Here is a 115,343-nt window from a genome sequence, read left to right on the forward strand (position 1 = left end):
ACCGTCCGAACCGGGCGCTCCGCCGCCGGCCCGACCAAGGCGGCGACACGGGGGCGTGGCGGTCAGGCGCGGCGCGGCGAGAGTTGGCAGACCACGTCGAGCGCCTCCCGGAACGGCGGCAGCGGCCGCACGTCGGTCCGCGGTTCGCGCACCCACCGCACCGGGCCGCCCACGGTGACGCTGGGCGGCACCGGCAGGTAGCTCGGGCCGTCGACCACGAAGACGCCGGAGGGCACCGGCGGGTGCTGGACGCCCGGGTCCTCGACCAGGAACGCCCACGTCCCGTCGGGCAGCGCCAGGGTCGCCGCGACGATGCCGCGCCGGTCGAACTCCGCGTCCACCCAGCCGCCGAACCGGGCCGGTACCACCAGGCCGACGATCCCCCGGCTGGTGGGCAGGTAGACGTTCCCGTCGGCGAGCACGAGCGGCCAGCCCAGGCCGATCGCCAGTCGTTCCACGGTCGCGTGCAGCTGATCGGCGTACTTCACGGCCGCGCACCTCCCCAGTGGCTCCATGTCCTGGGGTTCGAGGGACCGTCATGATCGGTTCGCCGCTGGTCGGAGCAACTTCCGGGTGATCCTCGGGCGCCGGACACCCAAGCGGCACATAGTTGACACTGACTAGTCGAACATGAATAGTTGGTTCTGACCAAGGAGGACGGATGGCGGGCAAGCGCAAGGTGGGCAACCTGCTGGGCCTGGCCGTGCTGAGCTACCTGGTGGCGCGGCCCGCGCACCCCTACGAGCTGAGCCGGATGCTGCGCGAGCACGGGGACGCGCGCAGCATCAAGTTCACCCACGGTTCGCTGTACATGGTGGTCGGGCAGCTCGCCAAGGCCGGGTTCATCACCGAGCACGAGACCTCCCGCGACGGCCAGCGGCCCGAGCGCACCGTCTACGCGCTCACCCCGGCCGGGCGGACCGAGCTGCGGGACTGGCTGCGGGAGCTCGTGGTCGAGCCCCGGCACGAGTACCCGCACTTCGTCGCCGCGCTGTCGCTGATCGCCGCGCTGCCGCCGGCCGAGGTCGTGAACCTGCTCAACGACCGGCTGGCCCGGCTCGCCGAGCAGCGCGCCGAGATCCGAGCCCTGATCGACGGCACCGACGTGCACCCGCTCTTCCTGGTCGAAGAGGAGTACCGGCTCGCCCTGCTGGACGCCGAGGCGGCGTTCGTGGCGGGCTTCATCGCCCGGATCGAGCACCCGGACACCGGGTGGGCCCCGATGTGGGCCGAGTTCCACGACCGATCGGAGGGGACGACATGAATGCTCTGGTGATCGGCGGCGGCATAGCCGGCCCGGTGGCCGCGATGGCGCTGCGGCAGGCGGGGATCGACGCGACCGTCCACGAGGCGTACGGCCGCACCGCCGAGGGCGTGGGCGGCGGGCTGAGCATCGCGCCCAACGGGCTCAACGCGCTGGCCGTGCTCGGACTGGACGACGCGGTGCGCGCGATCGGCTCCCCCATCACGTCGATGGCGTTGCAGAGCGGGACCGGCAAGGTGCTCGGCGCGTTCGGCAGCGACCCGCCGCAGCTGCTGGTGTGGCGCGACCGGCTCTACCGGGTGCTGCGCGAGGAGGCCGAGCGGCGCGGCGTCCCGACCGAGCACGGCAAGCGGCTGGTCGGGGCGGAGAGCACCGACGACGGCGTGGTGGCCCGGTTCGCCGACGGCACCACCGCGCACGGGGACGTCCTGATCGGCGCGGACGGCATCCGGTCCACCGTGCGCGGGCTGATCGACCCGGCCGCGCCGGAACCCCGGTACGTGGGGCTGCTCGGGTTCGGCGCGACCGCCGCCCGCACCGGACTGCCCTCGACCGACGGGCGGATGTACCTGGCGTTCGGCAAGCGCGCGTTCTTCGGCTACCAGGTGCTCGACGACGGGTCCGGCGGCTGGTTCGCGAACCTGCCGTGGCGCGGCCCGATCACCGCCGCGCAGGCCCGTGCCACCAGCGCGCAGGAGTGGCTGCGCGTGCTGCGCGCCGCGTTCGCCGACGACCGGATCCCGGCGCTGGCCATGATCGACCAGGCCGCGCCGGAAGACCTGCTGGTCACCGGCCCGCTGGAGGACATCCCGTCGGTGCCGACGTGGAGCCGGGGCCGGCTGGTGCTCATCGGCGACGCCGCGCACGCCACCTCCCCCAGCTCCGGTCAGGGCGCGTCGCTGGCGGTGGAGAGCGCGGTGGAACTGGCCCGGTGCCTGCGCGACCTGCCGTACCGGGAGGCGTTCGCGGCGTACGAAGGGCTGCGACGGGAACGCGTCGAGCGGATCATCGCCGTGGCGGCCCGCACCAACCAGGACAAGGCCGCCGGCCCCGTGGCCCGCGTGCTCCGCGACCTGCTGATGCCGGTGGCCATGAAGTTCGCCAAGTCCGAGCGCTACACCTGGCAGTTCGAGCACCGCATCGACTGGGACGCATCACCGGCAAACGCGTAGCGACCGCACAGCCGGCGCACAGCGAGCGCGGTCAGCGTGGAGCACCTGACAGCCATCCACGACCGGGGACTCGCCTTCGACCTCGCGACGCTCAACCGCCGACGGGCACTCACCCTGCTGGGTGGCGCGGGCCTCGCCTCCCTGGCCGCGTGTGGCACGTCCACCACGGCCGCACCCTCGGGTCTGTCCACTCCGGACTCATTCACTTCGGAAGCCTCCGCTGCGGCGCAGTGCGGCGACCCGATCCCCGAGGACTACCTGCGCGGGGTGCAGGAGGCCGATGCCAAGGGGGTGGTGACATTCACCAGCATCTTCCCGGCGACGTGACCAACGGCTACACCGCGACCTGGACGTCGCGGTGTAGCGCCACCGTTCGCCCCGGCCGGCCGGGCATCACCCGACCCGGCCCAGCCCAGCCCACCGCGGCGCGGCGCGGGCCGGTGGCGCAGGTCTGGCGTCGATCGGCGCGGGCGGCCTGCGCAGTGCGGACGGTCTGCGCGGTGCGGACGGTCTGCGCGGTGCGGTTCGGCGTGGGTCGGGTGGTCAGTGGGAGTGGTCGGGGGTGGGGTGGGGGGTGGTGCGGGCTGCGGCTCTGGTGGTGGTGCGGGTGTGGGAGAGCAGGCCCAGGAGGCTGCGGCGGTCCCGGCGGAGCCAGGCGGCCAGGACCAGGGCCGCCGCCAGGAGCAGGACCCAGCCGAAGCTGAGCACCAGGACTGGCACCCACCAGACGACGAACCGGACCACCACCGCGTACCACGGGGCCGGACCGCCGTTCACCCGTTGCAGCGCCAGGTGGAACACGACCTGGCCGGGGGTGGCCCGGTCGGCCCGCAGCAACGGGACCACGAGCGTGTAGAAGGTCAGCGTGACCGCCGACAGGAGCGTGGTGAAGCGCGGCGACTCGGTCAGGGCCCGGGTGGTGTCGCCGGACAGCGCCAGGACCACCAGGATCGCGAACTGGGTCAGTTCGAAGACCAGCAGGTCGCCCGCGAACGCCAGCCCGCGCCGGGGCAGGCCGGGTGGTGCCAGGTCCGGGTCGTGCTCGGCGTTCGCCGGCGGCAGCAGGCGGGCCAGCGGGATCGCCAGCAGCCAGCCGACGGCGGTGCCGGTGGTGTTGGTGAGGATGTCGTCCACGTCCGCCAGCCGGTACGGGCACGGGTACAGGCCCAGCACGGCGCTGCCCTGGACGAACTCCACCGACGTCGACACCAGCACGCCCACGGCCACCGAGGTGAACAACCCCCGGCCGAACCGGTAGCGCAGCAGGAACCCCATCGGCAGGAACAGCACCACGTTGAGCAGCACCTGCCACAGCGCCGGGCTGCCGTCGCGCAGGATGTCGTCCAGCGACGCGAACAGCTGCAACTGCCACGAATCCGAGAACCGGCGGCCCGTGCAGAAGTCCGGCCCGACCACCGGCAGTGGGAACAGCGTGAACGCGACCAGGCCGCAGCCGTACAGCACCCCGGCCGCCGCGACTAACGCCGACCAGCCGCGCAGCCGGCCGAACCGGCGGTACTGGCGGTGCACCCAGGGCAGCACCGCCAGCGGCACCACCAGCGCGAACAGGATGAACGCGACGATCGACTCGGTCATCCGCACCGACACGAGCGACCCCCGGTCAGCCGGCCACCCGGTCGCGCCGACGTCGGCGCAGCACCACGAACACCCCCGCCGCCAGCGCGAGCACGACCACCGCCACCACCAGCGGCCACCAGGGCATCGGCGACTTCGCCAACGCCGGCGGGGTCGCCGCCAACTGGTCGGAGTCGGTCGAGCACACCACCGGGCGGGTCTCGCCGGTGCGGTAGGCGCACACCGAACTCGCCAGCCGCGCGGTGCCGTCCGGCGCGGCGTCGAAGACCACCTTGTCGGTGAGCGTGACGTCCTCGCCCGCCGGGATGGACGCCGTCCACTGCACCGACGTCTCCGACGTCCGACCGTCCTGGTCGGCGGTCACCACCCGCACGCCCGGTGGGACGGACTGCGTCACCCGCAGTCCCTCCACATCGGACGAACCGGTGTTGCGCACCGTGATCTTGTACGCCAGCTCGTCACCACCGTGCACCTGGTCGTGCGCGTTGTCGATGGAGATCGACAAGCCTTCCGTCACCGCCGTGCCCTCCTTGTCATGAACACCAGTCCGCCGCCCACGAGGAGCAGCAGCAGGCCACCGAGCAGCCAGGGCAGCAGCAGCGCGCCGGTCGACGCGATCGGCGGCGCCGGCTCCACCGCCGTCCGGGTCGAACACCTGGGGTCGTCGCCACCGGGCCGGCAGTTCGCGCCCGGCGTGTCCGAGATGACGGTGTTGGTCAGGTCCTTGTCGCCGTTGCCGGTCACCGTCACCGAGTAGGTCACCGTGGCCGTGCCGCCCACCGCGATGTCACCCGTCCAGGACAGCACCGGGTTCTGGTACACCGCGCCCTCCGACGCGCCCTCGAACGTGGCGTCGTCCAGCACGCCGACCAGCGAGTCGAAGAACCCGGCGCCGACCAGCGGTGTCCTGCCGGTGTTGCGCAACGTCACGGTGTAGGTCACGCGGTCGCCCGGCCGCACCTGCTCGCGGTCGGCCGCCTTCACGATCTCCAGCCCCGCCACCGGTGTCGTCGTGCCGCAGTCCGGCCCCGGGCAGAGCCGGCCCGGCGTGTCCGACGTGACCACGTTGCGCAGCAGGAAGTCGCCGGTCGGCGGGTCGGCCACCTTCACCCGGTAGGTCACCGTCGACGTGGCGCCGACCGGGAGCTGCCCGGTCCAGGTCAGCGTCGGTGCGGCGAACGACGAGGTGCCCGTGGTCGCCGACGCGGACAGGAACTCCGCGTCGTCGAGCACCCCGCCCAGGTCGTCGGTGAACTGCGCGGCCGGCAGGTCGACCTGGCCGGTGTTGGCCACCACGACGGTGTAGGTCACCGGCTCGCCGGGCTTCGCCTCCGCCCGGTCCACGGTCTTCACGATCGCCAGGCGCGGCACCAGGACGGTGGCCGAGCAGCGCGGGTCCACCTCGCCGGCGCGGCCACGCATCGGCAGCGGGCAGTTCGACCCCGGGGTGTCCGACCCGACCGCGTTGACCAGCCTCAGGTCGCCGGTCGCCGGTGTGCCGACGGTCACCGAGTAGGTGACCGTGGCCTTCGCGCCAACGGCGAGCCGCCCGCTCCACCTCAGCGCCGGCGCGGCGTAGTCGACCATGCCCGCCGTGGCCGTGGCGTCGGCGTTGTAGGCCGCGTCGTCCAGTACCTCGGTCAGGTCGTCGGCGAAGCTCGCGTCCTGCGCGGTCTGGCCGGTGTTGGTGACCACGACCGTGTACGTCACCCGCTCCCCCGGCGCGGCCGTGGTGCTGCTCGCGGTCTTCTCCACGATCAAGCCGGGCAGTTCGGTGAGCGTGCCGCACTTCGGGTCGGTCGAGCCCGGCGGGCAGTTGTTGCCCGCCGAGGTCGACCTGACCACGTTGCGCAGCGCGTGGTCACCGGTGACCGGGGAGTTCACCGTCGCCGAGTAGGTGATCGTGGCGGTCGCCCCGATCGGCAGGTCACCGGTCCAGGTCAGCTCCGGGGGCGCGTAGCCCGCGGTGCCCGGCCCGGTCACGGTCGCGTCGTCGTTGTAGGTCGCGTCATCGATGACCTGGGCCAGGTCGTCGGTGAACGTCGCTCCCGCTTGGACGGTCTGGCCGGTGTTGCGGACGGCCACCGTGTACGTCACCGTGTCGCCGGGTTTCACCGTGGCGGGCGACGACGTCTTCTCGATGCTCAGGCCCGCGATCGGCGTCACCGTCGTGCACGCCACGCACTCGTGGCCCGGGGTGTCGGAGGTGACCGCGTTGGTGAGCTTGAAGTCGCCGGTCACCGGGTTGTTCACGGTCACCGTGTAGGTGATCTCGGCCGTCGCCCCGGCCACCAGTGCGCCGGACCACACGAGCTTCGGCGCGGTGTAGGTCGCGGTGCCGGTGGTGGCGCTCGCCGAGCCGAACGCGGCGTCGTCCACGACCTGGGTCAGGTCGTCGGAGAAGCTCGCGTCGAGCGCCGTCCGGCCGGTGTTGGCGACGGTGATCTTGTAGGTGACGACGTCCCCGGGCTTGGCGTCGGCACGGTCGACCACCTTGGTGATCGTCATGCCCGGCAGGGCGGTGTCCGTCGAACACCTCGGGTCGACCGCCCGCGCCCGGCCGCCCATCGGCAGCGGGCAGTTGGTGCCCGGCGTGTCGGACCCGACCACGTTCGTCAGCCGGTGGTCGCCGGGGATCGGGTCCTTGACCCGCACCGAGTAGGTGACCGTCGCGGTCGCCCCGATCGGCAGGTCACCGGTCCACGTCAGCTCCGGCGCGGTGAACGCGACGGTGCCGGTCGTGGCCGTGCCGTCGTTGTTGTAGTCGGCGTCGTCCAGGACCTGGGACAGGTCGTCGGTGAACGTCGCTCCCGCTTGGGCGGTCTGGCCGGTGTTCCGCACCGTCACCGTGTACGTCACCGTGTCGCCGGGGTTGACCGTTGCGGGCGAGGACTTCTTCTCGATGACCAGGCCCGCGATCGGGGTGACCACGGCGCACTTCGGGTCGGTCGAACCCGGCGGGCAGTTGGTGCCCGGCGTGTCCGACACGATCGCGTTGGTGAGTCTGAAGTCGCCGGTCACCGGATCGTTCACGGTCACCGTGTAGGTGATCGTGGCCGTCGCCCCGACCGCCAGCGCGCCGGTCCACGTCAACCTCGGCGCGGTGTAGGTCACCGCTCCGGAGGTGGCGCTCGCCGAACCGTAGGTCGCGTCGTCCACGACCTGGGTCAGGTCGTCGGTGAACGACGCGTTCTGCGGTGTCTGGCCGGTGTTGGCGACCGTCACCGTGTAGGTGACCGTGTCGCCCGGCTTGGCGTCCGCCTTGTCCGCGGTCTTGGTGATCTCCAGGCCCGGCAGCGCGGTGTCGGTCGAGCACTTCGGGTCGGTCGAGCCCGGCGGGCAGTTGGTGCCCGGCGAGCCGGAGCTGACCACGTTGGTCAGCCGGTGGTCGCCGGTGATCGGGTTCTTGACCTGCACCGTGTAGGTGACGGTGGCCGTGCCGCCCACCGGCAGGTCGCCGACCCACGTCAGGTTCGGCGCGGCGTAGACCACGCTGCCGGTGGTGGCGGTGCCGTCGTTGGCGTAGTCGGCGTCGTCCACCACCCGGGACAGGTCGTCGGTGAACGTCGCGTCGTCCTGCGCCGTCTGGCCGGTGTTCCGCACCGTCACCGTGTACGTGACCGTGTCGCCGGGTTTCACCGTGGCGGGCGACGACGTCTTCTCGATGCTCAGGCCCGCGATCGGCGTCACCGTCGAGCACTTCGGGTCGGTCGAGCCCGGCGGGCAGTTCCCGCCCGGGGTGTCCGACACGATCACGTTGGTGAGGGTGAAGTCGCCGGTCACCGGGTCGTTCACGGTCACGGTGTAGGTGATGGTCGCCGTCTCACCGACCGCCAGCGCGCCGGTCCACGTCAGCTTCGGCGCGGCGTAGGTCGCCGTGCCCGTGGTGGCGCTCGCCGAGCCGAACGCGGCGTCGTCCACGACCTGGGTCAGGTCGTCGCTGAAGGTCGCGTTCTGCGGGGTCTTGCCGGTGTTGCGCACGGTCACCGTGTAGGTCACCGTGTCACCCGGCTTCGCCGAGGTCTGGCCAGCCGACTTCACGATCTCCAGACCGGGCAGCGGGGTGCTCGTGCGGCACGGCGGGTCGTCCGAGTCCGGCGGGCAGTTGCCCGGCGTGTCGGAGCTGACCACGTTGGCCAGCTCGTGGTTGCCGGTGATCGGGTTGTTCACGGTGACCGTGTAGGTGACCGTCGCGGACGCGCCGACCGCGAGGTCGCCGGTCCAGGTCAGCCTCGGCGCGGCGTAGGTCACCGTGCCCGTCGTCGCGGTCGCGGAGCCGTAGGTGGCGTCGTCCACCACGTCGGTCAGGTCGTCGGTGGCGACCGCGCCGGTCAGCGGCACCTGCCCGGTGTTGGTGAGCACGACCGTGTAGGTGAGCGTGTCACCGGGGTTGGCGGTCTGCTTGTCCACCGACTTCGCGATGCTCAGCTCCCGGCCCGGGGTCTCGGTGCCGCAGGACGGGTCGGTCGAGCCCGCCGCGCAGTTGCCGCCCGGCGTGTCCGAGGTGATCCGGTTGACCAGCTTCTTGTCGCCCGGATCGGGGTCCTTGACCGTCACCGTGTAGGTGACCGACGCCGACTCGCCGATCGCCAGGTCGCCGGTCCAGGTCAGCCTCGGCGCGGTGTAGGTGACCGTGCCGGTGTTCGCGACCGCGTCGCCGTTGTAGTCGGCGTCGTCGAGGACCTGGGTCAGGTCGTCGGTGAACGTCGCACCGGTGATCGGCGTCTTGCCGGTGTTGATCACCGCGATCGTGTACCGGACCGTGTCACCGGGCAGCACCTCGTCGCGGTCGTCGGTCTTGACGATCCGCAGCGCGGAGATCGGCGTGGACGTCCGGCACGCGGCCGCGTCCGCCGGGCAGTTGGCACCCGGCGTCGTGGACGTCACCGCGTTGTCGAGCTGGAAGTCGCCGCCGGAGACCGGGTTCTCCACCCGCACCGCGTAGGTGACGGTGGCCGTGCCGCCGATCGCGAGGTCGCCGGTCCAGGTCAGGTTCGGCGCGGTGAACGCCGCGGTGCCGGTGGTGGCCGTCGCGCTGCCCCACGTGGCGTCGTCCAGCACGCCGGACAGGTCGTCGGTGAACGTCGCCCCGGTCAGCGCCGTGTTGCCGGTGTTGGTGACCGTGACGGTGTAGGTGACCGTGTCGCCCGGCAGCGCCTGCTGCCGGTCCACCGACTTCTCGAACCGGACGCCCGACAGCGGGGTGCTGGTCGAGCACTTCGGGTCGGTCGAGCCGGGCGGGCAGTTGCTGCCCGGCGAGTCGGAGGTGACCACGTTGCCAAGCGTCTTGTCGCCCGTGCCGGTCACCGTCACCGTGTAGGTGACGATCGCCGACTCGCCGACGCCGAGCGTGCCGGACCAGGCGAGGTTCGGTGCGGTGAACGTCGCCGTGCCGGTGCTGGCCGTCGCACTGCCCCACGTCGCGTCGTCCAGCACGCCGGACAGGTCGTCGGTGAAGCTCGCGTCCTGCGGGGTTTTCCCGGTGTTGCGGACCGTCACCGTGTAGGTCACCGTGTCGCCCGGGTTCGCCGCCGGCTTGTCGACCACCTTGGTGATCTCCAAGCCGGACAACGGGGTCGACGTCGAGCACTTCGGGTCCGTCGAGCCCGACGGGCAGTTGTTGCCCGGGGTGGTCGAGGTGACCGCGTTGCCCAGGAGGAAGTCTCCGGCGACCGGGTTGTTCACCGTGACGGTGTAGGTGACCGTGGCCGTGCCGCCGACCGGCAGGGTGCCCGACCACGCCAGGTTCGGCGCGGTGAACGTCGCCGTGCCCGTGGAAGCGCTGACGCTGCCCCACGTCGCGTCGTCCAAGACTCCGGACAGGTTGTCGGAGAACGACGCGTCCAGCGACGTCTGGCCGGTGTTGGTCAGGGCCACGGTGTAGGTCACCGTGTCACCGGGCTTCGCGGACGGCTTGTCCACGGACTTCGCGATCTCCAACCCCGGCAACGACGTCGTGGTGGAGCAGCGCGGGTCGGTCGAGCCCGGCGGGCAGTTGCCGGGGGTGGTGGAGCTGACCGCGTTGCGCAGGGCGCGGTTGCCGGTGATCGGGTCGTTCACCGTGACGGTGTAGGTGATCGTCGCGGTGCCGCCCGGGGCGAGGTCGCCGGTCCACGTCAGCGTGGGCGAGGCGAACGTGGCCGTGCCGGTCGACGCCGTCGCGCTGCCCCACGTCGCGTCGTCCACCACGTCGGACAGGTCGTCGGTGACCGTGGTGGGCGTCAGCGGCACCTGGCCGCTGTTGGTGACGGTGAGCGTGTAGGTCACCGTCTCGCCGGGGTTTGCGGTCTGCTTGTCCGACGTCTTCTGGATGGTGAGCTCGCGGCCCGCCGTGCTGGTCGAGCACTTCGGGTCGGTCGAGCCGGTCGGGCAGTTGCTGCCCGGCGAGTCGGAGGTGACCACGTTGGTGAGCTGCTTGTCGCCGGGGTTGGGGTTCTTCACCCTCACCGTGTAGGTGACCGTGGCCGACGCGCCGATCGCGAGCGTGCCGGTCCACGTCAGGTTCGGCGCGGCGTAGGAGACCGAGCCCACTGTGGCGGTGCCGTCGTTGCCGTAGTCCGCGTCGTCCAGCACCCTGGTCAGGTCGTCGGTGAACGACACTCCCGTTTGGACGGTCTGACCCGTGTTCGTCACGGTCACCGTGTAGGTCACCACGTCACCGGGGTTGACCGTCGCCGGCGACGACTTCTTCTCGATGCTCAGGCCCGCGATCGGCGTGGTCGTCGTGCAGGTGATGCACACCGCGCCCGGCGTTGTCGAGCGGACGTCGTTGACCAGCTTGTAGTCCCCGGTCACCGGGTTCTGCACGGTCACCGTGTAGGTGATCGTCGCCGTCGCGCCGACCGCGAGGTCACCGGTCCAGGTGAGCCTCGGTGCGGCGAAGGTCGCCGTGCCGAGCGTGGCGCTCGCGCTGCCCCACGTCGCGTCGTCCAGCACGCCCGTCAGGTCGTCGGCGGCGGTCGCGCCGGTGAGCGCGGTCTGGCCGGTGTTGCGGACCACGACGGTGTAGGTGACCACGTCGCCGGGTTTGGCGTCGGCGCGGTCGACGGTCTTCTTGATCTCCATGCCCGGCAGCGGGGTGCTGGTCGAGCACTTGGGGTCGGTCGAGCCCGGCGGGCAGTTGGCGCCCGGTACGTCCGACGTGACGGCGTTGCGCAGCCGGTGGTCACCGGCCGGCGGGTCGTCCACCCGCACCGAGTAGGTGACCACGGCCTGCGACCCGACCGGCAGGTCTCCGGTCCAGGTCAGCACCGGTTCGGCGTAGGTGACCGCGCCGACCGTGGCCGTGCCGTCGGCGTTGTAGGCGCCGTCGTCCAAGACGTCGGTCAGGTCGTCGGTGAACCTCGCGCCGTTCTGCGGCGTCTGGCCGGTGTTGCGGACGGTGACCGTGTAGGTGACGGTCGCGCCGGGCTCGGGGGTGGCTGGCGCGGCCGTCTTGGTGATGTCCAACCCCGCGACCGGCGTGCTGGTCGAGCACTTCGGGTCGGTCGTGCCGGTCGGGCAGTTGCTGCCCGGCGTGCTCGACGTGACCGCGTTGGCCAGCCGGAAGTCGCCGGGCACCGGGTTCTTCACCGTCACCGTGTAGGTGATCGTCGCCGTCGCGCCGACCGCGAGGTCACCCGTCCAGGTGAGCCTCGGCGCGGTGTAGGACGTCGTGCCGAGCGTGGCGGCGGCATCCGCGTTGTAGGTCGCGTCGTCCACGACCCCGGTCAGGTCGTCGGTGAACGTCGCTCCCGGGTGGACGGTCTGACCGGTGTTGGCGACCACGACCGTGTAGGTGACGGTGTCGCCCGGCTTGACCGACGCGGGCGCGGCGGTCTTGGTGATGCCCAGGCCCGCGACCGGCGTCGAGGTCGTGCAGTCCGGGTCGGTCGAGCCGGCCGGGCAGTTGCCGCCCGGCGTGCTCGACGTGACCACGTTGGCCAGCCGGAAGTCGCCGGTCGGCGGGTTCTTCACCGTCACCGTGTAGGTGATCGTGGCGGTGCCGCCCACCGGCACGTCACCGGTCCAGGTCAACGTCGGCTCGGCGTAGGCGGCCGTGCCGGTGGTGGCGGTCGCGCCGCCCCACGTGGCGTCGTCCACCACGTCGGCCAGGTTGTCGCTGAACGTCGCGGCGGTCAGCGGCGTCGTGCCGGTGTTGCGGACCAGCACCGTGTAGGTCACCACGTCACCGGGCTTGGCGTCGGTGCGGTCCACCGACTTCGTCAGGTCGATGCCGGACACCGGGGTGGTGGTCCCGCACCGCGGGTCGGTCGAGCCGGCCGGGCAGTTGCCGCCGGGCGTGGTCGAGGTGACCGCGTTGCCCAGGGTGAAGTCGCCGGTCGGCGGGTTCTGCACGATCACCGTGTAGGTGACCGTCGCCGTCGCGCCGACCGCGAGCGCCCCGGTCCACGCCAGGTTCGGCGAGGTGAACGTAACCGTGCCGGTCGACGCCGTCACGCTGCCCCATGTCGCGTCGTCCAGGACGCCGGACAGGTCGTCGGAGAAGTTCGCGTCCTGCGGCGTCGTGCCCGAGTTCCGCACCGTGACCGTGTACGTCACGGTGTCGCCCGGGTTCGCGGACGGCTTGTCGACCGTCTTGGTGATCTCCAGGCCCGGCAGCAGGGTCGTGGTCGAGCAGGCCGGGTCGGTCGAGCCCGGCGGGCAGTTGCCCGGCTCGGTGGAGCTCACCGCGTTGCCCAGCTCGTGGTTGCCGGTGGTCGGGTTCTTCACCGTCACGGTGTAGGTGACCGTGGCCGACGCGCCGACCTCCAGGCTGCCCGTCCAGTTCAGGTTCGGCGAGGCGAAGGTGGCGGTGCCGGTCGACGCCGTCACGCTGCCCCAGGTCGCGTCGTCCAGCACGTCGGACAGGTCGTCGGCGAACGTCGCGTTCGACAGCGGCACCTGGCCGGTGTTGGTCACGGTCACCGTGTACGTGACCGTCTCGCCGGGGTTGGCGGTCTGCTTGTCCGAGGTCTTGCTGAAGGTCAGCTCACGGCCGGGGGTCGCGGTGCTGCACGAGGGATCGGTGGACCCGGCCGGGCAGTTGCTGCCCCGCGTGGTCGACACGATCTGGTTGACCAGTCTCTTGTCGCCCGGGTCGGGGTCGAGCACCGTCACCGTGTAGGTGACCGTCGCCGACGCGCCGACCGCCAGGTCACCGGTCCACGTCAGGTTCGGCGCGGTGTAGGAGACGGAGCCGGCCGTCGCGGCGGCGTCGGCGTTGTACGTCGCGTCGTCGATCACCCGGGACAGATCGTCGGTGAAGGTTGCGCCGGTCTGCGGCGTCTGGCCGGTGTTGGTGACGACGATCGTGTACGTCACCGTGTCGCCGGGGACCACCTCGTCCCGGTTGTCGCTCTTGACGATCCGCAGGCCGGCGATCGGCGTCGAGGTCTTGCAGCGGGCGTCGGTGGACCCGGTCGGGCAGTTGCTGCCCGGCGTGGTCGAGGTGACCACGTTGTCCAGTCGGAAGTCGCCCGTGACGGGCTCCTTCACGGTGACCGTGTAGGTGATCGTCGCCGTCGCGCCGACCGCGAGGCTGCCCGACCACGCCAGGTTCGGCGAGGTGAACGTCACCGTGCCGGTGCTGGCCGTCGCACTGCCCCACGTCGCGTCGTCCAGCACGCCGGACAGGTCGTCCGAGAAGTTCGCGTTGAGCGGTGTCTGCCCGGTGTTGGTCACCGTCACCGTGTAGGTCACCGTGTCGCCGGGGTCCGCCGAGGTCCGGTCGACCGCCTTCGCGATCGTCACGCCGGACAGCGGGGTGCTGGTCCGGCACTTCGGGTCGGACGAGCCGGCCGGGCAGTTGTTGCCGGGCGTGGTCGAGGTGACGGTGTTGGCCAGCCGCTTGTCGCCGTTCCCGGTCACCCGTGCGGTGTAGGTGACCGTCGCGGACGCGCCGACCGCCAGGTTCCCGGTCCACACCAGGTTCGGCGCGGTGAACGTCGCCGTGCCGGTCGAGGCGGAGGCGCCGATCCACGTCGCGTCGTCCAGCACGCCCGCGAGGTCGTCGGTGAAGGTCGCGCCGTTCTGCGGGGTCTGGCCGGTGTTGCGGACCGTCACGGTGTAGGTGACCACGTCACCGGGGTTGGCGGACGGCTTGTCCACGGTCTTGGCGATGTCCAGACCGGAGACCGCGGTGGACGTCCGGCAGACCGGGTCGGTCGAGCCGGCCGGGCAGTTGCTGCCCGCCGTGCTCGACGTGACCACGTTGGCCAGCCGGAAGTCGCCGGGCACCGGGTTCTGCACGGTCACCGTGTAGGTGATCGTCGCCGTCGCGCCGACCGCCAGGTCACCGGTCCACACCAGGTTCGGCGCGGTGAACGTGGCGGTGCCGGCGGTCGCCGACGCGCTGCCCCAGTTCGCGTCGTCCAGCACGCCGCCGAGGTTGTCGCTGAAGGTCGCGCCGGTCAGCGCCGTCTTGCCGGTGTTGCGGACGGTCACCGTGTAGGTCACCACGTCACCGGGGTTGGCCGACGCCCGGTCCACCGCCTTGGCGACCTGCAGGCCCGCGACCGGCGTGGAGGTCCGGCAGCGCGCGTCGGCGGAGCCGGCCGGGCAGTTGCTGCCCGCCGTGGTCGAGGTGATCACGTTGTCCAGCTGGAAGTTCCCGGTCACCGGGTTCTTCACGGTCACCGTGTAGGTGACGGTCGCCGACGCGCCGACCGCGAGGTTGCCGTTCCAGGTCAACGTCGGCGAGGTGAACGAGACCGTGCCGAGCGTCGCCGACGCGCTGCCCCAGTTCGCGTCGTCCAGCACGGCGGTCAGGTCGTCGCTGAACGTCGCGCCGGTCAGCACCGTCTTGCCCGTGTTGGTGACCGTCACCGTGTAGGTCACCACGTCACCGGGGTTGGCGGTGGCCCTGTTCGACTTCTTGTCGATCGTCATCCCGGCGACCGGGGTGGAGGTCCGGCAGCGCGCGTCGGCGGAGCCGGCCGCGCAGTTGCTGCCCGCCGTGGTCGAGGTGACCACGTTGTCCAGCTGCCGGTTGCCCGCGCCGGTCACCGTCACGGTGTAGGTGATGGTGGCGGTCGCGCCCACGGCCAGCGTGCCGGACCAGTTCAGGTTCGGCGCGGTGTAGGTCGCGGTCCCGGTCGACGCCGTCACCCCGCCCCACGTCGCGTCGTCCACGACCTGCGACAGGTTGTCGCTGAAGTTCGCCGACAGCGACGTCTGGCCGACGTTGCGCACGGTCACGGTGTAGGTGACGACCTCGCCGGGGTTGGCCGACGCCTTGTCGGCCTTCTTCTCGATCGTCATGCCCGGCGCGTTGACGACGGTGCGGCAGTCCGGGTCCTGCGTGCCGGTGACGCAGTTGCCCGCGTTGCTCAGCACCGCGTTGCGCAGCTGGTGGTCGCCGGTGACCGGGTTCTTCAGCGTCACCGAGTAGGTCAGCGTGATCGTCTGGCCGGCCGCGACCGTGCCGGTCCAGCGCAGTCTCGGCGCCGTGTAGGTGAAGGTGCCGCCGGCCGGCGTGGCGGTCTGGTCGTTGTTGAAGTTCGCGTCGTCCAGGACGGCGGTCAGGTCGTCCTCGACGATCACGCCGCCCAGCGGCTCGACGCCCTGGTTGGCCACGGTGACCGTGTAGGTGACCTTCTCGCCGGCCGCCGCGACCGCCTTGTCCGCGGTCTTGCGGATGCGCAGGCACTCGATCGGCAGCCGGTAGTCCTCGACCTCGCCGCTGTCCGCGAGCCCCGTCGGGCTCTGCACCTGGGTGGTGTTGAAGCCGGCCCGGAACCGGGCGTAGGTGAACCCGCAGCCGATGGTGGCGGGCAGCACCCAGGTGATGTTCGCGCTGGTCGCTCCGGCGGCGAAGTCGGCGCAGGCGCGTTCGCCGGGGTTGTCGAACACGCCGTCGCGGTCGAAGTCGATCCACCCGCAGACCCGGCCCGCCGACGTGGTGCGGGCCAGCGTGACCGGGACGGTGTAGTTCAGCCCGCCGTAGCTGCTCGCGAGTCTGGGGAACCCGGCCACGCCGTCGTCGAACGTGTCGCCGTTGGGCAGGTTGTTGTCCGCGCCCGCCGCGACCGCTTTCGGGCTCGGCGTGACGGTGCCGGTGTTCTGGGTGGTCGTGTTGTCGGCCGAGACGTCCGTGCCGAGCACCGGGCCGCCGACGACGTGGCTCGCGGCCGCGCCCGGGTCGTAGCTCGCGGGCGCGTCGCCGAAGTCCTCGTCCGCGGAGATGCCGAGCGAGAACGCGTCCGGCGTGTGCTGGCCGCCGTTGACGTAGCTGTAGACGGCGAAGGAGACCGAGGAGACGGTGCCGAGCATGCGCACGCTGCCGCAGCCGGCCGTCGCCTGGCGGGCCCCGACCGAGTTGCACGCGGTGTTGGCGCTGCGGTTGGCCGACTCGATGCGCGCGCCGCCCACCACGGTCAGGTTCGTCGCCCCGGCCAGCGGGCCCTCCAGCGTCACGCCGGGTGTCGTCGCGGTCAGCGCGGCGGTCGCGGAGTCGGCGGCGTTGATCGTGCCGCCGATGCCGACGACGTGCAGCACCGGGTTGCGCAGCGGCCGGGTGAACGTGAGCGTGATCGTGCCGCGGTTGTAGCAGTCCGAGCCGGCCGCGCAGTCGTCGACGACCGTGATGAGGTCGAGCAGCGCGGTGTTCGCCGGGATCTGCGGGGTGAAGTTCGCCGCGGTGCCGCCACGCACGCTCGGCGGCGAGTTCAGGTTGTTCAGCTGGAGCTTGTCGCCGGCGACCGCCACGGTCACCCCGACGCCGGACGGGAGCGCCGAGGTGGCGTTCGCGTAGGTCGAGGGCAGGGCGGAGCTCGACGTCCACGCGGTGGTGGGGTGCGTCTGGTAGCCCCGCGCCGCCGGTGCCACGAGCGCGACGCCGGCCAGGGCGATCAGCCAGGCCGACAACGCCGAGCCGAGCCGGCGCGCCGGGCTCGTGGACATGGTGCTCCTCTGAGGACGGATTCGCGATCGAAGATCACGCTAGGCCGTACCACCGACAATCCGGCCGGTGCGGGCACTCAGGTCCACCCGATCGAGTGGCGGGAGCGCCAGTTCGCGGGTGTGCGCGACCTGTCGTCCCTTGTGGACGGATCGGCAGGCGAACCCGGTACGTGCGGTTTCGCCGCTCGCAGGAGGAGCGCGCCTTGCCGCTCGGGCCGGCCTCGCCGTGGCCGACCTCCCACCCGCTTGCCGTCCTCGCCCTCGGTCGCGGGTACCGGTCGGACTCGGAGCCGACGACCCTTCCCATCTGCTGTCCTCAAAGGTCGGTCGGGTGGCCGCCGGGCGTCCCCGGCGGCCACCCGACGGTGAGGTGACTAGCGGACGCGCGGAGTGCGCGTCACGCGTTGTACCTGCTCCGGCTCCGGTGCGTCCGGCGCGGTGCGGATCCGGTTGCCGGGCACGATCAGGTCGGGGTTGGTCAGGTGCTCGGGGTTGAGGGCGACGAGGGCCTGCCAGCCGCCTTCGACCTGCTTCTCGGTGGCGATCGACACGAGGGTGTCACCGGCCTTGACGGTGTAGTCGCCGGCGGGGTTGTCCGTCGAGGCGGGGAGCACGGGCACCACGGGTGCCGCGGGCGCCTGCTGGACCGTACGCGTCTGGGCACGGGTGCCGCCGGTGCCGCCGGTGCGGGCCGGAGTGGTCCGGACGGGTCCGCCGCCGCGCGCGCAGTTCGGCCAGGCTCCCGGGCCTTGGCTGCGCAGCACGTTCTCCGCGACGCGGATCTGCTCTTCACGACTGGCTTCGTGCGCCATGCCGCTGCCGCCGTTGGCCTGCCAGGTCCCAGGGGCGAACTGGAGCCCGCCGTAGTAGCCGTTGCCGGTGCTGATGGACCAGTTGCCACCCGATTCGCACTGGGCGACCGAGTCCCAGTCCAGTCCCGGTTGCGCTCCCGCGGCCCCGGCCGCGAGGCCGAGCAGGCACGCGGTCGCGGCGGTCAAGAGCGCCGCGCGGCCGAGGTGGTCCCTGACGTGGTCGGTGATGCCTCCGTGATGACCCATGAAATCGCGTCGCCGCCGCCGCACCCCGCAGGGCCGCGTGCGCGACCCCGACGCCCCTGTCCGACGGCCGCGTCCTTCCGGTGCGGTGATTCCTGGTCCGGCAGGTCGGCGGACAGAGCGGGTGCCCGACCTCCCGATCGTTCTCGTGCCCGGTCTCGGACCGGGCACGAGCGGACCATAAGAACCAGCGGCCGGAACGGCGCGGCGAGCAGACCGGCCGGGACCCCGGTAGCGGCGCAAACCACTCGAAACGGTGATTCTCGTTGGGGCCCTTGGGCTTGCCGCGAAATCCGGCGCGCCGGGGTCGGCGCGCCGGTCCTGCGCAGTTCTCCTTAACAGGCTTTCAAGCCCCGGTGCGGTCCGACGTGGACGGACGGTCCCGGGCCAGGCGCGACGGCCACCAGATCGCCCGGCCGACGTCCACGGCCAGCGCGGGCACCAGCAGCGACCGGACGACCAGCGTGTCCAGCAGCACGCCGAACGCCACGATGAACGCGATCTGGGCGAGGAACAGGATGGGCAGCACGGCCAGCGCCGAGAAGGTCGCGGCGAGCACCACGCCCGCCGACGTGATCACGCCGCCGGTGATGGTCAGCCCGCGCAGCACGCCCTCCCGGGCCCCGAGCACGGCGGTCTCCTCGCGGACCCGGGTCATCAGGAAGATGTTGTAGTCGACCCCGAGCGCCACCAGGAACACGAACCCGAACAGCGGCACCACGGGGTCCGCGCCGGGGAAGTCGAAGATCCCGTTGAAGACCAGCGCCGACACGCCCATCGTCGCGCCGAAGGACAGCACGACGGTGGCGATCAGCAGCAGCGGCGCGAGCAGCGAGCGCAGCAGCAGCGCCAGCACCAGGAAGATCACCAGGAGCACGATCGGGATGATCACCAGCCGGTCGCGCTCGGACGTGCGCTGGGTGTCGAGCTGGGTGGCGGTGGGCCCGCCGACCTGGGCCTGGGCGTCGGGCACGGCCCGGACCGCCTCCCGCAGCCGCTCGACGGTGGCGATCGCGGCCTCGGAGTCGGCCGGGTCGTCCAGCACGACGTCGATCCGGGCCAGCCCGGCGGCCTCGCCCCGGCGGGCGGCGGAGGACACGCCGTCGATGCCGGTCGCCGCGAGCACGGCGTCGGCCCGCTCGGCGCGCGCCAGCACGACGGTGGGCGCGCCGCTGCCGCCCGGGAAGTGCCGGGACAGCACCTGCTGGCCGGCGACCGAGTCCACGTCGGTCAGGAACACGTCGGACGCGGCGGTGCCGGACGCCTTGAGCTGCGGCACGAACGCCACCCCGACCAGCAGCACGAGCGCGGTGAGGACCCAGGTCAGCCGCGGCCGCGCGGAGATCAGCCGGGCGACCCGGCCCCACAGCCCGCTCGCCTCCGGGTGCGGCGTGCCGAGGTTCGGCCGGCGCGGCCAGAACGCGGTGCGGCCGAGCAGCACGAGCACGGCGGGCAGGAACGTGACCGACGTGAGCAGCGCCGCGCCGATGCCGATGGCGGCCACCGGGCCGAGGCCCTTGTTCGAGTTCAGGTCGCTGAACAGCAGGCACAGCACGCCGAGCACGACGGTGCCGGCGGACGCGGCGATGGGTTCGATGGTCGCCCGCCACGCCGTGCGCATGGCCCGGTAGCGGTCCTCGGTGTCGCGCAGCTCCTCGCGGAAGCGGGACACCAGCAGCAGCGCGTAGTCCGTGGCCGCGCCGAACACCAGGATGGACAGGATGCCCTGGCTCTGCCCGTTGAGGTCGATCACGCCGCCGTCGGCGAGCAGGTAGACGGCCAGGCTCGCCGCGCCGAGCGCGAAGCCGCCGGAGAGCAGCACGATCAGCGGCAGCAGCGGGCTGCGGTAGACCAGCACCAGGATGAGCGCCACCACGGCGCCGGCGACCAGCAGGAGCAGGCCGTCGATGCCGCCGAACGCGGCCTTGAGGTCGGCGACCTGCGCGGCCGGTCCGGCGACCAGCACGGTCAGGCCGGCGGGTGGGTCGGCGAGCCGGTCGCGCAGGTCCTTCACCGCGTCGGCGGGGTCGCCCGCGTCCACCGCGACGATCACCTGCACGGCCTGGTCGTCGCGCTCGGACGGCAGGACCGGGGACGCCTTGCCGGGGTAGGCGATGCCGGCGAGGTAGCCCCGGTCCTCCCCGGTGATGCCGGACTCGCGTTCGGCGACCACGATCGCGGGCAGGCTGCGCTGGTCGCCGAACGCCTTGAGCTGCTCGGCGACCTTGGTCGCCTCGGCCGACGCGGGCAGGAACGCGGTGCTGTCGTTCACCGCGACCTGGCTGAGCTTGCCGGTGTACGGGCCCGCGAACCCGCCCAGGGCCAGCCAGGCGACGGTGATCAGGGCGGGCAGTATCCAACGGGCGCGCACGGGAGAATGACCTCCGGAGGACTACGTTGTTCGATGATCTGATAGTTCGATCGTCGAAATGTTAACCGGAGGGCGGATGGTCGACAACGCGGCACTGGTGCGCCTGCTGCGGCAGCTGATCGTGGAGTCCGACCACTTCGTCGGGATGCTCGGCGAAGCCCAGGGCATGCACCGCACGGACCTCAACGCGCTGGCGCTGATCATGGACGCGCGGTGGCGCGGCGAGCCGCTCTCGCCGGGCCGGCTGGCCGAGGCGATGCACCTCAGCGCGTCGGCCACCACGTCCGTGCTGGACCGGCTGGAGGCTTCCGGGCACGTCGAGCGCTCGCGCAGCACGCGCGACCGGCGCAAGGTCGAACTGCGCGTGCCGGACGGGGCGCTCGCGGCCGGCCGGGAGTTCTTCACCCCGCTGGACGGGGCGTTCCGCACCGCGTGGGCGGGGTTCGACGAGGCGGAGCGGGCCACGATCGCCCGGTTCCTGGCGGCCAGCATCGAGGCGACGGTGGCGGTGCGCGGCGAGTTCGTGAAGCACCGGCCGGAGTGACCGCCCGGGTCACCCCGCCGGGCGCGCCACCCTGGCCCGGTCGACCGCGTCGGCGCCCGTCACGTCACCCGCGGCCCGCAGACCGGCCACGACCCCGTCGACGTCGGCGGCGGACCGGTTCTGGCTGAGCTTCCACTTGGCCTCGATCCGGCTGATCGCCACCTCGACGCCCACGATCGCGCGCAACTGCCCGGCGACGAACCGCTCCGGCGCGTCGTCCACCGACCACGGCCGCTCCCGCCCGGCCTCGTGCCGGTCGGTCAGCTCCCGCACCATCCGGCCGACCCACTCCGGATCGTCGTGCACCGTCAGCTCGCCGTAGACGTGCGCGGTGATGTAGTTCCACGTCGGCACGACCCGACCGTGCTCGGCCTTGGTCGCGTACCAGGACGGCGACACGTACGAGTCCGGACCGCGCACGATCACCAGCGCCTGGCCGAGCACCGGCGTGCGCCACTGGTCGTTGTTGCGGGCCAGGTGACCGCGCAGGGTGCCGGCTTCCGGGTCGTGGACGAACGGGAGGAAGGTCGCCAGCGGGCCGTCCGGCGTCGCGGTGACCAGGTCGGCGGCACCGTGGTTGCGCAGCAACTCGCGGACGTCGTCCTCGTGCGGGGCGAACTGTGCGGGCACGTACACGCCCTCCAGGGTGGCCCGACCAAGTGGCTACCTACAAGCGCCAATACACCACCGATCCGACAAGTCCACTTTGCGCCTGCCCGCAGCCCGGCGGACCCCACGTCCTCCGTTGACGACGCCCGCCGGGCCGCGCCGACGTAGAGTTCGCGAGGGAGGAACTTGATCAGGGGGACAGGACATGCCGCAGTCGTCGGAACCGGACGAGCGCGCGTCGGTGGCGTACGGGTTCGTGGGCACGGGCGAGATCGCGGCGGCCATCGTCGAAGGGCTCGGCATCGATGCCGGCACCGCTCCCCCGGTCTTCCTGTCCCCGCGCGGGCGCGCGGTCGGGCAGCGGCTGGCCGAGCGGTTCCCGAACGTCCGGGTGTGCGACAGCAACCAGGACGTCCTCGACCACGCCACGGCGATCGTGCTCGCGGTGCGCCCGCCGCTGGCCCGCGAGGTCTTGGCGGAGCTGAGTTTCCGGCCGGAGCACACCGTCGTCAGCGCCTTGGCCGGGGTGCGGCTGGACGACCTGCGCGGGTGGGCCGCGCCGGCCGCTCGCGTCGTGCGGTCCATCCCACTGCCGACGGCCGCGCGCGGCCGGAGCCTGACCGTGGTGTACCCGGAAGACCCCGTCGCCCGTGCGCTGTTCGACCGGCTGGGCGGTCTCGTCGTACCGGCCGGGGAGGATGCCTTCGAGGTGTTCAGCGCCGCGACGGGCACCTTCGCCGCGCACCTCGACTACCTGGCCACCATCGCGCGCTGGCTCGCCGACCACGGCATCGACCACGACGACGCGACCGCCTACACCGCGCACATCTTCGGGCAGCTCGGCCAGACCCTGCTGGAGAGCGACGACTCCCTCGCCGTGCTGACCGAGAAGCACCTGACGCCCGGCGGGTTCAACGAGCAACTGCTGAACCACCTGCGCCGTGACGGCGTGCCGGACGCGGTGCGCAAGGGGCTCGACGGGCTCCTGGTCCGGCTGCGCGGTTAGTCCGCCCCGTCACCCCTCGCGCGGGCGGGACCAGTCGGTGCGGTGCGGGCGGTTGGCCTCGGCGACGTTGCCGATCTCCTCGGGCCGCTCCCCCACCTCCACGACCCTGGACCGCTCCGCCGCCGGCGCGCGCCACCACCGCGAGCGTTCGCAGGTGCACGGGTGCCGGGCGTCGATCAGGACGAAGGTGCCGTCCGGCTTCTGGACGGGTTGGACCCAGCTCATGGTGCCGCTGTCGTCGCACAGCTCGCACGGGACTTCCGGTTGCACCGGACGACCATCACACGCGCCCCGGTGCCCGGCATGACAACTGGTGCGTTCGGAGCAATGACCACCCCTGGCGGTGACACCGGCCGGTGTCAGCGGTCGGGACCGGGTCGTTCCCCCGGGCGGTCGGGGGCCCACGGGTCGATCGGCACGACGCCGGTGATGCGGCCGGTGTCGTCCAGCAGGCACCCCATCCGCTTGGCCTGGTGCAGGGTGACCGCCCGGTCGGTCAGGGTCAGGTGGGGCAGCTTCCGCGCCAGTTGGACCTCGAACCGCTGGATGTCACCCAACGACCGCAGCCACAGCGTCATGACCAGGTTGTCGGACCCGGTCACGGCGGCGCACAGCCGCACCTCCGGCAGCGTCGAGAGCGCCGCGCCGGTCCGGTCCAGCAGGTCGGGCGGGACGCGGGCCCAGAACGTCGCGGCGATCGGCCGGCCGGTGATGTGCCGGGCCACCTCGCAGCGGAAGCTGATCAGGTTCGCGTCCACCAGCTCGTTGAACCACCGGCGCACCGTGGCCGGGTTCTGCCCGGTGCCCTTGGCGATGTCGGCGGCCGTCCGGCGACCGTCCGCCAGTTCGCGCAACAGCTCCCGGTAGCGCGGCTTCCACACCGCGCCGTTGCGGGCCGGAGCACGCGGCGGCCGGGGTGGCGATTGCGCGGCCAACGACCCGAACCGCCAGTCGGCACCCTCGCCGTAGACCGTGGTCGCCGTGCAGGTGCGGGTCCCGCGCACGCCCGCCAGCCCGTGCAGCCGGCGCAACACCAAGTCGGACAACGCTTCCAGGTCCGAGGTGAGCACGGTGAGGAAGAGGTCGCGGCCGCTGCTGATCACCGAGATCGCGACGATCTGCGGCACCTGCGCCAACTCCCGCACCGCCCGTCCGCGCGCGGCGGGCTCGATGTCCAGTTCGATGAACGCGTTGCAGTGGTCCTGCGCCCACGTGGCCACCGTCGGGTAGGCGGTGACCTGCACCAGCCGCGCGTCGCGCAGCGCCTGCCAGCGGCGCGCGGCGGTCGCCGGGTCGATCTTCAGCAGCGTGCCGACATCGCGCCACGCGGCCCGTGGATCGGCTTGCACCGCGTGGATGATTTTGAGATCTGTCTCGTCCGGGATGAGCGAATCCTGCACGGGAGGCCCCTTCTGTGGACGTTGAGGCCGGAACAGCACCCGAGACTGGCAGCCGCGGAGATGCTCGGCAAGCCCTCCGGAGCACGTCCGCCCCGACCCGGAGGAGCGAAGTCCGGACCACACCGAGGAGTTGCGCCATGTCCGTTCTCGACGACGCCGCCGCGCTGGGCGACGACCTGGTCCGGCTGCGCCGCGCGCTGCACGCCGACCCGGAGATCGGTCTCGACCTGCCCCGCACGCGGGCCAAGGTGCTCGCCGCGCTCGACGGCCTGCCGCTGGAACTGGTGCTCGGTGAGCGGTCGACCTCGGTGACCGCGGTGCTGCGCGGCGCGCAACCCGGCCCCGTCGTGCTGTTGCGCGGCGACATGGACGCGCTGCCGATCCAGGAGCGCACCGGGCTGGACCACGCTTCCCTTGTGCCCGAGGCGATGCACGCCTGCGGGCACGACCTGCACACGGCGATGCTCGTCGGTGCCGCGCACCTGCTCGGCGGCCGGCGCGAGGAAGTGCACGGGGACGTGGTGTTCATGTTCCAGCCCGGCGAGGAAGGCCACGACGGCGCGGCCGCGATGATCGCCGAAGGGGTGCTGGACGCGGCCGGCCGCCGTCCCGCGGCCGCCTACGCCCTGCACGTGTTCTCCTCGGGCGTGCCGCACGGCGTGTTCAGCGCCCGCCCCGGCACCACCATGGCCGCCTCGGACGGTCTGAACGTGACCGTCCGGGGCAAGGGCGGCCACGGCTCCCGACCGCACCGGGCCAAGGACCCGATCGCCACGGCGTGCGAGATCGTCACCGCGCTGCACGTCATGGTCACCCGGCGAGCCGACATCTTCGACCCGGTGGTGCTCACCGTCGGCTCGTTCCACGCCGGCACCCGCCGCAACATCATTCCCGACACCGCGCGATTCGAAGCCACCGTCCGCACTTTCTCGCCCACCGCCAAGAACAACGTGAAGGACGCCGCGATCGTGCTCGTCAACTCGATCGCCGAGGCGCACGGGCTGCACGCCGAAGTCGAGTACGTCGACGGTTACCCGATGACGGTCAACGACCCGGCCGAAACCTCTTTCGCCGCCGACACCATCACCGACCTGTTCGGCCCGGACCGCTTCGCGCCACTGGCCCGGCCACTGCCGGGAGGCGAGGACTTCTCCCGCGTGCTGCGCGCGGTCCCTGGTGCGTTCGTGCTGCTCGGCGCGGGTGACGGCAGCTCCGACAACCACTCCCCCACCGCCGTGTTCGACGACGCGCTGCTGTCCGACGGAGCCGCCGCGCTCGCCGAGATCGCACTGCGCCGAGGCCGGGCCGGCTGATCCCCGCCGTTCCGGCGATCCCCGCACGAGAGTCCGCGAACGATCTCCGGTTCGCGCAACTTTCCCCGCGGCGTGGCATCGCGGCTGGAACCGTTCCGACAGCCCACCGCGACGACTCCGCCGAAATCGATTCTGCGAAACTTGAGCGCGATCCGAACCACAGCGCTGCGCCGACAGTCAGGAGAGGGACGGATGCCACCGCCGCCGCGGGCGATCCACTACACGGTCGTCGTGGTCGACGTCGAAGGGTTCGGGGACGGCGCACGCACCACCCCGGACCAGTTGAAGGTGCGCAAGGGGTTGTACCGGGCGCTGCGCCGCGCGTTCGGGTGGGCGGGCCTGCCCTGGGCGCGGTGCCGGCGCGAGGACCGGGGCGACGGTGTGCTGGTCCTGGCACCGGCCTGGATTCCCAAGGCGCTGTTCGTGGACTCGCTGCCGGGCGCGCTCGCGGCGGCCGTCCGCGAGCACAACCGCGACCACCGGGCCGGGGAACGGGTCCGGCTGCGGATGGCGTTGCACGCCGGGGAAGTCGCCCACGACGACCACGGGGTGACCGGCGACGCGGTCAACCTGACGTTCCGCCTGGTGAACTCCGATCCCGTCCGGGCGGCGCTGACCGGGTCGAGCGGCGTGCTGGCGGTGATCGCCTCGGACTGGTTCCACGACAACGTCATCCGCCACACCGACGACGTCGACGCGGCCGCGTACCAACCGGTTCCCGTGGTGGCGAAGAAGACCGAGACCGTCGGGTGGGTGTGCCTGCCCGACGACGGCCACCCGCCGGGCACCGTGTACCTGCCACCGCGCCACGCCACCCGTCACGCCGTCCTGCCGGGCGTGCTGTTCGCGGTCCTGGCGCTGGTGACGGCGGGGCTCCCGTCGTCCGGGCCGCTGCCGGAGAACACGTCTGCGGCACTGCCGGCGGTCGGCGATCCGCGCACGGCGGACCCGTGCGCGCTCATCGAGCCCGCTGTGCCCGCGTTGCGGCGGTTCGGCACGGCGTCGATCGAGCGCCACTACGGCAACTTCGACCGCTGCGACCTCCGCGTCCAGCCGCCGGAGGCGGGCGAGCTGCTGGTCACGGCGACCCTGGTGAACCCCGGGCCGATGCCGGACGCGTCGACGGGACGTGCCAGGAAGCTCGGCGCGGTCACGGTCGTGTTCGAGACCGCGCCGGACCGATCGTGCGACCACCTGATGGCGCTGCCCGATCGGAACCGGGTCGTGGTCGGCGCCCGTGCCACCCGGCGTTCCGACACCGGGCAACCCGACCTCTGCGGCGTGGCGGACGTGGCGGCGGAGCAGGCGGCCGGCGCGCTCAACCGGGGCGCGTTGCGGAACCGGCGGGCGCTGCCCGAGCACACACTCGTCAACGTCGACGCGTGCCGCCTGCTCGGCACAGCGGACTTCGCGGGCCTGGACGGGATCGACGCGCGGCACCGCGAAGCGGGCTTCGGGAACTGGGACTGCGAGTGGGATGCCACGAACAGCGACACCTGGGTCCGCCTGCGGTTCGACCAGAACCCACCCCTGGACCCGACCGAACACCGCCCGCAGCGAGTCGGCCGCCACACGGTGTTCGTCACGCCCGAGGAGGAGGGTGAAGTCATCTGCCTGGCCCGCGTGGCGTACCGGACGTTCGAGGACAACGGCGGGCCCAAGGCCGAGATGCTCCACCTCGAAGTCGGCGGCCCGCTCCCCGTGGACCAGTTGTGCACCCACGCCACCACCCTGGCCGCGGCGGCGGCGGACAAACTGCCGCCCGTCGACTGAACCGCCACAGGACGATTCGGCGCGACGCGGCGCAACCCCTCGCCGAGCCGCGCCGCTGACGCCGCCCATCGGGGAGATCCGGGCGGCGGCGGGAACCAGACCCGTCGCCCGGACGACAACTTGCGCGGACTACCGAAGCACGGACGGGCGGGGATGATCGAGAATCTGGCGGCGTGCTGGGCGTTGACCGCGGCGTTCGGGACGGTCGGGCTGGCGCACTTGCGCGGCCTGGTGCCGGGCACCCCGGTGGTCCAGCGGGTCGGCGAGGTGGCGCACGTGGCGATGTGCGGTGCCATGATCGCGATGCTGTGGCCGTGGGGCGGGTGGCTGCCGAGTTGGCCGCAGGTGGTGCTGTTCGCGTGCGCGGGGGCGTGGTTCACCGCGCACGGCCTGGTGATCGTCGTCTCCGGCGAGCCCGCGTTGCGGGTGGCGGCGGTGCCGGCGTCGCACGCCCTGGGGATGTTCGCGATGGTGTGGATGCTGGTGGCGGCGGGCACGGGGGCGCACCACCCCGGCGGGCCCGGGTCCGCCGGCCCGGCCTGGCCGGTGTCCTTCCCCGCCTCGGTGCTGGGCCTGGGTTCGCTGGTCGTCGCCGGGTGGTGGCTGGTCAAGGCGCTGCGCCGGGACCCGGCGGGCCGGGTGGCGCCCGACCTGTCCCTCGCCGGGCACGCCGTGCTCAACGGCGGCATGGCCGTGATGCTGCTCGCGATGCGCTGACCGACCGTGTCAGGAGTGGGGTCAGCGCGGTGACTGACCGGTGTCAGCGCGGCCGGTGATCGTGATCGCCATGACCAGCTCACAGATCGCGGCCTCGAAGCCGCGCAGGACCAGGAAAACCGCCCGACGCGCGGGCGTGGCGGCGGTGGCGGTCGCGCTGCTGGCCGGGGTGGCGACACCGGCGGTGGCCGCGCCGGACCGCTCGGCCGGGCGGGATCGACCCGAACTCCGGGCGGCCATGCGGGAGATCGTCGACCTGGGTGTCGCCGGCGTGCAGGTGCGGGTGCGCGACCAGCGCGGCGAGTGGGCCGGCAGCGCCGGGGTGCGCGAGCTGGGCAAGGCGGCGGCACCGCCGACCAACGGGCGGTTCCGGGTCGGCAGCGCCACCAAGACGTTCACCGCGACCGTGGTGCTGCAACTGGTCGGGGAGGGCGAGATCGGGCTGGACGCGCCAGCGGCCGACTACCTGCCCCGGTTCGGCCTCGACCGGCGGATCACCGTGCGGATGCTGTTGCAGCACACCAGCGGGGTGTTCAACCAGACCGGCGAGTACTACCCGGACGGGACGGTCGTGCCGGGGATCACGTGGTCGGGCCGGGAGTGGGTGGAGAACCGGTTCCGCACCTACCGGCCGGCCGAGCTGGTCCGGTTCGCGCTGGCCAAGCCGCTGCGGTTCGCCCCCGGCACGGACTGGAGCTACTCCAACACCAACTACGTGCTGGCCCGGCTGCTGGTCGAGGAGGTCACCGGCCGGCCGTACGCCGAGGAGCTGCGGCGGCGGGTCCTGCGCCCGCTCGGGCTGTCGGGCACCTCGGTGCCGGGCACCTCGCCGGAGGTACCCGGACCGCACGCCCACGCCTACTACCGGTACGAGGACGGCGGCCGGACGAAGACCGTCGACGTCACCCGGCAGAACCCGTCGTGGATCTCCAGCGCCGGCGACCTCATCTCGACCACCGAGGACCTCGCCACGTTCGCCTCCGCGCTAGCCGCCGGGAAGCTCCTGCCGGCCCCGCTGCTCGCCGAGATGCGCGCACCGCACCCGAAGAGCGGCGTCCACCGCTACGGCCTCGGGCTGTTCGCGCCGGACCTGGGCCCGAACTGCGGCGGAGCCCTGCTCAACCACAACGGCGGCGTCCAGGGCTTCGCGACGCTGATGTACAGCACGCCCGACGGCCGCAAGACCCTCACCGCCTCGCTGACCTACGTGGACGACGCCGCGATGTCCCTGGCGGGGACGGTCCCGAAGGTGGTGGAGACCCTCACCCGGTCGGCGTTCTGCGAGTAGCCGGATCAGTCTTTGCCGTCGAGCAGTTCGGCGAGCAGGGCGCGGACCCGGCGGTCGATGTCGTCGCGGATCGGCCGCACGGCGTCGACGCCCTGCCCGGCGGGGTCGTCGAGCGGCCAGTCGAGGTAGCGCTTGCCGGGGAACACCGGGCAGGTGTCGCCGCAGCCCATGGTGATGACGACGTCGGAGGCTTCGACGTCCTCGGTGGTGAGCTTGGCCGGGACCTCGGCGGTGAGGTCCAGGCCGAGTTCGGCGAGCGCCTCGGCGGCGGCCGGGTTGACCTCGTCGGCGGGCGCGGAGCCGGCCGAGCGGACGGCGACCCGGCCGAGCGCGTAGTGCTGGAGCAGCGCGGCGGCCATCTGGGAGCGTCCGGCGTTGTGGACGCAGACGAACAGGACTTCGGACTTGTTCACCGTGAGGCTCCTTCGGGGACGGCGGCGGGTCGCGGGTAGAGCAGGCGCAGGACCGGGATGGCGACCGCCAGGCCGACGAGTTGGGCGAGTACGTAGGCCGGGACCGAGGCGGGCGCGATGCCGGCGAAGGTGTCGCTGAACACCCGGCCGACGGTGATGGCCGGGTTGGCGAAGCTGGTGGAGCTGGTGAAGAAGTAGGCCGCGCCGATGTAGGCGCCCACGGCGGCCGGGGCGCGGTCGGCGCGGCCGGACCGGACCAGGGCGAAGATCACCAGCAGCAGGCCGGCCGTGGCGACGACCTCGGACAGGCCGTGCGCGACCGTCGCCCGGTCGGTGGTGCTCACGCTGACCGGGGCCAGGCTGAACATCGCGTTGGCCAGCACCGCCCCGGCCGCGCACCCGACGACCTGAACGGCGGCGTAGCCGGGCACGTCACGCCAGGACAGGCCGCCGAACACGGCGTCGGCGAGGGACACGACCGGGTTGAAGTGGCCGCCGCTGACCGGGCCGAAGACCAGGATGAGGGCGTAGAGGCCGACCGCGGTGGCGGCGGCGTTCTCCAGCAGTTGCAGGCCGATGTCGTGCGGGGACAGGCGTTGCGCGGCGATGCCGGACCCGATCACCAGCGCGGCGAGCAGCAGGCTGCCGAGGAACTCGGACACCAGGCGGTGCGACAGTGGGCGTATCAGCGGACGCATCACGCCTCCCCCGGCAGGCGAGTCGCGGGCACGAGACGTTCGACGCGGTCGGCCAGGTCGCGGAACGCCCGGTCGAACGCGTCCGGGGTGCCCACGGCGGCCGGATCGGGCACCGACCAGTGCAACCGGTCGGCACGCTCCTCGCCCAACTCCTCGTGGGCGTTGTCGCACACCGCCACGACCAGGTCGTCCGGCTGGAGCACCTCGTCCAGGTGATGCGTGCGGGCACGGGCCAGCGACAGCCCATGTGAGCGGGCGGTCTCCACCGCCAACGGGTGTACCCGCCGGGCGGGTTCGGTTCCCGCGCTCGCGACCGGAACCCGGCTGCCGCGCTTCCACAGGGCGGCGGCGAGCTGCGAGCGCGCCGAGTTGTGACTGCACACGAACACCACCCGTGGCACCCGCCGCAGACCCCGGGGAACGAGATCGGCCAGCACGGCGGGACGCAACCGCAGGTAGGTGCGGCGGTGGTCGGCTTCCGACCGGGACCGCTCCACGACACCGGCCTGTTCCAACAGCTTCACGTGGTGCGCCAGCAGATTGCTGGGCAGGCCCAGCGCACGGCCCAGCTCGCTCGGCGAGGCATCACCCAGCAGCAGCAACTCCACCACGGCCAGCCGGGCGGGCTCACCCAGCGCCGCGTGCACCCGCGCACGGGCGACCAGATCGAGCGACCAGTCAGTGTTCATTGAGTCAATGGTGATTGACTGAGCATCCGGCGTCAAGTGCGGGATCCCGCGCGCGTGCGAGGGTGTTCTTCCTCTCTTTCGCCGACCCACCACCGGATCCGCCGGCCGGTGACGCACCGGCCCACCGGCCGCGTCGACGCACGTCACGGGTGACAACCCCGACCGGGGAAGGCCCGACGAACCGTCATCGGCCGGTCGCCCAGGGTGGAATGCCGGAATTCATCGGGTGTCGAAAATGGGTACGATCGAGCCGGTGAAGATCCTCTTTTCGAGCCTCGGCTCGCACGGGCACACCTATCCCCTGCTACCCCTGGCGATCGCGGCGCACGAGCACGGCCACGACGTCACCTTCGCGACCACGCCCGACTTCGCGCCCGCGGTCGAGCGGCACGGCATCCGGCACCTGCCGGCCGGGCTGGGCATGCGCGCGGCGGTCACCGAAGCGACCGCGGTGGGCGCCGACGACCCGATCGTGCCCACCGACGTCGACCAGGAGCTGATCCTGCGGGTGTTCGGCTCGATCCTGCCGCGCCGCAACTTCGCCGACCTGACGCCGTACCTGGAGCGGTCGCGGCCGGACCTGGTGGTGCACGAGCTCGCCAACCCCGGCGCGGGCCTGGCCGCGCGGGTCGCGGGCATCCCGGCGCTGTGCCACGGCTTCGGCCGGATGTGGGAGTCGGACCTGCTGGAGGCGCCGACGCCGTTCCTGGAGTTCTGCGCCGAGATCGGCGTCGACGTGCCCGCCGAGCACCCGATGGTGCTGGGCAACCCGTACCTCGACGTGTGCCCGCCGTCGGTGCAGGACAAGAAGTTCCTGGCGGCGGTGGACGCCATCGCGCTGCGGCCGGTGCCGTTCGCCGAGCCCGGCGACCTGCCGGACTGGGTGGTCGCCCACGATCAGCCGCTGGTGTACCTGACGCTGGGCACCGCGTTCGGCAGTTCCGACGTGCTGCGCACGGCGATCACCGGGCTGTCGGAGGTCGAGGGCACCCGGCTGCTGGTCGCGGTCGGCCCGTCGGTCGAGCCGGGGATGCTGGGCGAGGTCCCCGAGCAGGTCACCGTGCTGCCGTGGGTGCCGCAGGCGGACCTCTTGCGCTACACCGATCTCGTGGTGCACCACGGTGGCAGCGGCACGACGTTGGGCGCCTTCGGCGCGGGCCTGCCGCAGCTGGTCCTACCGCAGGGCGCGGACCAGTTCAGCAACGCCGAGGCGGTGCTCTCGCACGGGCTGGGCGACCGGCTGGTGGGCGACCTGGTGACCTCCGGGGCGATCGCCGACCGCGCCCGCCACCTGCTGGTCGACCCGGCGGTGCGGGCCGCCGCCGGCACCGTCGCGGCCGAGGTCGCGGCCATGCCGTCACCGGCCGAGGTCGCCGCCCGGCTGTCCGAGTACGCCCGCTAGTCCACCGCTGTTCCGCGGCTCCTGGGGTGTGGCCGTTTCGCCGCGGAGGTGTTCGACCGTTCCGGGACGCGGGCATGAGCGATCATGCCCGCGCACCGCGTCAGACGACCAGGTCGACCAGCAGCACCAGCAGCAGACCGGTCACCGAGATCAGCGTCTCCATGATCGACCACGTCTTGACGTTCTGCCCGACGGTGAGTCCGAAGTAGCCCTTCACCAGCCAGAAGCCGGCGTCGTTGACGTGCGAGAAGAACAGCGAGCCGGCCCCGATCGCGAGCACCAGCAACGAGGTCTCGGCCGGGCCCAGGGTGGTCACCAGCGGCGCGAGGATCCCCGACGCGGTCACCGTGGCGACCGTCGCCGAGCCCGTGGCCAGCCGGATCAGCACCGCCACCAGCCAGGCCAGCAGCAGCACCGACAGGCCGCTGCCGGCGACCCAGTCGGCGATCAGCTTGCCGATGCCGGTGTCGATCAGGGTCTGCTTGAACCCGCCGCCGGCGGCCACGATCAGCAGGATGCCCGCGATCGGCGGCAGCCCGGACTCGACGGTCCCGGCGATCTGCCGGCCCGTCATCGCCGCGCCGCGGCCGAGCGTGACCATGGCGACGAGGACCGCGATCAGCAGCGCGATCACCGGCGTGCCCAGGAAGTCGAGCACCGCCCGGACCGGGTTCCCCTCGGCGGCCACGATGTCGGCCAGCGCCTTGCCCATCATCAGCACCACCGGCAGCAGCACGGTGGCCAGCGTGACGCCGAACGACGGCCGGGGCTTGGCGTCGTCGCGCTGCTCGCCCTCGAACAGGGCCGGCGCGGGCACGTCGACCCAGCGCGCGGCGAACCGGGCGAACAGCGGCCCGGCGACGGCGACCGTGGGCACCGCGATGAGCACGCCCAGGCCCAGGGTGATGCCGAGGTCGGCGTTCAGGGCGTTCACCGCGACCAGCGGACCGGGGTGCGGCGGGACCAGGCCGTGCATCGCGGACAGGCCGGCCAGCGCCGGGATGCCCAGCCGCATCAGCGGCAGCCCGGAGCGCCGGGACACCAGCAGGATCACCGGCATGATCAGCACCAGGCCGATCTCGAAGAACATCGGCAGCCCGATCAGCGCGCCGACCACGGCCATCGCCCACGGCAGGGAGCGCGTGCTGGAACGGCCGATGATGGTGTCCACCAGGGTGTCCGCGCCGCCGGTGTCGGCGAGCAGCTTGCCGATCATCGCGCCCAGCGCGATCAGCGTGCCGACGCCCGCCGCCGTGTCGCCGAAGCCCTTGGCGAAGCTCGCCACGGCGGTGTCCATCGACAGTCCCGCGATGGCGGCGACGACCAGCGACGAGATCGTCAGGCCCAGGAACGGGTGGAGCTTGAACCGGGTGATCAGCAGCACCAGCAGGGCGATGCCCACGACGGCGGCGGGTACCAGCCGGCCGGCGGACAGGGCTTCCAGGGCGACGGTCATCTCGGGTGTCCTTCCTCGGCGGTGAGGCAGGTGGTGGCGTCGGCGGTGAACCGGGTGTCGACCACAGCGCCGATCCCAGCGCCGATCCCAGCACCGACCACGGCGTGGACCAGGGCGTCGACCGGCTGGTCGAGGTCGAGCACCAGGCCGGGCTCGTCCGGCGCGAGCGGTTCGAGGGTGGCGAACTGGGAGGCCACCAGGCCGACCGGCATGAAGTGGTCGGACCGGGCGGCGACCCGCCGGCGGACCACCTCCGGGTCGCCGGCCAGGTGCACGAAGCGGACCGCCGGCGCGGCGGCGCGCAGGCCGTCGCGGAAGGTCCGCTTGAGCGCGGAGCAGGTGACGACGCCGCCGTCCGGGTGGGCGGCGAGCCAGTCGCCGACCGCGCGCAGCCACGGCGCCCGGTCCGCGTCGTCCAGCGGCACGCCGGCGGCCATCTTGGCGATGTTCGCCGGCGGGTGGAAGTCGTCGGCGTCGGCGAAGGGCACGGCCAGCCGGCGGGCGAGCGCGGTGCCCGCGGTGGTCTTGCCCGATCCCGACACGCCCATGACCACGATCGGCTGCGGCACGGTCCGGCTCCCTTCGTCACCGTCGTTCGTGTCGCACAGCGTGAACTATTAATCAGGTTTTTACAACGGTCGGACCGCAAAAACCTGTTCTTTATCGTTGAGGTACGCCTGACCAGCCCAATCATGAGAGGATTCGGCCTCGTGGAGACCAAAGCGGGGCTGCACGAGACCGTCCTGGACGAGCTGGGCAAGCTGATCACGTCCGGCGCCATCCAGCCCGGCGACGTGCTGCGCATCGACGAGCTCGCCGAGCGCAACGGCGTGTCCCGCCCGGTGATCCGCGAGGTGGTCCGGGTGCTGGAGTCGATGGGCGTGCTGAGCACCCGCCGCCGGGTCGGCGTCACGGTCGCCGGGCGCGCCGCGTGGAACCTGTTCGACCCGCGGATCATCCGCTGGCGGCTGGACAGCGCCGACCGCGAACCCCAGCTCACGCTGCTGGGCGAGCTGCGCGGCGGGATAGAGCCGGTCGCCGCCGCGCTGGCCGCCGTGCGCGCCACCCCCGAGCAGTGCGGCGACCTGACCCGGGCCGTGGTGGACATGTCCGTGCACGGCAAGGCCGGCAACCTCGACGCCTACCTCGACGCCGACCTGCTCTTCCACCGGACCCTGCTGGCCGCCTCGGGCAACGAGATGCTGGCCGCGCTCACCGGGGTGGTCTCGGAGGTGCTGATCGGCCGCACCCACCACGGCCTGATGCCGGAGCACCCGAACCCGCTCGCCATCCGGCTGCACGCGGACGTGGCGCAGGCCGTGCAGTCCGGCGACCCGTCCGCCGCCGAGCGCGCGATGCGGGAGATCATCGCCGAGGCCACCGACGCGATCGTCCACGAGTCCACTCCGGACAGCCCCGTCGGCACAGTCGGCACCGCCGACGCAGGCACCGCCGACGCAGGCACCGACAACGCAGGCACCGACAACGCGGGCAGCGCGCGCCCGACCCGGTAACGGCCGGACCGCGCGGCCCGATCCCCTGGTATGCGCGTGCTGTTCGCCACCACCGCGAACATCGGCCACTTCGGACCGATGGTCCCGTTCGCCCACGCCTGCGCCCGCGCCGGGCACGAGGTCCGGGTGTGCGCGCCGGAGTCCTTCGTGGACACCGTGCGCGGCACCGGCCTGACCTTCGTGCCGCTGGGCGAGCCGACGCCCGGCGAACGCGGCCCGCTGCTCGCCCGGCTGCCCTCCCTGCCCCGGCGGGAGGCCAACCAGGTGGTGATCCGGGACCTGTTCGCCGGTGTCGACGCCCGCGCCGCGCTGCCTGCGATGGAGCGGGCCGTCGACGGGTTCCGGCCCGACCTCGTCGTGCGGGAACTGGCCGAGTTCGCCTCGTACGCGGTGGCGCAACGGCGTGGCGTGCGGCAGCTGGAGATCGCCATCGGGCCGGCCGAGACCGGCCGGGCGGTGGCCGCGATGCTGGACGACGCCCTGGCGGCGCTCGGCTGCGACGACTCCGGCCTGCTCGACACCCCGCTGGCGACCGTCGTGCCGGAACGCCTGGACCCCGCCTCCACCCGGCCGACCCGGCGCTTCCGGTACCAGCCGCCGCCGGCGGCCGACCGGGGCGTGCCCGCCGTGCCCGGCGACGGACCGCTGGTCTACGCCAGCTTCGGCACGGTCGCCGCCGCGCTGCCGTCGTTCGCCGGGGCGTACCGGGAACTCGTGGCCGCCGTCGCCGGCCGACGGGTCCGGGCGCTGCTCACCGTCGGCCACGCCGGCGACGCGCTGGACACCGTCCTGGCCGCCCCGCCGCACGTCCGGATCGAGCGCTTCTGGCCCCAGCAGGACGTGATGCCGCACGCGGCGGCCGCGATCGGCCACGGGGGCTTCGGCACGACGATGACCGCGCTGGCGCACGGCGTGCCGCTGGTGGTGGTCCCGCTGTTCGCGTCCGACCAGTTCCTCAACGCCGAAGCGGTGGCCCGGGTGGGCGCGGGCGTCGCCGTCGACTCGCCCGCCGACATCGGCGAAGCGCTGGACACCGTCCTGGCCGACGACAGCTATCGCCTTGCGGCACAACGACTCGCCGCCGACATGGCCGCGCTGCCGCTACCCGACGCCTCGGTGTTCGAGCACTAGGAGGTGTTCGGGGTTCGGATCTGGCTAGCGCCCGAACGCGTACCCCGCGCACCGTCACCCTCGCGGGTGGCGGGACGCGAGCAGCCGGGGACCGCCCCGCAGGGAACGGCCCCCGGCCGACTGGAGTGTCAAGCTCCAGTGCTCGACGCCACTACAGCGTCAAGGTCCACGTGTCGATCGTGCCGACGTCCGCCCGCGCCACGTCCCGCACGCTGAGCTTCCACACACCGTCACGCGCCTCGGACGACAGGTCCGCCGTGTAGGTCGTGTCGATGTTGTCGGCGCTGTCCGACCCGCTGGAGTTCTTCAACCGGTACGCCGTGCCGTCCGGCGCGACCAGGTCGATCGTCACGTCGCCCCGGTAGGTGTGCTTGATGTGCACCTCGACCTTGCTCGCCGCCGACGCGTTGCCGCCGCAGGCGGTGAAGGTCACCGAGCTGGTCACCGCCGCGCCGAGGTCCGGGATGGCCACGTCGGTGCCGTTGGTCTGCGGCTGGCAGCCCTCGCCGACCACGTTCCAGGTGAAGGTGGTGCTGCCCGCGCCGCCGGCCGACGCGGTCGCGGTGGCCGTCACGGTGTACGCGCCGGGCGTGGTGGCGGTGCCGCTGACGACACCGTTGGACGCGCCGATGGACAGGCCGGGGGGCAGGCCGGTGGCCGACCAGGTGTACGGCGCGGTGCCGCCGGAAGCCGCGAGCTGGAGGTTCGCGCCCGCGCCCAGCGGCGTGTTCTGGGTGCCGGGGTTGGCCACGGTCACGCCGCCCACGGTGCCCTTGTTGACGCGCAGCAGGCGGTTGGGGGTGCCGGTGCCGGGGTTGGTGACCTTGCCGGTGACGGCCTGGGTGGTGATGGCGGTGTGCACCTCCGCCGGGGTCTTGGCCGGGTTGTCCGCCAGGTACAGCGCGACCGCGCCCGCCACGTGCGGCGAGGCCATGGACGTGCCGCTCATCGTCGCCGAGCCCGTGTTGTTGCTGTACGACGCGGAGACGATGTTCTGGCCGGGCGCGAACAGGTCGCTGCACGTGCCGTAGCTGGAGAACGACGCCCGCGCGTCGGTGTTCGCGGTCGCGGCGACGTTGATCGTCTCGGTGACCCGCTGCGGGGAGTACTTGCAGCTGTCGTCGTTGAAGTTCCCGGCGGCCACGACGTAGGAGACGCCGGAGCGGACCGACGCGCGCACCGCGTCGTCGAGCACGCGGCTGGGCTCGTTGGCGGTGCCGGTGTAGAGGCTCATGTTCGCCACGGCCGGCTTGACGGCGTTCGCGGTCACCCAGTCGACGCCCGCCGCCTCGGTGGACACCGAGCCGCTGCCCTGGCAGTTGAGCACCCGGACGGCCTTGAGCTTGACCTTCTTGGCCACGCCGAAGGTGGCGCCGCCGACCGTGCCGGACACGTGCGTGCCGTGGCCCTGGCAGTCCTTGCCGTTCTGGCCGTCGGAGAAGGCGTCGAAGCCGAACGAGGCGCGGCCGCCGAAGTCGGAGTGGTTGTAGTTGATGCCGGTGTCGATGACGTACGCGGTGACGTTCGACGCCTCGGTGGAGTAGCTGTACTTCTGGTTGAGCGGCAGGGAGTCCTGGTCGATCCGGTCCAGCCCCCACGACGGCGGGTTGTTCTGGTCGGTCAGCAGCCCGACGGTGCGGTCCTGCTCCACGTACGCCACGGCGGGGTCGGCGGCCAGGCGCTTGGCCTGCTTGGCCGACATGGTGGCGGAGAAGCCCTTCACCGCCGCGCGGTAGGTGAAGCCGATCTTGCCGCCGTACCGGTCGACCAGCGTGTCGGCCTCGCCGCGCACGGCGGCGCCCGCCAGCCGGTCGTTCTTCAGCACGACGATGTAGTTGTCCGGAACCGCGTTCGGCGCGCTCTCCGCGACGATCGGGCCCTCCGGTGCGGCGGTGGCCGCGCCGGGCAGGACGACCGCGACCGCGACGGCGGCGGTGGCCGCCAGACCGAGGCCGAGGATTCGTCCGGGCAGGGTGGGGTGTCTCATCACTGCTCCTTCGTGCAGGGCGCCCGGAACGGCCAGCCCTCGATGGCCTCGGGTGTTCCGGGCGGGTGAACGAGCGGTGTCCGATCGGACACGGCGAGTATTTGCCGAGCGGAGAGGGCCCGACAAGAGACTTTCGTACGGTTCCGGCCGGTTCAGCCCCGTCCGGGATGTCCGGTTCCCGACAATGTCCGCAGCCGCCGGCCACCCGGGCGCACCCGACGACCGGCCCCTTGACGACACGCGGGCGTCGTCCTACCGTCGCCGCACGTTCGCCCTGCGAGGTGGAGATGTTCCTGTTGGAACCGGTCGGCCTGGGTCGGCGGGACAACGACGTCTACCTCGCCCTGCTGGAGCTGCGCCGCGCGACCGCGGTCGAACTGGCCGAGCACGTCGGCGAGTCGCCGGCGGCGGTCCGCGCCTGCCTGGCCACGCTGGTCGGCGCGGGTCTGGTGCACCAGCTGGGCTACGCGCCCGCCGCCTACCTGATCGTCGCGCCGGACGAGGCGCTGGCCGCGCTGATCCAGCGCCGGCGCGGCGACCTGGCCCGGATGCAGGTGCACGCCGAGGAGCTGGCGCAGCGGCTGCGGTCCGGACCGCCGCGCACCGGCTCGCCGGTGGAGCTGGTGGAGGGCGAGGACGCGGTGATCGCGTCGGTGACGAGGTTGCAGGCGCAGGCCCGCAAGGAGGTGCTGGCGGTCGACGCGCCGCCGTACCTGGGCGGACAGTGGAACCCCAACGACTTCGAGATCACCCAGCTGGCGGTCGGCGTCGAGTACCGGTTCGTGTACTCCGCCGACTCGCTGTCCACCCCGATGCACGTGGCCAACATGCGGCGCTGCGTGGAGGCCGGCGAGCAGGCCCGGGTGCTGCCGGACGCGTCGATGAAGATGCTGATCGTGGACCGGCACACCGCGCTGATGCCCGCGTCCTACCAGGACCCGGACCCGGCGGTGCGGCTGCTGGTGCGCGAGTCGGCGCTGATCGACGTGCTGGTGTGCGGTTTCGAGCAGATGTGGCAGCGGGCCACGCCGGTGCTGTCGGAGGCGGTGCTGTCGGAGGCGGTGCTGACCGGGACGGGGCAGCCGACGGCGGTGGCGGACCGGCCGGTGCCCTCCGCCCGGGACGGCGAGCTGCTGGCGCTGCTGGCCTCCGGCATGAAGGACCGGTCGATCGCGCGGGCGCTGGGCGTGACCGAGCGGACGGTGGGCCGGCGGGTCACCGAGCTGATGACCGAACTCGGCGCGCAGTCCCGGTTCCAGGCCGGGCTGCTCGCCTCCCGGAAGGGCTGGATCTGACCCTGGGTCCAGCCCGAGTGCACCGGCCGGACCGTCGGGGACTTCCCGGCCGGGCTCTCACCGGTCGCGCGACGACGTTCTCCGCCCTGGTGTTCTCCGCTTTGACTGTTCTCAAGGTCGCGGGGCCCGCGCCGGCCGCGAGCGCCACGCCCACCCGGCCGTCCAGGTCCACCGCGCGATCGGTCACCCGCAGGTCGGGCAGCGTGGCCAGGGCCTGGTAGAACGCGGCGCGCAGGTCGGCGGGGACCCAGCCGGTCGCCGGCACGTCCGCCACGACTCCCAGCGGGCCGCCCGGCCGGTCGCCGGCCGCCTCGACCAGCCGGCGGTGCAGTTCGGCCGGCCCCGCCGACACCCGAGAGCACCGGGCCACCGGCCCCCGCGAACGTTTGCCGGTCCACGGCGGCCAGGACGCGGGCTCGGCCGGCCGTGAAGCTGTCGTCGGTCATCGGCGGGGTGGCGGCCAGCACGGCCCGCACTGCGGCGTCCACCCGGTCGTCGTCCACCAGCGCCTCGCCCATTCCCGCACCATCCCGCTCTTCCTCCACCAAGCGCAGCCCGCGCAGCCGCGTCCGCGCCCGGTGCAACCGGGTCCGCACGGTCGCGACCGGGATGCCGCGCACCTCCGCGATCTCCGCCGGGGTCAGGTCCGCCCACGCCACCAGCAGCAGCACGTCGCGCTCCGCCGCCCGCAGCGCCGCGATCGACTCGGCCAGCCGTGCCGGGCCCACGCCCGCATCCGGCGCACCTCGGAGCGGGCGTGGTGGCGCAGCAGGTTCGTCGCGATCCCGTACAGCCACGCGCGGGCCCCGGCCCGGCTCGGGTCGAAGGTGTGACGCTGCTCCCACAGCACCAGGAACGCCTCCGCCACGAGGTCGTCCGCCGCTTCGGAACCGACCCGGCGGGCCAGGTAGCCGTGCAGCGGGCGGGCGTGCCGGTCGTACAGTCGAGCCAGGTCATCCGGGGTGTCCACGGGCTCGGTCACCGGACTCCCGCGTTGCGCCGCCAAGGCGCTCTCGGTTCGCACGCCTCTGATTGCCCGCAAGCCTGACCGGCGTTCCCGCGCGCGCCGAAACCGGGGCAACTAGGCTCCGCGCATGGCGAGGTACTTCGACGTGCACCCGGTCAACCCGCAGCGCCGGACGATCGACGCGGCCGTGCAGCTGATCAAGTCGGACGGCCTCATCGCCTACCCGACGGACTCCTGCTACGCGCTGGGCTGCCAACTGGGCAACAAGGACGGCCTGGACCGGATCCGGCAGATCCGCCACCTCGACGACCGGCACCACTTCACCATCATGTGCCGCGACTTCGCGCAGCTCGGCCAGTTCGTGCACGTGGACAACTCGGTGTTCCGGGCGATCAAGGCCGCGACGCCGGGCAGCTACACGTTCATCCTCCCGGCGACCCGCGAGGTCCCCCGCCGGCTGCTGCACCCGAAGAAGAAGACGGTCGGCGCGCGGATCCCGGAGCACGTCGTCGCGCAGGCGCTGCTGGCGGAACTCGGCGAGCCGCTGGTGTCCAGCACGCTGCTGCTGCCCGACCAGGCCGAGCCGCTGGTGCAGGGCTGGGAGATCAAGGAGCGGCTGGACAACGTGGTGGACGCGGTCCTGGACTCCGGCGAGTGCGGCACCGAGCCCACCACGGTCATCGACTTCTCCGACGGCGAGCCGGAGATCGTCCGCCGCGGCGCGGGCGACCCCAGCCGCTTCGAGTGAGCGGTCAGTCGACCAGCCCGGTGGCGAACGCCGACCACAGGAGCACGGAGAAGCCGTAGACCGCCGTCACGGCCAGTGCGGTCGACGACAAGCTGATCCGCTGACCGACCTTCCCGGTGATCTCGCGGCCGACGAGCATCTGCCACAGGACCATGAGCAGGATCGGAGCCAGCGACAAGGGCGGCAGCAGCAGGAAGCCCATCCGTTGCAGCGCCTGGTCGAACGGCACCAGCATGAAGCTGCTCGCCACCGGCTGGACCACCACGGCCACGGCCATGGCGGAGGTCATCAGGGCGCGGCGGGGGTCGGCTTCGCGCGGGGTCGCGGACAGCAGCCACGTCCCGACCGCGGCGGCCAGGCACAGACCGGCCAGCGCCCAGAACAGGAACGTGGTGACCGACCGCTCGTCCGCGCCGGTCCACCACGGCTGGACGTCGCGGACCGCCGCGGCTTCCTCCTCGGACAAGGCGAAACCGGCGACCCGCACGGCCGGGGTCGAGGCGTCGGTGACGCCGAAGTCGCGGCTGCACGAGACACGTTCCCCGGCGAACGTGGCTTCGCACCCGCTGTTCAGGTTCGGCAGGCCGGGTTTCACCGAGACGGTGAGCACCCGGTCGCCGACCGGGATGACGCACTTGATGGTGTCGCCGTCCTTGGCGCACGGCGGTTTGAGGACGGTGAACTGCGGCGCGACGACCCGGTAGACGCTGTCGACGCCCGGGGTGAGCGGGATCAGCAGGGCCGTCACGAATAAGAGGAACAAGGGCACGGACAAGGGCAATGAGCGCAGCACGCCGGGCGTGCTGCGGGTGATGGTGGTCAAACTCCACCTCCTGTCACCCGCAGCATCGGCCGCGCGCGGTGTCCCGTTAGCTACGGTGCGAGATCGATCGCGAACAAGAGCAGGTCACGGTTGTCCGGCAGCGCAACGGTTTCCACCGTTTCGGCCGGGTCGAGTGCCGCCGAGTGGCCGAAGACACCCGCCGGTGCAGCGACAGTTGGGGAAGTTGACGGTTCCGGGCACGGTCGTGCCGGTCTCGACCAGGCTTCACAGCTCGTGCGGCTCAGTTGCGATCGGCAGTTCCACCGCGACGTGCTTGTCCGCCGGCATCGCGTCCCGGCCCTGGGCGTAGTGGAACTCCCACTGCGTGGCGATGTGGACGAAGGCAATGTCGTTGCGGGACAACAAGTACCCGGCGCTGGGCTGCCAGCACGGCCCGAGTGGTGGCGCAGCGCTTGGCCGTGCACAGCGCCAAGGCCGCTGGGCCCGGTCTCCGGGCGTCAGCCCGCCGGCACCAGGTCGCGGCCGGTCGCCGTGCCGTCGACGCTGTCCCGGTAGGTGCGGGCGGCGACGGCGGCCGGGGTGCCGGTACCGGCGAGGCCGAGCGCGCCGAGCGTCTCGCTGATCCCGCCGGGGAGGTGCCCGGCGAACGTGCCGGCGGTCAACGTGACCGAGCCACCGTCGACCCGGTGCGGCAGCGCCCGGAGCAGCAAGGCGATGGGCGGCCACGCACACGACCGCCCCGACCCGCCCGGTGACCGCGAACATCCGATCGATCGATCCCGGGTCGCCCAAGTCGACGCGCGCCCCCGCACCGCGCGACGCCTCCACCACCTCGTGCCGAGGCCGCAGCGCCGCGACCACCGACCGTCGAGGAGACCGCGAAGTTCGGAGATCGGCGGGCACCCGCTTGACGACGTCGGTACCGGGCACGTGGTCGACGGGCCCGGTACGACGTCGGTGTCCTGGCCGGCCACGGCCGCGGGGAACGGCGGTGTGGACCGGCGACGGCGGCTCGTGCCACGGTCCGGTGGCAGCCGACGACTACGCGACCCCCGTGACGGGGTCGCCGGGTCCCGGTGCGGTCGCGCCGGGACGTCCCGACCAACGGCTCGACGCAGTCGGGTCAGGGGCAGCCGGATCCGGGGGTGCGCCGCGGCCCGGCGCACCCCCGCGCTCTTAAGCCGGCCACAGCGCACTTCCGTGCGGTTAAGCCGGACATGGCGTGTCCGACGACGGGTGGACCTCGGTCCGCCCGGTCTGCCCCGAGCCCGACCAGACCACGTGCTCCCGGCCTGCGGTGCGGCGGAAAGTCCTGGTCATGCTGCTCCCCTCCTGGTTCGCAGCACCGACGTTAGGCCGTTCAGGCGAGTGCGGCCACGCGACGTAGCACGGACGGGTGACCAGCGGATTCGAGATCGCCCCGACATTCCCGACAGCGCGGGCCGCCACCGTGGACCCGGGGGGGAGGGCCCGTGGGCGGGACGTGGTGCCGGCGGGGTCGTCACGACCTGCCCGCCGCGTCGACCGGCGACCGGTGGACGGGGGTGGGCGGGTCGGCGGGGGGCTGGAGGAGCTGCCGGTGGGCGGCGCGCAGCGCGGGGCCGGGGTCGGTGCCCAGTTCGTCCGCGAGCAGCCGGCGGACGAGCTGGTACCGGGCCAGCGCCTCGCCCGTCCGGCCGGTCCGGTGCAGGGCGAGCAGGAGCTGCGCGGCGACCCGCTCGTCCAGCGGGTGGTCGGCGGCGCGGGCGGTGAGCCGGGCCAGCTCGCCCGCGCCCAGCCCCAGCCGCAGCGCGGTGTCGGTGCGCTCGGCCTCCGCCAGGTAGCGCTGCTGCTCGACCGCCGCGCGGGTGGCGCTCAACCACGGCGTGTCCAGCCCGGCGAACGGCTCCCCGCGCCACAGCCGCGCCGCCCGGTCGAACAGGGCCAGCCGCTCGGCGTCCGACCCGGCCCGGCGGGCGGCGTCGGCGAGCCGCTCGAACCGCCGCAGGTCCACCGCGTCCGGGTCGGCGACCAGCTCGTAGCAGCCGGTGTGGCGGACCAGGGCCACGCCCTCGGCGTCGGCCAACACCCGCCGCAGCCGGTACAGGTAGCCGTAGAGCGCGGCGCGCGGCCGGCGCGGCGGCCGGTCCCCCCACACCCGCGTGACCAGCCGGTCGAAGGCCACCGGCTGGTTCACCTCCACCGCCAGCGCCACCAGCACGCACCGCTGCCGGGCGTGCCCCAGGTCCGTCCGCCGGCCCCCCAGCACCGCTTCGACCGTGCCCAGCAACCGGATCTCCACCGCCATGCCGCACCTCCCCGTCCTGGTATATCCGGGCCGGGCCGGTCGCCGCCGTTCGAGCTTGTCCGAAAATGTCCGTGCTGGTCAGCCGCTCGCAGTGGGCCCGACCGGGCGCACCGGTCGGGCCGGCGGCGCGGATGACCGGCGATCTTCCGCCGGCCGGGCCCGGGGCCGGACGGGCACCTCCCGACCGGCGCCGGGCGTTCGGTTCGAAAACCGGCCGGCGACCCATTCGGACGCCATTTGTCGAGACCAATTCTGGGGCGCGGTCCGGGGCCGGGAAGCGCCGCCGACGATTGTCCGGAATCGTTCGTGAAATTCCCCGTCACGCGGTCCGAGAGGTACGCTGCCGGGCGGCAGCTATTCCCTGAACGCACCCTGCGCGTTACCGAAGGGGCCGTCATGACCACCACGATCCCCGCCGACTTCAGCGCCGCGCTGCGCGCCGCGATCCAGCGCAGCGGCCTGAGCCTCAACGAGATCAGCAGGCGGCTGCGCGAGCAGTCGACCCCGGTCAGCATCAGCGCGTTGAGCTACTGGCAGAACGGCGAGAACCGACCGGAGCGGGCCGGCTCGCTGGCCGCCGTGGCCGCGCTGGAGGCGATCCTCGGCCAACCACCGGAGACCCTGACCGCCCTGCTCGGCCCGCGCAGACCGCGCGGCCGGTGGACCAACCGGACCGGCCCGACCATCACCTACGACCAGGTGTGGGAGCGGCCGGAGTCGGTGGCCCGCGCGCTGGCCAAGGTGGACGCCACGCCGGACGAGCTGGACACCCCGCACCGCCTGTCGCAGTACGTGTCCTACCGGGTCGACGGCCGGGGGCACGAGGAGTCGATGCGGGTGCGCCGGCTGATCCGGGCCGACCACGACGGCACGTCCCGGTTCATCTTCGTCACCCGCTGCTCCAGCCTCACCCAGCCGCCGGTGGTGACCTTCACCGAGGGCTGCCGGCCCGCCCGGTTCCGCGCCGACGTGCCGTCCTCGACGTGCGCGTTCGAGTTCGTGCTGGACCGGCCGCTGGACAGCGGCGAGCTGGCCGCGGTCGAGTTCGGCGTGCGGCTCCCGCCGGGGCAGACCGACCGGCACGCCCAGCTCGCCATCTACCGGCCGACCCGCGACCTGGTGCTCCAGATCGCGTTCGACCCCGACCACGTGCCGCTGCGCTGCAACGGCTACTTCCAGCCGCGGCACGCGATGCCGGTGGAGAAGCGCGGCGAGGTCACGTTCGACCGCTCGGCCGGCACGTTCCAGTTCATCACGCTGGACCCGGCGCCGGGCCAGTACGGGATCCAGTGGAGCTGGCGCTAGCTGCTCGCGGGGAGCCGACCGCGACGCGCCGGCCATCGGCACCCAGCCGCGGCCGGCAGGGCCATGCCGGTCCAGCGGCCCACGCAGCACCAGCGGACCGGCCGGCGGTTCGACCTGGCCGAGCCGCCGGACGTGGACCGCTGCGGTCGTCATGTTCGGCGGGCCTCCCCCGGTCGGACCGGACTGTAGGCAGCTCCGGTCCGGTCCGGGAATCCCGCGCTCTGGAGAAAGCCTGGACACCGGCCGGTCCGGTCGCCCGGACCGGCCGGGGCCGGGTCAGCGGGGCAGGTACGCCCGGTGCGACCGGGAGAACTCGAACCCGTTGTACTTGTCCCAGTTGATCGACCACGTCATCAGGCCGCGCAGGTTCGGGTAGGTCGCCTTCGGCTTGTACGGCCCGCAGTTCGTGCCCTTCATCAGACAGTCCAGCGCCTTGTGCACGTCACCGACGGAGGTGAAGCCGTTGCCCGCGTTGACGCTCGCGGGCAGCCCGATCGCCACCTGGTCCTGCCGCAGGCCCGGGAAGAACTTGGTCGCGTCGCCCTTGACCGGGAACCCGGCCAGCACCATGTCGGCCATCGCCACGTGGAAGTCGCTGCCGCCCATGAAGTGGTACTGGTTGTCCAGGCCCGTGATCGGGCCCGAGTTGTAGTGCTGGACGTGCAGCAGGGTCAGGTCGTCACGCATCGCGTGGATGACCGGCAGGTACGCGCCCGCCCGCGGGTCCTGCCCGGAACCGCCGCCGTAGAACTGGTAGCCGAGCTGGACGAAGAACGTCTCCGGGGCCATCGTGAGCACGAACTTGGCCCCGTAGCGGGCCTTGAGCGACTTGAGCGCGGAGATCAGGTTGACGACCACCGGCGAGGTGGGGCTGCGGAAGTCGGTGTCGCCCGCGCTCAGCGACAGCGAGTGGCCCTCGAAGTCGACGTCGAGCCCGTCGAGGCCGTAGCGGTCGATGATCGCGCCGACGCTGCGCACGAACGCGTCCCGGGCGGCCGTGGTGGTGAGCTGCACCTGGCCGTTCTGGCCGCCGATGGAGATCAGCACCTTCTTGCCCTGGGCCTGCTTCTCCCGGATGCCGGCGATGAACTCGGCCTCGGGCTCGACGTTCGGGCACTCGGCGACCGGGCACTGCTGGAAGCGCAGGTCGCCGGAGGTGACCGAGGTCGGCTCGGCGAAGGAGAGGTTGATGATGTCCCAGTCCGGCGAGACGTCCTTCATCCGGGTGTAGCCCGAGCCGTTGGCGAAGCTGGCGTGCAGGTAGCCGACGAGCACCCGCTTGGGCAGCCCGGTGGGCGGCGTCGTGGTCGTGGTGGTCGGGGTCGTCGTCGTGGTGGACGTGCTGGTCGAGGTCGTGGTGCTGGTCGACGTCGTGGTGGTGCTCGTGGTGGTCGACGTGGCGGTGGTCGTCGTGGTCGTGGTCACCGTGGGCGGGCCGGTGCAGGGCGCGCCGTTGAGCTTGCAGTTCGCCGGGTCGGCCGTGCCGGAGGCGTTGAAGCCGAAGGTGACGGTCGCGCCGGGTGCGACGTTGCCGTTGTAGTTCCGGTTGGTGAACGTGTAGTGGCCGCCGGCGTTGGTCTGCAACGCGTCCCAGTAGGCCCCGACCGTCGTGCCGGTCGGGAGGTCGAACTCGACCTTCCACGAGGTGATCGCCGCGCTGGTGTCGTTCTTGATCGAGAACTGTCCGGTGTAGCCGGAGCTCCAGGACTGGGTCTTGGCGAACGTGGCGGTGGTCGAGGCGGCGTACGCGGGGACCAGCCCCACCGCCACGGCACCGGCCACCAGGGCCGCCACCGCCGCCACCCTCGCGAACAGGATCCTGCGCGACATCGTCGTCTGCCTCCTAGCGGTGGCGGCCTCCAGGTGGGAAAATTGGACTAGACCACAGGCGGGGTGTCAAGCCCCGCAGCCGGCCGCACCCGGGCCGGGCACCGGCCCGGACCGCCGAGGTGTCGTGCGACGACTCCCCGACCACCAGCGGATCCAGTGGAATGACGCGGCGCAACACCGGCTCACCGACAAGCGACAGTGAATTCGATCGATTCGCCCCCGCCACGTCCGGAAGCCTTCTCCGTGAACACGTTGACCGTTCTGGCAGCCCTGCCGACCGCTGCCGCAGCGATCTCGATCGCCGTCGCAGTCATCCGGAAGTACCGCAACTCCCTGACCCGGGAAACCGACGACCCGGCTAACCGCATTTCGTAGCCGGCCGCGATCAGCACGACCCGGAAGCTCGTCGGCCTGCGCTCGGACGACGCCGCCGAGGCGCGGGAAACCCGGTTTCGCCGAGGTCGCCGAGGTCGCGCTCGCCCCGGCGGACCGCTGGGCAGGCTCTCGGAGGTGCACGTCTTCACCACCACCCTGCTGACGCGGGCCGACCGGATCCGAAGGTCCAATACGTCGTCGGGTGCCCGAACTCGATCACCACCGTGTACGCCAGGGAGCGGTCGGCGATCGTGCCCTTGGTGCCGGGCGGCCTGCTCCGGCCGACACCGCTGCCCACGGTCACCGCCACCCCGCACGGGGCGGTCGCCGGCCTGCGCGGCCCGGCCGCGTGATCATCCGACGACCCAGCGTGACCAGCGACAACGACCCGACGAAAGTAGGGAATTCCAACCGGTGATCAGCATCGCCGGACTAGCGTGCACGGCGTGCAGATCCCGTGGAGAGCCGCGCCGCGCGCCGCGCTGTCGAGCCCGCTGACGTTGTTGGTCAGCCTGGTCACCGCGCTCCTGCTGAGCTTCGTCGTGGCCGCCGCGGTCATGCACTCGGCCGCCTCCGGGAGTGCCGCCGTGGACTACCAGCAGGACCGGCTGTGCACCGAGTCGCTGCACCCGTCGCTGGAGGTCTTCCTCCCGCCGCACCAGGTCACGCCGCTGTTCGACGACGTGCGCCGGTCCGTCGGCGACCAGCCCGTGCTGCCCGCCGCCTACACCCGCGAGGCGCGGACCGACTTCGGCGGCAGGCAGACCTACGCCAAGTTCGGGTTCCGGCCCGGCGCGACCGACCACCTCAAGGTGCTCGAAGGCGGCGCCAAGGACGGGCTGTGGGTGCCCAAGAGCATCGCCGACACCACCGACCTGCAACTCGGCAAGCGCGGCATGGGCGGGCGGCTGCCGCCGGTCACCGCGATCTACGCCGACGTGCGCGACCCGCTGGACCCGTGGTGGTGCTCCGAGCGCCAGTACGTGGTGCCGAACACCATGCGGAAGGACACCGACCTCCCGACGAGCGTGGTGTGGGTGCCCGACGCGGCGGCGTTCGACGCGCTGCCGCCGGAGGTGGCCCCGGTGGTCGACGTGACGATCCGGTTCCCCAGCCCGGTCCCGCAGACCGTGGACGAGGCGGAAGACCTGCTCGCCGCCGGCACCGCCCGGGTCCAGAAGTACGACGAGATGGGCCTGCGGGTGAACTCGCCGCTGGTGCTGCCCGTCGAGAACGCCCACCAGACCGTGCGCAACGTCCGCTCGGCGATCCTGCCGCTGACGTTGATCAGCCTGCTCATCGGCCTGGCCGGGGTGGCCACGGTGGCCGTGCAGTGGGCGCAGCGCCGGCACACCGAGCTGCGGCTGCTGTGGGTGCGCGGCGCGGGCCCGGTGGCGCTGGGCGGTCGGGCGCTGCTCGAACTCGGCCTGCCACTGCTGGTCGGCGGACTGCTCGGGTTGGGCGTGGCCCGGCTGCTGCTGCCCGTCTACGCCCCGTCCGGCGCGCTGCCGCCGGGCACCACGGCCGCCGGTGCGCTGTCCGTGCTCGTGGTCGTCGTGCTGAGCCTGGTCACCACGTGGGCGACGGCAGCGGTCCGCGCGCACCGCGTGTTCCAGGCCGCCACCACGGGCAACCGCCTGCGCCGCGTGCTGGCCGCCGTGCCGTGGGAGCTGGCCACCGCGGGCCTGGCGGTGTGGGCGTGGCTGCGGGTGCAGGACAGCGGCCTGGCCTCGCCGACCAGGATCGGCGGCCTGCCCCGGATCGACGCGGCGGCGCTGGCGTTCCCGTTGCTGGTGGTGCTCACCACGGCGCTGCTGGCCTCCCGGGTGGCGCGGTGGGCGCTCCGGGCCTCGCACCGCGTGTCGCTGTGGTCCCGACCGGCCGCGCAGCTCGCCGTGCGGCGGCTCGCGGCGGCGGCCGGCCCGGTGACCGGCGTCCTGCTGGTGGGTGTGCTGGCGATCGGCACGATCGCGGTGGGCACCAGCATCGCCGGCTCGCAGAAGACCGCGCTGGACCTGAAGTCCGGCATGTACACCGGCGCGGAGAGCGTCGTGCGGGTGTCCGACGTGATCGAGCTGCCGGCCGCGCTGCGCGGCAACTCCACCGTCGTGGGCGTGAGCGAGATCAACGACCGGATGGGGCTCGTCGTGGACCCGGCGACGTTCCGCGACGGCGCGTTCCAGCACGACGTCGACCCGGCGCTGCTCACCCAGCCGCTGCGGGTCGGCACCGCGCCCGCGGGCGAGATCACCATGCCCGGCCTGCCCCGGCTGACGCCCACCGCGCACGTGGCGTCGTTCCCCAAGCTCGGCACGGCCGGCTGGGTCGTGCCGCGCGACCAGGTCCCCGACCCGTCCGACGTCGGCTCCTGGTACGTGTGGTCGGCGAAACCGCTGCGCGAGCTGACCGACGTCCTGTCGGACAACGGGATCGTCTACCGCAACGGGGTGGAGCGGGCGAAGGCGATCGCGGGCCTGCCGTTCCTGACCATCCAGTGGACGTTCGGGTTCGTCGCCGCCATCGGCGTCGTGCTCGCGGTGGTGGCCGCGATCGCGCTGCTGCTGGCGATCGAGGTGCGCCGCCGGCAGAACGCGCTGTCCGGCGCGTTCAGCACCCGGATGGGGCTGCGGCCGTCGGCCCTGCTGTCCAGCCACCTGCTGGAGCTCGGCGCGCTGGCCGTGGCCGCGGTCGTGGTCGGGTTGGCGGCGAGCGCGGTCAGCAGCGGGTTCGCCGTGCCGCGGCTGGACCCCGCGCCCCGGCTGACCCCCACCCCGGAACTGCCCAACGTGTTCCCGCTGCTGGGCGCGACGGTCGTGGGCAGCGCGCTGGTGGTGCTGGTGGCCGCGTGGATCGCGGTGCGCGCGGTGCGCTCGGCGCGGATCGGGGAGCTGATCCGTGGCTGACCGGTACGACGAGAGGGAGACGGCCGTGGCCGACCTGTACGACGAGCGGGAAACGGCCGCGGCCGGCCTCTACGACGAGCGGACCGACTCGTACGACCAGCGCCCGGCGGGGCCGGCGCACGTGCTGCGCCTGCGGGACGTGGGCGTCGACTACCGGACCCCGGCCGGGTCGGTGACGGCGGTGTCCGACGTGACGCTGGACGTGCCGGCGAGCGGGATCACCGTGCTGGCCGGGCCGTCCGGGTCGGGCAAGTCGACCCTGCTGCGGGTGCTGAGCCTGGTGGAGCGGCCCACGACCGGCGGTGTGGAGCTGCGCGGCATGGGCACCGCGCGGCTGTCGTCCCGGGCGCGGCGGGCGTTGCGGCGCACCGAGATCGCGCTGGTGTTCCAGAACCCCGGCGAGAACCTGGTCGGCCACCTCACCGTGGGCGACAACCTGCGCGCGGCGGCCCAGGCGGCCGGCCGCACCGCGGCGGTGGCCGACCTGCTGGCCCAGCTCGGGCTGCCCGACACCGCGGACTGGAAGGTCAACGCGCTGTCCGGCGGCCAGCAGCAGCGGCTGGCGTTCGGCTGCGCGCTGGCCCGCGGCGCGTCGGTGGTGCTGGCCGACGAGCCGACCTCGCAGCTCGACACCGGCTCGGCCGACCTCGTGCTGGAGACGTTGGCCGACCTCGCGCGGCGGGGCGTGCCGGTGGTCGTCGCGTCCCACGACCCCCGCCTGATCGCGTTGGCGGACACCAGGTTCGACCTGCGGAACGGGGTGTTGGCGGCATGACGGCGCTGCGCGTGGTGGGGGTCCGGCGGTCGTTCGAGCACCCCGGCGGGACGGTGCACGTGCTGCGCGGCGTCGACCTGGAGGTGTCGGCGGGCGAGCTGGTGACGCTGTCCGGGCCGTCCGGTTCGGGCAAGAGCGCGCTGCTGTCGGTGCTGTCCGGGTTCGACCGGGCCGACGACGGCACGGTGGAGATGTGCGGCGAGGTGCTGACCGCTCCCCCGGCCTGGCGGCTGTGCGCGCTGCTGCCGCAGGCGATGGGGCTGGCCGGCGAGCTGACGCTGGCCGAGAACGTGGCGCTGCCGCTGCGGCTCAGCGGTGCCGGCGCAGACGTGGGCGGGGTCGCCGTGCTGCTGGCCGAACTGGGCATCGGCGACCTCGCCGACCGCTACCCCGCCGAGGTGTCGTTCGGGCAGCAGCAGCGCGCCGCGCTGGCGCGGGCGGTGATCGGGTCGCCGAAGGTGCTGCTGGCCGACGAGCCGACCGCGCACCTCGACCAGGTCAGCGCGCCGACGGCGGTCCGGGTGCTGCGGCGCGCGGCCGACGCGGGCGCGGCCGTGCTGATCGCCACGCACCACGAGGAGGTGCACCGGGCGGCCGATCGCACGGTGGTCCTCTCCGGTGGGCGGGTCTCCGTAGGATAGGCACCGATGTTGCGTCGCTCCCTCGCCCTCGCCCTCGTGCTGCCGCTGCTGGCGGTGCTGCTCATGGTCGCCGACAGCCCCTTCCCGGACCCGCTCGGCCCGAACCGGGACGCCCCGGCGGCGCTGGTCGCGCTGGGTGACAGCACGATGTCCGGCGAGGGCGCGGGCAGCTACGAGCCGGGCACCGACGGCGAGAACGACAACTGGTGCCACCGGTCGACCAAGGCGTCGGTGCGGCAGACGAGGGTCGCGGGCGTCGAGAAGGTGTTCAACCTGGCGTGCTCGGGGACGAGCGCGGAACAGGTCGGGCTCGGCGACGGGACCGACCGCAGCTCGCAGGCCCGGCAGCTGGCCGAGATCGCCCGCGAGTACCGGGTGACCACGGTCGTGGTCGCGATGGGCGCCAACGACGACCCGAAGTTCGGCGAGGTGCTGAGCTCGTGCCTGCGGGCGTGGTTCGAGCGGGCGGACTGCTCGAAGGCGCTGGCCGACGAGTGGCGGGAGCGGGTGGACCGGATGGTGCCCAAGGTGGAGCGGGCGCTGCGCGACATCCGCTTGGCGCTGCGGGACGAGGGCTACACGCCCCTGTCGTACACGCTGGTCGTGCAGTCCTACGCGGCCCCGGTCAGCCCGGACCTGCCCTCGGACCTGCAGAACCTCGCCGGGTGCCCGCTGCGGACGGCGGACATGAGGTGGGTGCGCGACACGGCGGTGGGTGACCTGTCCGACGGCCTGCGCAAGGCCGCGTCCGCCGTCGGGGCGCGCTTCCTCGACCTGTCGAGGGCGGGCGCGAAGCACGAGGCGTGCGCGGGCGGGAAGAACCCGGACAGCGAGTGGTTCACCCGCCTCACGGTCGACTTCGACGGTCTGCGCGACGAGGTCCGGGCGCGGCACGCGCTCCAGGAGTCGTTCCACCCCAACGCCCGGGGGCACGAGCAGTTCGGGCGCTGCATGACCGAGTTCCTCGCCACGTCGGCCCGCGAGGCGTCCTGCGTGGCCGACCGCGACGGCAACCTGACCCCCGTGCTGGACCGCGACTAGGACTGTTCGGGGTTCGGATCATGTGGTCGAGGTCAGTGTCTTCAGCCACCTGATCGCTCCTCGCAGGTGCAGTCCGGCCTCGTGGCTTCGCGGTGTCCTCGGCCCGCTGGTCGGTCTCTCCGGGATCACCGCCGTGATCCGACGGCGGCGCGGGCAGCGGAGCCCCATTTCCCTCGGCCAACGCCTGTTCCAGCGCGTCGAGGGTCTCCCCGGCGACCGCCGACCCGGCCGATTCGTCATGCGCCCGCACGATCGTGCAGTCCACGCCGACCGGTTCCACCCGACCCGGCGCGGAACCACCACACCAGTGCCCTACCAGCCCTACCAGCACGCCACCGGGCCCCATCTGGATCCGAACCCCGAACAGCTCCTAGAGCCGTTCGACCTCCGGCCCGGTCCAGAAGGTGGTGCGGCCGGCGAGGTAGGCGGCGGCGCGGGCGGTGGTCCAGCCGTGGCTTTCGCACAGGCCGTCGCGCAGCATCTTCAGGTACGGGCCGGAGGGCGCGGTGTGCTCGACGTCCCCGGCCGACCAGGGGGCGGTGAAGGTCAGGGCCGGGTGGCCGGCGAACTCGCCCAGCCGCAGCAGGGTGTCGTACCGGCCGGGGCCGCGCTGGTCGCGGCCCTCGGCCAGGACGGTGGTCAGGTCGATCTCCGGGCCGGGCTCGCGGTACATCTCCTGCTCGACCACGTCGGCGAACTGGCCGGTGGTGATCAGGTAGCCGCGCATGGCGGCCGTGCCGGGCAGCCCGGGGTCGAAGAACGCCCGTCCACCGCCCCACACCGGCGACCGGGTCGCGAAGTAGATGCCGCCGGGGGCCTCGACCTCGCGCACGGCGCGCGGCGGGCTGCCGTCCCGACACCCCGGGTAGGCGTGCGCCGCGCCGACCGGCACGCCACCGCGCAGGTAGCAGGCGAACCGGTCGGCGTACAGGTTCGAGCCGTAGCTGACGTACCAGACGTGGCTCATCGGCGCATCCCGCACGTGCACCCCACCTCCGCGGACTGGGCCGGACGGCTGAACTCGCCGCGTTGCGACCACGCCTGCCCATCCGTCCTACCAGGGTGGCCGTCGACCCATCACACCTCAGGGAGATCACCAGCCATGGCACAGACCGAGGACGTCCACGACGGCCACGTCTACGACCTCCAGTTCAGCGGCACCGTGTTCAGCAGCGACAACGGCAAGCAGAAGGTGGTGGTGCTGGTCGGCGCCTACGCCGGCACCGGCCGCACCACCAGGGCGCTCGTCGCGCGGGCCAAGGTCAGCGGCACGAAGGTCGAGCCGGACCTGGCCGAGCTGTACACCGTGCCGCACGAGAAGCTGGAGGTCGTGCACCCCGTCCTCGGCGAGAAGGAGCTCAAGGCGGTGAAGGCGCAGCTGGTGAAGAAGATCACCGGCTAGCGCGCCACTCGTCTTCCAGGATCGCGTAGACGAACTCCTCGCCCCACGCGCCCTTGAAGACCTCGGCGTGCCGGAAGTGCGCTTCGCGGCGCATCCCCAGGCGTTCCATGACCCGCCACGACGCGCCGTTGGACGCGTCGCACGAGGCCACGATCCGGTGCAGGCCCAGGTTCTCGAAGCCGAGCCGGAGCATGACCCGGGACGCTTCGGTCGCGTAGCCGCGGCCGTAGTGGTCGGGGTGGAAGATGTAGCCGATCTCGCCCTGGCGGTGTTCCTCGTTGAGCCACTTGAGCACGGTCTCGCCGATCACCCGGCCGTCGTGCTCGACGGCCAGCGACAGGTGCTCGCCCTCCTTCGCGGGCCAGGTGACCGCCGTCTTGAGCGCCAGGCTCTCGGTGGTCTCCTCCGGCGTCTTCGCCTCCCCGTACAGGTACCGCACCACCTCGGGCAGGGACTGCCACGAGTGCAGGGCGGCGTGGTCGGCGTGGGTGAAGGGGCGCAGCAGCAGGCGTTCGGTGCGGATGGGGTAGGCGGGTTTGGTCACGGTTCCCAATCTACAAAGAACTGCGGTCAGAGGTCGGCCATCGCCGTGATCGGCGACTGCACGCAGTCGGCCACGAACCTGAGGAACCCGCCCGCCGTGCCGCCGTCGCACACCCGGTGGTCGAAGGCGAGCGTGAGCTGGGTGACCTTGCGGACCGCCAGCTGCCCGTCGACCACCCACGGCCGGTCGATGATCCGGCCGATGCCGAGGATCGCCGCCTCGGGGTGGTTGATGATCGCGGCCGACCCGTCGACGCCGAACACCCCGTAGTTGTTGACCGTGAACGTCCCGCCGGTCAGCGCGGCCGGGGCGATCTTCCCGTCCCGGGCCGACGTCGCCAGGTCGGTGATAGCGGCGGCCAGGCCGGACGTGGTGAGCGTGTGCGCGTCGCGGACCACGGGCACCACCAGCCCCCGGTCGGTCTGCGCGGCGAACCCCAGGTGGATCTCGTCCAGCACGGCGATCTCGTCGCCCTCGACCCGGGAGTTCAGCTCGGGGAACTTCGTCAGGCCCAGCACGGTGAACCGGGCCAGCAGCGCGAGCAGCGACACGCCCGGCAGCGCGGCGCGGGCGGTCAGGAAGTCCGTCGCGTCGACGTCCACCCAGACGGTCGCCTCGGGGATCTCGCGCCGGGACGTGGCCAGCTTCGCCGCCACCACCCCGCGCAGCCCCTTGAGCGGGATCCGCCGGCCGGCCGCGGGAGCGGAGGACCGCGCGGCCAGTTCCCGTTCGACGTCCACCCGGCGGATCACGCCACCGGGGCCGCTGCCGGCGATGGTGTCCAGCGCCAGCCCGTTCTCCCGCGCCATCCGCCGCACCAGCGGCGAGATGACCGCCGGAGCCACCCCCGACGGGCGCACCGGCCCGCTCTCGACCACCTGCGCCGGACCCACCGCGACGGGCTGTGCCGAAGCGGTGCGAGCCGGAGCGGGCTGGGTCGGGACGGCGGGGGTGGTCTGGGGCGGTGCGCCGCGACCGGGACCGCGACGGTTGGCGCGGCGGCGGCGGGGCGAGTCGGTGGTGCCGTAGCCGATCAGCACGTTGCCCGAACCCGTCTCGGCGGACGGCGCGGGCGTCGGCTCCTCCCCCGCGGCGAGCCCCACCGACAGCAGCACCGAGCCGACCGCGAGCTTCTCGCCCGGCTCGCCGAACCGGGCCCGCACCACGCCCTCGAACGGGCACGGCACCTCGACCACGGCCTTCGCCGTCTCGACCTCGACCACGGGCTGGTCGATCGACACCTGGTCGCCGACCGCCACCAGCCAGGTGACGATCTCGCCCTCGGTCAGCCCCTCGCCCAGGTCGGGCAGCCGGAAGTCAGGCACCGTACCCCCTCACGACCTCGTCGTCCCACTGCAACCGCGCGACCGCGTCCAGGATCCGGTCCACGCCCGGCAGGTGGTGCTCCTCCAGCTTCGGCGGCGGGTACGGGATGTCGAACCCGGTCACCCGCAGCACGGGCGCGTGCAGGTGGTGGAAGCACCGCTCGGTCACCCGCGCGACGACCTCGGCCCCGTACCCGCCGAACCCGGACGCCTCGTGCACCACGACGGCCCGGCCGGTCTTGCGCACCGACGCGCACACCGTCTCGTCGTCGAACGGCGAGAGCGTCCGCAGGTCCACGACCTCGACGTCCCAGCCCTCCTCGACGGCAGCCTCGGCGGTCTCCAGCGCGGTGGCGACCATCGGCCCGTAGGCGATCAGCGTGACGTCGGTGCCGGTGCGCCGGACGAGCGCCCGGTCCATCGGCACGGCGGCGTCGGTCAGCTCGCCCTTGGCCCAGTACCGGCGCTTGGGCTCCAGGAAGATCACCGGGTCCGGCGAGGCGATCGAGTCGCGCAGCAGCCGGTAGGCGTCGTCGGGGGTGCCGGGCGTGACGACCGTGAGGCCCGGGGTGTGGGTGTAGTACGCCTCGGACGAGTCGCAGTGGTGCTCCACGCCGCCGATGCCGCCGCCGTACGGCACCCGGATGACGATCGGCAGCGACACCCGCCCGCGGGTCCGGTTGCGCATCTTGGCCAGGTGGCTGGTGATCTGCTCGAACGCCGGGTAGGCGAACGCGTCGAACTGCATCTCCACGACGGGCCGCAGCCCGTTCATCGCCATGCCGATCGCGGTGCCGACGATCCCGGACTCGGCCAGCGGCGTGTCGAACACCCGGGCCTCGCCGAACCGGGCGGCCAGCCCGTCGGTCACCCGGAAGACGCCGCCGAGCGGGCCCACGTCCTCGCCGAACACCAGTACGCTCGGGTCGTCTTCCAGCGCGTCGGACAGCGCCCGGTTGAGGGCGCCCGCCATCGACAGGTTCGTGCCCGCCAGTGACCTCGATCCCGCCCGTGCCCCCGAGTGCGACCCCAGGTGCGACCCCGGCTGCGACCCCGCCAGTGACGCCGTCATGCCAGTTCCTCCGCGAGGGCCGCGGCCTGCTCGCGCAGGTGCGTGGTCGGGGTGGCGTACACGTGCTCGAACAGCGTCGCCGGGTCGTACTCGTGGTCCACGTTGAGCTTGGCCCGCACGGAGGCGGCGAAGTCCTCGGCCTCGGCGGCGACCTCGGCCTTGCGGGCGGCGTCGAGCAGGCCGCGCGCGGTCAGGTAGGCGTCGATCCGGTCGACGGGGTCGCGGTCCAGCCACGCGGCGACCTCGTCGGAGGTGCGGTAGCGGGTGGCGTCGTCGGCGTTGGTGTGCGCCTCGATGCGGTAGGTCAGCGCCTCGATCAGGGTGGGCCCGCCGGAGTCGAGGGCTTCCCGGACCACGGCGTAGACCGCGGCCACGTCGTTGCCGTCGACCAGCACGGACGGCACGCCGTAGCCGACGCCCTTGGCGGCCAGCGTGGGCGCGGCGGTCTGCTTGGACAGCGGCACGCTGATCGCGTAGCCGTTGTTCTGCACCAGGAACACGACGGGCGCGCGCCACACGCCGGCGAAGTTGAGCGCCTCGTGCGTGTCGCCCTCGGAGGTCGCGCCGTCGCCGAGCAGCACCAGCGCCGCGGTGTCCTCGCCCTTGACGCGCGCGGCGTGCGCGAACCCGACCGCGTGCAGCGTGTTGGTGGCCAGCGGGGTGCACTGCGGGCCGACCCGGTGCTCGTAGGGGTCGTAGCCCAGGTGCCAGCCGCCTTGCAGCAGGGTGAGCGTCTCGCCCGGGTCGACGCCGCGGGTGACCAGCGCGACCGAGTCGCGGTAGGTGGGGAACAGCCAGTCGTGGCTGCGCAGCGCCAGCACCGAGCCGACCTCGCACGCCTCCTGGCCGCGCGAGGAGGGGTAGACCGCGAGCCGGCCCTGCTTGGTCAGCGCGGTGGCCTGGGTGTCGAAGCGCCGGCCGATCACCATCCGGCGGTGCAGTTCGAGCAGCACGTCGTCGTCGGGCATGGCCAGCGGCGAGTCGGTGACCGGCGCGCCGTCCTTGCGCAGCAGCGACAGCGGCTCCTCGGTGGGCAGCAGCGACCGCTCCCTGGTGGCGACCATGGGCTCCTCCGACGCTCGGGGTGACCGGACAAGCGCATGGTCCAGCTCACACCGGCCAAAGTTCCAGTTCCGGCGTGGAATTCTGGACGAATTGTCGCGTGAAGGGGTTATCGTCGACCGTATGACGCCCAGCCCTGGACACACGGCACCGATCGACGCCACCGACCGGCGGATCGTGGAGGAGCTGCGGGCCGACGGCCGGCTGTCGATGCGGGCGCTCGCCGAGAAGCTGCACATCTCCCGGGCGAGCGCGTACTCGCGGGTGGAGCGGCTGCACCGGGACGGCGTGATCACCGGCTACACGGCGGTGGTCGACCCGGAGCGGTACGGGTTCGGCATCTCGGCGTACGTGTACCTCAAGATCAGCCAGCACTCGTGGAAGGCGGTGCGGCAGCGGGTGCTGGAGATCCCCGAGGTGTGGCATGGCGCGCTGGTCTCCGGCGACTACGACCTGGTGCTGCTGGTCCGCGCGCCGGACGCGCACAGCCTGCGCGACCTCGTGCTCAGCCGGTTGCAGACGATGCCGGACGTGACGTCGAGCCACACCGTGCTGATCCTGGACGAGCTGCCCACCGACGCCCACCAGCCGAGGTTCTGAGCGATAGGCCCGAGGGGCACGACCCGTTGTACGCCGGGTCGTGCCCCTCGGGTCGACGTGCCGGACAGCGGTGGCGTCGGACCTACCAGCCGAACGCCTGCGTCCAGTACACGCCGTATGAACCGCCGCGCGCCATACCGACGCCCAGCGTCTTGAGCTTGCAGTTGAGGATGTTCGCGCGGTGGCCGGGCGACTCCATCCAGCCCTTCACCACCGACTTGGGGGTGCGCTGGCCGGCGGCGATGTTCTCCGCGCCGGGCGCGGGGTGGCCGGCGGCCCTGATCCGGTCCACGAACGTGCGGCCGTCCTTGGACTTGTGGTCGAAGTAGTTCTGCGCGGCCATGTCGGCGCTGTGCCCGCGCGCGGCCTGGTCCAGCCGCTCGTCGACGCCCAGCGCGGGGCAGCCGTTGGCGGTGCGCTCGGCGTTGGTCAGGTTGAACACCTCGGCCTCGGCGACCTCGACCTCGGTCTTGACCGGGGCGACGGGCTCGGGCGCGGGCTCCGGGGCGGGCGCGGGCCGCTCGGCGGAGGTCGTCGTGGGCGCCGGCGTGGTGGCGGCGACCTCGGCGGCGGTGTCGGCCGGGGTGACAGCCGGGGTGGTCGCGGGGGTGGTCGGCGGGGTCTCGGAGTGCGACGTGGTGCGGACGTTCGTGGTGGCCGTCGCGGTCACCTGGGCGGCCGCCCGGCCGGCCTGCGGGCTGTCACCGCAGCCGACCAAAGCCAGCCCGGCGACAGCGAGGACGACCGGCAGTGCTGTGCTCGTGCGAGACACGCGGAAAACCTCATCTGGTTGGACGGCTTTTCGGGCGCGGCGACCGCACGTGCGCTTGTTCGCAGGGTAAGCGCACGTGCGGTCGCCACACCGGACGGAGAACCGGGCGGACCGGGCAAGGGGGAGGAGCGCTGCGGTCGGCCTCAATTCCGAAAATAACCTTATCCGTAATTTCGGAATTGTCAACCATGATTTATTTAAGGAACATTTAAAGGTCGCATGAGGTGACGGAAAGAAACGGCCGGCTAACCTTGCGGCTCCGGCACCCGGGTCAGCCTCAGTTGCACCCGGGTGCCGCCGAGCGGCCCGCGGTCCACGGACAGCGAGCCTCCGGTGGACTCGGCCGCGCGGCGGGCGATGTCGAGTCCGAGACCGGTGGAGCCGGCGCTGCTGCTTCCACGGCGCAGCGCCGACTCCAGGTCCTCGATACCGGGCCCGGCGTCCTCGATCACGATCACCACCAGGTCCGGCCGGTGGAACAGCGCCACCACGAACCCGACGCCCTCCGGCGTGTGCCGGAAGATGTTGCCCAGCACCACGTCCATCGCCGCGGCCAGGTCGGTGCGGGTCAGCGGCACGAACGCGCTGCGCTCGGTGCCCCGCATGTTCCACCGCCGCTGCTGGTCGTCGGCCAGCGCCGACCAGAACACCAGCCGGTCGTGCACCACCTGGGCGGCGTCGCACTGCCGGCCGCCCGGGTCGTCCAGCTCCCGGCGGGCGGCCCGGATCAGCTCGTTGACCTCGCGCTCCAGCGCGTGCACGGCCTGCCGGACGCGGTTCGCGCCGGGGTCCGCGCCGAGCGTCTCGGAGTCCAGCCGCAGCGCGGTCAGCGGCGTGCGCAGCCGGTGCGACAGGTCGGCCAGCAGCTCGCGCTCGGCGGCCATGAGCTGCCCGATCCGGTCGGCCATCCGGTTGAACGCACCACCCGCGTCGGCCAGTTCGGGCGGCCCGGTGGGCACCACCCGGGTGGCCAGGTCGCCCTGCTCCATCCGCTGCGCGCCCTCGGCCAGCGCCTTGGACGCCTTCACCACCCGCCCGCCGAGCCGGTCGGCGACCAGCACCGACGCCAGCACCAGCGACAGCGCCACGCCGCCGAGCGCGAACCAGGCGGTGGAGACGCCGCGGGAGAGCTCCTCCTCGGGCACGAACGCCTCGACCACGGCGACCCGGTCCTCGCCGAGCACGACGGGCTGCATGTGCACCCACCCGTCGGACACCGGCGCGGTGAACGTGCGGCGCTCCCCGCGCGCGGTCCGCAGCTGCTCCTCGGTGGCCTTGGCGGTGCCGACGACCTGCCCGCCGACCAGGTGGACGGCGACCTGGCCGCCGGTGGAGACCAGCGCCTGCTCCACGGTGAGCGGTTCGGCGGTGATCGCCAGGACCGGGGTGAGCGAGACGGCCCGCAGCTCGGCGTCGGCGAACGCCCGGTCCCGGGCCAGCTGCTGCACCACCATGGCCAGCGGGATCAGGAACGCGAACGCCACCATCGAGGTGACCGCCAGCGAGACCAGCGCGAGCGACCTCCTCACTCGACGGCCGTCAGCTTGAACCCGACACCGCGCACGGTGTGCAGGTAGCGGGGTTGCGCGGCGCGTTCGCCGAGCTTGCGGCGCAACCACGACAGGTGGACGTCGAGGGTCTGGTCGTCGTGCCGGCCGGGCAGGTTCCACAGGTTGGCCAGCAGCTCGGCGCGCGGCACCACCTTGCCCTCCCGCGCGGCGAGGTAGGCCAGCAGGTCGAACTCCTTGCGGGTCAGGTTCAGCTCGCGGCCGGCCAGCCGGGCCTCCCGCCGGTCGAGGTCGACGGTGAGCTGGCCGATCCGCAGCGGCTCGACCGCCTCGTCCTTGCGGGCGCGGCGCAGCACCGCCGACAGCCGCGCGGCCAGGTGCTCGCTGGAGAAGGGTTTGACCAGGTAGTCGTCCGCGCCGGAGTTGAGCAGGCGGACGATCTCCGCCTCGTCGTCGCGCGCGGTCGCGACGATCACCGGCACGTCGCACAGCCCGCGCATCATCCGCAGCGCGTCCGCGCCGTCCATGTCGGGCAACCCGAGATCGAGCACGACGAGGTCGAACGCGGTGGCGCCCGCGATCTCCCGGAGGGCTTCCAGCGCCGTGCCGACCGGCAGCACGGCGTGCCCCAGGCCGGTCAGCGCGCGAGTCACCGCCGACCGCACCACCGGGTCGTCCTCGACCAGCAACACCGAGACCATGGCGCGCACCGTAACGCCCGCCGACACGAACGGGTGAACAACACCCGCCTACTGGCCCCACCCGCGGCACCGACACCCACCAACCGCAGTCGGCCGCCACCACCCGACGGCGCAGTGCGCGGCCACGAATCACCCCGCCCGCGCCCGAATGCCGCCGGCGCATTCCCGCGACACCCACCGCGGTCGAGCAGAGGCATTATCCGAAATTGTCCGCGACCGGACACCGAATCATCATTCCGGGCCCCGGCCGCCCCTGGTCCGCATCGATCGGCGTACTCCTCGAACCCGGCGAAGCGGATCGAGGTCACCGGCGAGGCGCGCCGCCGCGAGGAGGCGTTCGCGGCCGAACCCACCCGGCCGGGGGCGTCCCGCCGGTCACGCCGAGTCCTGCGGGTAGGCCAGGAACAGCGTGCTCACCCGGCGCGCGTCCGGCCCGTCCGCCGCCGATTACTTGGCCAGCAGCGCCAGATACTCCTCGAAGAACGCCTCGAACCGTTCCAGCGACACGGTCACCGTCCCGCGCGAGTACGGGAACGCGTCACCCCACGCGCCGTCGTCCGGCGCGGCCGAGCGCGCCCGGTGGAACGCCGCCACGTCCTCGGCGAACCCCCGCTCGTCCATGCCCACCAGCAGCGCGCGCACCTCGGCTCCCTGCTCGCCGCGCCTCGGGAACCGGATGTCGGCGGGCACCGCACGCCACCACCGCTCCCGCCCGCGAGCCCGCTCCGGCAGTTCCTCGACAAACCCGTGCCGGGCGAGTTCACGCAGGTGGTAGCTGGTCGCGCCGGTGTTGAGGTCCAGTGCACGGGCCAGCGCGGCGGAGGTCGCCGGACCACCTCGGTGCAGTTCGTCGAGCATCTGCTGCCGGCGCGGGTGGGCGAGCGCCTTCAGCGCACCGCCGCGAGCGTCGCCGCGCTGGGCACCGGCAGGCCGACCGGCGAGCACGGCGTCGTCGGGTGGACCTTCGCGGCGGATGGTCGACTTCATCGCCGACCCGCGCACCACCGTCCCCGTCGACTGCACCGCCCACCACCACCGCCGACGGGCTCACCGACGACCAGCGCCGCCGGATCGCCGCGGTCACCGCGCCCGGTCTCCGGCTCACCTGGACCCCGGCGCACACCGGCGGATCCACGCAGGTCAACGGATTCCTCGACGGTCAGGGGTTCATCGCACAGGTCCCGCCGGCAGGATGACCGCGTGACCAGGGGCCTGCGGTACGTCGCGCTGTGGTCGGCGTCCACCGCCGTCGCCGTCGCCCTGTCCTGGCTCGGTCTCCGGTCCGTGCTGGACGCCGGCGTGGTCGAACGGCCGGTGATCCTCGCCGGCCCCACCCAGTCGACCGCGGTCCCCGCCACCACCACGACCACCACCACGCCCACCGTGACCACCACCACCGCGCCCGCCCCGGTGGTGGTCACGACCACCGAACCGGCCCGGACCACCACCACGACGACCACACCCACCACGACCACGACGACGACCACCACGACCGCCACCGTCAACGCCCTACCCTCCGACAGCGGCACGTGGGCCCGGGACCAGAACGGCGAACAGGTCTACCTGCGCAGCTTCCAACTCCGGGGCGGCAGCGCGGCGATCAAGTTCTCCCCCACCGACATGGAACCCATCTCGGCCACCCCGAGGCAGGGCTACGCGGCCAACATCGAGCAGCCCGCGCACGCCGTGGTCGTCGAGTTCGTCGGCCCCGGCTACGTCTCCCGGCTGGAAGCCATGTGGATCAACAACGGCCCGCTGTGGCGGACGTTGGAAGAAGCGCGCTGAGGATCAGCCCAGCGCCACGTCCGGCCGCAGGCGCGGCAACCGCGCGTAGAACGCCTTGCCCAGACACAGAAGCCCCGGTGCCCTCGATCCGATCGAAGTCCGGTTCTGACCGAGGCAGTGCGCGCCCGACCCGCGACACGCCCGCCCACCAGCACCACCGGACTCCCCCGGTCAGCCGGCGGGCAGCATGACCGCGCTCCCGGTGGTTCGATCACGCTCATGACGCACCCCGGCGAAGCCCACCACGACGCCCTCTCCGAACGCCTCAACTGGCTGCGCGCCGGGGTCCTCGGCGCGAACGACGGGATCGTCTCCACCGCGGGCCTCGTCGTCGGCGTCGCGGGCGCGTCCGCCGACCGCACCGCGATCTTCGCCGCCGGCGTCGCCGGACTGGTCGCCGGCGCGCTGTCCATGGCGGGCGGCGAGTACGTGTCGGTGAGCACCCAGCGCGACACCGAGCGGGCCGCGCTGGCGCTGGAAGCGCGCGAACTGCGCGACATGCCCGAGGACGAGGAGCGCGAACTCGCCCACATCTACGAGGACAAGGGCCTGTCACCGGAACTGGCCGCCCGGGTCGCCCGCGAACTCACCGAGGGCGACCCGCTGCGCGCCCACGCCGAGGCCGAGCTCCGGATCGACCCGGACAGCCTGACCAGCCCGTGGCAGGCCGCGTGGGCGTCCCTGCTGTCCTTCGCGGTCGGCGCGCTGATCCCGCTGGTGGCGATCGTCCTGCCGCCGACCGGGTGGCGGGTGTGGGCGTGCGGGCTGGCCGTTCTCGTCGGCCTGGTGCTCACCGGGGTGATCAGCGCCCGACTCGGCTCCAGCCCGGCGTGGCGGGCGGTGCGGCGCAACGTCGTCGTGGGCACGCTGACCATGGTCGTGACCTACCTCGTCGGCCTGCTGTTCGGCGTCGCCGTGAACTAGCGCGTACCAAGGGCTCCCGGCGTCGACCACCGTCTATACCGGACTGCTCGCACCCGAGCCGTCATTGCGCGGGCCGACGCTCTCGCGAACACGTTCCGTCAGATAGAAAAACGCTCCGTGATGACCCGAAACCGTCCGCCACCCAGGTGACGCACCCGCTGTGGACGCTCCCGAAAGTCGTCGCACCCAGGTGTGAAGTGCGCGCCGAGTGGGTAACCGCCCCGGACTCGACGCCGTTGGGCGCGTCGAGCCCCCGGAGCGGAGGTGCCCGCCGTGACCCATCCCCCGACCACCTTCTACGCCCCGCGCACAGAGAGAGCCGAACGCCGGCTCTGGGCGCTGCTGGCCGCCTTGTTCGCACTGGTCGCCGGGGTGAACGCGATCCTCGCCCTGAGCGCTGCGCAGTGGTGGCCGGGAGTCGTGGCCGCCCTGACCGTGCTGGCCGCCGTCGGGTGCGCGCGCGTCGCCCGGACCACGCGGAGCTGACTTCACACCGCACTGAAGTCACCAATCGTGATGAGCGACTAGTCCGACCGGGTGTAACCCCTGGTCGGATGGATGTCAACTGGGGGTGGGATTCCCCACGACGCCCTGTCGGACTAGAGCCATAACCGCGAATTCACACTATCGTCACAAGACCCCGGCAACCCCGGTGCACCGCCCCGCGTGTCCCAGCGGCCCGATCCGGCCCCCACGGGACCCGCGCGCAAGGAAGTGCAGTTTCCCGCACAACGGAGTGCGGACCCCGTGCCGCCGATCTCCGGCGCGGGCTCCAGAGCCAGGCCACAGGCCGAGCCGCCACGCGTCAACGAAGCGCGTCCTCAGGCGGCCGGCCATCTCCGTTTGCCCAAAAACGCCTGGTACAGGCGACACCACGGGAGGGCCCGTTGTGACCCACCACCACATGCTGCCCGAGCCACGCCGGCAGGGCCTGTATGACCCGCAGTTCGAACGCGACGCGTGCGGCGTGGCGTTCGTCGCCGACCTGGCCGGTCGGCGCAACCACGCGATCGTCAGCAAAGCGCTGGTCGCGTTGCGCAACCTGGAGCACCGGGGCGCGCGGGGCGCGGAGCCGGAGACCGGCGACGGCGCGGGCATCCTGATCCAGGTGCCCGACGCGTTCTTCCGCGCGGTGGTCGACTTCGCGCTGCCCGAGCCGGGCTGCTACGCGGTCGGCACGGCGTTCCTCCCGCACGACGACGCGCACGTCCGGGCCGAGATCGAGCGCATCGCCACCGAGGAGGGCGCGACCGTCCTGGGCTGGCGCGACCTCCCGGTGGACCCCGACCACGTCGGACCGACCGCGAAGACCACCATGCCCGCGTTCCGCCAGCTCTTCCTCGGTGGCGAGGAGGGCCTGGAGCTGGAGCGCCTGGCGTTCGTGGTGCGCAAGCGGGCCGAGCACGCGACCGGCGTGTACTTCCCGTCGCTGTCCGGCCGGACCATCGTCTACAAGGGGATGCTCACCGAGCCCCAGGTGGAGAAGTTCTTCCCGGACCTCACCGACGAGCGGGTGACCAGCTCCATCGGCCTGGTGCACTCCCGCTTCTCCACCAACACGTTCCCGTCGTGGCCGCTGGCCCACCCGTACCGGTACGTGGCGCACAACGGCGAGATCAACACCCTGCGCGGCAACCGGAACTGGATGGACGCCCGCGAGTCGGCGCTGGCCACCGACCTGATCCCGGGCGACCTGGAGCGGGTGTTCCCGGTCATCACCCGCGGCGCGAGCGACTCGGCGTCCTTCGACGAGGTGCTGGAGCTGCTGCACCTGAGCGGTCGCAGCCTGCCGCACGCGGTGCTGATGATGATCCCCGAGGCGTGGGAGAACCACGCCGAGATGGACCCGCAGCGGCGCGCGTTCTACGAGTTCCACTCCACGCTGATGGAGCCGTGGGACGGCCCGGCGCTGGTGTCGTTCACCGACGGCACGCTCATCGGCGCGGTGCTCGACCGCAACGGCCTGCGCCCGGCCCGCTACTGGGTCACCGAGGACGGCCTGGTGGTGCTGGGCTCCGAGGCGGGCGTGCTGGAGTTCGACCAGACCACCGTGGTGCGCAAGGGCCGGCTGGAGCCGGGCCGGATGTTCCTGGTGGACACCGCGCAGGGCCGGATCATCGACGACGAGGAGATCAAGGGCGAGCTCGCCGCCGAGCACCCGTACCGGGAGTGGGTCGCCGACGGCATCCTGCACCTGGCCGACCTGCCCGCGCGCGAGCGCGAGGTGCCCACGCACGCCTCGCTCGTGCGCCGCCAGCAGGTGTTCGGCTACACCGAGGAGGAGCTGGCGCTGCTGCTGCGCCCGATGGCGCGGACCGGCGCGGAACCGATCGGCTCGATGGGCAACGACGCCCCGTTCGCGCCGCTGTCGGACCGCCCCCGCCAGCTGTTCGACTACTTCACCCAGCTCTTCGCCCAGGTCACCAACCCGCCGCTGGACGCGATCCGCGAGGAGCTGGTGACCAGCCTGCACGCCACGCTCGGCGCCGAGCCCAACCTGCTGGCGGCCGACGCGACCTCGTGCCGGCGGATCTCGCTGCCGTTCCCGGTGCTGGACAACGACGAGCTGGCCAAGCTGGTGCACGTGGACGACGACGGCGACCTGCCGGAGTTCCGCACCCACACCGTGCACGGCACCTACGACGTCGCCGGCGGCGGCGCGGCGCTGGTCGGCCGGCTGGCCGAGATCAAGGTCGAGGTGTCGGCGGCGATCCGGGACGGCGCGCGCCTGGTCGTGCTGTCCGACCGGGGCGTGGACGCCCGGCACGCGCCGATCCCCTCGCTGCTGCTGACCGGCGCGGTGCACCACCACCTGGTGCGGGAGAAGACCCGGACCCAGGTGGACCTGATCGTGGAGGCCGGCGACGCCCGCGAGGTGCACCACATCGCGCTGCTGGTCGGCTACGGCGCGAAGGCGGTGAACCCGTACCTGGCCATGGCCTCGGTCGAGGAGCTGTCCGAACTGGACGCCAAGTCCGCGACCCGGAACCTGATCAAGGCGCTGGGCAAGGGTGTCCGCAAGACGATGTCCAAGATGGGCGTCTCGACCGTCGCCTCCTACACCGGCGCGCAGATCTTCGAGGCCATCGGCCTGGGCCAGGACGTCATCGACTCCTGTTTCACCGGAACGACTTCCCGCCTGGGCGGGGTCGGCTTCGACGTGCTCGCCGAGGAGGTCGCGCGGCGGCACCGGCTGGCGTTCCCGGCCGACGGTGTGCGGGCGCACCACCGCGAGCTGGAGACCGGCGGCGAGTACCAGTGGCGGCGCGAGGGCGAAGCGCACCTGTTCAACCCGCAGACCGTGTTCAAGCTCCAGCACTCCACGCGCACCGGGCGCTACGACGTGTTCAAGGAGTACACCAGGGCCGTCGACGACCAGGCCAAGCGGCTGCTGACGCTGCGCGGCCTGTTCGCCTTCAAGGACACCACGCCGGTCCCGCTGGACGAGGTGGAGCCGGTCTCCGAGATCGTCAAGCGGTTCGCCACCGGCGCGATCTCCTACGGCTCGATCTCCAAGGAGATGCACGAGGTCCTGGCGATCGCGATGAACCGGCTGGGCGCGAAGTCCAACACCGGTGAGGGCGGCGAGGACGCCGACCGGTTCGTCCGGGACGCCGACGGCGACCTGCGCCGCTCGGCGATCAAGCAGGTGGCCTCCGGCCGGTTCGGGGTCACCAGCGAGTACCTGGTCAACGCGGACGACATCCAGATCAAGATGGCGCAGGGCGCGAAGCCCGGCGAGGGCGGCCAGCTCCCCGGCGCCAAGGTGTACCCGTGGATCGCCAAGACCCGGCACTCCACGCCCGGCGTCGGCCTGATCTCCCCGCCGCCGCACCACGACATCTACTCCATCGAGGACCTCGCCCAGCTCATCCACGACCTGAAGAACGCCAACCCGGCGGCGCGCGTGCACGTGAAGCTCGTCTCCGAGGTCGGCGTCGGCACGGTCGCGGCGGGCGTGTCCAAGGCACACGCGGACGTCGTGCTGATCTCCGGCCACGACGGCGGCACCGGCGCGTCGCCCCTGTCGTCGATCAAGCACGCGGGCGGCCCGTGGGAGCTGGGCCTCGCCGAGACGCAGCAGACGTTGCTGCTCAACAGGTTGCGCGACCGGATCGTGGTGCAGACCGACGGTCAGCTCAAGACCGGCCGGGACGTGGTGATCGCGGCCCTGCTCGGCGCGGAGGAGTTCGGCTTCGCCACCGCGCCCCTGGTGGTGTCGGGCTGCATCATGATGCGGGTCTGCCACCTCGACACCTGCCCGGTGGGCGTGGCCACGCAGAACCCGGTGCTGCGCGCGAAGTTCGCGGGCAAGGCCGAGCACGTGGTGAACTTCTTCGAGTTCGTCGCGCAGGAAGTCCGCGAACTGCTGGCACAACTGGGTTTCCGCACGCTCGCCGAGGCCGTCGGCCACGCCGAGCTGCTCGACACCAAGGACGCCGTGGACCACTGGAAGGCCAACGGGCTCGACCTGTCGCCGATCTTCCACGTGCCCGAGCTGCCCGAGGGCGCGGCCCGCCACCAGACCACGACCCAGGAGCACGGGCTGGACAAGGCGTTGGACAACACGCTGATCCAGCTCGCCGAGGGCGCGATCGCCTCCGGCGACCGGGTGCGGCTGGAACTGCCGGTGCGCAACGTGAACCGGACGGTCGGCACCATGCTCGGATCCGCGGTCACCAAGCGGTGGGGCGGCGCGGGCCTGCCCGACGACACCATCGACATCACGTTCACCGGCACCGCCGGGCAGTCGTTCGGCGCGTTCCTGCCGCGCGGCATCACCCTGCGGCTGATCGGCGACGGCAACGACTACGTGGGCAAGGGCCTGTCCGGCGGGCGGATCACCGTCCGGCCGGTGCCCGACGCGCGGTTCGCCGCCGAGCAGCACGTGATCGCCGGCAACGTGATCGGCTACGGCGCGACCGGCGGCGAGATCTTCCTGCGCGGCAAGGTCGGCGAGCGGTTCTGCGTGCGCAACTCGGGCGCGCTGGCCGTCGTGGAGGGCGTGGGCGACCACGGCTGCGAGTACATGACCGGCGGCCGGGTGGTCGTGCTCGGCCAGACCGGGCGCAACTTCGCGGCGGGCATGTCCGGCGGCATCGCCTACCTGCTCGACCCCGCCGAGCAGCGGGTCAACCCGGAGATGGTCGACCTCGACCCGCTGGACGACGCGGACCGCGAGTTCCTCCGGTCCGCGGTGGAGAAGCACTACACCGAAACGGATTCCGCGGTGGCGCACGGGCTCCTGGCGGACTGGGACCTCGCGGTCGACCGGTTCGCGAAGGTCATGCCCAAGGACTACAAGCGGGTGTTGGCGGCACAGGCGCGGGCCGAGCTGGAAGGCCGCGACGTCGACGAGGCGATCATGGAGGCCGCACATGGCTGACCCGCGCGGTTTTCTCACCACGCAGCGCGAGACCCCGCGCAGCCGGCCGGTGTTCCTGCGGTTGCGGGACTGGCGCGAGGTGTACGAGGAGTTCGAGCAGCCCCGGCTGGAGAAGCAGGCGGGGCGCTGCATGGACTGCGGCATCCCGTTCTGCCACCAGGGCTGCCCGCTGGGCAACCTGATCCCGGAGTGGAACAACCTGGTGTGGAAGCAGGACTGGCGCGAAGCGTCGGAACGCCTGCACGCCACCAACAACTTCCCGGAGTTCACCGGGACGCTGTGCCCCGCCCCGTGCGAGGCCGCCTGCGTGGTCGGGATCAACGGCGACCCGGTCACCATCAAGCGGGTCGAGATCTCGATCATCGACCGCGCCTGGGACGAGGGCTGGGTCACCCCGCAGGAACCCCGCACCCGCACCGGCAAGCGCGTCGCCGTGGTCGGCTCGGGGCCCGCCGGACTGGCCGCCGCGCAGCAGCTCACCCGCGCGGGCCACGAGGTCGTGGTGCTGGAGCGGGCGGACGCGATCGGCGGCCTGCTGCGCTACGGCATCCCCGAGTTCAAGATGGAGAAGTGGCGGCTGGACCGCCGGCTGGACCAGCTGCGGGCCGAGGGCACGCAGTTCCGGACGAACGTGAACGTCGGCGTGGACGTCACGGTCGACGAGCTGCGCGCGTCCTACGACGCCATCGTGCTGGCCGGTGGCGCGACGGCCGGGCGGGACCTGCCCGTGCCGGGCCGTGAGCTGTCCGGCGTGCACCAGGCGATGGAGTACCTGCCGGGCGCGAACCGGGTGGCGCGCGGCGACCTGGCCGCACCCCCGATCACCGCCGAGGGCAAGCACGTCGTGGTGATCGGCGGCGGCGACACGGGCGCGGACTGCGTGGGCACCGCCCACCGCCAGGGCGCGCTGTCGGTGACGCAGCTGGAGATCATGTCCCGCCCGCCGGAGCTGAGGCCGGACGCCAACCCGTGGCCGACCTACCCGATGCTCTACCGGGTGACCTCGGCGCACGAGGAGGGCGGCGAACGCCTCTACTCGGTGTCCACGGCGGAGTTCCTGGGCGACGCGGACGGCGCGGTGCGCGCGGTCAAGCTGGTGGAGGTCCAGCAGGTCGACGGCCGCTTCGAACCCGTGCCCGGCACCGAACGGGAACTGCCGGCCCAGCTGGTGACCCTGGCCATGGGTTTCGTCGGTCCGGAGAAGGAGGGCCTGCTGGACACCCTGGCGGTCACCCTGGACCCGCGCGGGAACGTGGCCCGCGACCAGGACTTCGCCACATCGGTCGACGGCGTCTTCGTGGCCGGCGACATGGGCCGAGGCCAGTCCCTGATCGTCTGGGCGATCGCCGAGGGCCGCTCCGCCGCCGCGGGCGTCGACGCCTACCTGACCGGACGCCACGTCCTGCCCAGCCCCATCGCCCCCACCGACCGCCCCCTCACCTGACCCGAGCCACCGAGCCGCCCCTCCGACGGCCCCCGGTGGCCGGACAACGCCGTCCGCCCACCGGGGGCTTTTCCCACCACACGGGCCGCAGCACAGTTCCGCCGCCACCAGCCACAACCCGCGTGACCACGGCCCTCGCACTCACCTCACGGCACGCAGCCTGACATCGGCCACCTTCAACGGCCGGCCGGTGAGTTCCGCACCCGTCCAGCGCGGGTCCGACCCACTCCACGACACCGACCCGCAGCCGAGCGCCACCACGGTCTCGCGGTCGGTCGGGGTGCCCGGGAACGCCACCGTCACCCGCACCACCCCACCCCCTCCCGGCACGTCCAGGAAGAACTTCTCCCGCACCACCTCGAAGAACCCGTCCAACCGGAGCTCCGCCCCCGCCTCACCGCCCAACCGGCACGAGTCGACGACGCTCACCTTCGCCGCCAGCCCGCTCCGGTTGACCGCCGACACCGTGACCTTCGTGAAGTTGTCCGTCACGTCGACCCGCTCCACCGTCACCTCCAGCGGCCCGACCCGGCCCGCCACGGGTCCGACGAGCCGTTCGGCGACCACGGCCTCGTGCGCGGTCACCCGGTCGATGGTCGCCGCGATCAGGTACGCGACCGCTCCCCCGACCACGAGCAGCACGAACGCCGCCCGCACCAGCGGCCACGGCCCGGCGCCCCTGGTGCGCACCTCGCGCAGTTCGCGCAGCAGGTGCACGATCAGCGGCAGCGCACCCAGCGCGACCGCCAGCCCCGCCGTCATCAGCGGGGTCATGGTCGGCTCGACGACCTTCACCACCGCCGTCACCACCAGCACCAGCACCAGGCACAGGACGATCCGGGCCGGCGTCAGGAACCGCCGACGCCGCCGGGGCGGCGGCCCGGTCCGCCGGGCCTGCGCGCGCAGCGGCTCGCGCGAGGACTCGCGGTAGGTCTTCCGGTACGGCTCGCGGTACGACTCCGGAAAGGACTCGCGGTACGGCTGGCGGAAGGACTCGCGGTACGACTTCGGCCGAGGCGGTCGGTGGGCACGTCGAGCCCTGTCCTGGGAAGTGCTCATGGCGCCCCCACCTCGTGTCGCGCAACGCCGGCCCACCTAGCGTGCACACGGGCGACCCGCCCCGGCTGGACCACACGCCGGGAAACCACTCGGACGTGGGAGGGAACGGGGTCGGCAACCGCGCGCCTGCCCACCCCGCCCACACCTACGACCCAGCCTCCCCCGACTCCACCTCAGACCCCGACTACGGGCAGACCTTCCACGCGAAGTGGTAGGTCGTGCTCAGACTGGTGTCCGTCGAGTCCATGGTCATGAAGCTGGTGGCCCGTGCGCCGGACGTACCGGCGCTCACTCTCAACTCGGTGTTGATGTTGAAGTTGCGCTTCTCACCACACGGCGCGTAGGCGACCGCCCCGATCGGGACCTCGTCGGTGGCCTCCCAGTTGTCGTCGAGCGGACCGTTCCAGGTGTGCGACTTGTACGTCGTCTCCGACATGCCCTGGAAGTAGTAGTTCGCCTTCTCCGTACCGGACGCGCCCCGCTCCAGCTTGCCGAAGCCCCGGTAATCGGACTTGGCGATGCCGTAGGTGAAGCCCTGCGGTACGTGGACCTCCAGGTTGAGCTGGCAGTTCTTCCGGAGGTCCGCCGGTGCGGCGCCCGGCCCGACCTTGGCCAGGTAGTCGCTGTAGGACACGGTGAACGCCTGGCGGTCGTCCGAGACCGCGACGGCGGCGGTGCCGGGCTTGCAGCCCGAGCCGTTCACGGTCAGCAGCTTGACGTAGATCACCCCGGGAGGCGGCGCGTCGTCGCCGGGCGCGCCTCCGGGGGGAAAGATGATCGCCGTCGAAGCCAAGGCGGCCGCGGCCACGAAGTTGAGCATGAATGCACCTTCCGACTAGTTCCGCGCGGCGGCGGCAGAAATGACCCTGAGCTCGCGGCGGCGGCCTGTCCGGAAAGGCTAGATGCAGCGCTTCCAGGAGAAGTGGTAGCGGGTGCTGGCGTTGCCGTCGGTCGAGTCCATGGCGATGAAGCTCGTCCCGCGCGAACTACCCGCGTTCACCCGCAGTTCGGTGTTCACGTTGAGGATCTTGCGCTCGCCGCACGGGGCGAACACGATCGAGCCCCATTCGGTGCTGTCGGTGGCCTGCCAGTTGTCGCTCTGCGGGCCGCGGAACGTGTGGCTCTTGCGCGCGGTGCCGGACTGGCCCTGGAAGTAGTAGCCGGCCTGCTCCAACGCGGTCGCGCCGGGCTGGAGGTGCGCGAACCCCCGGTAGTCCGCCTGGGCCACCCCGTAGGTGAAGCCCTGCGGGTAGTTCACCTTGATCGCGAGCTGGCAGTTCTTCCGGAAGTCGGTCGGCTCCGTGTCCGCGCCGGCCTGGGCGAGGTAGGAGCTGTAGGTGACCGTGAACGACGTGCGGTCAGGCGAGGAGGCGACCGCCGTGGTGCCCGCCGGGCACCCGGAACCGTTGACCGTGACCAGGTCGATCGTCACGTACTCGGGAGGGGCCTCCGTCTGCACAACGCCGCCTGTGGGCACGATCGCGGTCAATGCGAGGGCGGCCGCTGCCAATGTGGTCAGCATGAAGGGCCTTTCTGCTGCGTGGTGACGCGGCGGCGCGGTGGAAATGTAGCGCAGGAATCATGGCGCACGTTCCGCCAACCGGGTGGCGACCTTCTTTCAAACGTCGACCTGCCGCTGGCGAAAATTCCCCACAAGGTCGGATGACCACATGCCGTGAAAAGCCGTCAAACCCGCAACAACACTTTTTGAAGAATACTGTCTCTCCATTTCGGACCCAGCCCACCGGAAAACCGACACAATGCCGACGGCACCCGACACCACGAGCAACCCGGCACACCCGTCACATCATTCCGACCACGCACCCGCCTCAATCCGGCCGGGCCGCCACCACACGCCGTATCAATTCGACCATATGGGCGCGCTCACCGGAGTCCAATACCTCGAACCAACGCGCCTCACGCCCGTTCTGCCGCGGGAACACCCCGGAGACCGCGGTGCGGCCTTCTTCGGTCAGCGCGACGAACACCACCCGGCGGTCCTGGTCGTCCCGCGTCCGCTCGACCAGACCCGCGCGTTCCAGCGTGTTGATCAGGTTCGACATCGCCGACCGGGTGGTGCCGGACAGGTCGGCCAGCCGCGCGGGCTGCGTGGGCCCGAGGATCCACAGCTTGAACATCAACCGGAAGCCGGGCATCGTCCAGCCCTGCTCGCGGTGCACCAGCGCCTCGTAGTCGGTGATCATCATGTACGCGAGGTGCAGCACGTTGTACGAAAGCCCGAATGCCTCCGGGTCACCGCCGTTCTCCGCGATCCGGTACCGCGCGAACCGTTCGTAATCCTGCTCCGTCGCCACGTCCTCGGCGAGGGGAACCTCCTGCTCTGCCACCCGCGCATCCTCGCAGGGTGACCCGGTCCGTGGAACGCGAATGGGGCACACTTACCGACGTGCTGGGGACAAGGCGGTTCGGCGTCACGGCGGCACTGGTGCTCGCCCTGGCCACCGCCGCGTCGGTGGCGGCCAGTTTCGACGTGGTCACCGGCGACGCCGCCGTGGCGTTGGACGACCTGGCCCAGTTGGCGACCGGCCTGTTCGCCACCGCCGCGTGCTGGTGGACCGCGCGCAGAGCCCGCGGCCCGGACCGGGCGTGGCGGGTGGTCATGGGCTTCGGGATGCTCGGCTGGTCCATCGGCCAGTCCCTGTGGACGTGGTACCAGCTGGTCGAGGAACGCGCGGTCCCGTCCCCGTCGCCGGCGGACGCGGGCTACCTGAGCATCGTCCCGTTCGCCTTCGTGGCACTGCTGGTCATCGGCAGCCACCGCCGTTCGGAGAACCCGGACGCCCTGCTGGACCGCAGGTCGAGCAGCGCCCGCCTGGTGCTCCTGCTGGACGGCCTGATCGTGGTCGGGTCGCTGTTCCTGCTCACCTGGACCACGTCGCTGGGCGGGCTGGTGCAGGCCGGGAACCCCAGCACGGCAGCGTTCCTGGTGGCCATCGCCTACCCGCTGACCGACCTGGTGCTGCTGGTGATCGTCGTGGTCCTGAGCGCCGACCGGAAGATCGTGCTGCGCCCCCAACTGCGCCTGCTGGGGCTCGGCCTGGTGGGTTTGGCGGCATCCGACAGCGCATTCGCCTACCTGGTCAGCATCCAAGCCCCGGAAGTGCCGCCGCTGGCCAACGCGGGCTTCGTCATCGGCCCGGTCCTGATCGCCCTGGCAGCCCTCGCCCCGCCCGCCCAGCACACCGCCGCGCCCGCCAGGACGACCAAGTCCTGGCAGTGGGCCTACCTGCTCATGCCGTACGTGCCGCTGCTGGTCAGCACGGTCCTGGTGCTGCGCAGGACCCTGATCGGCGACCTGGAACCCCTCGACGGCGTGGAGATCGCCTGCGGCTTCACGGTGTTCGTGGCGGTCATCCTCCGCCAGCTCACGACCATCGTGGACAACACCAAGCTGGCGGCCCTGCTGCGGGAGTCCGAACACACCCTCGCCCACCAGGCCCACCACGACCCGTTGACGGGCCTGGCCAACCGATCCCTGTTCGAATCCCGCCTGGAATCAGCGATGGTCGCCCACCACGAAGCCGGAATCCCGTTCGGCCTGCTGTTCGTGGACCTGGACGACTTCAAATCCGTCAACGACCTCTCCGGCCACGCCCAAGGCGACGCGGTGCTGGAACAGGTGGCCCGCCGCCTGCAACAGTGCATCAGGGACACCGACGTAGTGGCCCGCCTGGGCGGTGACGAATTCGGCGTCCTGGTCAAAGGCGTCGAAGAACCGGAAAAAGTGGCCTTCCGAATCCTCGACGCCCTGGGCGAGGACATCAGCGCCAGCGTAGGCGTGGTGGTCTGCGCAGACCCAGACCCGGAAGACACCGCACAATCAGTTCTGAAACGTGCCGACAAGGCAATGTACGAAGCAAAACGCGACGGCGGCCGCGGTCTGGTAATACACCCCTAAACACCCCACCAACACACCCCACCCAGACCGCTCCCCACACCCACCCGAAGAAGTCGTGTCATCCCCGTATGGCCCGCGCGCAGCGAACCGCGCTTGAGTAGTCAGCGCAAGCACGCTTTTCGCTTGCGCTGACTACTCAAGGGTGGTTGTCTTCAGACCGGGCCATACGGGGATGACACGACGACCCACCGCTTTTCGTGTCATCCTTGGCGGCTCGCCCGTCCGGCGAGGACGCTTTTAATGCTTTCCCGCAGCTTCCCCAAAACCACCCAGGCGCGGCCGCCGGCCCCCGATCACCATTATCCCACGCACCACCGACAACGAACGACCAACCACACCCAGCTTCCACCCAGCTCAGCCGCTCAGCCGCCCAGCGTCCGCGTCCCACTCAGCACCTCAGCGTCCGCGCCCGGCCAGCACCCCAGCCCTCCCGCTCAGCACCTCAGCGTCCGCGCCCGGCCAGCACCCCAGCCCTCCCGCTCAGCACCTCAGCGTCGCGGCACGAAGGCGTAGATGCTGGCCGGTGAGCCTGAGCCCCGGCGGTTGATCGTGCCGCCCGCCATCACGTAGGCGCCGGTTTCCGGGAGGCGGGCCAGGTTGGCCAGGATCTCCAGGCTGATCCGGTGCTCCTGGTAGAGCAGCTTCGACACCGCGTAGGAGGTGTCCGATGCCGACTCGACGCTGAACGTGTCGGTCCCGAGGGCTCCGCGACGGCCCAGTCGGCCGGTGCGCACCAACCACTGCGCCGCCTCCAGCGAGAAGCCCGGCTGGTGCATCTGGCCGGTTGCGTCGTAGTTGAAGAACGCGGGCGTCCCCCACCGGTCTTCCCACCCGGTCCACAGCACCACCGCGGCTTCCCGCGGGATGCGGCCGTGGCGGCGTTCCCACCGCTGGAGGTCCGCGACGCTCACCTCGTAGTCCGCGTTGCGGCGGGCCTGCTCGCGGATGTCGATCTTCACCGCCGGCAGGAACAGGTCCTCGGTGTCCAGTTCGTCCGCGTACGGCTGACCTTCGTTGAAGTGCGCCGGCGCACCCCAGTGCGTTCCGGTGTGCTCTCCCTGCCGCACGTACTGGAGGTAGAAACCGTCCTTCGGCACCGTCGTCACCGTCTGCACGGTGAACTCCGGGTCCCCGGGGTACACGTTCGTCCGCTCCGGGTCGTTGACGTGCGCCAGGTTCACCAACCGGTACCCCCGCAGCGGGGAAGCGTCACCGCCCGACGAACCAGTGGCCCCAGCCGCCCCTGCCCCAGCAACCATGCCGCCCACTGTAGAAAAAACGCCCGCGAGCATCGACCGCCTGCGCACTGTCGGCCACTCCTCCGCCTAGCTGTTCACCCGATCCGGGCAACCTTAACGGCTGGCCGATCACATAACGATGACCTGCCGGACGGCTTCCCCGGACGCCAAACGGGCGAACCCGTCATTCACCGCGTCCAACTCCACACTCCCCGTCAACAACTCCCGCACGGGCAGCAGCCCCGCCCGGTACAGCTCCACGAAGCGCGGCACGTCCCGCCGGGGCACGCACGACCCCAGGTAGCTGCCCTTCAGCGTCCGCTCCTCCGCCACCAGGCTCAGCGCCGGCAACGACACCGTCTTATCGGGATGCGGCAACCCCACCGCCACCGTCACCCCACCGGGTGCCGTGGCCGCGTACGCCTGCTCCAGCACAGCCACCACACCGGTCGTGTCGATGACCTTGTCCGCGCCTCCCCCGGTCAACTCCCGCACAGCTCTTACAACACCAGCCCCGCCAACACCAACCCCGCTTCGACCCGCGTCGACCCCACCCAGGACCACCTCGGCACCCAGCCGCGCGGCCAGGTCGAGCTTCGCCTGCACCACGTCCACCGCGATGATCGACGCCGCTCCAGCGGCCCGAGCCCCGAGCACCGCAGCCAACCCCACGCCGCCCAGCCCGAACACCGCGACCCGATCCCCCGGCACCACGCCCGCGCTGTAGAACGCCGCTCCCACGCCCGTCAGCACCGCGCACCCGAACAGGGCCGCCACGTCGAAGGGCAGATCTCCCGGGATCCGGGTAGCCGACTTCTCCGACACCACCGCGTACTCGGCGAACCCGGACACTCCCAAGTGGTGGTTGAGCCGCGTCCCGTCGGCGTCACGCCACCGCCGCCCGCCTCCGAGCAACGTGCCCTCCCGGTTGGCCGCTCCGCCCGGCTCGCACAACGCCGGCCGCCCGGCGACGCACCGGCGGCACCCTCCGCAAGCGGGCACGAACGACAGCACCACCCGATCCCCCACAACAAACCCAGCCCGTTCAGCGAGATCCCCCACCGGCTCGGCGACCCGACCCGTCCCTCCCCCGCCTCGACCCGCCGCTCCGCCACCCCGACCCGCCGCTCCGCCGACCTCGACCACCTCCCCCGCGGCCTCGTGCCCCAGCACCATCGGCAACGGCCGCACCCGCGACCCGTCGATCACCGACAAGTCCGAGTGGCACAACCCGGTGGCCCCGATGCGGATCAGCAACTCGCCCGGTCCGGGTGGGTCCAGCGAGAGCCGCCGAACCCGCAACGGCCCGCCCACCGCGTCCAGCACGGCTCCGCGCACGATCACCGGACCACCAACCCCTCCATCGCGGCCCGCAACCCGGCCGGGATCTCCACCGGCTCGCGCGTCAGCCGGTCCACGAACACGTGCACGAAGTGCCCTTCGGCCACCACGTCGTCCCGGTCCACCGGGAAGAACCCGACCTCGTACCGCACGCTGGACCGCCCCAGCCTCCCCACCCGCAACCCGCCGTCCACGGCGTCCGGAAACGAGATCGGAGCCCGGTAGTTGCAGTGCGACTCCACGCACAGCCCGATGGCCGCACCACCGTGGATGTCCAACCCGGCCTCCGAGATCAGCCAGGTGTTGATCACCGTGTCCATGAACGCGTAGTGGACGACGTTGTTCACGTGCCCGTAGACGTCGTTGTCCGCCCACCTCGTGGGGATCCGCTGCCAGTGCCGGTAGTCACGCACACCCCAGTCTCACCACGGCACCCCGCCCGGCGGAACCCCGCCTCCCCAAATTATCTACCAGCGTTAGCTTTCCCTCCGCCCCGCCCCACCTGCACCTCACCGCACACCGCGCGAACCCACCCGATCGTGCGGTCCCACGAAGCCAACTCCTCCGTTTGATCAACATCACACCCCGCGTCCGGCGCTACCCCACCCCCCGCACGCACGTCACAGCGTGACCGGACGGAGCAACCTCCACACCCTCCGCACCGCTCCGCTCCACACCCACCACCACCCGAACGGCTATTCGGCCACGCAGCTCTCCGCAGCAATGCGAAAGCTCTCCTCCGGACGGATGATCTTTAAGCCGCACATCGGCGGTATGTAGACCGGGATGACATCGCAGCCAGCCGTCAACACCACGTTCGAGTGAAGATCATTAGCCCGTGAGGGCGATAGATTCCACCTCACACCGAATGAACCCACTAACGCCGCGCAAAATCACCCAGAATTGCTTGCTCCGGTCACGACCTGCACGCCGAGTACACGAATGCCTTCCAGATAGCTCTATGGGAGGTCGCCGTGTTGGCCGCTTCCCGCCGCGCATTCGGCGTCACTACCGTCAATCCGGCCCAATGAACGAATCCGATTGGCGGTGTAAGTGGTGACTGTGACCGATTCGGACGTGGACACCGATCGGCCCCGGCTGAGCCTCGGCACAGCGGCGGCGCGGAACCTGGCCACGACGACCAAGTCCGTCCCGCAGATGCAGGGCATCACCTCGCGGTGGCTGCTCAAGGTGCTGCCCTGGGTGCAAGCCGCCGGTGGCGCCTACCGCGTCAACCGCCGGCTCAGCTACGCCGTCGGCGACGGCCGGCTGACGTTCACCAACACCGGCGCGGAGGTGCAGGTCATCCCGCTGGAGCTGACCGAGCTCCCACTGCTGCGCGGCTACGACGACGTCGAGGCGCTGGCCGCGCTCGCCGGCCGGTTCCGGCAGGTCGAGTACGGTCCGGGCGACGTCATCGTGGAGACCGGCGGCGCGCAGGACCAGGTGTTCCTGATCGCGCACGGCAAGGTCAACAAGATCGGCCAGAGCGAGTACGGCGACCAGACCGTGCTCGACGTGCTGGCCAACGGCGACTACTTCGGCGACCAGGTGCTGGCCGGGCCGCAGGCCGAGTGGGACTACACCGTCAAGGCGGTCACCCCGGTCATCGCGCTCACCTTGAGCTGGCAGGACTTCGAGACCCTCAACGGCAACGCGGGCGGCCTGCGCGCGCACATCCAGCACCAGCTCGCGGGCGGCGCCCAGCGCCAGAACGCGCACGGCGAAGCCGAGATCGACATCGCGTCCGGCCACGACGGCGAGCCCGCGCTGCCCGGCACGTTCGTGGACTACGAGCTGGCCCCGCGCGAGTTGGAGCTCAGCGTCGCGCAGACCGTGCTCAAGGTGCACAGCCGCGTCGCCGACCTCTACAACCAGCCGATGGACCAGGTCGAGCAGCAGTTGCGGTTGACCATCGAGGCCCTGCGCGAGCGCCAGGAGTACGAGATGGTCAACAACCGGCAGTTCGGGCTGCTGCACAACGCGGACCTCAAGCACCGCATCCACACCCGGACCGGTCCGCCCACCCCGGACGACCTGGACGAGCTGCTCGGCGTGGTGTGGAAGGAGCCGACCGCGTTCCTCGCGCACCCGCGGGTGATCGCGGCGATCGGCCGGGAGTTCAACAAGCGCGGCATCTACCCGTCCAGCGTGGACCTCGGCGGCCACCAGGTGCCCGCGTGGCGGGGCGTCCCGATCCTGCCGTGCGGCAAGATCGGGATCAGCAAGACCCGCACCAGCTCCATCATGCTGCTCCGCGCCGGCGAGCAGAACCAGGGCGTGATCGGCCTGCACCAGACCGGCCTGCCCGACGAGTACCAGCCCGGTCTGAGCGTGCGGTTCATGGGCATCGACGACAAGGCGATCATCTCCTACCTGGTCAGCGCCTACTACTCGGCCGCGATCCTGGTCCCGGACGCGCTCGGCGTGCTCGAACACGTCGAAATCGGCCGCGAAGACTGACCCCTCATGACACCCCCAGCACCGCCGCTCCCACGAACCGCGAGAACCGCGCGAACGGCAGCAACCCCACGCCGCACGAGCAGCACGAACCAAGCGAACCGCACGACGAGACCCAGCGCGATCCGCAACGCGAAACCAGTCCTCACAACGAGAGAGGGAACCTGACGTGACCGTGACGGACCCCGGCCCCACCGCGGAAGAGGCCGAGCACCAGCGGCAGAGCCTGAGCCCCGCGGGCGCGCGGAACCTGGCGACCACGACCAAGTCCACCCCGCAGATGCAGGGCATCTCACCGCGGTGGCTGCTGCGCAAACTCCCCTGGGTGCAGACCCAGGCCGGCACCTACCGGGTCAACCGGCGGCTCACCTACGCGGTGGGCGACGGTCGGGTGACCTTCATCAGCACCGGCGCGGACATCCGGGTCATCCCGCAGGAGCTGCGGGAGCTCCGGGCGTTGCGGGACTTCCCGGACGACGAGGTGCTGACTGCCCTGGCGGCTCGGTTCGAGCAGCGCGAGTACGCGCCCGGTGACGTGGTGGTCGAGGCGGGAGGGCGGGCCGACGAGGTCTTCCTGATCGCGCACGGCAAGGTGAACCGGATCGGCGAGGGCGAGTACGGCGACCAGACCGTGCTGGACACCCTGGCCGACGGCGACCACTTCGGCGACGAGGTGCTCACCGGCCAGGAGAGCGACTGGGGCTTCACCGCCAAGGCCGTGACCCCGGTGATCGCGCTGGTGCTGCCGTGGCGCTCGGTCCAGCAGCTCAACGGCCAGGCCGACGCGCTGCGCGCGCACATCGAGGAGGTCGGGCGCACCCAGGGCAAGCCGCAGAACAAGCACGGCGAGGCGGCGATCGAGATCGCCTCCGGCCACGACGGCGAGCCGGACCTGCCGACCACGTTCGTGGACTACGAGATCGCCCCGCGCGAGTACGAGCTCAGCGTCGCGCAGACCGTGCTGCGGGTGCACTCCCGCGTCGCGGACCTCTACAACCAGCCGATGAACCAGACCGAGCAGCAGTTGCGGTTGACCATCGAGGCCCTGCGCGAGCGCCAGGAGTACGAGATGATCAACAACCGCGAGATCGGGCTGCTGCACAACGCCGACCTCAAGCAGCGGATCCACACCCGGAGCGGCCCGCCCACCCCGGACGACCTGGACGACCTGCTCAGCCGGCGGCGCAAGACCGCGTTCTTCCTCGCCCACCCGAAGGCCATCGCCGCGTTCGGCCGGGAGACCTCCAAGCGGGGGCTCTACCCCGGCACGGTCGACGTCGACGGCACGCACGTCACGACGTGGCGCGGGGTGCCGATCCTGCCGTCCAACAAGATCCCGATCACCGACCAGGGCACCAGCTCCATCCTCGCGATGCGCGTCGGGGAGCAGGACAGCGGCGTGGTCGGGCTGCACCAGACCGGTATCCCGGACGAGTTCCAGCCGGGGCTGAACGTGCGGTTCATGGGCATCGACGACAAGGCGATCATCTCCTACCTGGTCAGCGCCTACTACTCGGTGGCCGTCCTGGTCCCCGACGCCCTGGGCGTGCTGGAGCACGTGGAGATCGGCCGCTACTAGTCACCCCGGGGTGGCCGGACCGCGCCCGGCCACCCCCGCGTCCTTCGCCTCCGCACCTCCCTCCCGCACCTGAACGCACCTGAACGCACTTCAACGCACCTCCACGCACCCGCGCGGCCCACGTACCTCCAAGTACCCACGCTGCCCACGAATGCCCCACGCGGGCGCAGCGCGAGCCGCGTGCATCCCCCCGCAGAGCCGGGCGCTCACCCCGAACAGGAGTCCGCCGATGACCGATCTGGACGTCACCACCGCGCACCGGTCCGCGCGCGAGGTGCTGAGCTGGAGCCGCGCCGGACTGGACCCGGCGCTGCGCGCGGCGGTGGACCGGCTGCCCGACTCGATGCGGGTGATCGCGGGCTACCACCTCGGGTGGTGGGACGAGCACGGCCACCCGGCCGGCGCGGACCCCGGCAAGGCGCTGCGACCCGCGCTGGCGCTGCTCACCGCGCAGGCGGTGGGCGGCAGCGCGACCGAGGCGTTGCCGGGTGCGGTGGCCGTGGAGCTGGTGCACAACTTCTCGCTGCTGCACGACGACGTGATGGACGGCGACGCGACCCGCCGGCACCGGCCGACCGCGTGGACCGTGTTCGGCGTGAACGGCGCGATCCTCGCCGGCGACTCGCTGCTCACGCTGGCGCTGGACGTGCTCGCGGGCAGCGGCCACCCGGCCGCCACGCAGGCGATCCGGGTGCTGTCCGCCGCGACCCAGCGGCTCAACGACGGGCAGGCCGCCGACCTCGCGTTCGAGGAGCGCGGCGACGTGCAGGTGGCCGAGTGCGTGCGGATGGCGCAGAACAAGACCGCCGGGCTGATCGGCGCGTCGTGCGCACTGGGCGCGCTGTTCGGCGGCGGCACGGCCGACCAGGTCGAGCACCTGCGCCAGTTCGGCGAGCACGTGGGCCTGGCGTTCCAGTTCGCCGACGACCTGCTGGGCATCTGGGGCGACCCGGAGGTGACCGGCAAGCCGGTGTACTCCGACCTGCACAATCGCAAGAAGTCGCTGCCCGTGGTGGCGGCGCTGAACTCCGACACCACCGCGGCGCGGGAGCTGGACGAGCTGTACCACACCGAAGGCCAGCTCACCGGTGCCGAACTGGAGCACGTGGCGCGGCTGATCGAGGCGTCCGGAGCGCGGGACTGGAGCGTGGGCCGGGCCGAGACCCTGCTGGCGCAGGCCCGCGAACACCTCCGCGCCGCCGACCCGGCCGAGCAGGCGGAGCGCGAGCTGGACGCGCTGGCGGCTCTCGCCACGCAGCGGGACCACTGAGCTTCGACCACTCGCTTCGGTCACTCGCTTCGGTCTCGCCGGAAGGCACGAGCCGCAACGCGCCAACCTCACAGCACGAGCCCACGAGCCACGAGCCGTGCCTCGCAGCACGAGGCACGGGCCCGAGCCGTGCCACGAGGCGCGAGGCGCGAGCTGTAAGAGCACGGAAGTACCTCTCAACAGAACCCGCTGAGTCAGGAGCCAGGCATGGCCCTTCCCGTTGTGCTGCTCGCCTCGCCCCGGTCGTTCTGCGCCGGGGTCGAGCGGGCTGTGGAGATCGTGGAACACCTGCTCGCGCAGCGCGGCGGACCCATCCACGTGCGCAAGCAGATCGTGCACAACACGCACGTGGTGGCCGACCTGGAGGCGCGCGGCGCGGTGTTCGTGGACGAGTTGGACGCCGTGCCTGACGGTTCGACCGTGGTGTTCTCGGCGCACGGCGTGTCCCCCGCGGTGCGGGAGGAGGCCGCGCGCAGAGATCTCGACGTCGTGGACGCGACCTGCCCGCTGGTGACGAAGGTGCACGCGGAAGCCCGCCGGTACGCCGCGCGCGGCGACACCGTGGTGCTGATCGGGCACGAGGGGCACGAGGAGGTGGAGGGCACGCTGGGCGAGGCCCCGGACCGGACCGTGCTGGTCGCCACGGTCGAGGACGTCGCCCGGCTGGAGGTGCCCGACCCGGAGCGGGTGTCCTACCTGACGCAGACGACGTTGGCGGTGGACGAGACGACGGAGGTCGTGGCGGCGCTGCGGGCGAAGTTCCCGGCGTTGCGGGGACCCGCGTCGGACGACATCTGCTACGCCACCACCAACCGGCAGGACGCGGTGCGCGAGGTGGCCCGGGACGCCGACCTGGTGCTCGTGGTCGGGTCCGCGAACTCGTCCAACTCGGTGCGGCTGGTGGAGCTCGCGCGCCGGCAGGGCACGCCCGCGCACCTGATCGACGACGTGTCGGAGATCCGGCCGGAGTGGCTGGAGGGGGTGCGGGTGATCGGCCTGAGCGCCGGGGCGTCCGCGCCGCCGGAGCTGGTGGACGAGGTGATCACCGAGTTGGGCGCGTGGGACGTGCAGGTCCGCGAGACGGCCCGGGAGACGATCACGTTCACCCTGCCCGCCGCGGTGAGGCCGCGATGACCCTCTTGGACGCGATCACCGGCCCCGGTGATGTGCGCGCGCTGCCGTCATCGGCGCTGCCGGTGCTGGCCGGCGAGATCCGGCGGTTCCTGATCGAGCAGGTGTCGCGCGCGGGCGGGCACCTCGGGCCGAACCTGGGCGCGGTGGAGCTGACCATCGCGGTGCACCGGGTGTTCGACTCGCCGCACGACGTGCTGCTGTTCGACACCGGGCACCAGGCGTACGTGCACAAGGTGCTCACCGGGCGGGCCGCCGAGTTCGAGACGCTGCGCCGCGCGGGCGGGCTGTCCGGGTACCCGTCGGCGGCCGAGTCGCCGCACGACGTGATCGAGAACTCGCACGCGTCGACCGCGCTGTCATACGCGGACGGCGTGGCCAAGGCGTTGCGGCTCAAGGGTTCCGCCCGGCGGGTCGTGGCGATCGTCGGTGACGGCGCGCTGACCGGCGGGATGGCGTGGGAGGCGCTGAACAACCTGGCGAGCACCGAGCACCCGGTGGTCATCGTGCTCAACGACAACGGCCGCTCGTACGCGCCGACCGTCGGCGGTCTGGGCGCGCACCTGGGGGCGCTGCGCTCGGGGCGGGCCGAGCCGGGCAACCTGTTCCAGGACCTCGGGCTGGCCTACCTGGGACCGGTCGACGGGCACGACCCGGCAGACCTGGAGTGCGCGCTGACCGAGGCGGCGGCGCTGGGCCGCCCGGTGGTGGTGCACTGCGTGACCAGGAAGGGCAAGGGCTACCCGCCCGCCGAGCAGGACCAGGCCGACCACCACCACGCGGTGTCCGCGACCGGGTCGAACGGCGGCCGCACGTGGACCGACGTGTTCGGCGCGGAGATCGCCGCGATCGGCGAGGACCGGTCCGACGTGGTGTGCCTGACCGCCGCCATGCAGGGCCCCACCGGGCTCGACGCGTTCGCCGAGCGGTTCCCGCAGCGGGTGTTCGACGTCGGCATCGCCGAGCAGCACGCGGTCACGTCCGCCGCGGGGCTGGCGATGGCGGGGCTGCACCCGGTGGTGGCGGTCTACGCGACGTTCATCAGCCGGGCGTTCGACCAGGTGCTGCTGGACGTGGCGCTGCACCGGCTGCCGGTGACGTTCGTGCTCGACCGGGCGGGCGTGACCGGCCCGGACGGGCCGAGCCACCACGGCATGTGGGACGCCTCGGTGCTGCCGGTCGTCCCGGGGTTGCGGCTGGCCGCGCCGCGCGACCCGGCCCGGCTGCGTGAACTCCTGCGGGAGGCGGTCGCGGTGTCCGACGGGCCGACCGCCCTGCGGTACCCGAAGGCCGCGGCGGGCGCGGACATCCCGGCGGTGCGCCGGATCGGGCGGTGCGACGTGCTGCGCGAGGAGCCGGACCCGGTCGGCCTGCTGATCGCGGTCGGGCCGATGGCGAAGGCGTGCCTGGAGGCCGCCGAGGAGCTGGCCGGGCACGGCGTCCCGGTCGACGTGGTCGACCCGCGCTGGACGGCCCCGCTGGACCCGGCGCTGGTCAAGCTGGCCGCCGCGCACCAATTCGTGCTCGCCGTGGAGGACACCACGGCCACCGGCGCGCTGGGCGGACGGCTCGCGCAAGCGCTCGCGGTGCTCGGCGCGCCGACCCGGGTCGGCACGTTCGCGCTGCCCGCGAGCTTCCTGCCGCACGGGTCCCGGGCCGAGATCCTGCGGGCGCACGGCCTGGACGCGGCCGGGATCACCACGACCGTCCTGAAGCGACTCAAGGAGCACAGTTGACCACTCTGCAACTGGCCCCGCCCGTGCGGCGGCGTCGGCTGTCCCGCAAGCTGTCGGTCGGCGGCGTGGAGGTCGGGGGTGACGCGCCGGTCACCGTGCAGTCGATGACCACCACACCCACCGCCGACGTCGAGGCCACCCTGCGCCAGATCGCCGAGCTCACCGCCGCCGGCTGCGAGATCGTCCGGGTCGCGGTGCCGTCGCAGGACGACGCGGACGCCCTGCCGACCATCGCCCGCAAGTCGCCGATCCCGGTCGTGGCCGACATCCACTTCCAGCCGAGGTACGTGTTCGCCGCGATCGACGCGGGGTGCGCGGCGGTCCGGGTGAACCCCGGCAACATCCGGCAGTTCGACGACAAGGTCGCGGAGATCGCGCGGGCGGCGTCGAGCGCCCGGGTGCCGATCCGGATCGGGGTGAACGCGGGGTCGCTGGACCAGCGGCTCTACCGGAAGTACGGGAAGGCGTCGCCGGAGGCGCTGGTCGAGTCGGCGCTGTGGGAGTGCTCGCTGTTCGAGGAACACGGGTTCACCGACCTGAAGATCTCGGTCAAGCACCACGACCCGATGGTGATGGTCGCCGCGTACCGGCAGCTGGCCCGGTCCTGCGACTACCCGCTGCACCTGGGCGTGACGGAGGCCGGGCCGCTGGTCCAGGGCACGGTGAAGTCGTCGGTGGCGTTCGGGGTGCTGCTGTCGGAGGGGATCGGCGACACGATCCGGGTGTCGCTGTCCGCCCCGCCGGTGGAGGAGGTCAAGGTCGGCGCGCAGATCCTGGCGTCGCTGGGGCTGCGGCCCCGGAAGCTGGAAATCGTCTCCTGCCCGTCGTGCGGGCGGGCGCAGGTCGACGTGTACAAGCTGGCCGAGCAGGTCACGGCGGCGTTCGAGGACTTCCCGGTGCCGCTGCGGGTCGCGGTGATGGGGTGCGTGGTCAACGGGCCCGGCGAAGCCCGGGAGGCCGATCTGGGGGTTTCCTCCGGCAACGGCAAGGGGCAGATCTTCGTGCGCGGCGAGGTGGTGCGGACGGTGCCCGAGTCGCAGATCGTCGAGGCCCTGCTGGAAGAGGCGCTGAAACTGGACGTCTGAGGTTCGGGTCGGCGGGCACCGATCAGCTTCGGGTCGGCTTCGAGTCGGCGGGGACAGATCAGCTTCGGGTCGGCCTCGGGTCAGCGGGACAGATCGGCTTCGGGTCGGCCTCGGATCGGCAGGGACAAATCGGCTTCGGCTCGGCGGGCACAGATCGGCTTTGAGTCGGCGAAGGCAGATCGGCTGGTAGCGGAAGGAAAGGTCGGGCCGGGTGGCCCGACCTCTACTCGTAGGAGATCGCCTGCAACACGTTGAGCCGCGCCGCCCGGATCGCGGGCAGGATCGCCGCGACGACGCCGACCACGGCGGCGATCAGGAGGTAGCTGCCCAGCTGCGCCCACGGGATGCCGAGTTCGCTGAAACCCTCGTCCTTCAGGGCCTTGACCGCGACCACGCCGATCGCAGTGCCGACCACCAGGCCGAGAAGCGCGCCGAAGACCGAGATCACCACCGACTCCACGGTGATCATCCGCATCACCTGCGCCCGGCGCATCCCGATCGCCCGCAGCAGGCCCAGCTCACGGGTCCGCTCGATCACCGACAGCGCCAGCGTGTTGATCACGCCGAGCACCGCGATGAGGATCGCCAGCGCGAGCAGGATCTGGATCATCATCAGGACGGTGTCGAGCTGCGACGCCTGTTGCCGCACGAACCCGCTGCGGTCCTGGACGGTGATCTCCGGGTCGTCCGCGAACATCGGCTCGACCCGCTTCTTGACCTCCGCCACGTCCGCGCCGGCGGTCACCTGGACGAACGCGTTGGAGATCTGCTCCACCCGGAAGTCCTTGGCCACCGCCTCGGGCAGCAGGAACGCGTTCGCCAGCACGGTGCTCTTCGCGTACACCAGGGCAACGGTGTACGTCGCGGGCTCGCCCTTGGCCGTCTGCACGGTGACGGTGGAACCCTGCTGGAGGTTCAACGCGGTCGCGTCGCCCTCGTCGACGCCGATCTGCCCGGCCTGGAGGTCGGCGAACCCGCCGGACGTGGCCGTGATGCCGAACTGCTTCTGGAGCACCGGCAGGTCGGTCACGGCGATCGCGTACTTCTGCCGACCGTCGACCATGATCCCGTCGGAGTACCACCCGAACGCCGACTCGACGTCGGACATCCTCGACACATCGTCCAACCGCTGCGGCGCGAACGTCGCCGCGCCGCCGGGGCCCTGCGACTCACCGGAGATGATCAGGTCGGACTTCACCTGGTTCTCGGCCACCTTGGTGATGCTGGTGGTGGCCGACGTGAGGATCACGCTCACCCCGGTGATCAGGGCGATGCCCACCATCAGGGCGGCGGCGGTGATCGCGGTGCGGCGCGGGTTGCGCGCCGAGTTCCGCCGGCCGAGCGTGCCCGGCATCGACCACGCCAGCAGCTTGCCGATCACCGACACGACCGGCCTGCTGACCAGCGGTGTCAGCAGCGCGACCCCGACGAACGCGAGCAGCAGCCCGGCCATGATCAGCACCAGCGACGTGGTGGTGAAGCCGTACCAGAGCAGCCCGCCGCCCGCCGCGGCCACCGCCGCGCCCGCGATGGTCAGCTTGGTCAGCGGGCGGTCCGGGGTGGCCGCTTCACGCATCGCGGCGACCGGCGCGATGCGCGAGGCGCGCAGCGCGGGCAGCACCGCGGCGAGCACGGTGACGACGATGCCGACCGCGAACGCCGAGATCACGGCGCTGGGCGGCACGCTGATGCCCGCGAGCTGCATGCCGCCGCCGAGCGAGCTGAAGAGGGTGGCGAGCAGAGCGCCGACACCGATGCCCGCGCCGAGCCCGACCACGGCCGCGATCAGGCCGATCACGACGGCCTCGATCACCACCGAGCCGACCATCTGCTTGCGGCTGGCGCCCATCGCCCGCAGCAGCGCCAGCTCCCGGGTGCGCTGCGCCACGATGATGGAGAACGTGTTGAGGATGATGAAGATGCCGACGAACAGGGCGATCCCGGCGAAGCCCAGCAGCACGTAGTTGAAGAACGACAGGCCCTCGGCGATCGCGTCGCTCTGGTCCTTGGCGAGCTGCTCGCCGGTCTTGACCTGGAACTCGTCGCCGAGCCGCTGCTGGATGCGCTGCCGGAGCACGTCGTCGGCGACGCCGTCGGCCCCGCGCGCGGTGATCCCGGTGTACGCGCCGGGCTGCCCGAGCAGGAGCTGCTGCGCAACCGGCTCGGTGAACGCGGTGAGCAGTTCGCCGCCCAGCGAGTCACGGTTGCCGGGGTAGCCGAAGACGCCGGTGACGGTGAACGACTTCTTCGGCTCCAAGGTGATCACGGACATCTGCTCGCCGACCTGGAACCCGCCGGTCTTGGCGAGGTAGGCGCTGATGGCGACCTCGCCGTCGCGTTGCGGCGGCCGGCCCTCGCGGAACTGCTCCTGCCCGCCGTCCTGCCACGCCGTGCCCAGGCGCGGCGCGCCGGACGTGGTGAGCACCTTGCCGTCCTCGCCGATCGGCCGGGCGGAGCCGGTGACGTCGCCGGTGGCGGACTTGACGCCCTCGACCGAGCGGACGGCCGCCAGGTCGGCGGTGGTGAGCGTGCCGCCGCCCGCACCCGTGTCCGGGTCCTCGCTGGTGACCTTGGGCTTGAGCGCGACCTGGACGTCCACGTCGGAGTAGACGTTGGCGAACAGGTCCTTGAAGGAGCGGTCGAGCGTGTCGGTCAGCACGAAGGAGCCGGACACGAACATCACGCCGAGCACGACGGACAGTCCGGACAGGACCAGCCGCAGTTTGCGTGACAGCACGCTCTTGAGGGTCGCCTTCAACATCAGGCCACGACCAGTTGTTCGTCGTCGCGGTCGCTGTCGTTGTCGCGGTCGTCGTGGGGGTTGGAGTGGGGGTCGTCGTGGGGGTTGGAGTGGGGATGGGTGAACGGGTGGTCGCCGTCCAGGTGCTTCATGGTGTCGAGGACGGCGGCGGCGGTGGGGCGCAGGAGTTCGCGCACGATCCGGCCGTCGGCGAGGAAGATGACGCGGTCCGCGTAGGACGCGGCGTTCGGGTCGTGCGTCACCATCACGACCGTCTGGCCGAACTCGGTGGCGGAGCGCTGGAGGAAGCCCAGCACCTCCGCGCCGGAACGGGAGTCGAGGTTGCCGGTCGGCTCGTCGGCGAACACCACGTCCGGCCTGGCGACCAGGGCACGCGCGCACGCCACCCGCTGCTGCTGACCGCCGGAGAGCTGGGTGGGACGGTGGGTCAAGCGGTCCTTGAGGCCGACCGTCTCGACCACCGTGTCGAACCACTGGCGGTCGACCTTCTTGCCGCCGATCGCCAGGGGGAGCGTGATGTTCTCCTCGGCGGTGAGGGTCGGCAGCAGGTTGAACTGCTGGAAGATGAAGCCCACCTTGTCCCGGCGCAGGTCGGTCAAACCCTTGTCGCGTAAGCCGTTCACCTTGGTGCCGCCGATCCACACCTCGCCGGAGTCGATCGTGTCCAAACCGGCCAGGCAGTGCATCAGGGTCGACTTGCCAGACCCGGACGGGCCCATGATCGCGGTGAAGCGACCGCGCTCGAACTCGACGGTCACTCCGTCGAGCGCGGTGACCGCGGCCTCTCCCGTCCCGTAGGACTTCCTCACGTCCACGGCTCTCGCCGCGGACTCCTTCTTGCCCGTCACCTGGATCCTCCAGTGCGCCCTCTACGACGGCAGTCGCCGTTCCCGAGGGCAATGCTCCTCGGGACGAGCTGAGGACGCGTCCGGCATCGACCCTGAAACCCTCTCAGGGAAATTCCCCGGTTCGGGCGAACTTCTAGCCGGGGGTGGGGGTTTTGGGCCGGCGGAGTCTCGGATCGGGGTTCGGTTCGGGTCGGGTCGGATTGGCTCAGGGCGAGGGCGGGGCGGGGGGCGCGGGGTGGGGCGGGGGCGCGGGGTGGAAGAGGCGGGAGAGGCGCGGGTGGGTTTGCCGGAGGGATGTTTGTAGAGAGGTTGTTGTTCATCTGGGTGTGGTTTTCGCAGTTGACCATGTGAAGTCCTGGTGTCGGGCTCGACTCGAACGGCCCAACCTTGGGGCACTGGAGTTGTGAGAGCGCTCCCCTGCGCTCTACCTTGGGAGATGGCTACCGAGGTCGGGAACGCGTCCCGATCGGGAGTTGTGCGAGGTCGCTGTGAAGGTGAATCCGACACCCATCGGGTGAACCGGTCGCCTGGAGTGCGCTACCGCCTCCAGGCAGCCGGTCGGGTGATCATCCGACCGCTGCGGCGAGGTTCGGACACCCTTGGGAATCGGTGCGACACGGTGTGTCGCAGACCGGGTTCGATCCCACCCAAATTCCGGGAAAAGGGAGACAGGGGGCCGTGCCGCCCGTAGGGTCTGGCGTCGGCGGTGACCCGGACCACGGCGTCGGCGAACCCGCCCACACGGCGAGAAGATCATCCCGACCGCTAGGAGCTGGTGGTGTCGACCTTCCGGGTGCGCCCTTACACCAGGACAGGCGGGAGGACCCGCTCCAACACGACCCTCGCCATCGAGACCATCGTGACCACGAATGAGCGGGCGGCCCAAGACGCGCTGACCTCCACCGCGGAGCACCGGATCATCAGCGACCTCTGCCGGCATCCGCATTCGGTGGCCGAGGTCGCGGCGCTCTTACGGTTGCCCTTGGGCGTGGTTCGGGTGTTGCTGGCGGACATGTCTGATTTGTCGCTGATCAACGTGCACGCGGACGGCGAGGGCGACGAGGATGGACGGCCCTCGATCTCGTTGATGGAACGGGTCTTGGCTGGGTTGCAGCGGATCTGACCTGAGCGGGCGGAGTCGGTGGAGCGGGCGGCGTGGGTGGAGCGGGCGGCGTGGGCGGTTGTTGAAGAGCAAGAGCTGAAGAGCAAGAGCTGAAAGAGTCCTCGCCGGACGGGCGAGCCGCCAAGGATGACGGCGGTGGTGCGGTGGGCGTCGTGTCATCCCCGTATGGCCCGGTCGGAGACAACCACCCTTGAGTAGGTGGTGCAAGCGAAGGGCGTGCTTGCACTACCTACTCAAGCGCGGTTCGCTGGCGCGCGGGCCATACGGGGATGACACGACGCGGTAGGTGGATTGTGCGCTGCGCGCACTGGTGGTGCGGCTAGGTGGTGGGTAGGCGTACCAAGGTTGTTCCTTCCTTGGTGTCGCGCACCAGGAATTCGGTGATCTCGTGCCACCTCATGCCCACTGCTGAGTTGATGCGCAACGGGTCTTTGTCCGTTGTGGACGTTCCTGCCAGCCACGAGGCCACGACCATGGTTTCGCCCGATTTGGCTTTGGCGACCAGTTCGCAGCGGGTGGGGCCCTTGGCGCCCTTGACTTCCAGGGACACCGACGTTCCCCAGGGTTCCGGGGTGGCGTTGAGCTTGGCCCAGACTCCCGTTGTCTGGTCCGTCCTGGTGACGGTGCCGGAGCCGTCGGGGGCGTTCTTCGCCACCGCGGCGGGCCCCGGCACCGTCGAGGAAGTGGTGGAGCTGTCGGTGTCACCGGATGCCCTGGTGTCGTCCTGCGGGGACGACAAGCCGACCGTTGTCACGGCGGTCAGCACGATCAGCAGCACGGCCGCGGCGGCGGACAGGAGCAGCGTGGTGCGGCGTCGTCGGGCTCGGTCTTCGGTGACGGTGTCCAGCATCGCGCGGACCGAACGCCCGTCCGGGCGCTCCCCCGCGTTCGCGCGCAGCATTCCGTTGGCGTCGGCTTCGTCCAAGAGGTCTGGCAGTACGGCGAAATCGCGCAGGTCCAACGCGCAGCGACGGCACTGGGCGAGGTGGTTCTCGAAGGCGTCCACCTCGTCCTCGTCGAGGATCCCGAGGACGTACGCCGCCACGTCGACGTGGTCCGGCCGCGATGTCACCCTGTCAGCCCCGATCCTGCAATGCCCGCCGCAGGGCGCGAAGTGCGTAGTACACCCTGGACTTCACCGTGCCCGGCGGCACCCCGAGCACCGCTGCGGCTTCCCCGACGGTCCGATCTCTCAAGTACGTTTCGAGAATAGCCTCCCGGTGCTCCTCCGTGAGTCCGTTCATCGCCTCGGCGACCACGATGGCCGCCAGGGTGCGATCCGCTTCGTCCCGCGTCGGGGCCTCGTCGGACGGGGTCAACTCCGACTCCTGCGGTCGGACGCTGCGCTTGCGCCGGTCGTCGATGACCAGGCGGCGGGCGACGGTGAACAGCCAGGAGCGCAGCAGGACGGGGTCCCGCTCCAGCTTCTCGGCGTTGCGCCACGCCCGCACCAGCGTCTCCTGCACGATGTCTTCCGCCCACTGCCGGTCACTGCCCGTTAGTCGCATGGCATGCCCGAGCAGCGCACTGCCGAACTCCTGGTAGAGCCTGCGGATCAGCTCGTCTTCCAGACTGAGTTCCGGCCACGCTTGATCTCTTGGGGGTTGAGTGCTGCGTCTGTGCCGCGCCACGTCGTGCATCCAAGCGCGCGAACGGGTGAGAAGTCGAGACTTTGGCGGCAGGAAAAAGTCCTTGATTTGTTCGTGAACCGTCACCGCATCGTGTCCGTACTTCCCGGTATCCGCCTGTTCGGCCGGACCGGGAACCCCCGGTCGCTAGTCCCTTCGGTGGATCCCGCCAGCAGGAGAAAGGACCAACGATGCGCGGTCGACGTTCCCGGAAGGTGTTGCGCGCCGCTCCGGCTGCCTTGACGTTGTTGCTGGTCAGCGCATGTGGTGCGGTGACCGGTACCGGCGCGGGTGGTGCGGGTGGAGCCGACCCCGGCACGACGACTGTCCAGCAGCAGCCGGAATTCGGCAAGGAGCCGCACCAGATGCTCTCGGCCACCGAGTCGAAGCAGGTCGGCTGGTTCGTCGCCGACGCCGGCGGGTTCGCGCTGTACCGGTTCGACAAGGACACCGCGAAACCACCGAAGTCCAATTGCGACGCCGAGTGCCTGAAGACGTGGCCGCCCGTACTGGTCAGCGAGCACACCATGACCTCCGGTGTGGACCCGACGCTGGTCGGGTCCGTGGACCGGGCGGACGGCAAGAAGCAGGTCACGCTCGCGGGCTGGCCCCTGTACCGGTACACCGGCGACAAGAAGGCCGGCGACCTCGTCGGGCAGGGCAAGGGCGGCACGTGGTTCGCGGTCACGCCGGAGGGCAAGAAGGCCCAGGCGGACGCGGGCGGCGGCAGCTGAGGACCCTGCCATGTCAGGTCTGTGGTCGGTTGCGCGGCGCTGCCTGGTGGTGGCGGTCGGGTTGCTGGTGTTGTTCTGGCCCACGGTCGCGGGTACGGCGTGGGGTGACGAGCCGCCGGGGTCCGGGGAGGTTTCCCGGACGCCGCTCGGGCCGATCACCGCGCTGGACAAGGAACTCCTGGTCAAGGTGCGGCTCGCCGGCCTGTGGGAGATGCCCATGGGCGAGGAGGCGGGGACGCGCGGCGGGAGCCAGCGGGTCAAGGACGTCGGCGCGCAGCTGATGAGCGACCACGCGTTCCTGGACGAGCGGGTGGTCCGGCTGGCGGGGCAGATGGGTGTGGAGTTGCCCGATTCGCCCAACGCCGACCAGCAGTCGTGGATGGCCGAGATGCGGTCGCGCACCGGGGCCGCGTTCGACGACTCGTTCGCCAACCGGTTGCGGGCCGCGCACGGCTCGATCTTCCCCGTGGTGTCCACGGTGCGCGCGAACACCCGCAACGAAGCCATCCGCCAGTTCGCCCAGGTGTGCAACCAAATCGTGCTCAAGCACATGACCTTGTTGGAGAGCACCAACATGGTCACCGACGCGGGGTTGTCCAAACCGGTGCCGGCCGGGGCGGCGCAGTCCGCTCAGGGCACCGTCGATGCGGACCCGGTGCGCACTGCGGCGCAGACGGGCTCGGCTGACGGGCCGTCCGCACTGATCGTCCTCATCATGTGCCTGGCGGGCGCGGTGGTGACCCTCGCGGTCCTGCGCCTGTTGCGGCCCAAGGCGAACGTCAAGTGAAAGGAGGTTCCGTCCACTCGGTCCAGCTGCTGTAGCGACTGTTCTCACCCTTGCCCGTCCGGCGTGGCCGTGACCACTCCTGCACGGCCCGTCGGGCGGGTCACCTGCGAGTTCTTTCCCGCCATCTCGGAGGTCCCCAGTGTTCTCCCAGGTTCCGCTGCTGATCGCGCAGGCGACCGGCGGCGACCACGACGCCGGAGTGCGCCACGTCGCGCAGATCTCGGCACGCCTGGCCTACGCGTCCATGTGCGCCACCCTGTGCTGGGGCGTCATGATCGCGACCGGCTGGGCGAACAAGATCAGCGGAAGACAGGGGTTGCGCAACAGCCACATGGTGCTGGCGACCCTGGCCTTGGCGTTCGGCTGCCTGCACGCGTTCGCGTTCACCCTGCTCGAGCTCGCCCCCTTCACGTTCACCCAGATCTCGGTGCCGCTGTTCAACGGCGGCCTGTTCCGGCACGCGCTGGGCATCGTGGGCCTGGAGCTCATGCTCGTCATCGCGTTCACGGCGGGCCTGCGCAAGAAGGTCTACTACCGCAAGTGGTTGCGGCTGCACCAGGTCGCGTACGCGGCGGTGGGGCTGGCCGCGGCGCACTCGTGGTTCGGCGCGATCGCGAACGGCAGCCTGGCCACGGTGTGGCTGGCCGGCCTGACGATCCTGATCCCCACCGTGACGATCGCGCTGGCCCGCTTCCTCCCACCGCACGTGCTGGTGCGGCTGGGCATGCTGGAACCCGAGCCGGGCTTCGAGCCCGAGCCGGACGGCGCGGGCGGCAGCGCCCTGGACATCAGCGTGGACAACGAGCGCTGCCACCGCTACGGCATCTGCCAGGCCGAGGCGCCCGGGTTGTTCCAGCTCGTGGACGACGAACGGCTGCGCTACGAGCGCAGACCGCCACCCGAGCTGTTCGCGAAGGCGCGAGCCGCCGCGCGCGCGTGCCCGATGCGCGCGATCGAACTGCGGGAGCGTGTCCGATGAGGACGAGGGACGAGTCGTGGGCGCGAGTGGCGGGCCGGCCGGGGGGGCGTGTGCGGTGAGGAATGAGGAGAGGGTCGTCATCGCGGGTGGTGGGCTGGCCGGGCTGCGGGCCGGCGAACGGTTGCGGGAGTTGGGTTTTCGGGGCGAGGTGGTGATCGTGAGCGCCGAGCGGCACCTGCCCTACCACCGGCCGGCGTTGTCCAAGGAAGCCATCAACGGCGAGCTGCACGCCTCCGACCTGCGACTGAGCATCAGCCGCGAGCTGAACGCGATCTGGCGGCTGGGCACGGCCGCGACGCACCTGGAGCCGGACCGGCGGATCGTCGGGCTGCCCGGCGGCGAGGAGCTCGGCTACGACGGGCTGATCATCGCGACCGGTGTGGAGCCCCGGCACCTCCAGGGCGCGCCGCGCCAGGACCAGCGGATCCACGTGCTGCGCACCGTGGACGACGCGATCGCCATCAAGCGCGCCATCAACTCCACGCAGGGGCTGGTGGTGGTGGTCGGCGGCGGCCTGATCGGCTGCGAGATGGCCGCGTCGGTGAAGTCGATGGGCCGGGACGTGGCGATCGTCAGCCGGTCCTCGACGCTGCTGGGCAGCGCGGTCGGCAAGAACATCGCGGACACCGTCACCGAGGCGCACCGGGCGCGGGGCGTGCGGATGGCGATGGGCGTGAAGATCCGGCACTGGATGCCGCAGGCGGGCGGGGTGGCGATCCACCTCTCGGACGGGCAGGTCTTCTTCGCGGCGGTCGTGGTGATCGCGGTGGGGGCCTCGCCGTCGGTGGCCTGGCTGCGCGGGTCCGGGCTGGTGCTGGACGACGGGGTGCTGTGCGAACCCACGTGCCACGTGGTCGGCGGGACCGACATCGTGGCCGCGGGTGACGTGGCGCAGTGGCCCAACCTCCGCTTCGGAGGACGACCGCGACGGGTCGAGCACTGGCTCAACGCGGTGGAGATGGGGCGGGCGGCCGCGGAGAACCTGTTGGCGGGCAGGGAGGGTTCGCGGCCGTTCACCCCTGTCCCCCGGTTCTGGACCGAGCAGTACGGGATGCGCATCCAGGGCTCCGGGCTGCCGTCGATGGGCAAGGACACGACGACCCTGGCCGGGTCGCGGAAGGACCACCGGACGATCACCGGGTTCGTGGACGACGGCCGGCTGGTGGGGATGGTCGGGTTGGACGCGCCCACCGCGATGATCAAGCTGTCGACGGAGTTGTGGCGGCAGAACCGGGTGGTGGGGGTGGGGGCGGACGGACGGCGACCGCAGCACCTGGTGCCGCCGGAGCGGTTGGCGGAGTCGGGGGTGGGGGTAGGTGCGGGAATGGGGGTAGGTGCGGAGTCGGGTGCGGGGGCGGGTGTGAGGTCCGGGCGGGAGGCCGTTCCGGTGCCTTACGACGCGCCGCCTGTCAGGTTTGAGGCACCGGCACCGGCAGCGGGGGCGGGGGCGGGGGCTTCTGGGGAGCGGGGAGCCGGCGACGGAGCAGTGGGGTGGGTGGGGGCTCGGGCCGGGTTGCCGCCGGCGGATCGGGTGGACGGGCCGTCCGGGCGGTTCGAGGTGCCCCGGGCGCAGGCGGTGGCGCAGTTCGAGGAGTACCGGTTGCGGTTCGAGGCTCGGGCTCGGGCCGAGAAGCTCGACCCGGAGCGGTACGACGTGCCCCGGCAGCAGCAGGAGTCGCAGCCGCTGCCCGTTCCGCCCGCGCACGCCCCCGTGGTGCGGACCCGGTCGCACCCCCGGCCGCTGGTCCGCACCGGGCCGAGGGCGAGACCCCGGTGAGCCGTTGCCGGCACGTCGTGTTTCGGTAATCGCGTGCACCAGGCATCCGGACCCATGGCGAACCGCGATCGAGTCACCGTCGTCGGCATCCCCGCCCGCGACGAGGCGCGCACGGTCGGCCTGGTGGCCTCCGCCGCCGACGCCGGCCTGCACCGGGCGTCCCCGGACGGGGTGAACGTGGTCGTGCTGGCCGAGAACGGCAGCACGGACGGGACCGTCGAGCGGTTCGCCGAGACGCCGCTGCGGGCACGCGGGGAGGTGGTCAGTTCGCCGGGCGTGGGCACCGGCAAGGGCACGAACGTGTTCGCGGTGATGGACCGGGCGCTGGAGCTGGCCGCGGACCGGGTGCTGCTGCTCGACGCCGACGTGCGCTCCGCCGAACCGGAGTGGGTCGAACGGCTCGCGGACGCGGTGGCGGGTGCCGAGCCGGTGCTGGCGGTGCCCGCCTACCGGCGTGACCGGTACGAGGCGAACACCACGAACCACCTGGCCAGCCCGCTGCTGGCGGCGGTGTACGGGGTGCACGTGCAGCAGCCGATCGGGGGCGAGTTCGCGTTCAACCGGGCGTTCCTGGAGCGGTCACGGGGCTGGCCGCGGCCGGAGAGCGCCTCCCTGTACGGCATCGACGTGTGGCTGACCGCGAACGCGCTGCGCGAGCACGTCCGGGTGGTGGAGGTGCCGTTGGGGCGCAAGCTGCACAACTCGCCGTTCCCGAAGATCCTGCGGTTGCCGCAGCAGGTGCTCGACTCGCTGTTCCACGTCGTGCTGCGCACCGATCGGGTGCGGCCGGCCGGTCCGGGCGGTGCCGGGGGCCGGTCGGCGGTCGACGGGACGTCGGTGCGGCAGGACCCGGAGGTGGTCTCGCGGGTGTCCGCGTCGGTGGTGCGGTACCTGGAGGCCCACCGGGAGGACGTGCGGCGGCTGTTCCCCTCTGCGGAGGGGGTTCGTTCCGCGCCGTGGGGGTTGCGGGTGACCTCGGAGGTCTGGCCGCACGTGCTGGCCGACGCGCTGGCCGCCGTGGCCGCAGGGCTGTTCGAGCCCGCCCGCGACCACCTGGTGGCGTTGTACGTGAACCGGGTGCTGACGTTCTGGGAGGAGATCGACGGGCTGGCCGGCTCCGAGGTCGACCGGCTGCTGGACCGGCAGGCGGCGGCGACCGTGCGGGCCGTGCGCGACCGGGGCGTCGTCCTGGGTGGCGGGGGTGCCGGGCCGGGGCGGTTCGACGTGCGGCACTGGGCCGGGTTCAACGGCGAGCCCGTAACGCCGCGCTGCTCAGGAGCGCTGTTCAGGGCATGAGAGCGCGCGGCACCCGGCGTCCTGTTTGGTCGAGACCGTTGGTGGCACTGGCCGCCGTGTTCCTGGCGGTGGCGGTGTGGAACGGCGTGCTGGCGGCGACGGAGCCGGTGGTGTGGCGCGGGGCGGCGGCGGCCGGGTGCGCCGCGGCGTCGGCCGGGCTCTGGTACGCGGCGGTGGTCGAGCGCCGGCGGTGACCTCTCGTTCACGTACTGTTCCCGAGGTGTGAAATCTTCGGACATCCGGGACAGATTGACGGTCTCTGACCGTTTTGCCAGGCTCCGAGGTCCGTTCCCCTCGTGGTCTGGAGGTCCCTGTGCTCCGACGCATCGGATCGTTCGTCACAGCGCTGTCCCTGGTTCTCGTCTCGCTGGTGCTGGGTTCCGCGCCGGCTCAGGCGGACGGCTGCTACACCTGGAACCGCACCCTGTCGCAAGGCGCGAGCGGCGACGACGTGCGGCAGCTCCAGATCCGGCTGTCCGGCTACCCCGGCTACGGCGCGGTCCTCGGCCTGGACGGCTCCTTCGGTGCCGCCACCAAGTCCGCGCTGGTCCGCTTCCAGCAGGCGTACGGCCTGGCCGCCGACGGCGTCGCGGGCAGCGGCACGTACGCCAAGCTCTACGCCCTGCAGGACGACGACTGCACGCCGGTGAACTTCTCCTACGCCGAGCTCAACGGCTGCAACTCCGACTGGTCCGGCGGCAAGGTCGCCGCGTCGACGGCCCGGTTCAACGCCCTGGTCTCGATGTGGAAGCTCCAGGCCCTGCGGCACGCGCTGGGCGACCAGTCGGTCCGGGTCACCAGCGGGTTCCGCAGCGTAGCCTGCAACAACGCGGTGGGCGGGGCCTCGGACTCGCGGCACCTCTACGGCGACGCGGTCGACCTCGGGTCGGGTCCGCACTCGCTGTGCAAGCTCGCCCAGCAGGCCCGCAACCACGGGTTCAACGGCATCCTGGGCCCCGGCTACCCCGGTCACGGCGACCACACGCACGTCGACCACCGGGGCGGCCGGTTCTGGTCGGCCTCGTCCTGCGGTATCTGATCACCGGAAAGTCGATACCATGAGCCGGTGATCTTCCTCGGTATCATGCTCGCCGCGATCGGGGTGTCGACCCTGGTCTGGCGCGATGCCGACCTGATCGGTCTGCCGCCGGTCGCGGTCGGCATCGCGCTGCTCGTCCTGTCGGTCGGCTCGATCACGCTGGGCGTGACGCGGCGCAAGCGCCGCCGGGTCGCCCGGGGCGAGCCGGAACCGGTCGGCTCGGTGATCGACCGGGCCAAGGCCCTGCCCCGGCTGCTCAAGCAGCGCAGGGCGTACGGGCTGCCGTCGACCCGGCTGGCGCAGTGGGGCTTCGCGATCGTCTACCTGGTCTCGCCGATCGACGTCCTGCCGGAGTTCCTGCCGCTGATCGGCATCACCGACGACGCGGGCGTGGCGGTGTGGCTGCTCACCAGCCTGTCCACCGCCGCCGGCCAGTACCTGAGCTGGGAGCGGTCAAAAAAGCAGGACCGCGAGCCCTAGCGCGGCCAGCACGTTCACCCCGGTCGAGGCGGCGAACACGCCCACCGGCCGCCACCCGGCCTGCTTGAGCGCGCCCGCGCGGAACTCCAGGCCGATGCTGACGAAGGCCAGGATCAGGAACCACGTCCGCAGGTCGTTCACCACGCCGATGGCCGCCTTGCCGGACGGCACGTTCGCCAGGTAGACCGTCGCGAGCACCGACGTGGCCAGGAACCCGAGCACGAACTTGGGGAACCGGTCCCACAGCTGCCGGCCCGCCGACACGCCCACCGGCTTGCGCTCGACCTTCAGCGCGAAGTACGCGGTCAACGCCACCGCGACCACGCCGAGCAGCGCGTTCTGGGTGACCTTCACGATGGTGGCGATCTGCAGCGACTCCTCGCCCGCCAGCGTGCCCGCCGCCGTGACGGCCGCCGTGGTGTCGATGTTGCCGCCGATCCACGCCCCGGTGACCCGGGGGTCGAGCCCGAGGGTGGTGGCGACCAGCGGCAGGATGAAGATCGACGGCAGCGCGAACACGATGACCAGGCTCGCGCTGTAGGCCAGCTGCTCCTTCTTGGCCTGCACCGCGCCCGCCGCCGCGATGGCCGCGCTGACGCCGCAGATCGCCACCGCCGCCGACAGCAGGGCGCGCAGCTTGTCGTCCAGGCCGAGCCGGCCGCCCAGCCACCAGGAGAACCCGAACACGACGCTGATCAGGACCACCGACTGGATGATCGCCGGGCCGGCGGCGGAGGCGATCACGCCCAGGTTGATCGACGCGCCGAGCAGCACCAGGCCGGTCTTGATGAAGAACTCGGTGCGGAACCCGCCGGCGAGCCGGTCGCGGAGCCCGGTGGCGCTGAGCACCGCGTTGCCCAGCAGCCCCAGCAGGATCGCGTAGATCGGGAACTCGACGGACGCGCCGACCCCCTCCAGGACGGTGCCCTTGGTCGCCTTCGGCACCGCGCCGGACAGGTAGCGCGCCGCCCACGACAGGACGAGCACCACCAGGACGCCCAGGGCGGCGTGGAGGAGGGGTTTGCGGGTCTGCTCCGAAGTGGCCATCACGGCACCAGCCCCGGCGGGATGACGCCGGCCACGGCCAGCGCGAACAGCGCCAGGCCGACGACCACCGCCAGCCAGTCCTCGCTCAGGCCCTTGCGCGCCGGTTGTTCGCCCATCGCTCACGCTCCACGATGCGGGACAGCAGGGAGTCCCGAACGTTAGCGAGGGCAACGAGGAGCGTCACCGACTCTCAGGATGTGGGAGTTCGCGGACGCCGACCAGCAACGTGGTGATGGCCGCCATGATCCGTCGGGTCGCCTCGTCGAGCACCTGTTTGGTGGGCTCCAGCCCGTACAGGTCCGACAGGTCGACCGGCGCGCCCGCGACCACGTGCACCTTCGTGAAGGGCCGGGGCACGAACCTGCCCGGCGGCAGCAGCCGCTGCGTGCCCCACTGCGCCACCGGCACGACCGGCGTGCGGGACTCCAGGGCCATCCGCGCCACGCCGTTCTTGCCGCGCATCGGCCACCCGTCCGGGTCGTTGGTGAACGTGCCCTCCGGGTAGACGATCACGCACTGGCCGTCGTCGAGCGCGTCGCGCATGGCGTCGACGGCCTGTCCGGCGCGGACGGTGCCGCGGTCCACCGGGATGTGCTTGCCGCCGGACATCACCCAGCCCAGCACGGGCACCTTCCACAGGCTGGCCTTGGCCAGGTAGCGCGGCACCCGCCCGGAGGCCAGGGTGAACGCGGTCAGCGTCACCGGGTCGGCGAACGACACGTGGTTGGACGCGAGCAGCACCTTCCCCTCGCGCGGCACGTTCGCGCCACCGGCCATCCGCATCCGCACGAACACCACGACGAGCGGCCACAGCAGGTCGATGGCCACCGAGTACCAGAATCCCCTGCCGCGCCTGGGCAACCGCGCGGTCAACGCCACCATCCGCGTGAAACTCACACCGGGATCATCGCCGCACCCGTCCCGGGTGGTTCGCGCGACCCACCGAACCGGTGCGGACCGACCGTGATCACCGTTCGGCTAGGGTCCCTTCCCGTGACCGGGTCCATCGGAACTCGTGCGGCGGACGACCGCATCACCGTGCTGCTCGTCGAGGACGACGAGGGCGACGCGGTGCTGGTCGAGGCGCTGCTGGAAGAGGTCGGCGCGAACGTCGACCTGCGCCGGGTCCGCACGCTGCGCGAAGCCGTGCCGCTCGTGCCCCGGGCGGACTGCGTGCTGCTGGACCTCGGCCTGCCCGACACCACCGGGCTGGACGGTCTCAACCGGCTGCTCGCGCTGTCCTCCCCCGCCGCGATCATCGTCCTGACCGGACTGGACGACGAGCGCCAGGGCGAGCGCTCGGTCGCCGCCGGCGCGGAGGACTTCCTGGTCAAGGGCCAGGTGGACGGCTCGGCGCTGCTGCGCGGGATCCGCTACGCGGTCGGCCGCAAGCACGTCGAGGAGACCCAGCGGCAGTTGCGCGACGAGCAGCTGCTGGCCTCGGAGAAGACCCGGCTGGAACGCGGCCTGCTGCCCTCGCCGATCCTGGAGCGCGGCCAGGGCCTGGGCCTGGACTTCCGCTACCAGCCCGGCGGCAGCCGGATGCTGCTCGGCGGCGACTTCTTCGACGTCGTGCGCACCCCCGACGGCACGCTGCAGGCGATCGTCGGCGACGTGTGCGGGCACGGCCCGGACGAGGCGGCGCTGGGCGTGTTCCTGCGGATCGCGTGGCGGGCGCTGGTGCTGGCCGACCAGGAGCCGTCCCGGGTGCTGCGCACGCTGCACGAGATCCTGGAGCACGAGCGCCACCAGCCGGGCCTGTTCACCACGGCGTGCATGATCACCGTGTCGCCGGACCGGCGCTGGGCGCGGATCTACCTGGCCGGCCACCCGGAGCCGATGCTGCTCGTCGGCGACCACGTGGTGGAGCTGCCCCGGGACCGCGCCGGCCTGCCGCTGGGCGTGCTGCCGGACAGCACGTGGAGCGGTCTGGACGTGCCGCTGCCGGCCGGCTGGTCGCTGCTGCTCTACACCGACGGGCTGGTCGAGGGCCGGGTCACCGGGGACAGCGAGCGGCTCGGCTCGGAGCGGCTGATCGAGCTGATCGGCCGGGTCACCAAGACCAGACCGGACTGGCGCAGCCACCCCGAGGGGCTGCTGGACGAGCTGATCTCGCGGGTCAAGGAACTCAACGGCGGGGAACTGGACGACGACATGGCCGTGCTGCTGATCTCGGACGAGGGCTGATGGACTACCGCACCCGGTGGCCCGCGAGCAGGCTGCTGATCGCCTCGGTCACCATCCTGATCATCGTCTGCGCGGGCGCGATCGGCGGGATGGCGGTCGCGCTGGTCAGCCTCACCGACGCCCGCACGCTGCTGCTCGACCAGGTCGGGCCGGCCCGGCGGCACGCGCTGGAGCTGGACAACGCCCTGATCGACCAGGAGAACGGCGTGCGCGGGTTCGCGCTCACCGCGAGCGAGGACTTCCTGCGCCCCTACCAGGACGGGCAGCGGGCCGAGCAGGAGGCGCTGCGCAACGTCCGCACCGCGATCGCGCCGGTGCGCCCGGACCTGGTCGAGCAGGTGGACCGGATCGGCAGCCTGGCCGTGGGCTGGCGGGCCGGGTACGCCGAGGTGGTCATCGCCGAGGTCCGCTCGGCGGGCGAGCCGCGCGCCGACCAGGCCGACGCGGCGCGCGGCAAGGAGCTGTTCGACACCGTGCGCCAGGCGGTCAGCCGGCTCCAGGGCGTGCTCAACACCGAGTCGACCAACGCCCGCACCGGGCTGGACGCGGTGGCCGACCAGGTGTTGTACCTGGTCATAGCGCTGGGCGTGCTGCTGGTGGTGATCATCGCCGGGGTGGCGGTGGTGCTGCACCGGATCCTCATCCGGCCGCTGATCGGGCTGGCCGCGCAGGTGCGGCAGGTGTCGTCGGGGGACTTCGCGCACGAGGTGCGCACCGGCGGGCCGCGGGAGACCGTGATGCTGGGCCAGGACGTGGACGTGATGCGGGCCCGGATCGTGAACGACGTCGAGGAGCTGCGCCGGTCGAACTCGGAGCTGGAGCAGTTCGCCTACGTCGCCTCGCACGACCTCCAGGAGCCGCTGCGCAAGGTGGCGAGCTTCTGCCAGCTGCTGGAGCGCCGGTACTCGGGGCAGCTCGACGACCGGGGCGAGCAGTACCTGCGGTTCGCGGTGGACGGCGCGAAGCGGATGCAGGTGCTGATCAACGACCTGCTGGCGTTCTCCCGGGTCGGCCGGATGATCCGCGAGCACGTGCCGGTCGACCTGAACGAGACGGTCGCGCAGGTGCTGGACAGCTACTCGGAGGTGATCGAGCGGACCGGCGCGACGGTGCAGGTGCCCGAGCTGCCGACCGTGCGCGGCGAGGCGTCGCTGCTGGGCGGGGTGTTCGGCAACCTCATCGGCAACGCGCTGAAGTTCCACGGCGAGGACCCGCCGCGGGTGCGGGTCGAGGTGGAGCGGACCGGTGAGCTCTGGACCTTCACCGTCGGCGACGACGGCATCGGGATCGAGCCCGAGTACGCTGAGCGGATCTTCGTGATCTTCCAGCGCCTGCACCACAAGGACGACTACCCCGGCACCGGGATCGGCCTGGCCATGTGCCGGAAGATCATCGAGTACCACGGCGGCACCATCTGGTTGGACACCGATCAGGACGCCGGCACCACCTTCAAGTTCACCTTGCCGGCAGTAGAGGACACCGATGAATGACTCGCTGAACGTTGTCGACGTCCTGCTGGTGGAGGACGACCCGGGTGACGCCCTGATGACCGAGGAGGCGTTCGAGCACCACAAGATCCGCAACCAGCTGCACGTGGTGCGCGACGGGGTCGAGGCGCTGGAGTTCCTGCGCCGCGAGGGCCCGCACGCCGACGCGCCCCGGCCGGGGCTGATCCTGCTGGACCTGAACCTGCCGAAGATGGACGGGCGGGAGGTGCTGGCCGAGGTGAAGGCGGACGCGGACCTGCGGTCCATCCCGGTGGTGGTGCTGACCACCTCGGAGGCCGAGGAGGACATCCTGCGCAGCTACAACCTGCACGCCAACGCCTACGTCACCAAGCCGGTGGACTTCGACCGGTTCATCGAGGTCGTGCGCCAGATCGACGACTTCTTCGTGACCGTGGTGAAGCTGCCCCGCTAGCGCGAGGTCCACAGGTGCGGTGAACAGCTCCGAGCCCGACCGCGCCAACCGACCGCGCCAACCGGCGGCGACGAAAGATCAAGGCGACCGTCGACCAACCCCGTGACCAGGCCGCCCACCGCATGGCCACGGGCTCACCCGGCGGACGGCCACCGAGGATCGACAGCGGGATCCGGCTGCGCCACAGCTGGGGCACGGGCTAGCGGGCCGGGCCGAACGCCGCCAGGAACGTGCGCACCGCCTCGTCGGCGAAGCGGTGCAGTTCCGCGGTGGTGAACGGCTCCGGGTCGAACATGGCCCGGTTGAGCGGCACGGACAGGGCCAGCCAGACGAATTGCTGGGCGGCCAGCAGCGGGTCCGGGGTGGTGAGCCGGCCCTGGTCGCCGAGCTGGGCGAAGCGGTGCGCGAGGCGCTCGTAGCCGCGTTCCGGGCCCGAGGTGTACCAGGCGCGGGCGAGGTCGGGGAAGCGGTCGGCCTCGCCGATCACCACCCGGCGCATCCGGACCAGGTGCGGCCGGGTGACGACGGTGACCAGGCGGCGGGCGATCTCGCGCAGGTCGGCCTCGGGGTCGGTGCTCTCCGGCAGGCTCTCCAGGACCGCGTCCGAGCGCTGCTCGCCGGCCCGGATGTCGGCCGTGATGATCTCGGTGAACAGCCGTTCCTTGTCCGCGAAGTGCTTGTAGACGGTCTGCTTGGACACCTCGGCGAGCGCCGCGATCTCGTCCATGCCGGCGCCCTGGTAGCCGTTGCGCAGGAAGACCGTGCGCGCGGCGTCCAGGATGGCCCGGCGCTTGCGCGCGGATCTGGTCTCTTCCACGGGACGTGACAGTACTGGACGGACCAGTACCCGTCGCAGTACTGTACCGTCCAGTTCCCAGCCGAGGAGGCTCCCGATGTCCGCAGCGACCTCGTCCGACGGCACCGCGATCGGCTGCACCCGCACCGGCTCCGGGCCCGCGCTGGTCCTGGTCGACGCGGCGACCTGCCACCGCGCGGCCGGCCCGATGCCGGCCCTGGCGGACGCGCTGGCCTCCCGGTTCACCGTCTACACCTACGACCGGCGCGGCCGCGGCGAGAGCGGCGACACGCCGCCGTACGCGATCACCCGCGAGGTGGAGGACCTGGCGGCGGTGATCGCGCTGGCGGGCGGATCGGCGTTCGTGCACGGCTTCTCCTCCGGCGCGGTGCTCGCCCTGCACGCCGCCGCGCAGGGCCTGCCGATCCGGGCGCTGTCGCTGCTGGAACCGCCGTACGACGAGTCGCCGGCGGTGGACGAGGAGCTGGCCGCCGCGCTCACCGGGCTGATCGGGCAGGGCCGGCGCGGCGACGCCGTCGAGCACTTCCAGGCGGCGATCGGCGTGCCGGCGGAGCTGGTCGCCGGGATGCGGCGGTCACCGGGGTGGCCGGCGCTGGAGGCGTTGGCGCACACCCTCGCCTACGACCTGCTGATCACCGGGACCCCGGTCGACCTGGGCGCGGTCCGCGTGCCGGTGCTGGTCGTGGACAGCGCGGGCACGGACGCGCGGCTGCGCGCGTGGGCGGACGGGGTGGCCGCCCGGCTGCCGGCCGCGGCCCGCCGCACGCTGCCCGGCGAGTGGCACGGCGTCGCGCCCGAGGTGCTGGCCCCCGTCCTGGCCGAGCACTTCGGTCAGGCCGAGTAGCGCCGCACCCCGTCGGCGTCGACGGCGGTCAGCAGGCCGCGCCGGACCAGCACGTCGAGGTGGGCGGCGGTCTCGCCGGTCGCCAGCACCTGGTTGAACAGGTCGAGCTCGGCGAACCGGCGCTGCCGGCGGGTCCAGCCGAGCCGGCGGGCGGTCTCGTGGGCGGTGGAGGTGCCCGCGCCGATCGCGGCCAGCGAGGCGGCCAGCCGCTCCTCGTGGTGGGCGAGCAGTTCGTCCACCCGGGCGTGGCTGGAGTCGGTCACCGGGCCGTGCGCGGGCAGCAGCCGCAGGTCCGGGTAGGAGCGGACCAGGCGCAGCGAGTCCAGGTAGTCGCCCAGCGGGAGTTCCGGCCGGACCGGCTCGAACCCGATGGACGGCGTGATGTGCGGCAGCACGTGGTCGCCGGCGAACAGCAGCGACGACTCGGAGTCCACGAACACCACGTGCCCGCGGGTGTGGCCAGGCGTCGGCAGGACGTGCAGGACGCGCTTCTCCAGCCCGAGGTCGCTCTCGGTGAGCCACTCGTCGGGCTCCTCGTAGTCGAGTTCCTCGTCCCGCACCGCCGACCACGCCGCCCGCCACTTCGGCACCAGCTCGCTCGCGCCCCACGAGACGAGGTCGGCGAACCGCTCGTCCCGGGAGCGGGCGAGCACCCTGTTCAGCGACGGCTGCTCGCCCAGGCCGAGCGCGACCCGGGTGCCGAACCGGCGGCGCAGGCTGATCGCCATCGTGTAGTGGTCCCGGTGCACGTGGGTGACCAGGAACCGGCGGATGTCGGAGAAGTCGCGGCCCAGCGCGGCCAGCGCCGACTCCAGGGCGGTCTCCGCCTCGGCGAGGGCCCACCCGGAGTCGACCAGGACGAGCCCGGAGCCGTCCTCGATCGCGTAGGCGTTGACGGTGCGCAGCCCGTCGTTCGGCAGCGGCAGCGGAATCCGGTGCACACCGGGCGCGACCTCGAAGACTCCGGGTTCGGTCCACTCCATGCCCGGATACTACTTCCCGGTAACCTCGGCCAGTTCAGGGTGCTTGTCCAGGTAGCCGGCCACGAACGGGCACTGCGGGACCACGGCGAGGCCGCGTTCGCGCGCCGCCAGCAACGCGTGCTTCACCAGCCTGCTGCCCAGGCCCTTGCCCTCGATCGCCACCTCGGTGTGGGTGAAGGTGATGCGGCCGGGTTCCAGGGCGTACTCGGCGAACCCGCCCGGCTCGCCGTCGAGGAAGACCTCGAAGCGCGACTCGGCGGGGTTGTCGGACACGGTCACGTCCACGTCGGATGCCACTGCGGGGATCCCTCCGGGTTCGGCGGTGGTTCTCACCGTGGTCAACACCCGCCGGGCCGGCCGGAATTCCGGCGCGCGGAATCCCGGCCGGCGACGGGTCAGGTCCGGCGCACCACGACCAGGTGCCGGGTGGCCCGGGTCAGCGCCACGTACCGCTCGGCCGCCGTCATCCGCTCGGGCTCGACCACCACGACGGTGTCGAACTCCAGCCCCTTCGACGCCCGCGGCGTCAGCGGCCCGTCCACCGAGATCACCGCGAACGTCCCGGGCCCGGCGACCAGCCGGGACACCACCGCCAGGTCGTCGACCAGCATCTCCACCGGCGGCTCGCCGCGGCGCACCGAGGTGGGCAGCTCGGCGGCCGGGTCGACCTCGGCCAGCGCCGGGGCGGCGTAGCGCATGATCGCCGCCGGGGTCCGGTAGTTGACCGTCAGCCGGCGGTACACCCACCGGGTGCGGACGTACGGCGCGAGCAGCGCCTCCCAGGACCGCGCGCCGGCGTCGGCCTGCCGCTGCGCGAGGTCGCCGACGATGGTCATGGACCGGTTGGGGCTGCGCCGCATCAGCACCCGCCAGTCCATCTCGGACAGCTCCTGGGCCTCGTCCACCACGACGTGCCCGTAGGTCCACTCGCGGTCGCCCGCCGCGCGCTCGGCGAGCGTGCGGTGGTCGGGGGCCTCGTGCCGGTCGGCCAGCCACTCGGCGTCGACCAGGTCGACGGCCCGCAGCTCGTCCTCGTGCATCGCCTCGTCGGTGTCGATCACCTCCAGCACCCCCCTGGCGTACTCCACCTCCAGCGCGCGGTCCCGCTCGGCGACCCGCTCCGCCTCACCGGACGTGCCGAGCAGCTCGGCGGCCTCGTCCAGCAGCGGCACGTCGGAGACCGTCCACCCGCGACCGTCCTCCCGGTGCAGCTCCGGGTAGCCGAGCGCGAAGCACCGGCCCTCGTACAGGTCGGCCAGCAGGGTCCGCGCGGTCAGCGCCGGCCACAGGGCGTCGACGACCCCGGTCAGGTCGGCGCTGCCCGCCAGCTCGCGCCGGACGTCGACGGCGAGCTCCGGCCAGTCCTCGCCGATCAGGGTCAGCGCGGGCGCCACGAGCACGTCGGCCAGCGCGTCGCGGAACACCTGGCGGGCCTCGTTGTGCCGCAGCCCGCAGGTCCGGGCCCGGTCACGGGCGACCGCCGCGACGGCGGCGTCCACGAAGACGGTCACGTCCTCCAGCTCGACCGGCAGCGGCTCGTCGGGCAGCTCCTGGCGGTCGGCCACCGCCTCGCGCACCAGCGCGACGGCCGAGCGCCCGCCCTTGAGGCCCTGCAACTCCGGGGTGTCCTCGCGGGTGGTCCGGACGCCGGGGAACAGCTCGCCCGGGGTCGCGAACACCACGTCGGTCTCGCCCAGCGACGGCAGCACGTCGCCGATGTAGTCCACGAAGCCCGGGTTGGGCCCGACGACCAGCACGCCCTGCCGGGACAGCCGGTCCCGCTGGGTGTAGAGCAGGTAGGCGACGCGGTGCAGGGCGACGGCGGTCTTGCCGGTGCCGGGCCCGCCCTCGATCACCAGCACGCCCCGGTGGTCGAGCCGGATGACCTCGTCCTGCTCGGCCTGGATGGTGGCCACGATGTCCCGCATGGTGTCCGAGCGGGGAGCGTTCAGCGCGGCCAGCAGGGTCGTCCCGTCGAACCGGAGTTCGTCGTCGTGGAAGCTTTCCAAGCACCGTCCGCGGGTGCGGAAATGCCTCCGCCGGACGAGTCCTTCCGGGTGTGCGCCGGTGGCGGTGTAGAACGGTCGGGCGATCGGCGCGCGCCAGTCGGTGAGCAGCGGCCGGTAATCGTCGGCCGGGTCGAGCAGGCCCACCCGGCCGATGTAGGTGCGGTGCCCGTCGGCGTGGTCGGTGCGCCCGAAGCACAGCCCCTGGTCGGCCACGGTCAGGCGGCTGACCTGGTCGGACAGCGTCCGGACGGCGACTTCGCGGTGCCACCGCCGCTCGTGCGGGTCGAGCAGGGCGGCAGCCAGTTCGGCCTTCGCGGCGGCCCGCTCCAGATCGAGCCGCGCGTAGAGCGAAGCGATTGTTTCCTGTTCCGTGGACAATTCCCCTGTGGTCACGCTTGCCCCCTGTGATACACTGGGTTATATCGTTTCCACCCATTTCGGGTGAAGTAACCCCTATTTGTACCACAGGGTTGTGGACGCGCGCGATCCCATTCGCCGGACCACTCATTTTCGGTAATCGGCGAACAGGTGCGCGCGTCGTCCTTCAGCCGGCGACCGGCACCCGCCGGCGGCGCAGCGGCACGATCAGCGGGGTCTCGGTCTCCGGGTCCGCGATGACCCGGCAGGGCAGTCCGAACACGTCCTCGACCAGTTCCGCGGTCACGATGTCGCCGGGCCGGCCCTGCGCGACCACCCCCTCGCCGGGCTTCATCGCGATCAGGTGGGTGGCGTAGCGGCAGGCCTGGTTCAGGTCGTGCAGCACGGCGACGAGCGTGTGCCCGCCGTCCTCGTGCAGGTCCGCGCACAGGTCGAGCACCTCGATCTGGTGCGCGATGTCGAGGAACGTGGTCGGCTCGTCGAGCAGCAGGATCGGCGTCTCCTGGGCCAGCACCATGGCCAGCCACACCCGCTGCCGCTGACCGCCGGACAGTTCGTCCACCAAACGGTCGGCCAGGTCCTGCACGTTGGTCAGCCGCATGGCCCGCGAGGTGGTCTCCTCGTCCTGCACCGACCACTGGCGCAGCAGCCGCTGGTGCGGGTACCGGCCGCGGGCGACCAGCTCGCCGACGGTGATGCCGCCGGGCGCGATGGAGGTCTGCGGGAGCAGGCCGAGCCGGCGGGCGACCTCCTTGGAGCGGTAGGCCGAGATCGCCTGGCCGTCCAGGTAGACGGTGCCGGCGCGCGGCTTGAGCATCCGCGCCAACGCCTTGAGCACGGTGGACTTGCCGCACGCGTTGGGTCCGACGATCACGGTGAACGACCCGTCCGGGATCTCCACGTCGAGCGCGGCGGCCACCAGGCGCTCGTCGTAGGCCAGTGTGAGGTTCTCCGCGTGCAGGCGGGTCGTCATCGCCCGTTCCCCTTTCGCCACTCATGGGCCAGCAGCCACATCAGGTACAGACCGCCGATCGCCCCGGTGGCGATGCCGACCGGTGGTCGACGAAGGCCCGCGCTCGCCGACGATCTCCGGCTGCGCGCCGCCCCAGAGGTCCTTGGTCCAAGGCCAGTTGCCGTACGGGCGCTCCTTGGACCAGTCCACGACACCGACCGGCTTGACGCCCAGTGCGAGCACCGAGTCCTGGTCGGACAGGCCGAGCGTGACCACCTTGGCCGGCGCGGCCTCGACCTCCGTCCGGCCGTACTCGTGCTCGACGGTCACCGGGAAGGCCCCGCCGGCGGACGGCGACCGTCGCGACCGCGAGCAGCCTGGGCTTCGTGGACATGTGCGGCGGACCCCTTGCCTGGCGTGCGGGAACTGCGGCACGGCGGAACGTGCCGGGAACCGGGCCGGTGCCCGGACGGGACGACTCAGACAGGACGGGCGGCGCTCACGGCGTACGCGGGCTGCACCGGGACCGACGGCGGGCGGCGGTCGAGCACGGACTGGAGGATCTCCCCCACCCGCACCGACGTGTTGGACAGCAGCGACGACGAGATGCCGTGCGTGTGCTCCGTGCCGCCTTGCAGGTAGATGCCGCCGAGCACGGCGTCGTCGGTCTCCAGCCGGTAGTCGCGGCCGATCCGCAGCCGGTCCAGCTCGTCGTGCCGGCAGCGGGCGGCCAGGTCGCCCAGCAGGCCGGTGGGGTCGGCCTCGCGGTAGCCGGTGGCGTAGACGACGGCGTCCGCGTCGAGCGTGGTGCGCGAGCCGTCGGACAGCGACTCGACCGTCACCCGCACGCCGTCCTGGTGCTCGTCGAGCTCGGCGACGCGGGACAGGTTCAGCAGCCGGAGCCGCTGCGCGCCGAGGACCTTCTCCCGGTAGACCCGGCGGTAGAGCTCGGCGATCAGGTCGTTGTCGACCACCGCGTAATTGGTGTTGGCGTGGTAGTCCATCAGCCGCCGCTTGACGTCCTCGGGCGCGGTGTAGAAGTCGTCCACGGCCGCCGGGTCGAAGATCCGGTTCGCGAACGGGCTGTCGTCGGCCGGGCTGTAGCCGTAGCGGGCGAACACCGCGCACACCTCGGCGTCGCGGAACTTGTCGTGCAGGAAGGCGGCCACCTCCGCGCCGCTCTGCCCCGCGCCCACCACGACCAGCCGGCGCGGGTCCTCCAGCGCCGTCACCCGGTGCAGGAAGTCGCGGTTGTGCCAGACCCGGTCGGACGGGGTCACGCCGTCGGGCAGGCAGGCCCGCAAACCCGTTGCCAGCACGAGGTTGCGGGCCCGCCGGACCTCCACCTCGCCGGCCGGGGTCCGGGACGTGACGTCGAAGTGGGTGACCACGCCGCCCTCCGCGACGGGCGCCACCGACACCACGTCGTGGTCGTAGGACACCAGGTCGTCCACCTTGCCGGCGGCCCACTCGAAGTAGTCGTGGAACTCCACCCGCAGCGGGAACATGTTCTTGTGGTTGATGAAGTCGACCAACCGGCCCTGGCCGTGCAGGTAGTTCAGGAAGCTGAAGGAGCTGCTCGGGTTGCGCAACGTCACCAGGTCCTTGAGGAAGGACACCTGCATGGTCGCGTCGTCGATCAACATGCCGCGGTGCCAGCCGAACCGGCGCTGGCGCTCCAGGAAGTGGGCCGTGACCACGTCTTCGGGGCGCGCGGTGGCGTTGTACTCGGTGACGGCGATCGCGAGCGCCAGGTTCGACGGACCGAAGCCGACGCCGAGGACGTCGAAGACAGGTGGCTGTGGCATGACTGTCCCATCGGTGCGACAACAGGGAGTGATCGAACTTCGGTTACCCTAACCTAAGTTCTGCACGCATGGGAGTGATCCGGACCTCTCCGCTGGTTAGGGTAGCCTCACCTGCCGGTCGGCGGAAGGGGCGTCGCACGGGTGAATGCGGTACTCGGGCGCGGACGCTCCCCACGCCCCCGGCCCGATCCGATGGGCCAACCGGACGAAGCCGCCCCGCGCCACGCGGCCGACGTCCGTCTCGTCACACCGCTCCGGGGGCGCGGTCCACGCTGCGGACGGCCGTGAACCTTCTGTCCACAATGGATTGGGCCGGCGGTGGCCGGCTAGTGCGCGAGGTGCCAGTGCGGCCCGCCGTTGCGGGTCAACGGG

At 72.0% G+C, this 115,343-nt stretch carries 99 protein-coding genes (1 of these 99 cut by a window edge); 47 read left to right on the top strand and 52 right to left on the bottom strand.

Features of this window, described 5'->3' with window-relative positions; all coding sequences use genetic code 11:
- Positions 1–62: 62 nt before the first annotated feature.
- Positions 63–488, bottom strand: a complete 426-nt coding sequence (locus BN6_RS28925) for a bifunctional DNA primase/polymerase (protein WP_015103377.1) — start codon at positions 486–488, stop codon at positions 63–65.
- Positions 489–661: 173 nt separating this feature from the next.
- Between BN6_RS28925 and BN6_RS28930 the strand changes: the two genes are divergently transcribed.
- The 3 genes from BN6_RS28930 to BN6_RS28940 are packed head-to-tail and all read left to right on the top strand — an operon-like array spanning position 662 to position 2,763.
- Entirely contained in the window at positions 662–1,264 is a 603-nt protein-coding gene (locus tag BN6_RS28930; protein ID WP_015103378.1) for a PadR family transcriptional regulator, read from the top strand.
- Positions 1,261–2,436: an FAD-dependent monooxygenase gene (locus tag BN6_RS28935; RefSeq protein ID WP_015103379.1), complete on the top strand. Its 1,176-nt coding sequence runs from the start codon at positions 1,261–1,263 to the stop codon at positions 2,434–2,436. The genes BN6_RS28930 and BN6_RS28935 overlap by 4 nt, the downstream gene beginning before the upstream one ends.
- Before the next feature lie 36 nt (positions 2,437–2,472).
- A complete protein-coding gene (locus BN6_RS28940; RefSeq protein WP_015103380.1) occupies positions 2,473–2,763 on the top strand; it encodes a hypothetical protein in 291 nt (96 codons plus the stop codon).
- Positions 2,764–2,979: 216 nt separating this feature from the next.
- Here BN6_RS28940 and BN6_RS42575 read toward each other — a convergent pair whose 3' ends face one another.
- From BN6_RS42575 to BN6_RS28965, 5 genes are all read right to left on the bottom strand, one after another.
- Entirely contained in the window at positions 2,980–4,032 is a 1,053-nt protein-coding gene (locus BN6_RS42575; protein WP_148303065.1) for a VanZ family protein, read from the bottom strand.
- Between the two features lie 25 nt (positions 4,033–4,057).
- Positions 4,058–4,549, bottom strand: a complete 492-nt coding sequence (locus tag BN6_RS28950) for a DUF11 domain-containing protein (protein WP_041314434.1) — start codon at positions 4,547–4,549, stop codon at positions 4,058–4,060.
- The gene (locus BN6_RS46085; RefSeq protein ID WP_015103383.1) at positions 4,546–16,914 is read right to left on the bottom strand and encodes a DUF7927 domain-containing protein; all 12,369 of its coding nucleotides are present in this window, start codon (positions 16,912–16,914) and stop codon (positions 4,546–4,548) included. The genes BN6_RS28950 and BN6_RS46085 overlap by 4 nt, the downstream gene beginning before the upstream one ends.
- 374 nt (positions 16,915–17,288) lie before the next feature.
- Entirely contained in the window at positions 17,289–17,972 is a 684-nt protein-coding gene (locus BN6_RS49790) for a LysM peptidoglycan-binding domain-containing protein (RefSeq protein ID WP_015103384.1), read from the bottom strand.
- Between the two features lie 343 nt (positions 17,973–18,315).
- Positions 18,316–20,340, bottom strand: a complete 2,025-nt coding sequence (locus BN6_RS28965) for an MMPL family transporter (protein ID WP_015103385.1) — start codon at positions 20,338–20,340, stop codon at positions 18,316–18,318.
- 76 nt (positions 20,341–20,416) lie between these two features.
- Here BN6_RS28965 and BN6_RS28970 point away from each other — a divergent pair, with 76 nt between their 5' ends.
- Complete coding sequence (locus BN6_RS28970) at positions 20,417–20,884, top strand: MarR family winged helix-turn-helix transcriptional regulator (protein ID WP_015103386.1); 468 nt, start codon at positions 20,417–20,419, stop codon at positions 20,882–20,884.
- A 9-nt stretch (positions 20,885–20,893) separates the two neighbouring features.
- Here the strand turns inward: BN6_RS28970 and BN6_RS28975 are convergent, their stop codons facing one another.
- Positions 20,894–21,520, bottom strand: a complete 627-nt coding sequence (locus BN6_RS28975; protein ID WP_015103387.1) for an FMN-binding negative transcriptional regulator — start codon at positions 21,518–21,520, stop codon at positions 20,894–20,896.
- Positions 21,521–21,698: 178 nt separating this feature from the next.
- Here BN6_RS28975 and BN6_RS28980 point away from each other — a divergent pair, with 178 nt between their 5' ends.
- Positions 21,699–22,499 carry an NAD(P)-binding domain-containing protein gene (locus BN6_RS28980; RefSeq protein ID WP_015103388.1) on the top strand — a complete coding sequence of 267 codons (801 nt, stop codon included), beginning with the start codon at positions 21,699–21,701 and terminating at the stop codon, positions 22,497–22,499.
- Positions 22,500–22,508: 9 nt separating this feature from the next.
- Here BN6_RS28980 and BN6_RS28985 read toward each other — a convergent pair whose 3' ends face one another.
- Together BN6_RS28985 and BN6_RS28990 are read right to left on the bottom strand one after the other, a co-directional pair.
- Positions 22,509–22,769, bottom strand: a complete 261-nt coding sequence (locus BN6_RS28985; RefSeq protein ID WP_015103389.1) for a hypothetical protein — start codon at positions 22,767–22,769, stop codon at positions 22,509–22,511.
- A gap of 89 nt (positions 22,770–22,858) precedes the next feature.
- Complete coding sequence (locus BN6_RS28990) at positions 22,859–23,938, bottom strand: Lrp/AsnC family transcriptional regulator (RefSeq protein WP_331712608.1); 1,080 nt, start codon at positions 23,936–23,938, stop codon at positions 22,859–22,861.
- Between the two features lie 98 nt (positions 23,939–24,036).
- On the opposite strand from BN6_RS28990, the gene BN6_RS28995 reads away from it, so the two are divergent.
- The 4 genes from BN6_RS28995 (at position 24,037) to BN6_RS29010 (ending at position 28,990) form a co-directional block, all read left to right on the top strand.
- On the top strand, positions 24,037–25,212 hold the full coding sequence (locus BN6_RS28995; RefSeq protein WP_015103391.1) for a M20 metallopeptidase family protein: 1,176 nt from the start codon (positions 24,037–24,039) through the stop codon (positions 25,210–25,212).
- A gap of 192 nt (positions 25,213–25,404) precedes the next feature.
- The gene (locus BN6_RS42580) at positions 25,405–26,985 is read left to right on the top strand and encodes a nucleotidyl cyclase domain-containing protein (protein ID WP_015103392.1); all 1,581 of its coding nucleotides are present in this window, start codon (positions 25,405–25,407) and stop codon (positions 26,983–26,985) included.
- A 153-nt stretch (positions 26,986–27,138) separates the two neighbouring features.
- Complete coding sequence (locus BN6_RS42585) at positions 27,139–27,702, top strand: DUF5134 domain-containing protein (protein WP_015103393.1); 564 nt, start codon at positions 27,139–27,141, stop codon at positions 27,700–27,702.
- 70 nt (positions 27,703–27,772) lie between these two features.
- Positions 27,773–28,990 (top strand): serine hydrolase domain-containing protein, encoded by a 1,218-nt coding sequence (locus BN6_RS29010; RefSeq protein WP_015103394.1) that lies wholly within the window; start codon positions 27,773–27,775, stop codon positions 28,988–28,990.
- Between the two features lie 5 nt (positions 28,991–28,995).
- Here the strand turns inward: BN6_RS29010 and BN6_RS29015 are convergent, their stop codons facing one another.
- From BN6_RS29015 to BN6_RS29025, 3 genes are read right to left on the bottom strand one after another with little or no spacing between them, the layout of a single operon-like run.
- Positions 28,996–29,403 carry an arsenate-mycothiol transferase ArsC gene (locus BN6_RS29015; RefSeq protein ID WP_015103395.1) on the bottom strand — a complete coding sequence of 136 codons (408 nt, stop codon included), beginning with the start codon at positions 29,401–29,403 and terminating at the stop codon, positions 28,996–28,998.
- Complete coding sequence (locus BN6_RS29020; RefSeq protein ID WP_015103396.1) at positions 29,400–30,101, bottom strand: aquaporin; 702 nt, start codon at positions 30,099–30,101, stop codon at positions 29,400–29,402. The genes BN6_RS29015 and BN6_RS29020 overlap by 4 nt, the downstream gene beginning before the upstream one ends.
- Complete coding sequence (locus BN6_RS29025; protein WP_015103397.1) at positions 30,101–30,790, bottom strand: arsenate reductase/protein-tyrosine-phosphatase family protein; 690 nt, start codon at positions 30,788–30,790, stop codon at positions 30,101–30,103. Before BN6_RS29025 ends, BN6_RS29020 begins: the two co-directional genes overlap by 1 nt.
- 253 nt (positions 30,791–31,043) lie before the next feature.
- On the opposite strand from BN6_RS29025, the gene BN6_RS29030 reads away from it, so the two are divergent.
- A complete protein-coding gene (locus BN6_RS29030) occupies positions 31,044–32,192 on the top strand; it encodes a glycosyltransferase (RefSeq protein WP_015103398.1) in 1,149 nt (382 codons plus the stop codon).
- A gap of 100 nt (positions 32,193–32,292) precedes the next feature.
- Here the strand turns inward: BN6_RS29030 and BN6_RS29035 are convergent, their stop codons facing one another.
- Entirely contained in the window at positions 32,293–33,648 is a 1,356-nt protein-coding gene (locus BN6_RS29035) for a GntP family permease (protein ID WP_015103399.1), read from the bottom strand.
- Positions 33,645–34,217, bottom strand: coding sequence for a gluconokinase (locus tag BN6_RS29040; protein WP_015103400.1), 573 nt, complete (start codon positions 34,215–34,217; stop codon positions 33,645–33,647). The genes BN6_RS29035 and BN6_RS29040 overlap by 4 nt, the downstream gene beginning before the upstream one ends.
- Positions 34,218–34,340: 123 nt before the next feature.
- Between BN6_RS29040 and BN6_RS29045 the strand changes: the two genes are divergently transcribed.
- Positions 34,341–35,162: a FadR/GntR family transcriptional regulator gene (locus BN6_RS29045; RefSeq protein WP_015103401.1), complete on the top strand. Its 822-nt coding sequence runs from the start codon at positions 34,341–34,343 to the stop codon at positions 35,160–35,162.
- A gap of 30 nt (positions 35,163–35,192) precedes the next feature.
- The gene (locus BN6_RS29050) at positions 35,193–36,293 is read left to right on the top strand and encodes a glycosyltransferase (RefSeq protein WP_015103402.1); all 1,101 of its coding nucleotides are present in this window, start codon (positions 35,193–35,195) and stop codon (positions 36,291–36,293) included.
- 151 nt (positions 36,294–36,444) lie between these two features.
- Here the strand turns inward: BN6_RS29050 and BN6_RS29055 are convergent, their stop codons facing one another.
- Positions 36,445–38,280 carry a S8 family peptidase gene (locus BN6_RS29055; protein WP_015103403.1) on the bottom strand — a complete coding sequence of 612 codons (1,836 nt, stop codon included), beginning with the start codon at positions 38,278–38,280 and terminating at the stop codon, positions 36,445–36,447.
- Between the two features lie 287 nt (positions 38,281–38,567).
- Here BN6_RS29055 and BN6_RS29060 point away from each other — a divergent pair, with 287 nt between their 5' ends.
- A complete protein-coding gene (locus BN6_RS29060) occupies positions 38,568–39,575 on the top strand; it encodes a helix-turn-helix transcriptional regulator (protein ID WP_041318506.1) in 1,008 nt (335 codons plus the stop codon).
- A 640-nt stretch (positions 39,576–40,215) separates the two neighbouring features.
- Here the strand turns inward: BN6_RS29060 and BN6_RS29065 are convergent.
- On the bottom strand, positions 40,216–40,557 hold the full coding sequence (locus tag BN6_RS29065) for an RNA polymerase sigma factor (RefSeq protein WP_015103405.1): 342 nt from the start codon (positions 40,555–40,557) through the stop codon (positions 40,216–40,218).
- Between the two features lie 112 nt (positions 40,558–40,669).
- On the opposite strand from BN6_RS29065, the gene BN6_RS29070 reads away from it, so the two are divergent.
- A complete protein-coding gene (locus BN6_RS29070; RefSeq protein ID WP_015103406.1) occupies positions 40,670–41,290 on the top strand; it encodes an L-threonylcarbamoyladenylate synthase in 621 nt (206 codons plus the stop codon).
- Positions 41,291–41,294: 4 nt separating this feature from the next.
- Here BN6_RS29070 and BN6_RS29075 read toward each other — a convergent pair whose 3' ends face one another.
- The 4 genes from BN6_RS29075 to BN6_RS29085 all read right to left on the bottom strand — a co-directional run bounded on the left by BN6_RS29075 (position 41,295) and on the right by BN6_RS29085 (position 44,361).
- A complete protein-coding gene (locus BN6_RS29075; RefSeq protein ID WP_015103407.1) occupies positions 41,295–42,113 on the bottom strand; it encodes a hypothetical protein in 819 nt (272 codons plus the stop codon).
- Positions 42,114–42,338: 225 nt separating this feature from the next.
- Positions 42,339–42,479 carry a Gfo/Idh/MocA family oxidoreductase gene (locus tag BN6_RS47035; RefSeq protein WP_158509457.1) on the bottom strand — a complete coding sequence of 47 codons (141 nt, stop codon included), beginning with the start codon at positions 42,477–42,479 and terminating at the stop codon, positions 42,339–42,341.
- Between the two features lie 92 nt (positions 42,480–42,571).
- Positions 42,572–42,784 carry a Rossmann-fold NAD(P)-binding domain-containing protein gene (locus BN6_RS48175; RefSeq protein WP_041314446.1) on the bottom strand — a complete coding sequence of 71 codons (213 nt, stop codon included), beginning with the start codon at positions 42,782–42,784 and terminating at the stop codon, positions 42,572–42,574.
- A gap of 791 nt (positions 42,785–43,575) precedes the next feature.
- Entirely contained in the window at positions 43,576–44,361 is a 786-nt protein-coding gene (locus tag BN6_RS29085; protein ID WP_015103409.1) for an AfsR/SARP family transcriptional regulator, read from the bottom strand.
- A 396-nt stretch (positions 44,362–44,757) separates the two neighbouring features.
- Between BN6_RS29085 and BN6_RS29090 the strand changes: the two genes are divergently transcribed.
- The gene (locus BN6_RS29090) at positions 44,758–45,666 is read left to right on the top strand and encodes a helix-turn-helix domain-containing protein (RefSeq protein WP_015103410.1); all 909 of its coding nucleotides are present in this window, start codon (positions 44,758–44,760) and stop codon (positions 45,664–45,666) included.
- Between the two features lie 276 nt (positions 45,667–45,942).
- On the opposite strand, the gene BN6_RS29095 is transcribed toward BN6_RS29090, so the two are convergent.
- Entirely contained in the window at positions 45,943–47,496 is a 1,554-nt protein-coding gene (locus BN6_RS29095) for a chitinase (RefSeq protein ID WP_015103411.1), read from the bottom strand.
- A gap of 182 nt (positions 47,497–47,678) precedes the next feature.
- Positions 47,679–47,888, bottom strand: a complete 210-nt coding sequence (locus BN6_RS29100; RefSeq protein ID WP_015103412.1) for a hypothetical protein — start codon at positions 47,886–47,888, stop codon at positions 47,679–47,681.
- A 207-nt stretch (positions 47,889–48,095) separates the two neighbouring features.
- On the opposite strand from BN6_RS29100, the gene BN6_RS49795 reads away from it, so the two are divergent.
- The 5 genes from BN6_RS49795 (at position 48,096) to BN6_RS29120 (ending at position 53,231) form a co-directional block, all read left to right on the top strand.
- Positions 48,096–48,224 carry a hypothetical protein gene (locus BN6_RS49795; RefSeq protein WP_269454289.1) on the top strand — a complete coding sequence of 43 codons (129 nt, stop codon included), beginning with the start codon at positions 48,096–48,098 and terminating at the stop codon, positions 48,222–48,224.
- Between the two features lie 93 nt (positions 48,225–48,317).
- Positions 48,318–50,774 (top strand): ABC transporter permease, encoded by a 2,457-nt coding sequence (locus BN6_RS29105; protein ID WP_148303066.1) that lies wholly within the window; start codon positions 48,318–48,320, stop codon positions 50,772–50,774.
- A gap of 121 nt (positions 50,775–50,895) precedes the next feature.
- Positions 50,896–51,549: an ABC transporter ATP-binding protein gene (locus tag BN6_RS29110; RefSeq protein ID WP_041318515.1), complete on the top strand. Its 654-nt coding sequence runs from the start codon at positions 50,896–50,898 to the stop codon at positions 51,547–51,549.
- Positions 51,546–52,190, top strand: coding sequence for an ABC transporter ATP-binding protein (locus BN6_RS29115; protein ID WP_015103416.1), 645 nt, complete (start codon positions 51,546–51,548; stop codon positions 52,188–52,190). Before BN6_RS29110 ends, BN6_RS29115 begins: the two co-directional genes overlap by 4 nt.
- A 6-nt stretch (positions 52,191–52,196) precedes the next feature.
- The gene (locus BN6_RS29120) at positions 52,197–53,231 is read left to right on the top strand and encodes a GDSL-type esterase/lipase family protein (RefSeq protein WP_015103417.1); all 1,035 of its coding nucleotides are present in this window, start codon (positions 52,197–52,199) and stop codon (positions 53,229–53,231) included.
- 370 nt (positions 53,232–53,601) lie between these two features.
- Here the strand turns inward: BN6_RS29120 and BN6_RS29125 are convergent, their stop codons facing one another.
- The gene (locus BN6_RS29125) at positions 53,602–54,198 is read right to left on the bottom strand and encodes a deacetylase (protein WP_015103418.1); all 597 of its coding nucleotides are present in this window, start codon (positions 54,196–54,198) and stop codon (positions 53,602–53,604) included.
- Between the two features lie 135 nt (positions 54,199–54,333).
- On the opposite strand from BN6_RS29125, the gene BN6_RS29130 reads away from it, so the two are divergent.
- On the top strand, positions 54,334–54,633 hold the full coding sequence (locus BN6_RS29130; RefSeq protein ID WP_015103419.1) for a hypothetical protein: 300 nt from the start codon (positions 54,334–54,336) through the stop codon (positions 54,631–54,633).
- Here BN6_RS29130 and BN6_RS29135 read toward each other — a convergent pair.
- The 4 genes from BN6_RS29135 to BN6_RS29150 form a co-directional block, all read right to left on the bottom strand.
- The gene (locus tag BN6_RS29135) at positions 54,623–55,177 is read right to left on the bottom strand and encodes a GNAT family N-acetyltransferase (RefSeq protein ID WP_041314449.1); all 555 of its coding nucleotides are present in this window, start codon (positions 55,175–55,177) and stop codon (positions 54,623–54,625) included. The two genes, BN6_RS29130 and BN6_RS29135, sit on opposite strands and share 11 nt — an antisense overlap.
- A 26-nt stretch (positions 55,178–55,203) precedes the next feature.
- Positions 55,204–56,502, bottom strand: a complete 1,299-nt coding sequence (locus BN6_RS29140) for a dihydrolipoamide acetyltransferase family protein (protein ID WP_015103421.1) — start codon at positions 56,500–56,502, stop codon at positions 55,204–55,206.
- Positions 56,495–57,475: an alpha-ketoacid dehydrogenase subunit beta gene (locus BN6_RS29145; protein ID WP_041314452.1), complete on the bottom strand. Its 981-nt coding sequence runs from the start codon at positions 57,473–57,475 to the stop codon at positions 56,495–56,497. The genes BN6_RS29140 and BN6_RS29145 overlap by 8 nt, the downstream gene beginning before the upstream one ends.
- 95 nt (positions 57,476–57,570) lie before the next feature.
- A complete protein-coding gene (locus BN6_RS29150) occupies positions 57,571–58,638 on the bottom strand; it encodes a thiamine pyrophosphate-dependent dehydrogenase E1 component subunit alpha (protein WP_015103423.1) in 1,068 nt (355 codons plus the stop codon).
- Positions 58,639–58,759: 121 nt separating this feature from the next.
- On the opposite strand from BN6_RS29150, the gene BN6_RS29155 reads away from it, so the two are divergent.
- Positions 58,760–59,236 (top strand): Lrp/AsnC family transcriptional regulator, encoded by a 477-nt coding sequence (locus BN6_RS29155; RefSeq protein WP_041314455.1) that lies wholly within the window; start codon positions 58,760–58,762, stop codon positions 59,234–59,236.
- 82 nt (positions 59,237–59,318) lie between these two features.
- Here BN6_RS29155 and BN6_RS29160 read toward each other — a convergent pair whose 3' ends face one another.
- The 4 genes from BN6_RS29160 to BN6_RS29175 all read right to left on the bottom strand — a co-directional run bounded on the left by BN6_RS29160 (position 59,319) and on the right by BN6_RS29175 (position 63,240).
- Positions 59,319–60,008 (bottom strand): CAP domain-containing protein, encoded by a 690-nt coding sequence (locus BN6_RS29160; protein ID WP_015103425.1) that lies wholly within the window; start codon positions 60,006–60,008, stop codon positions 59,319–59,321.
- 245 nt (positions 60,009–60,253) lie between these two features.
- Positions 60,254–61,537: a HAMP domain-containing sensor histidine kinase gene (locus BN6_RS29165; RefSeq protein WP_015103426.1), complete on the bottom strand. Its 1,284-nt coding sequence runs from the start codon at positions 61,535–61,537 to the stop codon at positions 60,254–60,256.
- Complete coding sequence (locus tag BN6_RS29170; protein WP_041318519.1) at positions 61,534–62,217, bottom strand: response regulator transcription factor; 684 nt, start codon at positions 62,215–62,217, stop codon at positions 61,534–61,536. Before BN6_RS29170 ends, BN6_RS29165 begins: the two co-directional genes overlap by 4 nt.
- A 447-nt stretch (positions 62,218–62,664) precedes the next feature.
- A complete protein-coding gene (locus tag BN6_RS29175) occupies positions 62,665–63,240 on the bottom strand; it encodes an ArsR/SmtB family transcription factor (RefSeq protein WP_231904777.1) in 576 nt (191 codons plus the stop codon).
- A gap of 177 nt (positions 63,241–63,417) precedes the next feature.
- Here BN6_RS29175 and BN6_RS47040 point away from each other — a divergent pair, with 177 nt between their 5' ends.
- The 5 genes from BN6_RS47040 (at position 63,418) to BN6_RS29200 (ending at position 71,756) form a co-directional block, all read left to right on the top strand.
- Positions 63,418–64,002, top strand: a complete 585-nt coding sequence (locus tag BN6_RS47040; RefSeq protein ID WP_015103429.1) for a hypothetical protein — start codon at positions 63,418–63,420, stop codon at positions 64,000–64,002.
- A gap of 219 nt (positions 64,003–64,221) precedes the next feature.
- Positions 64,222–64,926, top strand: a complete 705-nt coding sequence (locus tag BN6_RS29185; RefSeq protein ID WP_041314459.1) for a VIT1/CCC1 transporter family protein — start codon at positions 64,222–64,224, stop codon at positions 64,924–64,926.
- A 273-nt stretch (positions 64,927–65,199) separates the two neighbouring features.
- The gene (locus tag BN6_RS29190; RefSeq protein WP_148303069.1) at positions 65,200–65,412 is read left to right on the top strand and encodes a hypothetical protein; all 213 of its coding nucleotides are present in this window, start codon (positions 65,200–65,202) and stop codon (positions 65,410–65,412) included.
- 418 nt (positions 65,413–65,830) lie between these two features.
- Complete coding sequence (gene gltB, locus BN6_RS29195) at positions 65,831–70,312, top strand: glutamate synthase large subunit (RefSeq protein ID WP_041318525.1); 4,482 nt, start codon at positions 65,831–65,833, stop codon at positions 70,310–70,312.
- Positions 70,305–71,756 (top strand): glutamate synthase subunit beta, encoded by a 1,452-nt coding sequence (locus BN6_RS29200; RefSeq protein ID WP_015103433.1) that lies wholly within the window; start codon positions 70,305–70,307, stop codon positions 71,754–71,756. Before gltB ends, BN6_RS29200 begins: the two co-directional genes overlap by 8 nt.
- A gap of 141 nt (positions 71,757–71,897) precedes the next feature.
- Here the strand turns inward: BN6_RS29200 and BN6_RS29205 are convergent, their stop codons facing one another.
- From BN6_RS29205 to BN6_RS29220, 4 genes are all read right to left on the bottom strand, one after another.
- Positions 71,898–72,815 carry a hypothetical protein gene (locus BN6_RS29205; protein WP_015103434.1) on the bottom strand — a complete coding sequence of 306 codons (918 nt, stop codon included), beginning with the start codon at positions 72,813–72,815 and terminating at the stop codon, positions 71,898–71,900.
- A 184-nt stretch (positions 72,816–72,999) separates the two neighbouring features.
- A complete protein-coding gene (locus BN6_RS29210) occupies positions 73,000–73,635 on the bottom strand; it encodes a DUF4360 domain-containing protein (RefSeq protein ID WP_015103435.1) in 636 nt (211 codons plus the stop codon).
- A 78-nt stretch (positions 73,636–73,713) separates the two neighbouring features.
- Positions 73,714–74,337, bottom strand: a complete 624-nt coding sequence (locus BN6_RS29215; RefSeq protein ID WP_015103436.1) for a DUF4360 domain-containing protein — start codon at positions 74,335–74,337, stop codon at positions 73,714–73,716.
- A 307-nt stretch (positions 74,338–74,644) separates the two neighbouring features.
- Positions 74,645–75,163: a MarR family winged helix-turn-helix transcriptional regulator gene (locus tag BN6_RS29220; RefSeq protein ID WP_015103437.1), complete on the bottom strand. Its 519-nt coding sequence runs from the start codon at positions 75,161–75,163 to the stop codon at positions 74,645–74,647.
- A gap of 59 nt (positions 75,164–75,222) precedes the next feature.
- Between BN6_RS29220 and BN6_RS29225 the strand changes: the two genes are divergently transcribed.
- The gene (locus BN6_RS29225; RefSeq protein WP_041314463.1) at positions 75,223–76,734 is read left to right on the top strand and encodes a GGDEF domain-containing protein; all 1,512 of its coding nucleotides are present in this window, start codon (positions 75,223–75,225) and stop codon (positions 76,732–76,734) included.
- A gap of 488 nt (positions 76,735–77,222) precedes the next feature.
- On the opposite strand, the gene BN6_RS29230 is transcribed toward BN6_RS29225, so the two are convergent.
- The 3 genes from BN6_RS29230 to BN6_RS29240 all read right to left on the bottom strand — a co-directional run bounded on the left by BN6_RS29230 (position 77,223) and on the right by BN6_RS29240 (position 79,726).
- Positions 77,223–77,993 (bottom strand): cyclase family protein, encoded by a 771-nt coding sequence (locus tag BN6_RS29230; protein ID WP_148303071.1) that lies wholly within the window; start codon positions 77,991–77,993, stop codon positions 77,223–77,225.
- 108 nt (positions 77,994–78,101) lie between these two features.
- On the bottom strand, positions 78,102–79,316 hold the full coding sequence (locus BN6_RS29235; RefSeq protein ID WP_015103440.1) for a zinc-binding dehydrogenase: 1,215 nt from the start codon (positions 79,314–79,316) through the stop codon (positions 78,102–78,104).
- Complete coding sequence (locus tag BN6_RS29240; RefSeq protein WP_015103441.1) at positions 79,313–79,726, bottom strand: acyl-CoA thioesterase; 414 nt, start codon at positions 79,724–79,726, stop codon at positions 79,313–79,315. The genes BN6_RS29235 and BN6_RS29240 overlap by 4 nt, the downstream gene beginning before the upstream one ends.
- Positions 79,727–80,369: 643 nt before the next feature.
- Here BN6_RS29240 and BN6_RS29245 point away from each other — a divergent pair.
- The 6 genes from BN6_RS29245 (at position 80,370) to ispG (ending at position 88,574) form a co-directional block, all read left to right on the top strand.
- Positions 80,370–81,776 carry a family 2B encapsulin nanocompartment shell protein gene (locus BN6_RS29245; protein WP_015103442.1) on the top strand — a complete coding sequence of 469 codons (1,407 nt, stop codon included), beginning with the start codon at positions 80,370–80,372 and terminating at the stop codon, positions 81,774–81,776.
- 166 nt (positions 81,777–81,942) lie between these two features.
- A complete protein-coding gene (locus BN6_RS29250; RefSeq protein WP_015103443.1) occupies positions 81,943–83,352 on the top strand; it encodes a family 2B encapsulin nanocompartment shell protein in 1,410 nt (469 codons plus the stop codon).
- A 229-nt stretch (positions 83,353–83,581) separates the two neighbouring features.
- Positions 83,582–84,622 (top strand): family 2 encapsulin nanocompartment cargo protein polyprenyl transferase, encoded by a 1,041-nt coding sequence (locus BN6_RS29255; RefSeq protein ID WP_015103444.1) that lies wholly within the window; start codon positions 83,582–83,584, stop codon positions 84,620–84,622.
- A 207-nt stretch (positions 84,623–84,829) separates the two neighbouring features.
- Positions 84,830–85,756, top strand: a complete 927-nt coding sequence (ispH, locus tag BN6_RS29260; protein ID WP_015103445.1) for a 4-hydroxy-3-methylbut-2-enyl diphosphate reductase — start codon at positions 84,830–84,832, stop codon at positions 85,754–85,756.
- A complete protein-coding gene (locus BN6_RS29265; RefSeq protein WP_015103446.1) occupies positions 85,753–87,489 on the top strand; it encodes a 1-deoxy-D-xylulose-5-phosphate synthase in 1,737 nt (578 codons plus the stop codon). The genes ispH and BN6_RS29265 overlap by 4 nt, the downstream gene beginning before the upstream one ends.
- Complete coding sequence (gene ispG, locus BN6_RS29270; RefSeq protein ID WP_015103447.1) at positions 87,486–88,574, top strand: flavodoxin-dependent (E)-4-hydroxy-3-methylbut-2-enyl-diphosphate synthase; 1,089 nt, start codon at positions 87,486–87,488, stop codon at positions 88,572–88,574. Before BN6_RS29265 ends, ispG begins: the two co-directional genes overlap by 4 nt.
- A gap of 223 nt (positions 88,575–88,797) precedes the next feature.
- Here ispG and BN6_RS29275 read toward each other — a convergent pair whose 3' ends face one another.
- Complete coding sequence (locus BN6_RS29275) at positions 88,798–91,335, bottom strand: ABC transporter permease (protein WP_015103448.1); 2,538 nt, start codon at positions 91,333–91,335, stop codon at positions 88,798–88,800.
- Entirely contained in the window at positions 91,335–92,183 is an 849-nt protein-coding gene (locus tag BN6_RS29280; protein ID WP_015103449.1) for an ABC transporter ATP-binding protein, read from the bottom strand. Before BN6_RS29280 ends, BN6_RS29275 begins: the two co-directional genes overlap by 1 nt.
- 778 nt (positions 92,184–92,961) lie before the next feature.
- Between BN6_RS29280 and BN6_RS29290 the strand changes: the two genes are divergently transcribed.
- Complete coding sequence (locus tag BN6_RS29290; RefSeq protein WP_015103450.1) at positions 92,962–93,306, top strand: DUF742 domain-containing protein; 345 nt, start codon at positions 92,962–92,964, stop codon at positions 93,304–93,306.
- 319 nt (positions 93,307–93,625) lie between these two features.
- Here BN6_RS29290 and BN6_RS29295 read toward each other — a convergent pair whose 3' ends face one another.
- Together BN6_RS29295 and BN6_RS29300 are read right to left on the bottom strand one after the other, a co-directional pair.
- Positions 93,626–94,378, bottom strand: a complete 753-nt coding sequence (locus BN6_RS29295) for an anti-sigma factor family protein (protein ID WP_015103451.1) — start codon at positions 94,376–94,378, stop codon at positions 93,626–93,628.
- 4 nt (positions 94,379–94,382) lie between these two features.
- Positions 94,383–94,946 carry a sigma-70 family RNA polymerase sigma factor gene (locus BN6_RS29300; protein ID WP_015103452.1) on the bottom strand — a complete coding sequence of 188 codons (564 nt, stop codon included), beginning with the start codon at positions 94,944–94,946 and terminating at the stop codon, positions 94,383–94,385.
- Between the two features lie 179 nt (positions 94,947–95,125).
- Here BN6_RS29300 and BN6_RS29305 point away from each other — a divergent pair, with 179 nt between their 5' ends.
- The 8 genes from BN6_RS29305 to BN6_RS29335 all read left to right on the top strand — a co-directional run bounded on the left by BN6_RS29305 (position 95,126) and on the right by BN6_RS29335 (position 102,026).
- The gene (locus BN6_RS29305; protein WP_015103453.1) at positions 95,126–95,668 is read left to right on the top strand and encodes a hypothetical protein; all 543 of its coding nucleotides are present in this window, start codon (positions 95,126–95,128) and stop codon (positions 95,666–95,668) included.
- A gap of 10 nt (positions 95,669–95,678) precedes the next feature.
- Complete coding sequence (locus BN6_RS29310; protein WP_015103454.1) at positions 95,679–96,455, top strand: DUF4142 domain-containing protein; 777 nt, start codon at positions 95,679–95,681, stop codon at positions 96,453–96,455.
- A 139-nt stretch (positions 96,456–96,594) separates the two neighbouring features.
- The gene (locus BN6_RS29315; RefSeq protein ID WP_015103455.1) at positions 96,595–97,434 is read left to right on the top strand and encodes a ferric reductase-like transmembrane domain-containing protein; all 840 of its coding nucleotides are present in this window, start codon (positions 96,595–96,597) and stop codon (positions 97,432–97,434) included.
- 55 nt (positions 97,435–97,489) lie between these two features.
- Positions 97,490–99,211, top strand: a complete 1,722-nt coding sequence (locus tag BN6_RS49800; protein ID WP_158509458.1) for an NAD(P)/FAD-dependent oxidoreductase — start codon at positions 97,490–97,492, stop codon at positions 99,209–99,211.
- 54 nt (positions 99,212–99,265) lie between these two features.
- Positions 99,266–100,507, top strand: coding sequence for a glycosyltransferase family protein (locus BN6_RS29325; protein WP_015103457.1), 1,242 nt, complete (start codon positions 99,266–99,268; stop codon positions 100,505–100,507).
- 41 nt (positions 100,508–100,548) lie between these two features.
- The gene (locus tag BN6_RS47045; protein WP_158509459.1) at positions 100,549–100,701 is read left to right on the top strand and encodes a hypothetical protein; all 153 of its coding nucleotides are present in this window, start codon (positions 100,549–100,551) and stop codon (positions 100,699–100,701) included.
- Positions 100,702–100,820: 119 nt separating this feature from the next.
- Positions 100,821–101,546 carry a D-Ala-D-Ala carboxypeptidase family metallohydrolase gene (locus tag BN6_RS29330; protein WP_015103458.1) on the top strand — a complete coding sequence of 242 codons (726 nt, stop codon included), beginning with the start codon at positions 100,821–100,823 and terminating at the stop codon, positions 101,544–101,546.
- Between the two features lie 27 nt (positions 101,547–101,573).
- A complete protein-coding gene (locus BN6_RS29335) occupies positions 101,574–102,026 on the top strand; it encodes a YkvA family protein (RefSeq protein ID WP_015103459.1) in 453 nt (150 codons plus the stop codon).
- On the opposite strand, the gene BN6_RS29340 is transcribed toward BN6_RS29335, so the two are convergent.
- Entirely contained in the window at positions 102,000–103,073 is a 1,074-nt protein-coding gene (locus BN6_RS29340) for a YeiH family protein (protein ID WP_015103460.1), read from the bottom strand. The genes BN6_RS29335 and BN6_RS29340 overlap by 27 nt on opposite strands.
- 180 nt (positions 103,074–103,253) lie before the next feature.
- Entirely contained in the window at positions 103,254–103,955 is a 702-nt protein-coding gene (locus BN6_RS29345; RefSeq protein ID WP_015103462.1) for a lysophospholipid acyltransferase family protein, read from the bottom strand.
- A gap of 111 nt (positions 103,956–104,066) precedes the next feature.
- On the opposite strand from BN6_RS29345, the gene BN6_RS29350 reads away from it, so the two are divergent.
- From BN6_RS29350 to BN6_RS29360, 3 genes are read left to right on the top strand one after another with little or no spacing between them, the layout of a single operon-like run.
- Entirely contained in the window at positions 104,067–105,260 is a 1,194-nt protein-coding gene (locus BN6_RS29350; RefSeq protein ID WP_015103463.1) for a PP2C family protein-serine/threonine phosphatase, read from the top strand.
- Positions 105,260–106,750, top strand: a complete 1,491-nt coding sequence (locus tag BN6_RS29355; protein ID WP_015103464.1) for a sensor histidine kinase — start codon at positions 105,260–105,262, stop codon at positions 106,748–106,750. The genes BN6_RS29350 and BN6_RS29355 overlap by 1 nt, the downstream gene beginning before the upstream one ends.
- Positions 106,743–107,180 (top strand): response regulator, encoded by a 438-nt coding sequence (locus tag BN6_RS29360; protein ID WP_015103465.1) that lies wholly within the window; start codon positions 106,743–106,745, stop codon positions 107,178–107,180. Before BN6_RS29355 ends, BN6_RS29360 begins: the two co-directional genes overlap by 8 nt.
- 199 nt (positions 107,181–107,379) lie before the next feature.
- On the opposite strand, the gene BN6_RS29365 is transcribed toward BN6_RS29360, so the two are convergent.
- Complete coding sequence (locus BN6_RS29365; protein ID WP_041314472.1) at positions 107,380–107,997, bottom strand: TetR/AcrR family transcriptional regulator; 618 nt, start codon at positions 107,995–107,997, stop codon at positions 107,380–107,382.
- Between the two features lie 76 nt (positions 107,998–108,073).
- Here BN6_RS29365 and BN6_RS29370 point away from each other — a divergent pair, with 76 nt between their 5' ends.
- Positions 108,074–108,841 (top strand): alpha/beta fold hydrolase, encoded by a 768-nt coding sequence (locus tag BN6_RS29370; protein ID WP_015103467.1) that lies wholly within the window; start codon positions 108,074–108,076, stop codon positions 108,839–108,841.
- On the opposite strand, the gene BN6_RS29375 is transcribed toward BN6_RS29370, so the two are convergent.
- The 7 genes from BN6_RS29375 to BN6_RS29405 form a co-directional block, all read right to left on the bottom strand.
- Positions 108,829–109,824 (bottom strand): MBL fold metallo-hydrolase, encoded by a 996-nt coding sequence (locus BN6_RS29375; protein WP_015103468.1) that lies wholly within the window; start codon positions 109,822–109,824, stop codon positions 108,829–108,831. The two genes, BN6_RS29370 and BN6_RS29375, sit on opposite strands and share 13 nt — an antisense overlap.
- Positions 109,825–109,833: 9 nt before the next feature.
- A complete protein-coding gene (locus tag BN6_RS29380) occupies positions 109,834–110,121 on the bottom strand; it encodes a GNAT family N-acetyltransferase (protein ID WP_015103469.1) in 288 nt (95 codons plus the stop codon).
- Positions 110,122–110,219: 98 nt separating this feature from the next.
- Positions 110,220–112,226, bottom strand: coding sequence for a UvrD-helicase domain-containing protein (locus BN6_RS49805; RefSeq protein WP_015103470.1), 2,007 nt, complete (start codon positions 112,224–112,226; stop codon positions 110,220–110,222).
- 151 nt (positions 112,227–112,377) lie between these two features.
- A complete protein-coding gene (locus tag BN6_RS29390; protein WP_015103471.1) occupies positions 112,378–113,184 on the bottom strand; it encodes an ABC transporter ATP-binding protein in 807 nt (268 codons plus the stop codon).
- Between the two features lie 21 nt (positions 113,185–113,205).
- Positions 113,206–113,493 carry an ABC transporter substrate-binding protein gene (locus BN6_RS29395; RefSeq protein ID WP_015103472.1) on the bottom strand — a complete coding sequence of 96 codons (288 nt, stop codon included), beginning with the start codon at positions 113,491–113,493 and terminating at the stop codon, positions 113,206–113,208.
- Between the two features lie 149 nt (positions 113,494–113,642).
- Complete coding sequence (locus BN6_RS29400; protein ID WP_015103473.1) at positions 113,643–114,971, bottom strand: lysine N(6)-hydroxylase/L-ornithine N(5)-oxygenase family protein; 1,329 nt, start codon at positions 114,969–114,971, stop codon at positions 113,643–113,645.
- 326 nt (positions 114,972–115,297) lie between these two features.
- On the bottom strand, positions 115,298–115,343 hold the final stretch of the coding sequence (locus BN6_RS29405; RefSeq protein WP_015103474.1) for a hypothetical protein. It continues 530 nt past the right edge of the window; only the last 46 of its 576 coding nucleotides appear in the window; the start codon falls outside the window, past its right edge — the gene reads right to left on this strand; the stop codon is at positions 115,298–115,300.

The organism is Saccharothrix espanaensis DSM 44229, assembly GCF_000328705.1.
GTDB lineage: Bacteria > Actinomycetota > Actinomycetes > Mycobacteriales > Pseudonocardiaceae > Actinosynnema > Actinosynnema espanaense.

Bases quoted from the DNA above. Each gene is read 5' to 3' on its own strand.
- BN6_RS28930 (WP_015103378.1), top strand. From the start codon at position 662: ATGGCGGGCAAGCGCAAGGTGGGCAACCTGCTGGGCCTGGCCGTGCTG.
- BN6_RS28935 (WP_015103379.1), top strand. From the start codon at position 1,261: ATGAATGCTCTGGTGATCGGCGGCGGCATAGCCGGCCCGGTGGCCGCG.
- BN6_RS42575 (WP_148303065.1), bottom strand. From the start codon at position 4,032: ATGACCGAGTCGATCGTCGCGTTCATCCTGTTCGCGCTGGTGGTGCCG.
- BN6_RS46085 (WP_015103383.1), bottom strand. From the start codon at position 16,914: ATGTCCACGAGCCCGGCGCGCCGGCTCGGCTCGGCGTTGTCGGCCTGG.
- BN6_RS49790 (WP_015103384.1), bottom strand. From the start codon at position 17,972: ATGGGTCATCACGGAGGCATCACCGACCACGTCAGGGACCACCTCGGC.
- BN6_RS28970 (WP_015103386.1), top strand. From the start codon at position 20,417: ATGGTCGACAACGCGGCACTGGTGCGCCTGCTGCGGCAGCTGATCGTG.
- BN6_RS28980 (WP_015103388.1), top strand. From the start codon at position 21,699: ATGCCGCAGTCGTCGGAACCGGACGAGCGCGCGTCGGTGGCGTACGGG.
- BN6_RS28995 (WP_015103391.1), top strand. From the start codon at position 24,037: ATGTCCGTTCTCGACGACGCCGCCGCGCTGGGCGACGACCTGGTCCGG.
- BN6_RS42580 (WP_015103392.1), top strand. From the start codon at position 25,405: ATGCCACCGCCGCCGCGGGCGATCCACTACACGGTCGTCGTGGTCGAC.
- BN6_RS42585 (WP_015103393.1), top strand. From the start codon at position 27,139: ATGATCGAGAATCTGGCGGCGTGCTGGGCGTTGACCGCGGCGTTCGGG.
- BN6_RS29010 (WP_015103394.1), top strand. From the start codon at position 27,773: ATGACCAGCTCACAGATCGCGGCCTCGAAGCCGCGCAGGACCAGGAAA.
- BN6_RS29020 (WP_015103396.1), bottom strand. From the start codon at position 30,101: ATGCGTCCGCTGATACGCCCACTGTCGCACCGCCTGGTGTCCGAGTTC.
- BN6_RS29025 (WP_015103397.1), bottom strand. From the start codon at position 30,790: ATGAACACTGACTGGTCGCTCGATCTGGTCGCCCGTGCGCGGGTGCAC.
- BN6_RS29035 (WP_015103399.1), bottom strand. From the start codon at position 33,648: ATGACCGTCGCCCTGGAAGCCCTGTCCGCCGGCCGGCTGGTACCCGCC.
- BN6_RS29045 (WP_015103401.1), top strand. From the start codon at position 34,341: ATGAGAGGATTCGGCCTCGTGGAGACCAAAGCGGGGCTGCACGAGACC.
- BN6_RS29050 (WP_015103402.1), top strand. From the start codon at position 35,193: ATGCGCGTGCTGTTCGCCACCACCGCGAACATCGGCCACTTCGGACCG.
- BN6_RS29055 (WP_015103403.1), bottom strand. From the start codon at position 38,280: ATGAGACACCCCACCCTGCCCGGACGAATCCTCGGCCTCGGTCTGGCG.
- BN6_RS29060 (WP_041318506.1), top strand. From the start codon at position 38,568: ATGTTCCTGTTGGAACCGGTCGGCCTGGGTCGGCGGGACAACGACGTC.
- BN6_RS29070 (WP_015103406.1), top strand. From the start codon at position 40,670: ATGGCGAGGTACTTCGACGTGCACCCGGTCAACCCGCAGCGCCGGACG.
- BN6_RS29085 (WP_015103409.1), bottom strand. From the start codon at position 44,361: ATGGCGGTGGAGATCCGGTTGCTGGGCACGGTCGAAGCGGTGCTGGGG.
- BN6_RS29090 (WP_015103410.1), top strand. From the start codon at position 44,758: ATGACCACCACGATCCCCGCCGACTTCAGCGCCGCGCTGCGCGCCGCG.
- BN6_RS29095 (WP_015103411.1), bottom strand. From the start codon at position 47,496: ATGTCGCGCAGGATCCTGTTCGCGAGGGTGGCGGCGGTGGCGGCCCTG.
- BN6_RS29115 (WP_015103416.1), top strand. From the start codon at position 51,546: ATGACGGCGCTGCGCGTGGTGGGGGTCCGGCGGTCGTTCGAGCACCCC.
- BN6_RS29120 (WP_015103417.1), top strand. From the start codon at position 52,197: ATGTTGCGTCGCTCCCTCGCCCTCGCCCTCGTGCTGCCGCTGCTGGCG.
- BN6_RS29125 (WP_015103418.1), bottom strand. From the start codon at position 54,198: ATGAGCCACGTCTGGTACGTCAGCTACGGCTCGAACCTGTACGCCGAC.
- BN6_RS29130 (WP_015103419.1), top strand. From the start codon at position 54,334: ATGGCACAGACCGAGGACGTCCACGACGGCCACGTCTACGACCTCCAG.
- BN6_RS29145 (WP_041314452.1), bottom strand. From the start codon at position 57,475: ATGGCGGGCGCCCTCAACCGGGCGCTGTCCGACGCGCTGGAAGACGAC.
- BN6_RS29150 (WP_015103423.1), bottom strand. From the start codon at position 58,638: ATGGTCGCCACCAGGGAGCGGTCGCTGCTGCCCACCGAGGAGCCGCTG.
- BN6_RS29155 (WP_041314455.1), top strand. From the start codon at position 58,760: ATGACGCCCAGCCCTGGACACACGGCACCGATCGACGCCACCGACCGG.
- BN6_RS29170 (WP_041318519.1), bottom strand. From the start codon at position 62,217: ATGGTCTCGGTGTTGCTGGTCGAGGACGACCCGGTGGTGCGGTCGGCG.
- BN6_RS29185 (WP_041314459.1), top strand. From the start codon at position 64,222: ATGACGCACCCCGGCGAAGCCCACCACGACGCCCTCTCCGAACGCCTC.
- gltB (WP_041318525.1), top strand. From the start codon at position 65,831: ATGCTGCCCGAGCCACGCCGGCAGGGCCTGTATGACCCGCAGTTCGAA.
- BN6_RS29200 (WP_015103433.1), top strand. From the start codon at position 70,305: ATGGCTGACCCGCGCGGTTTTCTCACCACGCAGCGCGAGACCCCGCGC.
- BN6_RS29205 (WP_015103434.1), bottom strand. From the start codon at position 72,815: ATGAGCACTTCCCAGGACAGGGCTCGACGTGCCCACCGACCGCCTCGG.
- BN6_RS29210 (WP_015103435.1), bottom strand. From the start codon at position 73,635: ATGCTCAACTTCGTGGCCGCGGCCGCCTTGGCTTCGACGGCGATCATC.
- BN6_RS29215 (WP_015103436.1), bottom strand. From the start codon at position 74,337: ATGCTGACCACATTGGCAGCGGCCGCCCTCGCATTGACCGCGATCGTG.
- BN6_RS29230 (WP_148303071.1), bottom strand. From the start codon at position 77,993: ATGGTTGCTGGGGCAGGGGCGGCTGGGGCCACTGGTTCGTCGGGCGGT.
- BN6_RS29255 (WP_015103444.1), top strand. From the start codon at position 83,582: ATGACCGATCTGGACGTCACCACCGCGCACCGGTCCGCGCGCGAGGTG.
- ispH (WP_015103445.1), top strand. From the start codon at position 84,830: ATGGCCCTTCCCGTTGTGCTGCTCGCCTCGCCCCGGTCGTTCTGCGCC.
- BN6_RS29265 (WP_015103446.1), top strand. From the start codon at position 85,753: ATGACCCTCTTGGACGCGATCACCGGCCCCGGTGATGTGCGCGCGCTG.
- BN6_RS29275 (WP_015103448.1), bottom strand. From the start codon at position 91,335: ATGTTGAAGGCGACCCTCAAGAGCGTGCTGTCACGCAAACTGCGGCTG.
- BN6_RS29300 (WP_015103452.1), bottom strand. From the start codon at position 94,946: ATGCACGACGTGGCGCGGCACAGACGCAGCACTCAACCCCCAAGAGAT.
- BN6_RS29305 (WP_015103453.1), top strand. From the start codon at position 95,126: ATGCGCGGTCGACGTTCCCGGAAGGTGTTGCGCGCCGCTCCGGCTGCC.
- BN6_RS29310 (WP_015103454.1), top strand. From the start codon at position 95,679: ATGTCAGGTCTGTGGTCGGTTGCGCGGCGCTGCCTGGTGGTGGCGGTC.
- BN6_RS29325 (WP_015103457.1), top strand. From the start codon at position 99,266: ATGGCGAACCGCGATCGAGTCACCGTCGTCGGCATCCCCGCCCGCGAC.
- BN6_RS29340 (WP_015103460.1), bottom strand. From the start codon at position 103,073: ATGGCCACTTCGGAGCAGACCCGCAAACCCCTCCTCCACGCCGCCCTG.
- BN6_RS29345 (WP_015103462.1), bottom strand. From the start codon at position 103,955: ATGGTGGCGTTGACCGCGCGGTTGCCCAGGCGCGGCAGGGGATTCTGG.
- BN6_RS29355 (WP_015103464.1), top strand. From the start codon at position 105,260: ATGGACTACCGCACCCGGTGGCCCGCGAGCAGGCTGCTGATCGCCTCG.
- BN6_RS29360 (WP_015103465.1), top strand. From the start codon at position 106,743: ATGAATGACTCGCTGAACGTTGTCGACGTCCTGCTGGTGGAGGACGAC.
- BN6_RS29370 (WP_015103467.1), top strand. From the start codon at position 108,074: ATGTCCGCAGCGACCTCGTCCGACGGCACCGCGATCGGCTGCACCCGC.
- BN6_RS29375 (WP_015103468.1), bottom strand. From the start codon at position 109,824: ATGGAGTGGACCGAACCCGGAGTCTTCGAGGTCGCGCCCGGTGTGCAC.
- BN6_RS29390 (WP_015103471.1), bottom strand. From the start codon at position 113,184: ATGACGACCCGCCTGCACGCGGAGAACCTCACACTGGCCTACGACGAG.
- BN6_RS29400 (WP_015103473.1), bottom strand. From the start codon at position 114,971: ATGCCACAGCCACCTGTCTTCGACGTCCTCGGCGTCGGCTTCGGTCCG.